The organism is Caballeronia glebae (genome assembly GCF_001545035.1).
GTDB lineage: Bacteria > Pseudomonadota > Gammaproteobacteria > Burkholderiales > Burkholderiaceae > Caballeronia > Caballeronia glebae.
Window position 1 is genome coordinate 1 of record NZ_FCOJ02000017.1, and the last position, 114,530, is coordinate 114,530.

General features: G+C 63.4%; 105 protein-coding genes, 1 tRNA gene and 3 pseudogenes (1 of these 109 running past the window's edge). 66 read left to right on the forward strand and 43 right to left on the reverse strand.

What is annotated here, in order from left to right:
• The first annotated feature begins 36 nt into the window (after positions 1–36).
• From AWB82_RS13795 to ilvD, 4 genes are all read left to right on the forward strand, one after another.
• Positions 37–741, forward strand: a complete 705-nt coding sequence (locus tag AWB82_RS13795) for a succinate dehydrogenase iron-sulfur subunit (RefSeq protein ID WP_086967932.1) — start codon at positions 37–39, stop codon at positions 739–741.
• 190 nt (positions 742–931) lie between these two features.
• On the forward strand, positions 932–1,354 hold the full coding sequence (locus tag AWB82_RS13800) for an ester cyclase (protein WP_086967934.1): 423 nt from the start codon (positions 932–934) through the stop codon (positions 1,352–1,354).
• Between the two features lies 1 nt (position 1,355).
• On the forward strand, positions 1,356–1,985 hold the full coding sequence (locus AWB82_RS13805; RefSeq protein WP_086967936.1) for a TetR/AcrR family transcriptional regulator: 630 nt from the start codon (positions 1,356–1,358) through the stop codon (positions 1,983–1,985).
• Between the two features lie 110 nt (positions 1,986–2,095).
• Positions 2,096–3,955 carry a dihydroxy-acid dehydratase gene (ilvD, locus tag AWB82_RS13810; protein ID WP_086967938.1) on the forward strand — a complete coding sequence of 620 codons (1,860 nt, stop codon included), beginning with the start codon at positions 2,096–2,098 and terminating at the stop codon, positions 3,953–3,955.
• Between the two features lie 66 nt (positions 3,956–4,021).
• On the opposite strand, the gene AWB82_RS13815 is transcribed toward ilvD, so the two are convergent.
• Positions 4,022–4,894: an NAD(P)-dependent oxidoreductase gene (locus AWB82_RS13815; protein WP_086967940.1), complete on the reverse strand. Its 873-nt coding sequence runs from the start codon at positions 4,892–4,894 to the stop codon at positions 4,022–4,024.
• A 42-nt stretch (positions 4,895–4,936) separates the two neighbouring features.
• On the reverse strand, positions 4,937–6,265 hold the full coding sequence (locus AWB82_RS13820; protein WP_086967942.1) for an MFS transporter: 1,329 nt from the start codon (positions 6,263–6,265) through the stop codon (positions 4,937–4,939).
• Between the two features lie 243 nt (positions 6,266–6,508).
• Between AWB82_RS13820 and AWB82_RS13825 the strand changes: the two genes are divergently transcribed.
• The 7 genes from AWB82_RS13825 to AWB82_RS13855 all read left to right on the forward strand — a co-directional run bounded on the left by AWB82_RS13825 (position 6,509) and on the right by AWB82_RS13855 (position 13,569).
• Positions 6,509–7,429, forward strand: a complete 921-nt coding sequence (locus tag AWB82_RS13825) for a LysR family transcriptional regulator (protein ID WP_086967944.1) — start codon at positions 6,509–6,511, stop codon at positions 7,427–7,429.
• 132 nt (positions 7,430–7,561) lie between these two features.
• Entirely contained in the window at positions 7,562–8,665 is a 1,104-nt protein-coding gene (locus AWB82_RS13830; RefSeq protein ID WP_086967946.1) for a tartrate dehydrogenase, read from the forward strand.
• A 2-nt stretch (positions 8,666–8,667) separates the two neighbouring features.
• On the forward strand, positions 8,668–10,116 hold the full coding sequence (locus tag AWB82_RS13835; protein ID WP_086967948.1) for an aldehyde dehydrogenase family protein: 1,449 nt from the start codon (positions 8,668–8,670) through the stop codon (positions 10,114–10,116).
• A gap of 23 nt (positions 10,117–10,139) precedes the next feature.
• Positions 10,140–10,973: a Rossmann-like and DUF2520 domain-containing protein gene (locus AWB82_RS13840; protein ID WP_086967950.1), complete on the forward strand. Its 834-nt coding sequence runs from the start codon at positions 10,140–10,142 to the stop codon at positions 10,971–10,973.
• Between the two features lie 290 nt (positions 10,974–11,263).
• Positions 11,264–11,464, forward strand: a complete 201-nt coding sequence (locus tag AWB82_RS13845) for a type 2 periplasmic-binding domain-containing protein (RefSeq protein WP_407642998.1) — start codon at positions 11,264–11,266, stop codon at positions 11,462–11,464.
• A 94-nt stretch (positions 11,465–11,558) separates the two neighbouring features.
• Entirely contained in the window at positions 11,559–11,924 is a 366-nt protein-coding gene (locus AWB82_RS13850; protein WP_086967952.1) for a BON domain-containing protein, read from the forward strand.
• Between the two features lie 46 nt (positions 11,925–11,970).
• A complete protein-coding gene (locus tag AWB82_RS13855) occupies positions 11,971–13,569 on the forward strand; it encodes an MFS transporter (protein ID WP_086967954.1) in 1,599 nt (532 codons plus the stop codon).
• Positions 13,570–13,589: 20 nt separating this feature from the next.
• Here the strand turns inward: AWB82_RS13855 and AWB82_RS13860 are convergent, their stop codons facing one another.
• Positions 13,590–13,961, reverse strand: coding sequence for an NUDIX hydrolase (locus AWB82_RS13860; protein WP_086967956.1), 372 nt, complete (start codon positions 13,959–13,961; stop codon positions 13,590–13,592).
• Positions 13,962–14,187: 226 nt separating this feature from the next.
• On the opposite strand from AWB82_RS13860, the gene AWB82_RS13865 reads away from it, so the two are divergent.
• From AWB82_RS13865 to AWB82_RS13890, 6 genes are all read left to right on the forward strand, one after another.
• Positions 14,188–15,000, forward strand: a complete 813-nt coding sequence (locus AWB82_RS13865; RefSeq protein WP_086967958.1) for a CHAD domain-containing protein — start codon at positions 14,188–14,190, stop codon at positions 14,998–15,000.
• A gap of 81 nt (positions 15,001–15,081) precedes the next feature.
• Entirely contained in the window at positions 15,082–15,831 is a 750-nt protein-coding gene (locus AWB82_RS13870) for a DUF2278 family protein (RefSeq protein ID WP_200818104.1), read from the forward strand.
• A gap of 169 nt (positions 15,832–16,000) precedes the next feature.
• Positions 16,001–16,216 (forward strand): hypothetical protein, encoded by a 216-nt coding sequence (locus tag AWB82_RS13875; protein WP_086967960.1) that lies wholly within the window; start codon positions 16,001–16,003, stop codon positions 16,214–16,216.
• Between the two features lie 114 nt (positions 16,217–16,330).
• Positions 16,331–17,569: a multidrug effflux MFS transporter gene (locus tag AWB82_RS13880; protein ID WP_086967962.1), complete on the forward strand. Its 1,239-nt coding sequence runs from the start codon at positions 16,331–16,333 to the stop codon at positions 17,567–17,569.
• A 104-nt stretch (positions 17,570–17,673) separates the two neighbouring features.
• Positions 17,674–17,898 (forward strand): hypothetical protein, encoded by a 225-nt coding sequence (locus AWB82_RS13885; protein WP_086967964.1) that lies wholly within the window; start codon positions 17,674–17,676, stop codon positions 17,896–17,898.
• A gap of 101 nt (positions 17,899–17,999) precedes the next feature.
• Positions 18,000–18,593, forward strand: coding sequence for a nitroreductase family protein (locus tag AWB82_RS13890; protein WP_086967966.1), 594 nt, complete (start codon positions 18,000–18,002; stop codon positions 18,591–18,593).
• Positions 18,594–18,599: 6 nt separating this feature from the next.
• On the opposite strand, the gene AWB82_RS13895 is transcribed toward AWB82_RS13890, so the two are convergent.
• A complete protein-coding gene (locus AWB82_RS13895; protein ID WP_086967968.1) occupies positions 18,600–20,786 on the reverse strand; it encodes a hybrid sensor histidine kinase/response regulator in 2,187 nt (728 codons plus the stop codon).
• 207 nt (positions 20,787–20,993) lie between these two features.
• On the opposite strand from AWB82_RS13895, the gene AWB82_RS13900 reads away from it, so the two are divergent.
• The 3 genes from AWB82_RS13900 to AWB82_RS38975 all read left to right on the forward strand — a co-directional run bounded on the left by AWB82_RS13900 (position 20,994) and on the right by AWB82_RS38975 (position 22,249).
• Complete coding sequence (locus AWB82_RS13900; RefSeq protein ID WP_086967970.1) at positions 20,994–21,260, forward strand: hypothetical protein; 267 nt, start codon at positions 20,994–20,996, stop codon at positions 21,258–21,260.
• 138 nt (positions 21,261–21,398) lie between these two features.
• Positions 21,399–22,016, forward strand: coding sequence for a chorismate transformation enzyme, FkbO/Hyg5 family (locus tag AWB82_RS38970; protein ID WP_327344777.1), 618 nt, complete (start codon positions 21,399–21,401; stop codon positions 22,014–22,016).
• Positions 21,956–22,249 carry a hypothetical protein gene (locus tag AWB82_RS38975; protein WP_327344751.1) on the forward strand — a complete coding sequence of 98 codons (294 nt, stop codon included), beginning with the start codon at positions 21,956–21,958 and terminating at the stop codon, positions 22,247–22,249. The genes AWB82_RS38970 and AWB82_RS38975 overlap by 61 nt, the downstream gene beginning before the upstream one ends.
• Here AWB82_RS38975 and AWB82_RS13910 read toward each other — a convergent pair.
• On the reverse strand, positions 22,241–23,110 hold the full coding sequence (locus AWB82_RS13910) for a LysR family transcriptional regulator (RefSeq protein WP_086967972.1): 870 nt from the start codon (positions 23,108–23,110) through the stop codon (positions 22,241–22,243). The two genes, AWB82_RS38975 and AWB82_RS13910, sit on opposite strands and share 9 nt — an antisense overlap.
• Positions 23,111–23,197: 87 nt before the next feature.
• Between AWB82_RS13910 and AWB82_RS13915 the strand changes: the two genes are divergently transcribed.
• Positions 23,198–24,115: a DMT family transporter gene (locus AWB82_RS13915; RefSeq protein WP_086967974.1), complete on the forward strand. Its 918-nt coding sequence runs from the start codon at positions 23,198–23,200 to the stop codon at positions 24,113–24,115.
• Between the two features lie 10 nt (positions 24,116–24,125).
• Here the strand turns inward: AWB82_RS13915 and AWB82_RS13920 are convergent, their stop codons facing one another.
• Positions 24,126–25,022 carry a LysR family transcriptional regulator gene (locus tag AWB82_RS13920; RefSeq protein ID WP_086967976.1) on the reverse strand — a complete coding sequence of 299 codons (897 nt, stop codon included), beginning with the start codon at positions 25,020–25,022 and terminating at the stop codon, positions 24,126–24,128.
• A 128-nt stretch (positions 25,023–25,150) separates the two neighbouring features.
• On the opposite strand from AWB82_RS13920, the gene AWB82_RS13925 reads away from it, so the two are divergent.
• From AWB82_RS13925 to AWB82_RS13945, 5 genes are all read left to right on the forward strand, one after another.
• The gene (locus AWB82_RS13925) at positions 25,151–27,280 is read left to right on the forward strand and encodes a 3-hydroxyacyl-CoA dehydrogenase NAD-binding domain-containing protein (RefSeq protein ID WP_086967978.1); all 2,130 of its coding nucleotides are present in this window, start codon (positions 25,151–25,153) and stop codon (positions 27,278–27,280) included.
• Between the two features lie 38 nt (positions 27,281–27,318).
• Complete coding sequence (locus AWB82_RS13930; protein WP_086967980.1) at positions 27,319–28,509, forward strand: acyl-CoA dehydrogenase family protein; 1,191 nt, start codon at positions 27,319–27,321, stop codon at positions 28,507–28,509.
• A gap of 13 nt (positions 28,510–28,522) precedes the next feature.
• A complete protein-coding gene (locus AWB82_RS13935) occupies positions 28,523–29,659 on the forward strand; it encodes an acyl-CoA dehydrogenase family protein (protein WP_086967982.1) in 1,137 nt (378 codons plus the stop codon).
• A gap of 26 nt (positions 29,660–29,685) precedes the next feature.
• Positions 29,686–29,895: a hypothetical protein gene (locus tag AWB82_RS13940; protein ID WP_086967984.1), complete on the forward strand. Its 210-nt coding sequence runs from the start codon at positions 29,686–29,688 to the stop codon at positions 29,893–29,895.
• 158 nt (positions 29,896–30,053) lie between these two features.
• A complete protein-coding gene (locus tag AWB82_RS13945) occupies positions 30,054–31,577 on the forward strand; it encodes a sensor domain-containing diguanylate cyclase (protein ID WP_086967986.1) in 1,524 nt (507 codons plus the stop codon).
• Positions 31,578–31,622: 45 nt separating this feature from the next.
• Here the strand turns inward: AWB82_RS13945 and AWB82_RS13950 are convergent, their stop codons facing one another.
• From AWB82_RS13950 to AWB82_RS13960, 3 genes are all read right to left on the reverse strand, one after another.
• The gene (locus AWB82_RS13950; protein ID WP_086967988.1) at positions 31,623–32,570 is read right to left on the reverse strand and encodes an amino acid ABC transporter substrate-binding protein; all 948 of its coding nucleotides are present in this window, start codon (positions 32,568–32,570) and stop codon (positions 31,623–31,625) included.
• 12 nt (positions 32,571–32,582) lie between these two features.
• Positions 32,583–33,887 (reverse strand): dicarboxylate/amino acid:cation symporter, encoded by a 1,305-nt coding sequence (locus AWB82_RS13955; protein ID WP_086967990.1) that lies wholly within the window; start codon positions 33,885–33,887, stop codon positions 32,583–32,585.
• Positions 33,888–34,096: 209 nt separating this feature from the next.
• A complete protein-coding gene (locus tag AWB82_RS13960; protein WP_086967992.1) occupies positions 34,097–35,629 on the reverse strand; it encodes a complex I subunit 4 family protein in 1,533 nt (510 codons plus the stop codon).
• Positions 35,630–35,977: 348 nt separating this feature from the next.
• Here AWB82_RS13960 and AWB82_RS13965 point away from each other — a divergent pair, with 348 nt between their 5' ends.
• Positions 35,978–36,226 carry an adhesin gene (locus tag AWB82_RS13965; RefSeq protein ID WP_086967994.1) on the forward strand — a complete coding sequence of 83 codons (249 nt, stop codon included), beginning with the start codon at positions 35,978–35,980 and terminating at the stop codon, positions 36,224–36,226.
• Between the two features lie 9 nt (positions 36,227–36,235).
• On the opposite strand, the gene AWB82_RS13970 is transcribed toward AWB82_RS13965, so the two are convergent.
• Positions 36,236–37,588, reverse strand: a complete 1,353-nt coding sequence (locus AWB82_RS13970) for an NAD(P)/FAD-dependent oxidoreductase (protein ID WP_086967996.1) — start codon at positions 37,586–37,588, stop codon at positions 36,236–36,238.
• A gap of 112 nt (positions 37,589–37,700) precedes the next feature.
• Here AWB82_RS13970 and AWB82_RS13975 point away from each other — a divergent pair, with 112 nt between their 5' ends.
• The 3 genes and pseudogenes from AWB82_RS13975 to AWB82_RS13985 all read left to right on the forward strand — a co-directional run bounded on the left by AWB82_RS13975 (position 37,701) and on the right by AWB82_RS13985 (position 40,791).
• Complete coding sequence (locus AWB82_RS13975) at positions 37,701–38,717, forward strand: LysR family transcriptional regulator (protein WP_086967999.1); 1,017 nt, start codon at positions 37,701–37,703, stop codon at positions 38,715–38,717.
• Positions 38,718–38,760: 43 nt separating this feature from the next.
• Positions 38,761–39,321, forward strand: a pseudogene (istB, locus tag AWB82_RS13980) (IS21-like element helper ATPase IstB); the annotation flags it as partial.
• A gap of 339 nt (positions 39,322–39,660) precedes the next feature.
• Positions 39,661–40,791, forward strand: a complete 1,131-nt coding sequence (locus AWB82_RS13985) for an acyltransferase family protein (protein ID WP_143756723.1) — start codon at positions 39,661–39,663, stop codon at positions 40,789–40,791.
• Between the two features lie 832 nt (positions 40,792–41,623).
• Here the strand turns inward: AWB82_RS13985 and AWB82_RS13995 are convergent.
• Positions 41,624–41,708, reverse strand: a tRNA-Leu gene (locus AWB82_RS13995).
• Positions 41,709–41,870: 162 nt separating this feature from the next.
• On the opposite strand from AWB82_RS13995, the gene AWB82_RS14000 reads away from it, so the two are divergent.
• Complete coding sequence (locus AWB82_RS14000) at positions 41,871–43,073, forward strand: mechanosensitive ion channel family protein (RefSeq protein WP_086968004.1); 1,203 nt, start codon at positions 41,871–41,873, stop codon at positions 43,071–43,073.
• 6 nt (positions 43,074–43,079) lie between these two features.
• Here the strand turns inward: AWB82_RS14000 and AWB82_RS14005 are convergent, their stop codons facing one another.
• Positions 43,080–44,042, reverse strand: coding sequence for a LysR family transcriptional regulator (locus AWB82_RS14005; RefSeq protein WP_086968006.1), 963 nt, complete (start codon positions 44,040–44,042; stop codon positions 43,080–43,082).
• 96 nt (positions 44,043–44,138) lie between these two features.
• On the opposite strand from AWB82_RS14005, the gene AWB82_RS14010 reads away from it, so the two are divergent.
• Positions 44,139–46,199: an oxidoreductase gene (locus tag AWB82_RS14010; RefSeq protein ID WP_086968008.1), complete on the forward strand. Its 2,061-nt coding sequence runs from the start codon at positions 44,139–44,141 to the stop codon at positions 46,197–46,199.
• 49 nt (positions 46,200–46,248) lie between these two features.
• Positions 46,249–47,826, forward strand: a complete 1,578-nt coding sequence (locus tag AWB82_RS14015) for an ABC transporter substrate-binding protein (RefSeq protein WP_086968010.1) — start codon at positions 46,249–46,251, stop codon at positions 47,824–47,826.
• Between the two features lie 33 nt (positions 47,827–47,859).
• On the opposite strand, the gene AWB82_RS14020 is transcribed toward AWB82_RS14015, so the two are convergent.
• Positions 47,860–48,732, reverse strand: coding sequence for a GNAT family N-acetyltransferase (locus tag AWB82_RS14020; protein WP_200818105.1), 873 nt, complete (start codon positions 48,730–48,732; stop codon positions 47,860–47,862).
• 246 nt (positions 48,733–48,978) lie between these two features.
• Between AWB82_RS14020 and AWB82_RS14025 the strand changes: the two genes are divergently transcribed.
• From AWB82_RS14025 to AWB82_RS14075, 11 genes are all read left to right on the forward strand, one after another.
• Positions 48,979–50,457 (forward strand): aldehyde dehydrogenase family protein, encoded by a 1,479-nt coding sequence (locus AWB82_RS14025; RefSeq protein WP_086968014.1) that lies wholly within the window; start codon positions 48,979–48,981, stop codon positions 50,455–50,457.
• Positions 50,458–50,654: 197 nt separating this feature from the next.
• Positions 50,655–51,323, forward strand: coding sequence for a haloacid dehalogenase type II (locus AWB82_RS14030; protein ID WP_086968016.1), 669 nt, complete (start codon positions 50,655–50,657; stop codon positions 51,321–51,323).
• A gap of 28 nt (positions 51,324–51,351) precedes the next feature.
• Positions 51,352–52,626, forward strand: coding sequence for an NAD(P)/FAD-dependent oxidoreductase (locus tag AWB82_RS14035; protein ID WP_086968141.1), 1,275 nt, complete (start codon positions 51,352–51,354; stop codon positions 52,624–52,626).
• 112 nt (positions 52,627–52,738) lie between these two features.
• On the forward strand, positions 52,739–54,361 hold the full coding sequence (locus tag AWB82_RS14040) for an ABC transporter substrate-binding protein (protein ID WP_086968018.1): 1,623 nt from the start codon (positions 52,739–52,741) through the stop codon (positions 54,359–54,361).
• Between the two features lie 79 nt (positions 54,362–54,440).
• Positions 54,441–55,397: an ABC transporter permease gene (locus tag AWB82_RS14045; protein WP_086968020.1), complete on the forward strand. Its 957-nt coding sequence runs from the start codon at positions 54,441–54,443 to the stop codon at positions 55,395–55,397.
• On the forward strand, positions 55,394–56,326 hold the full coding sequence (locus tag AWB82_RS14050; protein ID WP_086968022.1) for an ABC transporter permease: 933 nt from the start codon (positions 55,394–55,396) through the stop codon (positions 56,324–56,326). The genes AWB82_RS14045 and AWB82_RS14050 overlap by 4 nt, the downstream gene beginning before the upstream one ends.
• Positions 56,323–58,152, forward strand: coding sequence for an ABC transporter ATP-binding protein (locus AWB82_RS14055; protein ID WP_086968024.1), 1,830 nt, complete (start codon positions 56,323–56,325; stop codon positions 58,150–58,152). Before AWB82_RS14050 ends, AWB82_RS14055 begins: the two co-directional genes overlap by 4 nt.
• Positions 58,149–58,463 (forward strand): (2Fe-2S)-binding protein, encoded by a 315-nt coding sequence (locus tag AWB82_RS14060; protein ID WP_086968026.1) that lies wholly within the window; start codon positions 58,149–58,151, stop codon positions 58,461–58,463. The genes AWB82_RS14055 and AWB82_RS14060 overlap by 4 nt, the downstream gene beginning before the upstream one ends.
• Positions 58,448–59,836, forward strand: coding sequence for an FAD/NAD(P)-dependent oxidoreductase (locus tag AWB82_RS14065; RefSeq protein ID WP_086968027.1), 1,389 nt, complete (start codon positions 58,448–58,450; stop codon positions 59,834–59,836). Before AWB82_RS14060 ends, AWB82_RS14065 begins: the two co-directional genes overlap by 16 nt.
• Positions 59,833–61,002, forward strand: a complete 1,170-nt coding sequence (locus tag AWB82_RS14070) for an NAD(P)/FAD-dependent oxidoreductase (RefSeq protein ID WP_086968029.1) — start codon at positions 59,833–59,835, stop codon at positions 61,000–61,002. Before AWB82_RS14065 ends, AWB82_RS14070 begins: the two co-directional genes overlap by 4 nt.
• Positions 60,999–61,415: a helix-turn-helix domain-containing protein gene (locus AWB82_RS14075; protein WP_086968030.1), complete on the forward strand. Its 417-nt coding sequence runs from the start codon at positions 60,999–61,001 to the stop codon at positions 61,413–61,415. Before AWB82_RS14070 ends, AWB82_RS14075 begins: the two co-directional genes overlap by 4 nt.
• Here AWB82_RS14075 and AWB82_RS14080 read toward each other — a convergent pair.
• A complete protein-coding gene (locus tag AWB82_RS14080) occupies positions 61,329–62,300 on the reverse strand; it encodes a LysR family transcriptional regulator (protein ID WP_086968032.1) in 972 nt (323 codons plus the stop codon). The genes AWB82_RS14075 and AWB82_RS14080 overlap by 87 nt on opposite strands.
• Positions 62,301–62,400: 100 nt before the next feature.
• Between AWB82_RS14080 and AWB82_RS14085 the strand changes: the two genes are divergently transcribed.
• The 6 genes from AWB82_RS14085 to AWB82_RS14110 all read left to right on the forward strand — a co-directional run bounded on the left by AWB82_RS14085 (position 62,401) and on the right by AWB82_RS14110 (position 68,766).
• Complete coding sequence (locus AWB82_RS14085) at positions 62,401–63,477, forward strand: ABC transporter ATP-binding protein (protein ID WP_086968033.1); 1,077 nt, start codon at positions 62,401–62,403, stop codon at positions 63,475–63,477.
• Between the two features lie 72 nt (positions 63,478–63,549).
• Positions 63,550–64,263, forward strand: a complete 714-nt coding sequence (locus tag AWB82_RS14090) for an HAD-IA family hydrolase (RefSeq protein WP_086968036.1) — start codon at positions 63,550–63,552, stop codon at positions 64,261–64,263.
• Position 64,264: 1 nt separating this feature from the next.
• Complete coding sequence (locus AWB82_RS14095; RefSeq protein ID WP_086968038.1) at positions 64,265–65,605, forward strand: NAD(P)/FAD-dependent oxidoreductase; 1,341 nt, start codon at positions 64,265–64,267, stop codon at positions 65,603–65,605.
• A 38-nt stretch (positions 65,606–65,643) separates the two neighbouring features.
• Positions 65,644–66,513, forward strand: coding sequence for an ABC transporter permease (locus tag AWB82_RS14100; RefSeq protein ID WP_235023279.1), 870 nt, complete (start codon positions 65,644–65,646; stop codon positions 66,511–66,513).
• A 5-nt stretch (positions 66,514–66,518) separates the two neighbouring features.
• Entirely contained in the window at positions 66,519–67,319 is an 801-nt protein-coding gene (locus AWB82_RS14105; RefSeq protein ID WP_086968143.1) for an ABC transporter permease, read from the forward strand.
• A gap of 19 nt (positions 67,320–67,338) precedes the next feature.
• Positions 67,339–68,766 (forward strand): aldehyde dehydrogenase family protein, encoded by a 1,428-nt coding sequence (locus AWB82_RS14110; protein WP_086968042.1) that lies wholly within the window; start codon positions 67,339–67,341, stop codon positions 68,764–68,766.
• Here AWB82_RS14110 and AWB82_RS14115 read toward each other — a convergent pair.
• The 12 genes from AWB82_RS14115 to AWB82_RS14170 all read right to left on the reverse strand — a co-directional run bounded on the left by AWB82_RS14115 (position 68,754) and on the right by AWB82_RS14170 (position 81,837).
• Positions 68,754–70,478, reverse strand: coding sequence for a GMC family oxidoreductase (locus AWB82_RS14115; protein ID WP_086968045.1), 1,725 nt, complete (start codon positions 70,476–70,478; stop codon positions 68,754–68,756). The genes AWB82_RS14110 and AWB82_RS14115 overlap by 13 nt on opposite strands.
• A 7-nt stretch (positions 70,479–70,485) precedes the next feature.
• Entirely contained in the window at positions 70,486–71,547 is a 1,062-nt protein-coding gene (locus tag AWB82_RS14120; RefSeq protein ID WP_086968047.1) for an ABC transporter substrate-binding protein, read from the reverse strand.
• Positions 71,548–72,024: 477 nt separating this feature from the next.
• Positions 72,025–72,369 carry a cupin domain-containing protein gene (locus AWB82_RS14125; RefSeq protein WP_086968049.1) on the reverse strand — a complete coding sequence of 115 codons (345 nt, stop codon included), beginning with the start codon at positions 72,367–72,369 and terminating at the stop codon, positions 72,025–72,027.
• A 9-nt stretch (positions 72,370–72,378) separates the two neighbouring features.
• Positions 72,379–73,359 carry a M14 family metallopeptidase gene (locus AWB82_RS14130; protein WP_086968051.1) on the reverse strand — a complete coding sequence of 327 codons (981 nt, stop codon included), beginning with the start codon at positions 73,357–73,359 and terminating at the stop codon, positions 72,379–72,381.
• Entirely contained in the window at positions 73,356–74,828 is a 1,473-nt protein-coding gene (locus tag AWB82_RS14135; RefSeq protein WP_086968053.1) for an NAD-dependent succinate-semialdehyde dehydrogenase, read from the reverse strand. Before AWB82_RS14135 ends, AWB82_RS14130 begins: the two co-directional genes overlap by 4 nt.
• Before the next feature lie 16 nt (positions 74,829–74,844).
• A complete protein-coding gene (locus AWB82_RS14140; protein ID WP_086968055.1) occupies positions 74,845–75,909 on the reverse strand; it encodes a tartrate dehydrogenase in 1,065 nt (354 codons plus the stop codon).
• A 95-nt stretch (positions 75,910–76,004) separates the two neighbouring features.
• Complete coding sequence (locus AWB82_RS14145; protein ID WP_086968057.1) at positions 76,005–76,502, reverse strand: Lrp/AsnC family transcriptional regulator; 498 nt, start codon at positions 76,500–76,502, stop codon at positions 76,005–76,007.
• Between the two features lie 43 nt (positions 76,503–76,545).
• Positions 76,546–77,955 (reverse strand): aspartate aminotransferase family protein, encoded by a 1,410-nt coding sequence (locus AWB82_RS14150; RefSeq protein WP_086968059.1) that lies wholly within the window; start codon positions 77,953–77,955, stop codon positions 76,546–76,548.
• A 163-nt stretch (positions 77,956–78,118) separates the two neighbouring features.
• Complete coding sequence (locus AWB82_RS14155) at positions 78,119–79,045, reverse strand: 2-hydroxyacid dehydrogenase (RefSeq protein ID WP_086968061.1); 927 nt, start codon at positions 79,043–79,045, stop codon at positions 78,119–78,121.
• A gap of 4 nt (positions 79,046–79,049) precedes the next feature.
• The gene (locus AWB82_RS14160; RefSeq protein ID WP_086968146.1) at positions 79,050–79,922 is read right to left on the reverse strand and encodes a GNAT family N-acetyltransferase; all 873 of its coding nucleotides are present in this window, start codon (positions 79,920–79,922) and stop codon (positions 79,050–79,052) included.
• A 73-nt stretch (positions 79,923–79,995) separates the two neighbouring features.
• The gene (locus AWB82_RS14165; protein ID WP_086968063.1) at positions 79,996–80,595 is read right to left on the reverse strand and encodes a DUF488 domain-containing protein; all 600 of its coding nucleotides are present in this window, start codon (positions 80,593–80,595) and stop codon (positions 79,996–79,998) included.
• A gap of 42 nt (positions 80,596–80,637) precedes the next feature.
• Positions 80,638–81,837 carry a YbfB/YjiJ family MFS transporter gene (locus AWB82_RS14170; protein WP_086968066.1) on the reverse strand — a complete coding sequence of 400 codons (1,200 nt, stop codon included), beginning with the start codon at positions 81,835–81,837 and terminating at the stop codon, positions 80,638–80,640.
• 102 nt (positions 81,838–81,939) lie between these two features.
• Between AWB82_RS14170 and AWB82_RS14175 the strand changes: the two genes are divergently transcribed.
• Both AWB82_RS14175 and AWB82_RS14180 read left to right on the forward strand, forming a co-directional pair.
• Positions 81,940–82,845, forward strand: a complete 906-nt coding sequence (locus tag AWB82_RS14175) for a LysR family transcriptional regulator (RefSeq protein ID WP_086968068.1) — start codon at positions 81,940–81,942, stop codon at positions 82,843–82,845.
• A gap of 87 nt (positions 82,846–82,932) precedes the next feature.
• Complete coding sequence (locus tag AWB82_RS14180; RefSeq protein WP_086968070.1) at positions 82,933–83,772, forward strand: protein-L-isoaspartate O-methyltransferase family protein; 840 nt, start codon at positions 82,933–82,935, stop codon at positions 83,770–83,772.
• A 15-nt stretch (positions 83,773–83,787) separates the two neighbouring features.
• Here the strand turns inward: AWB82_RS14180 and AWB82_RS14185 are convergent, their stop codons facing one another.
• Together AWB82_RS14185 and AWB82_RS14190 are read right to left on the reverse strand one after the other, a co-directional pair.
• The gene (locus tag AWB82_RS14185) at positions 83,788–84,771 is read right to left on the reverse strand and encodes a phytanoyl-CoA dioxygenase family protein (RefSeq protein ID WP_086968072.1); all 984 of its coding nucleotides are present in this window, start codon (positions 84,769–84,771) and stop codon (positions 83,788–83,790) included.
• A gap of 159 nt (positions 84,772–84,930) precedes the next feature.
• Positions 84,931–85,584 carry a TetR/AcrR family transcriptional regulator gene (locus tag AWB82_RS14190; RefSeq protein WP_235023280.1) on the reverse strand — a complete coding sequence of 218 codons (654 nt, stop codon included), beginning with the start codon at positions 85,582–85,584 and terminating at the stop codon, positions 84,931–84,933.
• 95 nt (positions 85,585–85,679) lie between these two features.
• Here AWB82_RS14190 and AWB82_RS14195 point away from each other — a divergent pair, with 95 nt between their 5' ends.
• The gene (locus AWB82_RS14195; protein WP_086968074.1) at positions 85,680–87,716 is read left to right on the forward strand and encodes an NADH:flavin oxidoreductase; all 2,037 of its coding nucleotides are present in this window, start codon (positions 85,680–85,682) and stop codon (positions 87,714–87,716) included.
• A gap of 48 nt (positions 87,717–87,764) precedes the next feature.
• On the opposite strand, the gene AWB82_RS14200 is transcribed toward AWB82_RS14195, so the two are convergent.
• From AWB82_RS14200 to AWB82_RS14230, 7 genes are read right to left on the reverse strand one after another with little or no spacing between them, the layout of a single operon-like run.
• Positions 87,765–88,811 (reverse strand): ABC transporter substrate-binding protein, encoded by a 1,047-nt coding sequence (locus tag AWB82_RS14200; protein ID WP_086968076.1) that lies wholly within the window; start codon positions 88,809–88,811, stop codon positions 87,765–87,767.
• Positions 88,812–88,832: 21 nt separating this feature from the next.
• On the reverse strand, positions 88,833–89,960 hold the full coding sequence (locus AWB82_RS14205) for an NAD(P)/FAD-dependent oxidoreductase (RefSeq protein WP_086968078.1): 1,128 nt from the start codon (positions 89,958–89,960) through the stop codon (positions 88,833–88,835).
• Positions 89,953–91,377, reverse strand: a complete 1,425-nt coding sequence (locus AWB82_RS14210; RefSeq protein WP_086968079.1) for an FAD/NAD(P)-dependent oxidoreductase — start codon at positions 91,375–91,377, stop codon at positions 89,953–89,955. The genes AWB82_RS14205 and AWB82_RS14210 overlap by 8 nt, the downstream gene beginning before the upstream one ends.
• Positions 91,374–91,682, reverse strand: coding sequence for a (2Fe-2S)-binding protein (locus tag AWB82_RS14215; protein ID WP_086968081.1), 309 nt, complete (start codon positions 91,680–91,682; stop codon positions 91,374–91,376). Before AWB82_RS14215 ends, AWB82_RS14210 begins: the two co-directional genes overlap by 4 nt.
• Before the next feature lie 10 nt (positions 91,683–91,692).
• Positions 91,693–92,487, reverse strand: a complete 795-nt coding sequence (locus AWB82_RS14220; RefSeq protein WP_086968083.1) for an ABC transporter permease — start codon at positions 92,485–92,487, stop codon at positions 91,693–91,695.
• Between the two features lie 16 nt (positions 92,488–92,503).
• Positions 92,504–93,421, reverse strand: a complete 918-nt coding sequence (locus tag AWB82_RS14225; protein ID WP_086968085.1) for an ABC transporter permease — start codon at positions 93,419–93,421, stop codon at positions 92,504–92,506.
• On the reverse strand, positions 93,414–94,505 hold the full coding sequence (locus AWB82_RS14230; RefSeq protein ID WP_086968149.1) for an ABC transporter ATP-binding protein: 1,092 nt from the start codon (positions 94,503–94,505) through the stop codon (positions 93,414–93,416). The genes AWB82_RS14225 and AWB82_RS14230 overlap by 8 nt, the downstream gene beginning before the upstream one ends.
• A 285-nt stretch (positions 94,506–94,790) precedes the next feature.
• Here AWB82_RS14230 and AWB82_RS14235 point away from each other — a divergent pair, with 285 nt between their 5' ends.
• Positions 94,791–95,666 carry an IclR family transcriptional regulator gene (locus AWB82_RS14235; protein ID WP_086968087.1) on the forward strand — a complete coding sequence of 292 codons (876 nt, stop codon included), beginning with the start codon at positions 94,791–94,793 and terminating at the stop codon, positions 95,664–95,666.
• 3 nt (positions 95,667–95,669) lie between these two features.
• Here AWB82_RS14235 and AWB82_RS14240 read toward each other — a convergent pair whose 3' ends face one another.
• Positions 95,670–96,263 carry a BPSL1445 family SYLF domain-containing lipoprotein gene (locus tag AWB82_RS14240; protein ID WP_086968089.1) on the reverse strand — a complete coding sequence of 198 codons (594 nt, stop codon included), beginning with the start codon at positions 96,261–96,263 and terminating at the stop codon, positions 95,670–95,672.
• A 153-nt stretch (positions 96,264–96,416) separates the two neighbouring features.
• Here AWB82_RS14240 and AWB82_RS14245 point away from each other — a divergent pair, with 153 nt between their 5' ends.
• Both AWB82_RS14245 and AWB82_RS14250 read left to right on the forward strand, forming a co-directional pair.
• Positions 96,417–96,899 (forward strand): septal ring lytic transglycosylase RlpA family protein, encoded by a 483-nt coding sequence (locus AWB82_RS14245; RefSeq protein WP_086968151.1) that lies wholly within the window; start codon positions 96,417–96,419, stop codon positions 96,897–96,899.
• Between the two features lie 130 nt (positions 96,900–97,029).
• Positions 97,030–97,509: pseudogene (locus AWB82_RS14250) on the forward strand (NUDIX domain-containing protein).
• Between the two features lie 19 nt (positions 97,510–97,528).
• Here the strand turns inward: AWB82_RS14250 and AWB82_RS14255 are convergent.
• Genes AWB82_RS14255 through AWB82_RS14265 form a run of 3 tightly spaced genes read right to left on the reverse strand, consistent with a single transcriptional unit; the run spans position 97,529 to position 102,101 of the window.
• The gene (locus AWB82_RS14255) at positions 97,529–98,890 is read right to left on the reverse strand and encodes a sigma-54-dependent transcriptional regulator (protein ID WP_086968091.1); all 1,362 of its coding nucleotides are present in this window, start codon (positions 98,888–98,890) and stop codon (positions 97,529–97,531) included.
• A 4-nt stretch (positions 98,891–98,894) separates the two neighbouring features.
• A complete protein-coding gene (locus AWB82_RS14260) occupies positions 98,895–100,736 on the reverse strand; it encodes a sensor histidine kinase (protein WP_086968093.1) in 1,842 nt (613 codons plus the stop codon).
• A gap of 6 nt (positions 100,737–100,742) precedes the next feature.
• Positions 100,743–102,101 (reverse strand): 2-hydroxycarboxylate transporter family protein, encoded by a 1,359-nt coding sequence (locus tag AWB82_RS14265; protein WP_235023285.1) that lies wholly within the window; start codon positions 102,099–102,101, stop codon positions 100,743–100,745.
• Between the two features lie 420 nt (positions 102,102–102,521).
• Between AWB82_RS14265 and AWB82_RS14270 the strand changes: the two are divergent.
• From AWB82_RS14270 to AWB82_RS14295, 6 genes and pseudogenes are all read left to right on the forward strand, one after another.
• A pseudogene (locus AWB82_RS14270) lies at positions 102,522–103,232 on the forward strand (GNAT family N-acetyltransferase); the annotation flags it as partial.
• A gap of 176 nt (positions 103,233–103,408) precedes the next feature.
• The gene (locus AWB82_RS14275) at positions 103,409–104,470 is read left to right on the forward strand and encodes an ABC transporter substrate-binding protein (protein WP_086968099.1); all 1,062 of its coding nucleotides are present in this window, start codon (positions 103,409–103,411) and stop codon (positions 104,468–104,470) included.
• Positions 104,467–105,306, forward strand: coding sequence for an ABC transporter ATP-binding protein (locus AWB82_RS14280; protein ID WP_086968102.1), 840 nt, complete (start codon positions 104,467–104,469; stop codon positions 105,304–105,306). The genes AWB82_RS14275 and AWB82_RS14280 overlap by 4 nt, the downstream gene beginning before the upstream one ends.
• 1 nt (position 105,307) lies before the next feature.
• Positions 105,308–106,186: an ABC transporter permease gene (locus tag AWB82_RS14285; RefSeq protein WP_235023281.1), complete on the forward strand. Its 879-nt coding sequence runs from the start codon at positions 105,308–105,310 to the stop codon at positions 106,184–106,186.
• A gap of 37 nt (positions 106,187–106,223) precedes the next feature.
• On the forward strand, positions 106,224–107,045 hold the full coding sequence (locus AWB82_RS14290) for a transporter substrate-binding domain-containing protein (RefSeq protein ID WP_235023282.1): 822 nt from the start codon (positions 106,224–106,226) through the stop codon (positions 107,043–107,045).
• A 21-nt stretch (positions 107,046–107,066) separates the two neighbouring features.
• On the forward strand, positions 107,067–108,419 hold the full coding sequence (locus tag AWB82_RS14295) for an LLM class flavin-dependent oxidoreductase (protein ID WP_086968105.1): 1,353 nt from the start codon (positions 107,067–107,069) through the stop codon (positions 108,417–108,419).
• 56 nt (positions 108,420–108,475) lie between these two features.
• Here the strand turns inward: AWB82_RS14295 and AWB82_RS14300 are convergent, their stop codons facing one another.
• Positions 108,476–108,874 (reverse strand): FKBP-type peptidyl-prolyl cis-trans isomerase, encoded by a 399-nt coding sequence (locus AWB82_RS14300; protein ID WP_086968107.1) that lies wholly within the window; start codon positions 108,872–108,874, stop codon positions 108,476–108,478.
• Between the two features lie 50 nt (positions 108,875–108,924).
• On the reverse strand, positions 108,925–109,233 hold the full coding sequence (locus AWB82_RS14305) for a DUF4148 domain-containing protein (RefSeq protein WP_086968109.1): 309 nt from the start codon (positions 109,231–109,233) through the stop codon (positions 108,925–108,927).
• 239 nt (positions 109,234–109,472) lie between these two features.
• On the opposite strand from AWB82_RS14305, the gene AWB82_RS14310 reads away from it, so the two are divergent.
• Complete coding sequence (locus tag AWB82_RS14310) at positions 109,473–110,741, forward strand: MFS transporter (RefSeq protein WP_086968111.1); 1,269 nt, start codon at positions 109,473–109,475, stop codon at positions 110,739–110,741.
• A gap of 67 nt (positions 110,742–110,808) precedes the next feature.
• Entirely contained in the window at positions 110,809–111,738 is a 930-nt protein-coding gene (locus AWB82_RS14315; RefSeq protein ID WP_086968113.1) for a LysR family transcriptional regulator, read from the forward strand.
• Positions 111,739–111,796: 58 nt separating this feature from the next.
• Here the strand turns inward: AWB82_RS14315 and AWB82_RS14320 are convergent, their stop codons facing one another.
• Entirely contained in the window at positions 111,797–112,678 is an 882-nt protein-coding gene (locus AWB82_RS14320; protein ID WP_086968114.1) for a LysR family transcriptional regulator, read from the reverse strand.
• 210 nt (positions 112,679–112,888) lie between these two features.
• On the opposite strand from AWB82_RS14320, the gene AWB82_RS14325 reads away from it, so the two are divergent.
• Both AWB82_RS14325 and AWB82_RS14330 read left to right on the forward strand, forming a co-directional pair.
• Positions 112,889–113,071 (forward strand): hypothetical protein, encoded by a 183-nt coding sequence (locus AWB82_RS14325; RefSeq protein WP_086968116.1) that lies wholly within the window; start codon positions 112,889–112,891, stop codon positions 113,069–113,071.
• Positions 113,068–114,258, forward strand: a complete 1,191-nt coding sequence (locus AWB82_RS14330) for an amidohydrolase family protein (protein ID WP_086968118.1) — start codon at positions 113,068–113,070, stop codon at positions 114,256–114,258. Before AWB82_RS14325 ends, AWB82_RS14330 begins: the two co-directional genes overlap by 4 nt.
• A 66-nt stretch (positions 114,259–114,324) precedes the next feature.
• Here AWB82_RS14330 and AWB82_RS14335 read toward each other — a convergent pair whose 3' ends face one another.
• Positions 114,325–114,530 carry the 3' end of a bifunctional allantoicase/(S)-ureidoglycine aminohydrolase gene (locus AWB82_RS14335; protein ID WP_086968120.1) on the reverse strand. 631 nt of this gene lie beyond the right edge of the window, so only the last 206 of its 837 coding nucleotides appear in the window; its start codon lies off the right edge, out of view; it ends in the stop codon at positions 114,325–114,327.

Sequence of the window (114,530 nt, forward strand, 5' to 3'; positions counted from 1 at the left end):
GCGCGTACCTTCTAAGGAAAGCGCAAGGAAATCGAAATGGCAAAGAGAATTTTTGAAGTCTATCGCTACGATCCGGACAAGGACGCGGCGCCGCGCATGCAGAGCTACGAGCTCGACATCGACTCGCACGAACGCATGTTGCTCGACGCGCTGGTGAAGCTGAAGTCGGTGGACGAGACGCTGTCGTTCCGCCGCTCGTGCCGCGAAGGCGTGTGCGGCTCGGACGCGATGAACATCAACGGCAAGAACGGTCTCGCGTGTCTGACGAATCTGAATGACTTGCCGCAGAAGATCGTGCTGCGTCCGCTGCCGGGTCTGCCGGTGGTGCGCGATCTGATCTGCGATTTCACGCAGTTCTTCAACCAGTATCATTCGATCAAGCCGTACCTGATCAACGATACGCCGCCGCCCGAGAAGGAACGTTTGCAATCGCCGGTGGAGCGCGACGAACTCGATGGCCTCTACGAGTGCATCTTGTGCGCGAGCTGCTCGACGTCGTGCCCGAGCTTCTGGTGGAACCCGGACAAGTTCGTGGGTCCGGCGGGCTTGCTGCAAGCGTATCGCTTTATCGCGGATAGTCGCGATCAGGCGACGGGCGAACGTCTCGACAACCTGGAAGATCCGTATCGTCTGTTCCGCTGCCATACGATCATGAATTGCGTCGACGTGTGCCCCAAGGGGCTCAATCCGACCAAGGCGATCGGCAAGATCAAGGAATTGATGGTGCGCCGGGCGGTTTAAGAGCCGGATGTGCACGAAGAAATGGCGCGGCCTCGAAAGGGGCCGCGCCATTTTTTTCGCGCGAGATTTTCCGGCGCGGTGAAGTGATTGCATAGCTAATCATCGCCTTCGCGAGTCGACATTTCGATCTTGTAATGAGACTGTTGTCTCACTAGAATGCATTGGAAAGCGTGAGAGCAAGGAGGCAATCATGACGCTGACCGCTGTCGAGATGGACCGGAAGATCGAAGAGCATTTCGGCTTCGAACGTTGCGACGATGTCGAAGGCGTCCTCGCGACGCTTGCGGACGATGTCGAGCATGACGTCGTTGGCTGGCCCGAGGGGCCGGCGAATGGACGCGCGAGCGCGCGGCCGTTCTACGAAGCGTTGTTCGCGGATCTGTCGGAGAGCCGCGTCGAGTGCTTGCGTCGTCTTTATGGCGAGGGCTTCGTCATCGACGAATCTTTGTGGCGCGGCAGGGCGCCGGGCAGGCCGTTCGGACTCGAAGGCCGTGGGCGTCCGCTGGAATTCCGCATGCTGCATGTCGTCGAGTTCAGCGAGAGCGGGCAGATTCGGCGCGAGAACGTATGGGTCGATCTGGCGGCGATCATCGGCCAGTTGCCGCAGACCTGACATGGCGAACTCCGCAACGAAGTCCCGCGAGAATCAGAAGCAACGCACGCGCAAGGATCTGCTGCAGGCGGCATCGGCGCTCATGAAAGAGGGGCGCAAGCCGAGTCTCGAAGAGATCGCCGCAAAAGCGCTGGTGTCGCGCGCGACCGCGTACCGGCATTTTCCAAGCATCGATACGCTCTGGCTCGAAGCATCGCTCGATGTCGACACGCCGGAAGCGGACGCACTCTTTTCCGCGCGCGCATCGGCCGATCCGGTCGCGCGCCTGCTGCGTGTGGATGCGGCGCTCCACGACATGATTCTCGCCAACGAAGCGCCGCTGCGCATGATGCTCGCGCATTCGCTGGAGCGCGTGGCAAAGGGCGATGCCGGAGACGAAGTGCCGCTGCGGCAGAATCGTCGCACGCCGCTGATCGAGGCGGCGCTGGAACCCGCGCAAGACCGGTTCAGGCCCGCCGCGCTCGACACGCTGAGGCAAGCGCTCGCGCTCGTGATCGGCACCGAGGCGATGATCGTCTGCAAGGATGTGCTGCAACTCGACGACGCACGCGCGCGCAAGGTGAGGCACTGGGCGATTCGCGCGCTGGTGGAGGCGGCGAGGCGAAACGGAATGGACGAAGCAGGTATGTGATAATTCGAAAATTCGCGCCCGCCCGGCCCAAAAGGCCGCGGACCCCGGCGCACAAGGGCCCTCACCCTCGTGGCCCGCTTTCATCCCGCGATATTCCAACAGCAACCACGATGCCCACATACCGTTCCAAAACCTCCACCGCCGGCCGCAACATGGCGGGCGCGCGCTCGCTCTGGCGCGCCACCGGCATGAAAGACGAAGATTTCTCGAAGCCGATCATCGCCGTCGTCAACTCGTTCACCCAGTTCGTGCCGGGACACGTGCACCTGAAGGACCTGGGCCAGCTCGTCGCGCGCGAGATCGAGGCCGCCGGCGGCGTGGCGAAAGAGTTCAACACCATCGCGGTCGATGACGGCATCGCGATGGGTCACGACGGCATGTTGTACTCGCTGCCGAGCCGCGACATCATCGCGGATTCGGTCGAATACATGGTCAACGCGCATTGCGCCGACGCCATGGTCTGCATCTCGAACTGCGACAAGATTACCCCGGGCATGTTGATGGCCGCGATGCGCCTGAACATCCCCGTGATCTTCGTTTCGGGCGGCCCGATGGAAGCGGGCAAAACGCGCCTCGCGAATCCGAAGACGAAGGCCATCGAACTGAAGAAGCTCGATCTCGTCGATGCCATGGTGATCGCCGCCGACCCGTCGTATTCCGACGCCGATGTCGCCGAAGTCGAACGCTCCGCGTGCCCGACGTGCGGCTCGTGCTCGGGCATGTTCACGGCCAACTCGATGAACTGCCTGACCGAAGCGCTCGGCCTTTCGCTGCCCGGCAACGGCACCGTGGTCGCGACGCACGCCGACCGCGAGCAGTTGTTCAAGCGCGCGGGACGCGGCATCGTCGAACTGGCGCGCCGTTACTACGAGCAAGAAGAGTCGCGCCTGCTGCCGCGCTCGGTCGGCTTCAAGGCGTTCGAGAACGCGATGACGCTCGATATCGCCATGGGCGGTTCCACGAACACCATCCTTCACTTGCTGGCCATTGCGCGCGAAGCCGAGATCGACTTCACGATGAAGGACATCGACCGCTTGTCGCGCACCGTGCCGCAACTGTGCAAGGTCGCGCCGAACACGAACAAGTACCACATCGAAGACGTGCATCGCGCGGGCGGCATCATGGCGATCCTGGGCGAGCTGGATCGCGCGGGCAAGCTGCACACCGACGTGCCGACCGTGCACGCGCCGACGCTGAAAGACGCGCTCGCGCAGTGGGACATCAAGCTCACCGACGACGAAGCCGTCAAGACCTTCTACATGGCGGGCCCCGCCGGCGTGCCGACGCAAGTCGCGTTCAGCCAGAACACGCGCTGGCCGAGCCTCGACACGGACCGCGCCGAAGGCTGCATCCGCTCTTATGAGCACGCGTTCTCGAAGGAAGGCGGCCTCGCGGTGCTGACGGGCAACATCGCGCTGGATGGCTGCGTCGTGAAAACGGCGGGCGTCGATGAAAGCATTCACGTGTTCGAAGGCACGGCGCATGTCACGGAGTCGCAGGACGAGGCCGTCGAGAACATTCTCAGCGACAAGGTCAAGTCGGGCGATGTCGTCATCGTCCGATACGAAGGTCCGAAGGGCGGACCCGGCATGCAGGAAATGCTTTACCCGACGAGCTACATCAAGTCGAAAGGTCTCGGCAAGACGTGCGCGCTGTTGACGGACGGACGTTTCTCGGGCGGCACCTCGGGTTTGTCGATCGGTCATTGTTCGCCGGAAGCGGCGGCGGGCGGCGCGATCGGTCTCGTGCGCGACGGCGACAAGATTCGCATCGACATTCCGAATCGCACGATCGACGTGCTGCTCTCCGACGAAGAACTCGCGCGCCGTCGCGAGGAGCAGAACGCGAAGGGCTGGAAGCCCGCCAAGCCGCGTCCGCGCAAGATCTCGGCGGCGCTGAAGGCGTATGCGAAGCTGGTGATGTCCGCGGACAAGGGCGCGGTGCGCGATCTGTCCCTGCTCGACGACTGACGCAGCGTTCGTCAGACGCAAGCGTTCAAAGCCGCTCTCCGGAGCGGCTTTTTCTTTGATCGCGCTTCAATCGCCCAGCAAGTTCGGCAACTCCAGCAACGTGCGATGCGCGCCGCCTTGCTCGACCGCATCCGCGTATGTCGCGCGCACGGCGGCGGCGATCGCATCGACCGAGTCGGTGTCGCCGGCCATCGTCACGTAGTAGCCGAGATCCTTGAGCGCGTTGGACATGTGAAACGGCATGCCCGACGGATCGCCTTCCACGAGCGATGGACGCAGCCGCTCCAGCGCCGCGCCGCCGCCGCCGCCTTTCGCGAGCACATCGACGAAAGTCCGCGCATCGACGCCCGCGCGCTTCGCGCAGGCCGCCGCTTCCGAAATCAGCGCGATCGTTCCGAGCGACACGAAGTTGTGCAGCAGCTTCATGCTGTGCCCCGCGCCGAGACCGCCGACGAGCGTCACGTTCTCCGCATACGTGCGCAGCAACGGCTCGATTCGCGCGAACAGTTCGGCTGAAGCGCCGACCAGCAGATTCAGCCGCCCGTCATGCGCTTCCTTCGCGGTGCGTGTCATGGGCGCATCGACGAATAAGCCGCCCGCTTCCTTCACGAGCGCCGCCATGCGTTGCGTCGATGCGGGCACCGCCGTCGAGCAGTCGATGACGATCGTGCCCGGGCGCAATCCCGCGAGCACGCCGTCGGGCGCGGTCAGAACCGCTTCGACTTCGGGCGAGCCCGTCACGCACAGAATGACGATGTCCGATTCGCGCGCGAGCGCCTCGCCGTTCCTGACGGTCTTCACGCCGCCCGCGAGGAGTTCGTCGAGCGGCTGATTGCCGGGATGCTCGACCACCGTCAACGGATAACCGTGCTTCATCACGTTGCGCGCGATGCCGTGCCCCATCAGGCCGACACCGATCATGCCGATTCGTTGCTTCATGCCGTGTCTCTTCGTTCGTGTTGTCGTGACTGGTTAAAAAGCTCAGCGGTTCACGAGGCGCTTCGGCAACAGCATCGTGAGAACGATGCCGAGCACGAGGCAGGCGACCATCGAGATGATCGGCAGCGTCATGCCGCCCGAAGTCTGCTTCAGGAAGCCGACCGCATAAGGACCGAAGAAGCCGCCGAGATTGCCGAACGCGCTGATCCACGCAATGCCGACCGCCGCCGCGGCCTGCCCGAGCACGGCCGTCGGCATGCTCCAGAAGAGCGGCGGAAACGACAGCAAGCCCGCGTTGGCGATGCACAGCGCGATCATGCCGAGCCACAGGTTGTCGTGCCAGAGCACCGAGAGCGACAAGCCGACCGCGCCCATCAGCAGCAACGCCGCGACGTGCATGCGCCGCTCGCCGCGCTTGTCCGCGCTGCGGCCGAACATCACCATGACGACGACGGCGACCGCGTTGGGCAACGCCGCGAGTGCGCCGATGGCGAAGTCGCCGGAGATGCCCATCGACTTGATCATCGTCGGGGCCCAGAACGTGTAGCCGTAGATGCCGAAGACATCGAGAAAATAGATCAGGCAGAACGCCCACACGAGCCCGCTCGTGAAGAGGCCCTTGTGATTCGATTGCGCCGTCACCGCGCGATCCTCGGCGAGCACGCGCGATAGAAACGCGCGATCCGTCTCGCTGTAGCGCGGGCTTTTCGTGACGTCGTCGTCGAGGCCCTTCCATGTGTAGACCGCCGCGAGAAACGCGGGCAACGCCTCGATTATGAAAATCCACTTCCAGCCGGGCAACTGCATGAGGCCGTCGAAGTACTGCATGATGAAGCCGGTCAGCGGCGAGCCGATGAGACCCGCGAGCGCGAGCGCCGCATAGAACATGCTGAGGATGCGCGCGCGCCGGTTGCGCGGAAACGACTGGCTGATATGGAACACGATCGCCGGAATGAAGCCCGCCTCCGCGACCCCGAGCAGGCAGCGCATCACGTAGAACTGCATCGGCGTGGAGACGAAGGCCGTCAGCCCGGACACGATGCCCCACGACAGAATGATGCGCGTGATCCATCGGCGCGGGCCGACGCGTTGCAGGATCAGATTGCTCGGCACCTCGAAGATCACATAGCCGAGAAAGAAGATGCCCGCGCCGAAGCCGAACACGGCATCGGAGAAGCCGAGTTGCTGCGCCATCTGCAGCTTCGCGAAGCTCACGTTCACGCGATCGATGTAGGACGTGATGTACGCGAACATCAAAATCGGCAGGATTTGCAGCGCCAGGCGGCGAAAGATCCGGTCCGCGGTGGCCGCATCGTGTGACGGGGCGGGCGATGCCGCGCCTTGCGGCATGTTGGTCGCATCGATTTCCACGTCTGTCTCCGTATATGTTTTTTGAGTCCGGCTCGCGCGGGACGCGGCGGGACAGGAGAAATGTAGCGGCTGCCGGGCTCGGGTGATATGCGAAATCGCTGAAGCGGGCTTTCGAATACTTCGAACACGTGCGGCGCGTCAAGGTGCGCGCGTCGATCAGGGTTTTCACGTATCCGGGCGCGAGGCGGCGAGCGCGGGCGAATGCCATACTGCGCGGCATGATCTTTCGCGGAGCATCCGGTTTTGTTCGATCTCACGTCGCTGGCTCTTTTTCTGCGCGCCGTCGAAATGGGCAGCCTGTCCAAGGCGGCCCAGCAATCGCACATGTCGCTGTCGACGGCGAGCCGGCGCATCGCGCTGCTCGAACATCACTTTCGCGTGGTGCTGTTGAATCGCACCTCGGCGGGCGTTGAGCCCACGCCAGCGGGCGAAGCGCTCGCGCGTCACGCCACGGAACTGCTGCTCAAGACCGACGCGATCTATAGCGAGCTGTCCGACTATACGAAAGGCTCCGTGGGCCGCGTGCGCGTGTTCGCCAATATCTCCGCGATCAGCCAGGACTTGCCCGATCACCTGCGCACGTTCTCGCAGCGCTATCAGGACATCAAGCTGCATATCAGCGAATTGCGCAGCATGGATATTCTTCAGGCCTTGCGCGAAGGGCGAGCGGATGTCGGCGTGGTGACGTCGCAGAGCGGCATGGAAGGCATTCGCCTCGCGCCGTATTGCAGCGATCGCATCAGCGTGGTCGTGCCGGAGGATCACGTACTGCAGGGCGAGCAGATCGATTTCGCCGCGCTGCTCGAACACGATATCGTCGGCCTCGACGACAAAGCCGAAGTCACGCGCATGCTTGTCAAGGAAGCCGCGCTCGCGGGCCGCACGATCCGCTTTCGCGTACAGGTGCAGAGCTTCGAGGGCATGTGCAGGCTGATCGCGGCGGGGCAGGGCATCGGCGTGCTGCCCGAAGGCGCGGTGCGGCTTTTTCGCGAGCCCATGCGCCTGCGTTTCATCCGCCTGACGAATCCGTGGGCGGAGCGCGTGATGTCGGTCGGCATACGCGTCGGCGCGGCGCCTTTGCCCGCGCGCAAGCTCTTCGATTACTTAAGCGCACTCGCGCCCGCATCGCTCGTCGCGCCGGGCGGCGAACGCTCGGCCGGCTAGCGTCTTGCGGATATTCGAAGACTCCCGTTTCCGGATTCGCACTTCCGCCACGCGAACGCGTCCGCTAGATTGCTCCTCTGAATAGTCCGATGCCCGGGCATGCCCGCATCGAAATCGAGGAGACATAGCGCAATGGCAACAACGCATCACATCGCCGTCATTCCGGGCGACGGCATCGGCAAGGAAGTCATGGTCGAAGGTCTGCGCGTGCTGAAGGCCGCCGCCGCGCGTTACGACATCGCGCTCGATTTCGACGAATTCGGGTCTTGGTGCACCGAGCATTACGTGCAGCACGGCACGATGATGCCCGCCGACTGGGACAAACAGATCGGCAAGCACGACGCGATTTTCTTCGGCGCGGTCGGCACGCCCGACATCGTGCCGGACCACACGGCAGTGTGGGAATCGATCATCAAAATCCGCCGCGAGTTCGACCAGTACGTGAATTTACGTCCGGTGCGGCTGATGCCCGGCGTGCCTTCGCCGCTCGCCAACCGCAAGCCCGGCGACATCGATTTTCTGGTCGTGCGCGAGAACACCGAAGGCGAATATTCGTCGGTCGGCGGACGCATGTTCGAAGGCACCGAACGCGAGTTCGCGACGCAACAGTCGGTCTTCACGCGCACGGGAGTCGACCGCATTCTCGACTTCGCGTTCCAGCTCGCGCAGAGCCGTCCGAAGAAGCAGCTCACCGCCGCGACCAAGTCGAACGGCATCTCGATCACGATGCCGTACTGGGACGAGCGCCTGGCCGAAGCCGCGAAGCGCTATCCGGACATCGAGACGCGCAAGTTCCACATCGACATTTTGTGCGCGCATTTCGTGCAGCATCCGGATCGTTTCGATGTGGTCGTCGCGTCGAATCTCTTCGGCGACATTCTTTCGGATCTCGGGCCCGCATGCACGGGCACCATCGGCATCGCGCCTTCGGCGAACCTGAATCCGGAGCGGCGCTTTCCGTCGCTTTTCGAACCGGTGCACGGGTCGGCGCCGGATATCGCGGGCAAGGGCATCGCCAATCCGATCGGGCAGATCTGGTCGGCCGCGTTGATGCTCCAGCATCTCGGCCGTGGCGACGCGCGCCATGAAGCGGCGGCGAAGAGCATCGTGTCGGCCATCGAGAGCGTGCTCGAAAACGGCCCGCGCACGCCCGACATGGGCGGCACCGCGAACACCATCGAAGTCGGCACGGCGATCGCCGCGGCCGTCACGCAACACGCACTGATCACGGAGTAAGCATGGAATATCGTCACTTCATCGGCAATGCATGGAAAGCGGGCGACAACCGCGAATCGCTCGATGTGATCGACCCGAGCACCGGCGAGCCGTTCGCGGCGATCGCACGCGGCAATGCCGCCGACATCGCCACGGCAGTCAACGCTGCACGCAACGCGATGGGCGACGCGCTCGACGGTCCGTGGGCGAAGCTGTCGCCGGTCGAACGCGCGAATCTGCTGTTCGCGTATGCGGCGGCCGTGCTGAACAACGCCGACGAACTCGCGCAACTCGAAGCGCGCGACACCGGCAAGGCGCTTAAAACCGCGCGCACCGACGCGGCCGTGCTCGCGCGTTATCTGCAGTATTACGCCGGCTGCGTCGACAAGCTGCACGGCGAAACGCTGCCTTATACGACGGGCTTCACGGTGCTGACGGTGCGCGAGCCGATCGGCGTGACGGGCCACATCATTCCGTGGAACTACCCGATGCAGATTTACGGACGCAGCGTCGGCGCATCGCTCGCGGCGGGCAACGCGTGCGTGGTCAAGCCCGCGGAGGACGCGAGCCTGTCAATCTTGCGTCTCGCCGAAATCGCCGCCGACATCGGCTTTCCGGCGGGCGCGATCAACGTCGTCACGGGACTCGGCAGCGAGGCGGGCGCGGCGTTGTCGGCGAACGAGGGCGTCGGTCATATCTCGTTCACCGGCTCGACCGCGACGGGCGCGCTCGTCGGACGCACGGCGGCCGAACGTCATTGCCCGAGCGTGCTCGAACTCGGCGGCAAGTCGCCGCAACTCGTTTTCGACGATGCCGATCTCGACGAAGCCTTGCCCGTGATCCAGAACGCGATCGTGCAAAACGCCGGACAAACGTGCTCGGCGGGCAGCCGTCTGCTGGTCCAGCGCGGCGTCTATGAAACTGTGATCGAACGTCTGGCACAACGCTTCGAAGCGCTGCGCGCAGGGCCGAGCGCGATGGATCTCGACCTGGGCCCGCTCGTCAACGCGAAGCAGCACGCGCGCGTGCGCGGCATCGTCGAGCAGGCCGAAGCCGAAGGCATTCGCGTCGCGGCGCGCGGCAAGATCGTGGTGGAAGCATCGCGCAACGGCTTCTTTCAGGAAGCGGTGCTGTTTCGCGACGTGCCGCCGCAAAGCCGGCTCGCCCAGGAAGAAGTCTTCGGCCCGGTGCTCGCGATGATGCCCTTCGATGACGAAGCCGAAGCGGTGAAGCTCGCCAACGGCACGAACTACGGTCTCGTCGCGGGCGTGTGGACGCGCGACGGTTCGCGCGGCCTGCGCCTCGCGCGCAAGCTGCAGGCGGGACAGGTTTTCATCAACAACTACGGCGCGGGCGGCGGCGTCGAGTTGCCGTTCGGCGGCGTGAAGGCGAGCGGGCATGGACGCGAGAAGGGCTTCGAGGCGCTGTACGGCTTCACGAGCCTGAAGACCATCGCGATCAGGCACGGCTGAGCCGCGCGCGCTCTCACATCGTCATGGCGACTCTGAACATCATCGGCGCGGGGCGTGTCGGCGCGACGCTCGGCAATCTGATCGTCGCGAACCGCGTGCTCGTTATCGGCGACGTATGCGACACCGATATCGCGCATGCCCGCGACGCGGTCGATTTCATCGGCGCGGGCCGCGCGCTCGACGATATGGCTGCGTTACGCCCCGCCGATATCTGGCTGCTCTCGGTGCCCGACGCGCGTATTGCGGACGTGGCGCAAGCGCTCGCGCGGCATCGTAACGATGACGCGACCGCGGTCGCCGTGCATTGCAGCGGCGCGCTCGATACGGACACGCTCGCGCCCTTGCGCGCGATCGGCTGGAGCGTGGCGAGCGCACATCCGATGCTGAGCTTCGCCAAGCCCGGCACCGCCGTGTTCCAGTTCGAAGGCACGCCGTGCGGGCTCGAAGGCGATCGCGCCGCGCGGGCTGCATGGAGCGAGATTCTCGCGGCCATCGGCGCGCGCTGCTTCGTTATCGAGCCGGGCAGCAAGGCGCTTTATCACGCGGCGGCGGTCGTCGCATCGAACTTTCTGCCGATACTTGCGGCGATGTCCGTCGAGATGTGGCAAGCGGCGGGCATTCCGCAAGCGCTCATCGAAGACATGATGCATACGCTCACACGCAACGCGGCCGCCAATGTCGTTTCGCTCGGGCCGAAGGATGCGTTGACCGGCCCGGCCGCGCGTGGGGATCACGCGGTGGTCGAAGTGCAATCGCAGGCGATCGGTGCGTGGGACGCGGTGTCGCGCGATGCCTACGACGCGCTCTCGACGCTCGCCGCGCGATTCGCGCTCACGGGCAAAGTGCGGGAGACGTGATGCGCGCGTGATCGTCGTCGTCGTGAGCAGAGGATCGGAAGGCGCGAGCACATTCGGCGCCATGCGGAAGTCGGACAGCGTAGATGCCAGGCGAGCGCGACCGGCAGGAGCGCGGGCGATCAATGCGCGCAGGCCGCGCGACGCGCCCGTGATGAACCAGACGCGAATCGTCGGGGCGCTCCATGAGGGAGGTCCGCGCAATTTCGATCTTCGCGCGCACCGCCGCGCTCGGCAATTTCCGGGCGCGCGGCCATTGATCAGAGGATATCGCCGCAGGCGCGAGTCATGCGGTGACGCAACTCCGCGAAGGACGCCTCGTGCCCTTGCTCACGCGGCATCTGGCGCAGCGCGAATCGATCTACATCCACTACCGGCATCGAACCGAGCAGCCGCTTCGCGTGCGAACGTTCATTGATTTCGTGATCGGAAAGCTCGCGGATAACGGCGATCTCTTCCTGTCGCCCGCGCAGTTGCGCGCGTTTGCGAAATGAACGGCACGATTCCCTGCGCTATGGCGAAGCGCCGACTAGAATTCATCGTGCCCTCGTAGCACTCCAAGCCACGCAAGCCACCGGAGCCCAAGCGATGAAGACGATCAATGCGCTCAGATTTGCCGCCGTTGCATCGGCGATAGCCTTCTCAGTCAACGTGTGGTCGCAGTCCAGCGATGCGGCCTCGACCCAGTCCACCGCGCCCTCGGCCAGTGCGGGAAGCTCGAAATCGACGGCGCGCAAAGCCAATCGCGCGCTCAGCAAGAAGGTGTCTCAGGCGTTGCAGAAAGGCGGCGTCGACCCGGTAGGCATCAACGTGATTGCGAAGAACGGCGCGATCACGCTTGCCGGTCATGCCGCCGATGCCGAGCAGATCGACAAGGCAGCGTCGATCGCGAAAGGCGTGGACGGCGTGAAGTCGGTGAAGAATGTTCTGACGATTCAGGAAGGCGGGCAGTAACACGCCGCACGCGGGCAAGCGAGAAAAACGCGTGCCCGAAGCTGTCATGAACTCGCTCATGGACGTTCACGATCGCGAGCGGCAACGCCTGCCGTTTCGCGAATCGCTGCTCGCGATGCTCGGCATCGCCTTCGTCACGATGCTGGTCGCGCTCGACCAGACCATTGTCGGGACCGCGATGCCGCGCATCGTCGCCGAGCTGAAGGGCTTCGACCTGTACGCGTGGGTCGCGACCTCGTACATGCTCGCATCCGTCATCACGATTCCGATCTTCGGGCGGCTCGGCGACCTATACGGACGCAAGCCGTTTCTGCTCGCGGCGATCGTGCTGTTCACGGCGGCGTCCGTGCTGTGCGGATTCGCGGGCAGCATGCTGTTTCTGGTGATCGCGCGCGGCGTGCAGGGCATCGGCGGCGGCATTTTGCTCGGCACGGTGTTCGCCGCCGTCGCCGATCTCTTTCCCGATCCGAAGCTGCGCCTGCGCTGGCTCGTGCTCGTCACGTCGACATTCGGCGTCGCCAACGTGATCGGCCCGACGCTCGGCGGCATGCTCACGCAGATGCGCGGCTGGCGGCTCGTGTTCTTCGTCAACGTGCCCATCGGCATCGTCTCGCTGATATTCGTGCTGCTGTTCGTACCGAACCTGCATCATCTGAAGGCGCGCGGGCGCATTCAGCTCGACTGGCTCGGCGCGTGCGTCGTCGCGGTGACGCTCGGCGCACTGCAATTGCTGATCGAACTGTTGCCGAAGGAAGGCTTGAGCCGCACGACGATCGTGCTTGCGCTCGTCACGCTCGTCTTCGGCGCGACGCTGTACTTCTGGGAAAAGCGCATGGGTTATCCCGTCGTGCCCGTCGACGTGCTGATGGACCGCAGGCTCGCCGCGCTCTTCGCGATCTCCGTGCTCGGCGGCTTCGCGCTCTTCTCGATGGCCTTCTATATTCCGTTGCTGTTTCAGGGCGGCTACGGCATGTCGCCGCACGATTCGGGCATGCTCATCACGCCGCTTTTGCTCGGCACGACGGTCGGCAGCATGCTCAACAACCGCATCGTCACACGCATCCCGCGCGCCAACGTGCTGATGTATGCGGGCTTCGCGCTCTCCGTGACCGGCTGCCTCGCGCTCGTTTCGCTCGACGGTCACGAGCCGCATGCCGTCTGGATGGCGTGCATGGGCGCGAGCGGACTCGGCCTCGGGCTTGTCGCGACGAATCTCACGATCTGCTCGCAACAGATCGTCGCGCGTGAGCAGATCGGCGCGGTCACGGCGTTGCTGCAATCGTTGCGCATTTTCGGCGGCATGCTCGGCACCGCGATCACGGGCGCGTTGCTCGGGCATCTCTATGCGCAAAACGTGCACCGTCCGCTCGATTCGTATCAGGCGACGCAGTGGCTCAAATCGTTCGCAAGCCCTGATCTGCTGATCGACCGCGCCGAACAATCCGCGCTGATCGAACGCCTCGTCGCCGCGGGCCAGTCCGCCGACGCGATGACGATGATGCACTCGGCGCGCATGGCGCTCGTCGCGTCGATTCACGTGGGGCTCGTGGTCGCTGCAATGGCGGCGTTCGTCGGCTTGTGTCTCGCGTGGTTCGTGCCCGCCGTGCGCGTCGTTTATGGTGACGCGAAAGGACAGGGCGCGTGACGCAAGGCTTCACGCGAAGGTCAGCGCTTGCTGCGATTGCCGCCGAGCGCCTTGACGATCAGCTTGGTCGGCGCGCTCGTGGCGAGCCGTTGTATCTCCGACATGTGAACCCAGCGGCATCGCGAGATTTCATTGCTCGCATGCGGCTTCGCGCTTTTCGGCACATCGCAGAAAAAGACGTGATGATGCTTTTGCCTTCCTCGATGCTGAAAGAGAAATTTCGCCGATTTGCCGGCAAGACGCGTCTCTTCCTTGAGCTCGCGCAGCGCGGCGTCTGAAAGATGTTCGCCGCGTTTGAGCATGCCGCCGGGTAGCGCCCATTTGGCGCTACGTCGCGCAACCAGCAGAATCCGGTTGCCCTTTCGACAAATGACCGTGGCTCGCTTTCTCACACCCGCTCCGATATTCGATTCTTCTGTTCGTGACTGCGCAGGCGTGTCCTGCAAGCGGGTCATAGTGTACCCAACCGTATTTTGTCGTGAAGTGGCTGGTGACAGCGGAATTTCCCGTATTGCGCGTAAGCAAGACGTGTTCCGCATTTTTTCTGTGCATCGATTTGGGCGGACGAAACGGGTACGCATGTTGCGTGAGCAAGGCATTCGGTAACAGGGAGCGATCATGGACGATCGAACGCGCGCAACGGCCGAAATGAGATTCAGCGATCTGGCGTCGCCGCTGATCGACGAGGCAATGCACCATGCCTCGTCACTCGACGGCAACACAGACCCGGAAGTGCTGCACAAGCTTCGTGTCGCGCTGCGCAGGCTTCGCACATTGTTCTGGGCTTATGAGCCCTTGCTGGAAGATGAATTCGACACGCGTCAGCGCGCGTTGTTCAAGTACCTTGCGACCGCGGCGGGCAGCGCGCGGGACTGGGACATCCTGCTCGAATTGCTGCATGAACTCGATGTCGAAGGGCTCGACGAGCCCGTGCGAACGCATCGTGCAACCGTGCTCGCGACGAGCATCGAGAATCTGGCCAACGCGGACGTCAAGCACGTGTTGCTGGGCGGATTGAAGGAGGCGAATCATCAACTCAACACGGGACGTCGTCGCGTGTCGGTCGAGCGGTTCGCGAAAGAGCGCATCGGCGCGGCGCGCGGTCAACTGAAAAAGCGCATCAAGCGGGCGCTGCGCGCGAAACAGTCGGACTATGCCGCTTATCACGAAGTGCGCAAGGCGGGAAAGAAAGTGCGCTACCTGATCGAGCTATTCGAGCCGGATATCCCATCTGGTTTGCGCGCCAAGGTGAAGAGCCTGAAGCGGCTGCAAAAGCGCTTCGGCGCGTTGAACGATGTAGTCGCGAGCCGAACATTGCTATCGAACTCGAAAGACACGCTTGCCGATAACATCGACACAAAGCCTGCGCTACGCGCGCTGAAAGCCGAGCAGAAGCATCGTTTCAAGGCGGCGAGAAAGGCGATTCGTTGATATCGGCGTGATTCGCGCCTTGATCGGAAGGATGTCACACTTGCCGCGTTGAATGGTCGCTCACTTTCAGGGAGCAGCATCATGGCGCGCAACGAATACGTTCTCTTCAAGGGCACGGTCAAGCTCGGCGTTCCCTTTCTTCAGGGTTATAAAGGCGATCCGCATTACGTGATCGTCAGCGAAGACACGAACGGCAAGCCGTTCAATATCGTCACCAACGTGAAATCGGATAGCTCGCTGACCGGACCGGCGGGCTATCTCGTGCTGTATCTCTGGAATCAATACTTCGATCATCCGATGACGGCCGATCTCGACAAGCTGCCCGCGGGTGTTGCGACATCGAACTTCCCGAAGCTCGATTATGTGCACGACACGCGACTGCTCGATCTCGGCGCCATGCGCCCGATTCCGCTCGACACCAAAGACGAGAAGAACGATATCAATGCGCTTCTCAACGAGATGCTGCAACTCGACATGTCGGCGAGTGGCGTCGATTACGTCTATAAAACGCCCGGCTACAGCGACGATCGCCTCGGATGGAAGCCCACGAAAAACGTGACCGTCTACGGCTTCGGCTTCCTGTTCGAACCGGGGAAGGACGGGTTGCACGAAACGCATATGAACCAAGGCAATCCGAAGCCGGGCAAGGGCAGTCATATCAAGGACCACTCGAACGAGAACGGCGTGCTTCAGGACGGCGCCGTGATGGTCGAGGTGGACGGCAAGTTCCAGGCGCTGTTCGTCGCGTTCCAGACGCAGCTCGTGCCGACGGACAGTCGCGGCCGTCCGATACCGGGCCAGTCGCATCCCATTCTGAATGGCAAGACGTGATTGTTATCCGCATCGGCATCGGGATCGGCATTGCGCAAGCCGCGAATATCGACGTGACCATGAAGAACAAGTGACGCTCGCGCTGATTAGCTAACGCCAATGCATTCGTTGGGCAGGCGCTTAGCCCGTACTAGCATGAACCGCTCGCAGGCTTTTTCACGGACCTTTCATGCGATACAAGGGATATGACGTCGAGCCCTCGGCACGGGCGTTGCCGAGCGGCCTCTTTGCGGCGAACCTGATCATCGAGCGCGGCGCGTCACCGCATGCCGCGTCGTTCACGTTCGACGCGCTCGATTATTTTTTCGAAGCCGATCACGCGATTGCGTATGCGCGGCGCTGGGCGCGTCTGTGGATCGATCAGCAGGGCAAGCGCGCCGGTTGACGTACGCGCGACGTGGGCTTTATACGGTTTCGCGCGATGACAGGCACAATACGATGAATCCGCCATCCGGATTGGCCCGCAGAGGCCGCCGGCCTTCGCTCATTCGTCGTTGTCATGAACCACGCTCATCCTTCGAAGAATTCCCCACGTTTTCTGCTGTTTCTGGTCTGCCTGTTCGCGTCGGCGGGACAACTCGCCATCGATATCTACGTGCCCGCGCTACCCGCGATGGCGCGTTACTTCGCGACCTCGCCCCAGGCGATCCAGTCGAGCGTTTCCGGCTACATGGCGGCGTATGCGATCGGTCAGCTGGTCTTCGGGCCCATCGCCGATGCCTACGGGCGCAAAAAAGTACTGGCGTTCGGACTCGTCATCTTCACGCTCGGCTGTCTGCTATCGCTCGCCGCGACGAATCTCGAAACGTTCCTGCTTGCGCGCGCCCTGCAGGGCTTCGGCATCGCCGCCACCAATTTGCTCGCGAAGACGATCATCACCGATTCGTTCAAGGGCCAGGCGCTGATACACGCGTTCACCTACATGTCGATCGCGTGGGGACTCGCACCGATCGTCGCGCCCGTGATCGGCGCGCACTTGCAGGAATGGTTCGGCTGGAAGGCGTGTCTCGTGTTCCTGCTCATCTATTCGATCGTGATGTGGACGCTCGTATGGCGTTATCGCGAGACCTTGCAGAAACCGGTGCATCTCGCGCCGCGCACGCTTTTCACGAACGCGGGCAAGGTGTTGTCGAGCCCCGTGTTCCAGAGCTGTTTTCTCGCGCAAGGCCTGTGCTATAGCATTCTGCTCGTGTTCAATATCGTCGGTCCGTTCATGGTGCAGAACACGCTGCACAAGCCGCCGACATACTTCGGCTATCTCGCGCTCGCCATCGGCATGATGTATTTCCTCGGCGGACTGTCGAACCGCTTGTATGGCCGGCGCCTGCCGAGCGCCGAGCAACGGTTGCGCATCGGCTCGCGCGTGATGGCGGGCGCGTCGGTCGTCATGCTGGTGCTCTCGTTGACGATTGGCCTCACCGTATGGACCTTGTCCGCGCCGGTCCTCGTGATGGGCTTTTGCGCCGGCGCGATGTATCCCACGCTGATGGCCAAGGGCAACTCGCTCTTTCCGCATATCGCGGGCCTTACGGCGGCGATTCTCGGTTGTTCGCTGTTGCTCGTGTCGTCGGTGATGATGGGTCTCGCGGGCTTCGTGTCCGTGCATATCCTCGCGCCGCTCGCGGCGTTCTTCGTGATTCTCGCGTTCACGGTCGTCATGATGGTGACGCTGCTGCTGCGCCATCTGGAGCAGTCGCAGGCCACGCGCGCGGTGCGCGAAGGTGTCGATGCGGCCTGATGCGCCAAAGCGGTGCGGCCTGCAATGCATTGCAGAAAAGCTTGTTTGCCGAAGCGTTTTTGACGGCTTAGATTCGAGCTATTCATGCATCGAGGAGGCGAGTCATGCCGCACTTCCTGACTCAGTACTGGCAGGCGCTGTCGGCGCCGGCGGGGCGCGTGCGTAAGCGCTTCACGAAAGACGCGGCGGCGCAGGACGCGCACGCCGTGATCGAAACCACGCGCGCCGAGCAACTCGAACATATATCCGTCTATGCCCGCGCGGGATATTTCAACATGGGTTATACCGTCGACGCGTTTCAGTTGCCCGGAGAAACGCCGCTGCATTGAAACGCAAGAACGAAATCCGCGCCAAGCTCGCCTCGTGCCAAACTCGCCGCGCGCGTGCCTCTTATGCTTTATCGCCTTCCCGCACTTCCTCCGAACCATTCATGACACATCGACCCGCTCCGACCGATATCGCCATTCATCCGCTGATCGCGGGACGATGGAGCCCGCGCGCTTATGCGGATCGCGAGATATCGCACGCGCAGGTGGTCGCGTTGCTCGAAGCGGCGCGCTGGGCGCCGTCGGCGTATAACGTGCAGCCGTGGCGCTTCGTCGTGTTCGAGAAGGCGCAGGACCCGGAAGCCTTCGCACGCGCGTTCGCCTTGCTCGTGCCGTTCAACCAGACATGGAATGCGAATGCACAAGTGCTGATCGCGGTGCTCGCGGACACGTTGAACGCGAAGGGCGAAACTAACCCGAGTGCAGCCTACGACGCCGGCGCGGCCGCGATGGCGATATTGCTTCAGGCGCACGCCCAAGGACTCGCCGCGCACGCGATGGGCGGCTTCGATGCGCACGGCCTCAGGCAGGCGTTCGCGCTTCCCGAGCGCTTCACGGCGCTGTCCGTGATTTCCGTCGCGCATCACGGCGATGCCCGCGCATTGCCGGCTTCTCTGGCCGAGCGTGAGCTTGCGCCGCGTGCGCGCCTGTCGCTCGACGATATCGCGCAGTTCGGCGGATGGAGCGACACGCGCTGACGGAATTCACCGTGTCGCGCGCATCGACAGACTGTTCAGCAACCTTTGAAGTTCGTCGATATTGAACGGCTTCGCGAGTATCGTGAAGCCCGTGCGACGCGCCTCGTCGAGTTGATCCGCGTAACCCGTCATCAGCGTGACCGGCTGCGTCGGGCGCGTCGACTTGATCCATTCCGCGAGCTTGATGCCGTCGTAGCCGCCGGGCATCTGGATATCCGAAAGCACGAGATCGAATTCATTGCCGGCTTCGAGCATCTGCTTCGCGGCGTCGCCGGAAGATGCGTGGCGCGCGTGCCAGCCGAGCACGTCGAGCACGGCGCACAAACCCGCCGCGACTTCCGCGTTGTCTTCGACGAGCAGCACGGTCGACGAGGACGCCTCGCGCGCGATGGTCTCGACGGGCGGCGCCTCCACGGGCTCTTCCGCTTCGCCGGTCCAGTGCGGCAGATAGATGTCGATGGTCGTGCCGAAGCCCCACGCCGAATTCACGCGCGCCGTGCCGCCCGCCTGCTCCGCCATCGCCAGCACTTGCGCGAGGCCGAGCCCCGTGCCGGCGCCCGCGCCCTTGGTCGTGAAGAGCGGTTCGAACGCCTGCCTCGCGACGTCGGACCGCATGCCGATGCCGCTGTCCTTGCACGAGATCACGACGTATTCCCCCGCGCCGAGACCTTCGTGCGCAGCGTCAAGGCGCACGTTGCTGCATTCGATGCGAAAGTCGCCGCCGTGCGGCATCGCGTCCTTCGCATTCACGGCGATGTTGATGAGCGCGGAGGTCAGCTCGGTCGCATCGACGCGCACGGTCCACGTCGCATCCGACACGCGCGTGCCGAGCGTGACCTTGTCGCCCACCGACGCACGCACGAGCGGCTCGGAGTCCATCATCCAGCGATCGAGCCGTATGACCTGCATCTGCAACGGCTGGCGGCGAGCGACGCTCAGCAGGCGGCGCGCGAGCGACTGCGCATTCGCCGACGCGCGCTCGACCGCGCTGACTTCCCGTTCGAGGCCGTTGAAGCCCTTGCGCCGCGCCATTTCCATGTTCGACGTGACGACCATCAGCAGGTTATTGAAGTCATGCGCGACGCTCGCGACCAGATTGCCGAGCGCGCCCATGCGCTGCAAGCGCCGCGTCGCCGCGACGGCCGAGCGGCGCAGCGCAAGCTCGCCGCGCCAGTTGTGCCACGCGGCTTCTTCGGCCTTCAGGCGTTGCAGCGAGAAGCCGATCAGCACCCACAGCGCGACGCACGGAATCAGCGCGATCGACGCGATCGACACATCGCGCCGCCACCACGCGCGCCGCACGTCGTGAATGGAAAATCCCGCGGCCGCATAGACCGGATAGTCGCCGACGCGCCGCCACGCGGAGAGCTTTTCATCGTTGTCGAGCGGCGACACGTAACGCATGAGACCCGTGGGCTTGCCTTGCGCGAATGCGTTGGCGAGCACCGAATGGCGATCGGGCGCGTTCGGCGCCAGCGCCTGCGGAAAGCGCGCGAGCACGGCGCCGTCGTCGCGATGCAGTGCGAGCGTGAGCGCGGGCTCGCTCGCGGCGAGTTCGCGATAGAAGTCGATCAGATAGTCGCGTCGCACGGCAATCGAAATCTCGCCGAGAAAGCGACCGTCTTTCGCATAGCGCGCGCTCAGCGTGTTGACCATGTCCGTGTTCTTCACGCGCCCGCGCTCGGGCATGGAAACGTGGAAGGTCGCATGCGAGTCGCGCGTCGCGATGAAGTCGGCACGATCGCCCACGGATACATTGGGCGCAGGAAAGAAACGGCTGCTGAGCAAGAGCCTGCCGTGACTGTCGAGGACGGACAGCGCCGCGATCTGCGCGTGAGTCGCGGCGAGACGCGCGAGCTTGTCGTGCAACTCGGACTGACTGCGCGCGATGAAGTCCTCGTCGCCGCTGCCGAGCATCTCGTCGATACGCGAAATCAGTTCGCGGTTAATGCCGAAAACGGTGTTCGCTTTTTCATCGACGATGCGCACGAGCCGTTCGAGCGACTCGCCGGTTTCGGTGAAGGCGCGTCCGTAAGTGTAGTAGCCGTACAGGCAGAAAAATGCGAACGGAATGACGATTGACGCAACGAGTGCAGCGAAGAGCCGCCTGCGCGCCGCGCGAAAGTCGAGCGGAGGCAGCGAGGGCAGAGCCTCTGCGGTGCCGGGTGCGGAGTGTTCTTCCGATTCGTTCATGACGCGGTGCGAGGCGTGCGCGAGCGGCGGCGCGGGCCTCGCCGGACGGCTGCGAAACGCTCGTTTCGATGGTAGCACGCAGGTCTGTCGTCGCCCTGCACGGTCGTACCTTGTACGACGCGGGGTCGTCGCGTAATCGAGCTATGGTATAAGCACCGCATGCACGCGCCCGCTCGCGGCGCGCAACGAACGTAACAGGAGCATGCAGTGAGAAGGACCGCCGAAAACAAGTTGAAGGTGGTCGCAGTGCGCGTCGATCCACAATTCGAGCAACGGCTGCGACTTCTGGCGGAAGTAACGGGACGCAAGCAATCGTTCTTCCTCCAGCAGATGATCGAGAACGGCATCGGCGCAATGGAAGAAACATGGCTGCCGCCGGACGTCCTCGAACAAGTGAGGAGTGGCGCGTTGCCGCCATTGCAGCAGGATCGCACCGCGACTGCGGACCTCTTCGGCGACCAGGCCGATGAATAATCGATGATGTCGACAATCGCGTCGCGCTTCATCGCTCACGACGCGACATGCGAAGACGATGTGCTCGCACGCATCGTCTTCGGTGCGACGAGCGGCCCGCCATGCATCGAAAACGGCGTGCCGACGCTGCACCTCGCGATGTACGACGACGCGCGCGACGGCTTCGCCGAAATATGGACCTGCGCCGGGCCGATCCGTAGTGGACGCTTCAACGATCTCGTCTTCGCGCACGACGACGAGTTCCTGTTTTGCGCGGGCTTCATCCCGTCGTCCGGCCAATACACGGAAGCCACGCGAAAAGCCTATGGCGATGCGTTCGCGCTCGTCGGCGAACTGAACTTTCCGAAGATTTTCCGCATGTGGAATTTCATCCCGCACATCAACGGTGCGAATCGGGAAGGGCTCGAAGTGTATCGGGATTTTTGCCGTGGACGCGCCATTGCGTTCGAGCGCGATTACGCGGACGCATCGGGCATGCCGGGGCGACGGGCATCGGCACATGGGGCAAGGGCGTCGGCTTCTATTTTCTGGCGTGTCGCGCGAATTCGCCCCGGCATATCGAGAACTCGCTTCAGACGCCCGCGTATGCGTATCCGCAGCGCTACGGTCCGAAGCCGCCGAGTTTCGCGCGCGGCACCTTGCTGCGCGATGCGCTGTTCGTCTCGGGCACGGCCAGCATTCTCGGACACGAGACCGTGCACGAAGGCGATCTCGACGAGCAATGGCGCGTCGCGATCGGCAATATCGCGCATTTGATCGGCGTGGAAAATCTCGAAGCGCAGAAGGTGGGCGGCGGTTGTACGCTGCGCGATCTCGACTGGATCAAGGTGTATTACCGGCATTCGACGGACTTGCCACGCGTGATGAAACTCGCGCAAGACGCGTTTCATCCGAATGCGAGCATCCGCTATCTGAGGGTCGATATCTGCCGTGCCGATCTGCTTGTCGAGATCGAGGGCATCGCTTCATATCGGCATCCATCAGACTGACGCCGATTGCCTGAGCGTCTTCACGAGCAGGCTGTGCAGACTGTCCACCGCTTTGGAGCCGCGCGAGTCGCGGCTTCGGTGCACCGCGACTTCCATCGGTTCGAGCGGTCCCAGACCTTCATCGTTGCCCAGAATGCGAAGATGTTCCGGCGCGCTGCATTGCGTCAGCACCGCCACCGCCAGGCCGCTCTCGACGGCGGCAATCTGCCCGGCGAGACTCGAACTGTTGTAGACCACCTTGTATCGACGCCCCTGCTGCGCGAGCGAATGAATCGCGCTGCGCCGCGCGAGGCTCGCGCTTTCATAGACCGCGATCGGCAGCGGGTCGCGCCGCCATAACTCGAACTGCGCGGCGCCGACCCAGACCATCGGCTCGTGGAACAGCAACGTGCCGCGCCGGCCGTGATCGCGCGACACGAGCGCGATATCGAGTTCGTTATTCGCGATGCGCGGAATGAGCGACGTCGATTGCTCGCAGATCAGCTCGATCTCGACACCGCTATGCCGCGGCGCAAAACGCTTGAGCACGGGCGTCAGATATTTTGCCGCGTAGTCGTCGGGCACGCCGAGACGCACGCGGCCGGTTAAGTGCTCGCCCTGAAGCGCGACCTGCGCTTCGGCATGCAGATCGAGAATGCGTCGCGCGTAGCCGAGCAGCGTCTGCCCGTCGTGAGTCAGTTCGAGCGTGCGCGAGCCGCGTTCGATGAGCCGCAATTCCAGCGCGCTTTCGAGCTTCTTCAACTGCATGCTCACCGCCGATTGCGAGCGATGCACTTCGCTCGCCGCGCTCGACAGCGAACCCGCATCGACGACGGCGACGAAGCACTTGAGCCAGTCCATTTGCAAATCGTGTTGTTTCATCGGCTTGATTGATGATTTCGAAAATCGAATAGACGAGGTTCGAATTATGCGCTTTTCGTTGCCTCCGTCTCGGCACAGACTTCGGGCATGAACACGAACGCGTCATCATCTTCCCGGCCGGCTGCGCACAGTGAACCACGATCTGCGGCGGGCGCATGGTCTTTCATCCTCGGTTGCGCGCTGCTCGGCACGATCGGCGTTTTCCTGCACGAAGCCAAAGCCGATCCGCTGACCGCGACGTGGTTTCGCTGCGCATTCGGCTTGTTGGGCATGAGCGCGTGGGTGATCTCGCGCGGACAAACACGCTTGCTGCGCCTCACGCGCGGCAATGGTCCGTGGGTGCTCGCCGCCAGCATGCTCATGGTGTTGAGCTGGGCGTTGTTCTTCAGCGCGGCCGAGCGAATATCGGCGGGCGTCGCGATCGTTCTCTTTCACGTGCAGCCGATGTGGGTGCTGCTGTTCGCATCGCTATGGCTGAAAGAGGCGATCGGCGCGCGGCGCGTCATCGCCGTTGCGTTCGCCATGTGCGGGCTGGTGCTGGCGACGGGCATTGTCGAGCACACGGCGGGCGGTTCGTTGCAGCCGGCGTACTGGATGGGCGTGGCCGCGTGCCTGGCTGGTTCGCTGTGCATGGCGTGCGTGACCATCATCGCGAGACGGCTGCGCGACTTGCCCGCGGGCGTGCTCGCGTGGTGGCAGTGCGCCGTCGGCACGCTGCTGTTATGGATCTGGCCGATGCAGCAGGGCTGGCCCGCGTGGGGCACGTCGTGGGCGTGGCTCGCGGGCCTCGGGCTGATTCACACGGGCCTCGCGTACACGCTGATGTATATCGGCATGGCGCGGCTCGATACCGCGCGCGTCGCGGTGCTTCAGTTCGTCTATCCGGCGGTGGCCATCGTCATCGACTGGCTGGTTCTGGATCAGCGCTTGAGCGGCGTGCAGATGACAGGCATCGCGTTGATGTCGGTGGCGATAGGATTTGCGCAGCGCGGCCGGAAAGCGTAAGGCCAGCGCTTCAATGCCGCGCCTTCTGCGAGCGGTCGAGCATGAACTCGATGAACGCCAGCGTCGCGCGCGTGTGATGCCGGTTCGGCATGTACAGCATGTACATGTGCGTCCCGAAGATACTGAGCCGCCATGGGTCGAGCGCGGTGACGACTTCGCCGCGCCGCATGTCTTCCATCACGACGTAATCCGGCACGATGCCGACGCCGAGACCCGCGAGAATCGCGTCGCGCAGAAAGAGGAAATTTTCGGAGATGAGGCTCGGTTCGAGGAGCACTTCGTGACGCGCGTCGTCTAGATAAGCGGCGACGCGCGTCTGCTTGCCGACGACCGTCGCGGTGATCACCGGCACGACGCCCAGCTCTTCCAGACGCATGGGCATGCCGTGCGCCTCGGCATACGCGGACGATGCGCATGCGACATACCGCACCGGCCCCATGTCGCGGGCGACGAGACTCGGCGGTGGTTCGGGCATCACGCGCACGGCGATATCGACTTCATCGCGCAGCAAGTCTTCGACGCGATTTTCGAACATCACGTCGAGCACAATATCCGGATACTCGCGCTTGAACGCGATCAGCCATTCCGACATCACGAGTTGCCCGTAACCGCTCGGCACCGAGAGCCGCACGCGCCCCTGCAACCTTTGCCCGAGCGTCGCCACCGATTCCTGCGCGGCGAGCAGCGCGTTGCGAATCGAACGGCCGTGCTCGTAGAGCCTGAGGCCGAGTTCGGTCGGCTCGACACGTCGCGTCGTGCGCCGCACGAGCTGCAAACCCACGGACTTTTCAAGCTGATTCAGGTGATAACTGACATTGGCGCGCGTCATCTTGAGGCGTCGCGCCGCTTCGCTCAGATTGCCCGCATCGAGGATTTCGACCAGCAGCGTGAGTTCGTTGACGTCCACGGCAAGGTTCGATTGTCAAAGGCGATTTGACAGTCTGTCAATCGACGCTGTGATTGTCAAGGATGCCTGTCCCCGCGAAAATGCTTCCACGCCAAACTGGAAATAACGACTCAGGAGAGACTTCATTCATGACGCTTTCGAGCGCGCCCGAAACCACCGCCCCCGTCCAGCACGAATTGCGCGGCAGCGTCCTGGTCGTGACGATCGATCACGCGCCCGTCAACGCGCTCAACGCGGCGGTCCGGCGCGGTCTGATCGATGCAATCGAAGCCGCCGATGCCAATGCGTCCGTGCGCGCGGTGCTGATCGTCGGCGCGGGCCGCAACTTCATCGCGGGCGCGGATATCCGCGAGTTCGGCAAGCCTGCCGTGCCGCCGTCGCTGCCCGAGGTGTGCAACCGCATCGAACGTTGCGACAAGCCGGTTATCGCGGCGATTCACGGCGCGGCGCTGGGCGGTGGACTCGAAGTGGCGCTGGCGTCGCATTACCGGATCGCGGTCGCCGGCGCAAAGCTCGGTCTGCCCGAAGTGCAACTCGGCCTTTTGCCCGGCGCGGGCGGCACGCAGCGCTCGGCGCGTCTGATCGGCGCGCAGGCCGCGTTGTCGTTGATATTGAGCGGTCGTCACGTCGACGCGCAGGAAGCGCAGCGCTTGGGACTCGTCGATCGCATCGGCCAGAGCGATGACGTGTTCGCCGAAGGCCTCGCCTATGCGCACGAACTCATCGCGACGCAGGCCGCGCCGCGCCGCACGAAGAACGCACGCGGACTCGCGGACAAAGAAGCCAGCGCGGCCGCGATTGCCGCCGCGCGCGTGGAGACGCAGAAGAAGTCGCGCGGATTGTTATCGCCGCTGAAGATCGTCGACTGCGTGGAAGCGGCCTTGAATCTGCCCTTCGACGAAGGCCTGTGCTTCGAGCGCGAGCGATTCATCGAATGCCGCGAGAGCCCGCAGCGCGCGGGTCTCGTGCATGCTTTCTTCGCCGAGCGCGAAACGCAGAAAGCGCCTGAAACGCTCGACGCGCAGCCGCGCGCGCTCGATCGCATAGGCGTGATCGGCGGCGGGACGATGGGCGCGGGCATCGCCGTCGCGCTGCTCGATGCGGGTCTCGCGGTGACGATGATCGAGCGCGACGACGCATCGCTCGAACGCGGGCGCGCGCATGTCGAGAAGGTGTACGACGCGCTGATCGCGAAAGGCCGCATGAAGCAGGAAGCGAAAACGCGCGCGATGCAACGCTTCGACGGCGACACGCGATACGACGCGCTCGCCGACGTCGATCTCGTCATCGAAGCCGTGTTCGAGGACATGGCCGTGAAGAAGGCCGTGTTCGCGGAACTCGATCGCGTATGCAAGCCGGGCGCGGTGCTCGCAACCAACACGTCCTATCTCGACATCGACGAGATCGCGGCGAGCATCTCGCGCCCGCAAGACGTGCTCGGGCTGCACTTCTTTTCGCCCGCCAACATCATGAAGCTGCTCGAAGTGGTCGTGCCCGCGCGCGTGAGCGCCGATGTCGTGGCGACCGGCTTCGAGCTTGCACGGAAGCTGAAGAAGGTCGCGGTGCGCGCGGGCGTGTGCGATGGTTTCATCGGCAATCGCATGCTCGCGGTGTATCGCGCGGCGGCGGATCATCTGATGGAAGACGGCGCGTCGCCGTATCAGATCGACCGAGCCGTGCGCGACTTCGGCTTTCCGATGGGACCGTATCAGGTCATCGATCTGGCGGGCGGCGATATCGGCTGGGCGGCGAGAAAGCGGCGCGCCGCGACGCGCGATCCGAAGGCGCGCTACGTGCGTATCGGCGATGAATTGTGCGAGCGCGGCTGGTTCGGCCAGAAGACGGGACGCGGTTTCTATCGCTACGAAAACGGCGCGCGCACGGGCACGCCGGATGCGGACGTGGAATCGATCATCGACGCCGAGCGCGAGCGTGCGGGCGTGACGCCGCGTGAATTCAGCGATGAACAGATCGTGCGCCGCTATCTCGCCGCGATGATCAACGAGGGCGCGAATATCGTGCATGAAGGCATCGCGCAGCGTCCGCTCGACGTCGATGCCACGTTGATGCATGGCTTCGGCTTTCCGCGCTATCGCGGCGGCCCGATGCATTACGCCGATACCGTGGGCCTCGATAACATCCTCGCGGATATCCACGCGTTCGCGAAGGAAGATCCGCTCTTCTGGCGCGCATCGCCGTTGCTCGTCGATCTCGTCGCGCGCGGCCAGAATTTCGCGAGCCTGAACCGTTCGGCCTGACGCGTGGTCTTCGTCAATCTCTTCAAGGAACCGCAGTCATGGACCTGACATTCACCGCAGACGAGGAAGCATTTCGCGCCGAAGTGCTGACGTTTCTGCGCACCTCGCTTCCGGAGCATCTCGCGCGAAAAGCGCGCACGGGCGAGCGCCTGACGCGCGACGACATGGCGCAATGGCACGGCATTCTCAACGCGAAAGGCTGGCTCGCGAATCACTGGCCGAAGGAGCATGGCGGCCCGGGCTGGACCGCCGTGCAGAGGTTCATCTTCGAAAACGAATGCGCGATTGCGGGCGCGCCGCGTATCGTGCCCTTCGGCGTGAACATGCTCGGGCCGGTGCTCATCAAATACGGTAGCGACGCGCAGAAGCGCCATTGGCTGCCGCGCATTCTCGATGGCGCCGACTGGTGGTGTCAGGGCTATTCGGAACCGGGCGCGGGCTCGGATCTCGCATCGGTGCGCACAACAGCCGCTCGCGCGATGGAGAACGGCCGCGAGTTTTACATCGTCAACGGACAGAAGACGTGGACCACGCTCGCGCACTACGCGAACATGATCTTCTGCCTCGTGCGCACGTCGCAGGATGCACACAAGCAGGAAGGCATCAGCTTTCTGCTCATCGACATGAATACGCCCGGCGTCGAAGTGCGCCCGATCATCACGCTCGACGGCGAGCACGAAGTCAACGAAGTGTTCTTCACCGACGTTCGCGTGCCCGTTGCGAATCTCGTCGGCGAGGAGAACAAGGGCTGGACCTATGCCAAGTATCTGCTGACCTACGAGCGCACGAACATAGCGGGCGTGGGCTTTTCGGTAGCGGCGCTGGGCCGTCTGAAAGCGGTGGCGGGCAAGGTGCAGAGCAATGGCCGCGCGCTCCTCGACGATCCTTTGTTCGCCGCGCGTCTCGCGCGTGTCGAGATCGATCTGGAGAACATGAAGACGACGAATCTGCGCGTGCTCGCGGCGGTCGCGGGCGGTGGCGTGCCGGGCGCGGAAAGCTCGATGCTGAAGATTCGCGGCACGGAGATTCGCCAGGAAATCTCTTCGCTGATGCGTCGCGCGATGGGTCCGTATGCGCAGCCGTTCATCGATGAAGCGCTCGAAGAGGACAGCGACGGCGAAGCATCGACTGCGGCCGCGCAGTACTTCAACAATCGCAAGCTGTCGATTTTCGGCGGCTCCAACGAAATACAGAAGAACATCATCGCGAAGATGATGCTCGGGCTCTAAAGGATTTCGCACGATGAATTTCCAGCATACGGAAGACCGGCGGATGCTCGCGGATTCGTTGAACCGCTTCATCGCCGAGCAATACGCGTTCGATGTGCGCGACAAGATCGCGCGTTCGCAGGAAGGCTTCAGCCGCGATATGTGGCGGCGGCTTTGTGAGCTTGGCATCGTCGGCGCGTTCTTCGATGAATCCGTTGGCGGCTTCGGCGGCGATGGGTTCGATATCTCCGTCGTGTTCGAGGCGCTCGGGCGCGGACTCGTCGTCGAGCCGTTTCTCGATGCGCTGATCGTCGGGCGCGCGCTTGCCTATGCGGGCGATGAAAGGCAGCGCGAGACGATCGCGAAGATGATCGACGGCACTGCGATCGCGGCGTTCGCGCATGACGAACCCGGCTCGCACTACGAGCTTGCACGCGTGAACACGCGCGCGACGCGGCATGGCGAGCGCTGGATGCTCAACGGCGCGAAGGGCGTCGTGCAGCAGGGCGAGCATGCCGATGTGATGCTCGTGTCGGCGCGCACGTCGGGCGAAGCGCATGACGATGCGGGCATTTCGCTCTTCATGGTGCCGCGCGATGCGCAAGGCGTGAACGTGCACGGCTATCGCAAGATCGATGGCGGGCGCGTGGCGGAGGTGTCGCTCGATAACGTAATGCTCGATGCGGATGCGCTCGTCGGCAATGAAGGCGAGGGATACGCGACGCTCACGCACGCGATCGGATATGGACTCGTCGCGCTCGCGTCGGAAGCGCTCGGCGCGATGGATGTCGCGAAGGAACATACGCTCGACTATCTGCGCACGCGTAAGCAGTTCGGCGTGCCTATCGGCTCGTTTCAGGCGCTGCAACATCGCATGGCCGATGTGCTGCTCGAAATCGAGCAGGCGCGTTCCGCGGCGATCAATGCGGCGGCCGCGGTCGGTGCATCGGGTGTCGCGCGTGAACGTGCGTTGTCGGCGGCGAAGTATTCGGTCGGGCGCATCGGCGCGCTGGTTGCAGAAGAGGCCATTCAGATGCATGGCGGCATCGGCATGACGTGGGAATTGCCGCTTTCGCATTACGCGAAACGGCTCGTGATGATCGATCATCAACTGGGCGATGAAGATCATCATCTCGCACGGTATATCGCGCTGGGGCGTGTCGCGTCATGACGAATCGCTAAGAGGCCACGACGACCATGCTGGCGATCATTCAAGATCAGGTTCGGAGCGATGCGGCCAAGCAAGCCGACAAGGAGGACGCGACGCTCTGGCGCTGGTTCTCCGATCTTTACGAGGAAGGACGAATCCGCTGGTGCCGTTCGGCGCAAGGATGGCTCGTGAGCGTGGATCACAAGCATCTCGCGACGGAGCCGGATTTCGATGCTGCGATTCGGTGTTTCGCGTGAACGCTTTTTTAATGCCGGGGACATTCGCCGCTCGATCTCAAATCGCCTCCCCGCACCCAATTCATACAAATAGGAGAGAATATCGGCCTAGCGCGCTGACTGAGGACCGTGCAGAGCAAAGATAAACTCGCGAGCCAGGTTTCCGGGACCTCCAAATAGTGGCAACCGAAAATATCTACAACCCGAGTCGCAACGCACACGCGCCGGCGCGCGCGCGAACCTCGACGCCGAACATCATCGTGCTGTGCGGCACGCTCATCGCGCTCGTCATGGTGGGGCTTTGCGCGCTGGTGCTGTATCAGGGCAGGGTCGATGCGCTAGAACGCGCGCGCGACACGTCGCGTAACCTCGCGATGCTCGCCGAACGCGACATCGAACGCAATTTCGAACTGTACGAGTTGTCGCTGCAGGCTGTCGTGGAAGGCGTGGAACGCGAAGACGTGATGAGCCTGCCGCCCCAGCTACGCAACGACGTGCTGTTCGACCGGGCGGCGACGGCCCGCGATCTGGGCTCGATCCTCGTGCTCGACGAGAACGGCAAGATCGTTATCGATTCCGGCAGCCTCGTGCCCCGCTCGGGCAATTTCGCGGATCGCAGCTATTTCGCGGCGCAGCGCGATCACCCCGACACCGGGCTTTACATCAGCGGCCCGTATGCGTCGCGATTGCGTGGCGGCGCGCCCAGCATCGCGTTGAGCCGCAGGCTCTCGTATCCCGACGGATCGTTCGCGGGCGTCGCCATGCTCGCCATCAACCTCGAATACTTTCGCAATCTTTTCGCGGGGCTTTCGCTCGGGCCGCACGGCGCCGTCTCGCTGATCAACCACGACGGCGTGATGATCATGCGCCAACCCTTCGATGCCCGCGTGATCGGCCGCGATATCAGCCACGCCGACACTTTCAAAAACTTTCGCGCGGCGCAGAAGGGCAGCTTCACCGAGACATCGTCGATCGACGGCAGACGCCGCCTTTATTACTTCAGCAATTTTCCGAACCTGCCGCTCATCATCATGGTGGCCGAAGGGGAAGAGGACATCTACGCGGCGTGGCGGCGGCGCGCGATCATCATCGGTTCGTCGATGGGCGTGCTCGCGATCGGCTTCATCATTCTTTCGTTCGTGCTCGCGGCGCAATTCAGGCGGCGCATGCGGGCCGAGTCGGAACTGCAATTGCTCGCGCGTACAGATGGACTCACCGGCCTGCACAATCGCCGCACGCTGGGCGAGATTCTCGATCAGGAGTGGCGCAGGGCGCGCCGCACGCGCAGTCTCTTTTCGCTGCTCTTCGTCGATATCGACCGCTTCAAGGCGTTCAACGATGCCTACGGCCATCAGGCGGGCGACGACGCGCTCGCGGCTGTCGCGCGCTGCATCGGCGATAACATCCGGCGGCCTGTGGACACCGCCGCGCGCTACGGCGGCGAGGAATTCGTCGTCGTCTTGCCCGACACGCCCGCCGACGGCGCCGCGAAAGTCGCCGAGAAGATTCGCGCCGCCATATGCGATCTGTCGATCGAGCACGCGGGCAGCGAGTTCGGCCGCGTCACGGCGAGTATCGGTCTCGCAAGTTGGCGGCCGGAGCGCGACGACGACGTGAGCGCGCTCATTCGCGCCGCCGACGAAGCGCTCTACGATGCAAAAGCCCGCGGACGCAACCGCGTCATGCAGGCGGGTCCCGCCTGAAACACGGCGGGTTCGCGTTATCGCCGGCAAGAGAAAAAGGCGCGCTCACTGCGCTTCGCCGCCCGCCATCGACTCGATGATGCTTTCGAGTTGCGCGCTCATCGGCATGTCGAGGCTCTTGCCCGACGGCAAACGTCGCAGGAACCAGCGCTTGTATTGACGCTCGATTTCGCCATCGGCGGCGAGGTTCTGAAACGTGTCTTTCACCACTTGCGCGAGCTGCGGATCGTTCTTGCGATACATGATGCCGTACGGGTCATACGACAGATAATCGCCGATCACCTGATACGCGCCGCCCTTCGCCGCGTTCTCCGCGATGAGGCCGTAGAGCAGCACGTCGTCGGTGGCGAATGCATCGGCCTGGCCGTTCGCGACGCGCGCGAAGCCTTCCGCGTGATCCGGCACGACCTGCAACTGCAGGCCGAGCGCGAACTTCCTGTCGAGATCGCGCAGCGCCTTTTCATTCGTGGTGCCCGCCGTCACCGCGACTTTCTTTCCCGCCAGATCGCGAAACGAGCGGATCGGCGAGCCTTTTTTGACCATCACCTTGGTGCCGGCCACGAAGAAGATCGGCGAGAAGGCCACGCGTTTTTGCCGCTCGACGTTGCTCGTGGTCGAGCCGCATTCGAGATCGACACGGCCGTCGACGACCGCATCGATACGATTCTCCGGCGTCACGGGCACCCACTGAATCTTCAGGTTTCGATGCACCGCATTGCCGATCGCGGCGACGATCGACTTGCACAGTTCGATCGAATAGCCGATCGGCTCCTTGCGCGCATTGAGATACGAGAACGGCACCGAAGCGTCGCGATAGCCGAGCGCGAGCGTGCCCGTGTCGCGCGCCTTGGCAAGCGTGCCCGTCAGCGTCGCGGGCGCGTAGGCGTCGTTGTCCGGCGGCGCTGTCTGCACGTCGTCGGCGGCGTGCGCACCGAGCGTGATCGCGATGAGGCTGGCCGAAACCAGCGCGGACCAGAAGCGCTGCGTCTTCATGGCTCGCCTCCGTCAGACCTGCGCGGGATGGGCCAGCGACGCGTCCTGTTCAGCCTCGATGCGCGCCGCATTCTTCGCCGCTTCCGGCTCCGACAACAACTCGCCTTCCCACTTGGCGACGACCGCGCTCGCAATCGAGTTGCCGACCGCGTTGGTGGCGGAGCGGCCCATGTCGAGGAAGGTGTCGACGCCGAGAATCAGCAACAGGCCCGCCTCGGGAATGTCGAAGTGATTCAGCGTGGCCGCGATGACGACGAGCGACGCGCGCGGTACGCCGGCCATGCCCTTCGATGTCAGCATCAGGATCAGCAGCATCGTGATCTGCGTGCTGAGCGGCAGATGGATGCCGTATGCCTGCGCGATGAAGAGCGTCGCGAACGTGCAGTACATCATCGAGCCGTCGAGGTTGAAGGAATAGCCCATCGGCATCACGAAGCTGGAGATCTTGCGCTTCACGCCGAAGCGGTCGAGTGCATCGAGGATCTTCGGATACGCGGCCTCCGAGCTTGCGGTCGCGAACGACAGCATGAACGCTTCCTTGATGAGCGACAGCAGCCTGAAGACGCGCCGGCGCAGAAACGCAAAACCCGCGAGCACGAGGATGCCCCACAGCAGAAACAGGCTGAGATAGAAGTCGGCCATGAAGACGGCGAACTTCAGCAGGATGCCCAACCCGTTGACCGCGACGGTGGCGGCCATCGCGGCGAGCACGGCGAGCGGCGCGAGCTTCATCACGTAGCCGGTGATCTTGAGCATCACGTGCGAGAGCTGATCGATCGCGGCGAGCAGAATCTTGCCCCGCTCGCCGAGCGCGGCGAGCGCAACGCCGAAGAACATCGAGAACACGACGATCTGCAGAATCTCGTTGTTGGCCATGGCTTCGGCGAAGGAGCGCGGCACCATGTGACTGACGAAATCCTTCAGCGTGAACTTCGATGTCGCGAGATTCGCCGATGCGCCGATGTCGGGCAGCGGCAAGCCGAGGTTGTCGCCGGGCTTGAGCAGGTTCGACATCAGGAGCCCGAGCAGCAGCGAAATGAGCGACGCGGTGAAGAACCAGCCTAGCGCCTTGGCGAACACGCGCCCGACCGAGGCGGCGTCGCCCATGTGCGCGATGCCGACGACCAGCGTGGAAAACACGAGCGGTCCGATCAGCATCTTGATGAGGCGCAGAAAGACGTCGGACACGAGCGAGATGTAACCGGCTATCTCCGTGGCGCTTTTCTTGTCCGGAAAGCTCGTGAAGATCATGTAGCCGACCGCGATGCCGATGACCATCGCGACGAGAATCCAGATGGCTGAGGAATTCTTCTTCATGTCGAGGCCTCCATTGACTTCATATCGAGCGATTGCAACTTCAAATTTCCTATGAAACAGGCGATGCGAAACGAAAGCGGCGCCGCTCAGTATAGAGCGGCGCCGGGGCGTGTGTCCGTGAACACCCGAATGTTAGCGGCGTCCTTCGATCTCGGCTACAAGCGCGTCACGCGTGCGCGTTTCGAATGCGGCAAATGCGCGCGATGGCTTCAACCAGGCGTGCGTTCCGGTACCGTTTCGCGTCGGACGTTGTAGGAAGGCGCGCGGGTATCGTCGGGCAGCGTCGAGCTTTGCGCGGCCGAGAGCAGGCCTTCCACCGAGGGGCCCATCGCGTCCGTGAACGTCTTCGGATGCACGCCGATCGCGAGCACCAGCACGGCCATCGCGCCGAACAGCGCGAGTTCGCGCTTGCCGAGGTCGTGCAGACCAGCCACGCGCTCGTTGTTCACTGCGCCGAAAATCACGCGCTTGACCATCCACAGCGTGTAAGCCGCGCTCAGGATCAGCGACGAGGCGGCCGCCGCGCCGATCCAGAAGTTCAGGCGGATCGCGCCCATCAGCACCAGAAACTCGCCGACGAAACCCGACGTGCCCGGCAAGCCGACGTTGGCCATCGAGAACAACATTGCGCAGACGGCGAAGCGGGGCATGGTGTTGGCGACGCCGCCGTAAGCATCGATCGAGCCGTTTTGCGTGCGCTCGACCAGCACGCCCGTGCACAGCAGCATCGCGCCGGACACGATGCCGTACGACAGCATCTGCACGACCGCGCCTTCGGTGCCGAGGCGGTCGAAGGTGAACAGGCCGAGCGTGACGAGCCCCATGTGCGCGACGCCCGAGTACGCGAGCAGCTTGCGCATGTCCGTCTGCGCGAGCGCGACGAGGCTGCCGTAGATGACGGCGACGAGCGACAGCGCGATCATCGCCGGGGCGAAGAAATGGGACGCGTCGGGCACGATCGGCAGCACGTAGCGCAACATGCCGTAGCCGCCAATTTTCAGCATGCCGAGCAGCACGGCCGCGCCCGTCGGACCTTCCGAGTTCACGTCGGGCAGCCACGTGTGGACCGGCCACATCGGCACCTTGACCGAGAAGGCCGCGAGCAGGCAGAGGAAAACCGCGATCTGCGGCGTGAAGCCGAGCTTCAGATGACGCCATGCGTCGATGTCGAAGGTATGCGCCTGCGTCCACAGATAGATCAGCGCGGCCAGCATCGCGAGCGAGCCGAGCAGCGAGAAAAAGAAGAAGCGGATCGCCGCATACACGCGCCGCTCGCCGCCCCACGTGCCGATCAGCAGATACAGCGGAATCAGCGAAGCCTCGAAGAACACGAAGAAGAGCATGCCGTCCAGCGACGCGAACACGCCCTGCATGCAGCCCGAAAGCACGAGAAACGCGCCGTAGTACTGCGCGACCTGCTTCGTGACCGAGCGCCAAGACGCGACGAAGATGATGAGCGTGGTGACGGCCGTGAGCACGGTGAACCAAAGCGAAATGCCGTCGATGCCCAGATGGTACGAGATGCCGAACTGCGGCAGCCACTCGACGCGCTCGACGAACTGCATCGCGCCGGACGACGCGTTAAAGCGCGACAGGAGCGGCGCGAGCGGCAGCAGGCCGAGAACCGCGCCGAACAGCGCGACGGCGCGCGCGAGCGTCGCCGATGCGCTGAAGGTCAGCACGAAGATGCCCGACACCACTGGAATCCAGATGAGAAAGCTGAGTACTGACGGCAGATGCATAAGCTTGGTCGAAATCGGGCGCAAAGCACGGCGAGCACGCGAAGTGCGTGCTTGCTGGAAAGGCGCGCTGACAGTGGAATGTAAGGCTGGGCGAGTGCGCGAAGATATGAATCTGGATGCGCAGCCCGAATGACTTAGGGGCAATCCTAAGGGTTAACGAGGATAACCCAAAAGAATAGATTTTGGGGCGTTGCGGCGTATCAAATTCATTGCGTCGGACCGTCTTGACATTTTTTCCAAGCGTCGCTCCGGCCGATGCCGCGATGAATAAATCGTTCGTTCGCTCCGGGCTTGCCCGGATTTGCCCCGAGCCGCCTGGCCCTTAGCCTAGAGCGCAAGGAGACCAGCATGAAGAAAGTATTCAAGGCCGTCGTGTTCGCGCTTGTCGCCTATCTCGTCGCCGATCGCGCCATGCTCCACGCGCAGGGCCGCGATCTGGCCGCGTCGGCGTGTGCACAGAGCGCGGCGCAAGTCGAGTTCGATGCGCTGAGCAAGGGTTTCAGCCATGCCGCCGCGAGCAGCCAGCGCGACGCATTCAGATCGCAATGCCTCGTGTCGGGCCGCTCGCAGTCCGGCGAAACCGTGGCGATGAAGTGACTGGCGTGGTCAGTTCAGCTTTACCGTCGGTCGCACGCGCTCGCGAAGCCATTGGCTCGCGGCGTACATCAGCGCCCGCTTGACGCCCGTGAGCCCCATGATGTGCCGGCGATACAGATGCCGGTAGCACGACGCGGCGAACCATCCGTCGATGAATAACGGCCGGCGCAGCAACTCGCTCATCAGCGCGCCCGCCGCGCCCGCGCGTCCGAAGGAGACGAGCGTGCCCTGATCGCGGTAGGCGAAATGCGGCACGGGGCGATCGTCGAGGCGGCGGGCGAGTGCATCGGCGAGATAGACGGCTTGCTGATACGCGGCCTGCGCGCGCGGCGGCACGAGCGCGTCGCCCTTCGATGCCGTACACGCGGCGCAGTCGCCCATCGCATAGATGCCCGCGCCGGGTTCGATCTGCAATGTCGCGTCGACGAGCACTTGTCCGAGCCGGTTCAACGGCAATCCTTCGAGCGTGCGCAGCACCGGCGCGCCTTCCACGCCGGCGGCCCAGATCGTGATGTCGCTCGCGAGCGTTTCGCCATCCGCGATGGATACGGCGTGCGCATCGACCGAACGCACGCGAGCGCCGAGCCGCACTTCCACTCCGAGTCCGGCGAGCACGTCCTGAGCGCGCGTCGAGATGCGCTCGGGCAGCGCGGGTAGCACGCGCGGCGCGCCTTCGAGCAGACGAATGCGGATGTCGCTGGCCGGATCGAGCGACGCGAGGTGATAGTCGCGCAGCATTTCGGCCGAGCCGCGCAACGCGGCGGCCAGTTCGACGCCGGTCGCGCCGCCGCCGATCACCGTCACCGAAACCGGCGTGCGGGCGGCGCCGGGCGTCGCCTGCCGCGCATGACTCGAACGCAGCAGGCTCGACAACAAACGCCGCCTGAACGTCTCCGCCTGCTCCACCGTCTCCAGCGTGAGCGCATGTTGCTCCGCGCCCGGAATCGAGAAGAAGTTCGTCACGCTGCCGAGCGCGAGCACGAGCGTGTCGAAGGCGAGCGTTCGCTTCGGCAGCAGCGCACGGCCGTCGATATCGGTCGTCTCGTCGATGACGATCTCGCGACGTCCGCGATCGATGTTCGCGAGCGCGCCTTGCTCGAAGCGAAAGTGATTCCACTTCGCGTGCGCGGCGTAGTCGATCTGATGACTCGATGCATCGATCTGCCCTGAAGCGACTTCGTGCAGGAGCGGCTTCCAGAAGTGCGTCGGGAATCGGTCGATGAGGATCACATCGGCGCGCCGGCGCTTGCCGACGCTGTTGCCGAGGCGCGTCGCGAGTTCCAGTCCCGCGGCGCCGCCGCCCACGATCACGATGCGATGGGGCGAATCGACCTGGTGTTGTGCATAAGGATTCAACATCATGGTTCTCCCGGAAGTGCTGTATGGATGCTTGACGACCTCGTTGGGAAAAATATAAGGTCCCGAAAACATATGCGCTATTTAGTATTTATCGCCGACCTATAAGTTTTCACTAATGTTAAAGACGACGACCTTCCGTCAATTGCGCACGCTACAGACCGTCGCGCGCGTGGGCAGCATCTCGGGCGCGGCCGAGGAACTGCATCTCACGCAGCCGGCGGTGTCATTGCAGATTTCGTTGCTCGGCGAGGCGGCGGGCACGCCGCTCTTGCGCCGCGTGGGGCGCGAAGTGCAGCTCACGGCCGCGGGCGAAGTCATGGCGCGTTACGCGAACGAAATCCTGAGCCTCTGGAACGAAGCGGGCGAAGAAGTGGCGGCGTTGCGCGGCGAACTGGGCGGCACCTTGCGCATCGGCGCGATCACGACGGCGGAGTATCTCGTGCCGCCGCTGCTCGTGCGCTTCACGAAGGAACGGCCCGGCGTGAAGCTGCAATTTCGTATCGGCAATCGCGATGACATCGTGCGCATGCTCGCGACGAATGAAATCGATCTCGCGATCATGGGACGGCAGCCGCGCGAATTGCGCACGAGCGCCGCCGCATTCGCTAAGCATCCGATGGCTTTCGTGGCCGCGCCGTCGCATCCGTTGATGCGCGCGAAGCGTCTGCATCTCACCGATCTGGAAACGGCGAACCTGCTTGTCAGGGAGCGCGGATCGGGCACGCGTGTGGCAATCGAGGGGCTGTTCAAGGAAGCGGGTTTGAAGTTACATGCCGCATCCGAGCTATCGAGCAACGAGGCGATCAAGCAGCTCGTCGAAGCGGGGCTCGGCGTGGCGTTTCTTTCGCTCCACGCGTGCGCGCTCGAAATGCAGGCGGGCTTGCTTGCGACGCTTCCCGTGCCATCGACACCGATCGAGCGGGCTTGGCATGTCGTGCATATGTCGGAGCGGCGTCTGCCTCAGATCGCCAATGCGTTCAGGGAGTTTCTGATCCACTCGGGAGCGGCCGTTGCGGGCCTGACCGCGCCGCCGGAAATGCACAAGGCGCGGGCGGGGCGCAGGGAGAAGAAGACGGAAGTTGTCGATGCGACTGGTGCCCAGGTCGGGACTCGAACCCGAACGCCTCGATAATCAGCATGACTCTCCGGCTTCGCATTGTCCTTATGTTGTCATCTACGACTTTGGCTTTGCCGGCGGCGCGCCACGTGCCCAGATTCAGGAGTTGGCGAGTCTGGCGTTTATCGAACTGGCCGAGAATGTCGTGCTGCTGAGGCCGTCCGGGGTGGGCAAGACGCATATCGCGACCTCGCTTGCGTATCGTGCAGCGCAAGCGGGCATCAAGACGCGGTTCATCACGGCCGCCGACCTGATGATGCAACTGGGCGCCGCGCGACAGCAGAACCGCTTGCGGGAATTCATCAATCGCGCGGACATCGGACCCAGGCTGCTCGTCATCGACGAAATCGGCTACCTGCCATTTGGGCGTGAAGAGGCAAACTTGTTCTTCAATGTCGTCGCCAAACGCTATGAGCGCGGTTCAGTCGTCTTGACCGGCAACCTGCCGTTTACGCAGTGGGCGACGGCCTTCGCCGACGACCAGACGTTGACGGCGGCGATGCTCGACAGGCTTTTACATCACGCTCATATCGTGCAAATCAGCGGTGAGAGCTATCGACTGAAGGGCAAGAGAAAGGCGGGACAAACAGGCACGCGGGCAAGCGCGAAAGTAGCCTAGTGATAGAGGAACCAAGTGGGTCAGATTTACTTCGGCGATTATCCAGAAATGTGAGTCAGGTTTCAGTCGGCGTTGACAGCTATATATAAGAATGGCGCCGTTGCGTTTCAGGTTCAGGACTGAATCACTCCGACGACGGCATCGTCGCTGTCAGTTCAATCGTCTGCAATCGCTTCGCTTAACGGGACCGCGGACTATATAGAAGGATGGGGCTTCACTCCGGGAAGGTCGTTCAATGGCGGCGCATCTCTGACGTATATCGAGGCCTATTACATCGGCCCTTGACTGGAGCGTCCTATCTGTTATTATCGCGCCCGATATTCAAGATTGGGAGTTGACGTGGCGCAGCCAGCCGTGGTATCGAGCGCGAAAGCCGATGCTGATGTGAATTTTTTGCCGAAGCGCCTGTTCTTTTTGGATTTCATCAGGGCCGTGTCGGTCTTGATGATCATCCTCTATCACTTCGATCTGCAGCTCCTCGCGCAGGCCCCCACGGCGCACACGATCCCTGGCCTCGTCATTTTTCACCAAGCCATTGGCGATCTTGGCGTCACGCTATTCGTCATGATTTCGGGCGTGGGTTTGATGACCAGTTCGTCTACAGCATTCTCAGCTGCGGACTTCTACAAGAAGCGGTTCCTCGGCATATATCCATCGTTCTGGATCGCGTATCTGGCCGTCGGAGTCGTTCTATTCCTGATTCGAGGCTTTTGGGTTGGAGATGATCAGCACTGGAAGTTTCTGCTGACGCTGACCGGTTTCGATGGACTGTTGCTTTATCGTGGCACGAACTATTACCTGGTCGGCGAGTGGTTCATTGGCTTCATCCTGCTCTTCTATGCCATGTTTCCGCTCTTGCGACGGGGCGTCCTGAATCGCCCCGTCCTTACCTGGATAGCTGCGCTCGTTGTGATGTTCACGCTGCATCGACACTACGGGCGCATTTTCGATCTGAATGAAAACCGAAACCCGCTCATCCGGCTTCCAGAGTTTCTGTTCGGTCTTTGCTTTCTACGGTATGTCCTTCCGATGGGTAGGAAGGTCCTGATTTCCTCGATCGCGGCGCTGGTGGTTTTCGCCTTCTGGTATCCGCCGATCCACATTCAGTTCTACGGGATCCTGCTCGGCATAGTTGCGTTTTGTGCCTTAGCTTTTTCCGCCGAACTTATTGAACTGCCGCCGTCAGTGAGCCGCTTCGTTACGTGGACGGCGAAGTACTCGTTCCTCGCCTTCCTCGTGCACCACCAAGTCATATATGTTCTTCTGCCACACTTCAACGCGGCGCAGTTAACAACGGTCGAGGTGTATGTACTCTTTGCGATCGTGCTCGCCGTCAGTTTCGCGGTAGCTGCGTGCCTGTATCCGCTAGTCGAGAAATTCACAAACAAAATGCGCGCGCTCGTCTTCGCTCAAGCGGTCGGTCATCGAATTCAACGCTCGATACTCTCCGAAGCAAAGTTGGGCGGTTGAAACCAATCATTCCATTCCTGCCCGGCATGCCCGTCGATGGCATCGGCTTCTCGTGGATCATCTCAGTAAACGAGACGTTGGCGAGAGGCCTTATGTTCGGAAAAGACATTATCTTCACGTCGGGACCGCTCGCTCCGATCTACACCGCGTCATACTCTCCGCAGACTGACTGGATAGCCTTTTGCGGTGCGTCGCGGTATCCATCGCCGTTTATGGCGGGTTGCCTGATAGCGAAGCGTTGGGCCAGATAGCTTCTTGTTTTTCTTCCAGTCGCGGCGGCGGCGCTGCTGCGGGACGGCATTCCTTACTCGCTTTGAATGGTAGGTCTGCTGCTGGCGTTCCGCCTCACGCGGCCGGTTGGGCACCGGCTAAACTTGCCGTGGTCGCGCCCCTTTGGGACCGCGTTCCTCTAATTGATGGCAGTCCTCTGGTGCCTTCCGCTGGTTAAAGGGAGTTTCGGCGTCATTGGCACCGCGTTCGAGCCGACGCGCGTGCAGGCGGGCACGGCAATGTCATCGCCACTTTCCCGGTTCCTGCGGTTTTTCGTCATCCACCACGACCGCGCGGACCCAGAACGCATATCCATTCTGCGGCATCGCCGTCACTTGCTGACGTCCGCCGCGCGCGCAAACCGCGTTTTCCGTTCGCCACATCGCCGCCCCAATGCTCGCATTTGCGGCAATGGTGTGTGCCTGGTTCGGATTGGAAGAGGGCCAGCGCGCGCTGTCCAATGTTGGCGCTACGCTGTCATTTCGGTGGGAAAAACAGGGAAATCGACGGGCATTTTTTTTTGACAACGCTGGAGAAAAAAGCCAATTAATCAACGGCCTTATGGTGCCCAGGTCGGGACTCGAACCCGAACGCCTCGCGGCGCTACCCCCTCAAGATAGTGCGTCTACCAATTCCGCCACCTGGGCAAGGGGCCCGAATTGTAGCGGGAAAATCGCGCGATGCGAAGAGGCTTGCAACAGCGCCGGACTGCCGGCGAACAAGGCGACGCTACTACAATATCCGGCAAAGCAAGTGTCACGTCCGATTCGCCTGAACAATCACATCGGTTCGCCCATACGGGAGCGTCCATGTTCGGCAACACCTTGCGTTTCGAAGTGGGACCCGACTGGCAGGTCCACGTTGCCACCGAGAGCTGGCTCGTCGCGACCCTTCTCGTGGCCGCCTTGCTACTGGGGATTCTGCTGGCGAGCGTGATCTGCTATTACGCGACCCGTTCGATCATGCTCCTGATCGTCAACCGCCTCGCACGCAGGGAAGGGCGCAAGTGGCTGATCGCGGCGGAGCGTCATCGCGTGTTTCATCGGCTCGCGCCGCTCGTGCCCGCAGCCATCGTCTATGCAGCGGCGCCGTTGCTCACGGGCCTCACGTTTCCGGTCGTCCCGGCGCTCGGCAAGCCCCTGGCCATTCTCGCGGCCTGCTACATGGTGTACACGCTCGTGCGCGCGGCGCTCGCGTTGCGTGACAGCATCGACGAGCGTTATAGCCACTTTCCGTCCGCGAGCGAGCGGCCGATAAAAAGCTTTCTGCAGATCGCCACGATCGTCGTGTATCTCGTCGCGCTGATCGCAGTAGTCTCGCTGTTGCTGGAGCGTTCGCCTGTCTATCTGCTCACCGGTCTCTCCGCGATCACGGCGCTGCTCATCATCATCTTTCGCGACTCGCTGCTCGGCTTCGTCGCCAGTATTCAGCTCGCGGCCTACGACATGTTGCGCGTGGGCGACTGGATCGAAGTGCCGGGATATGTTGCCGATGGCATCGTGATCGACATCGCACTGAACACGATCAAGGTGCGCAACTTCGACAACACGATCGTCATGCTGCCAAGCCAGCTTCTGCTGACCAACAGCGTGAAGAACTGGCGCGGCATGATCGCGTCGGGGGCGCGACGTCTGCGGCACGCGATTCACTTCGACGTGGACACGATCCGCTATCCCGACGATGCATTGCTCGCGCGACTGCACGAAGCGATCGAACGGCCGCTCGTGACCGCCGAAGGCGAACGCCGCACGAACCTCGGTTTGTATCGGCTCTATCTCAGCGGCTATTTCCGCGAGCATCCGGCCGTGCGCCGCGACATGCCGCTCGTGATCCGCCACGTGCAATCCACGACGGCCGTCGTCGCACTGGAGATCTGCGTGTTCATCGATGAAATTCGCTGGGAACGTTACGAGGCTCTGCTTTCGGACATGCTCGATCACGCCTACGGCGTCGTGCCGTTCTTCGGTCTGCGCTGCTGGCAGCGCGAGCGCTCGGTGTCCGCGCCGTCATGAAGTCGATCAAACCGTGCTCGCGTGATCGACGCGGTGCTTGGGCACCGCTTTCAACGGCGCGAGCACGCGTCGAGCGTTGTCGAGTTCCTTCTTCATTTCGTCGATGAGCCATTGCGCCACCGCGCGCGTGCTCTCCGACGGATTCGACGAGCGATGTTCGAGCACGAAGTTGCAGCCCGTTTCGATATAGCGGTCCCACGCGGGGATGACCGTGCCTTCGTTCAGCGGCGCCGCGATCGCCAGCAGCCAGCCGAGCACGACGCCCTGACCGAGCATCGCGCATTGCACGGCGAGTCCGGGATCGGTGTGATGCACCGCTTCGCCGATACCCTTGTCGGACAGCCCCGTCGCACGATGAAACTCCGCCCATGAAAGCGTGGTCACGTCGAGATGAATATAGGCGTGACCTTCGATGCTCGCCGGTGCATCGAGCGGTCCGAACTCAGCGAGATAGTTCGGACTGCATATCGGAACGATGATCTCCGGGCACAGAAGAAAAGGTTCCTTCTCCGAGCCCGGACCATGCAGCCGGATGCCGAGATCCGCATCTTCGAGCGGTCCGTAAAGCCGCCCGGCCATCACCTGCAAGCGCAGATTGACGGAGGGAAACGCGCGGCGAAACCCGGCGTAACGCGGCAGGAGCCACAAAGCGGCGAAGCCGCTCGCGAGCGACAGCGTGACGATCTCGCCTTGCGCATGATCGCGCTTGAGTTCATCGATGGTGTCACCGATCTGGCCGAAGCCGGAGGCGACGGCGCGCTGCAATGTTGCGCCGCGTTCGGTCAGGGTTAGCCCTAGCTTCGTGCGATCGAAGAGTTTGAAACCGAGCGCGTCTTCAAGCCGCGCCACCATGCGGCTCACGGCGACGGGCGTCACGTTGAGTTCGCCGGCCGCCTTGGTGAAGCTCGAAAGCCGCGCGGATGTTTCGAAGACGAGTAGTGCCTGAAGCGAAGGAAGTCGCAGACTCATACAACACCATGTTATGGGGCATGCATCTATTTGTAATTTGACGGCGCATATTGACCTCCTTACCTTGAGTCCGACGCTCACTTCATCTGGCAGGCCATGACAATCCACACCGATAACCGCGCCGCCGCTACCGCTAACGCTTCGTCGGACCCTTTGCTGCAACCCTTCACGCTCAGGCATCTGCAGTTCAGAAACCGAGTGATGAGCACGAGTCACGCGAGCCGTCTCACGCGCGACGAGTTCCCGCAGGAGGTTTATCAACGGTATCACGAGGAAAAGGCGAAAGGGGGTATCGCGCTGACGATGTTCGGCGGCTCGTCGAACGTGAGCCTGGACAGTCCCAACACGTTCCAGCAGATCAACGTCGCCACCGATGCCGTGGTGCCGCATCTGCGGCGCTTTTCCGATCGCATCCATACGCACGGCGCGGCGCTGATGTGTCAGATCACGCATCTCGGGCGGCGCGGCGATGCCTACACGGAACCGTGGCTGCCGATGATCGCGCCTTCGCCCGTGCGCGAGACCTTGCACCGCGCCATGCCGCAGGCGATTCACGACGCGGACATCAGGCGCGTGATCCGCGACTTCGGCCTCGCGGCGAAGCGCTGCCGCGACGGTGGTCTCGACGGCATCGAAACGCATGCGGGCGGGCATCTCATCGGCCAGTTCATGGACCCGACCGTGAATCTGCGCACCGACAAGTACGGCGGCTCGTCGGCCAATCGCGTGCGCTTCGCGATCGAGGTTCACGAGGAGATTCGCCGGCAGGTGGGCGACGATTTCATCGTCGGCTTTCGCTTTGCGCTCGAAGACGGATGCAGCTTCGAGGAGGGGCTGGAGATGTCGCGCATCCTGCAGGGCACCGGTCTCTTCGATTTCTTCAACGTCACGTTCGGGCGCATGGATACGAAGATGTCGCTCGCGGTCAACTCCATGCCGGGCATGTTCGTGCCGTCCGCGCCGTGGTTGCCGAAGGCGGCCGCGTTCAAGCGCGCGGTCGATCTGCCCGTGTTTCATGCGGCGAAGATCGCGGACCTCGCCACCGCGCGCTACGCGATACGCGAAGGTCTGCTCGACATGGTCGGCATGACGCGCGCGCATATCGCCGAGCCGCATCTCGTGAAGCTCGTCGAAGCGGGCAAGGAGGATGAGGCGAGGCCGTGTGTCGGCGCATCGTTCTGCCGCAATTTTCGCGCGACGTGTATTCATAACCCGGCGACCTCGCGCGAGACATACCTCACGCACGACATACCGAAGGCCGCGCAGAAGAAGCGCGTGCTCATCGTCGGCGCGGGGCCGGCGGGTCTCGAAGCCGCGCGTATCTGCGCGACGCGCGGCCATGACGTCACCGTGCTCGAAGCGAATTCGACGGCGGGCGGACAGATGCTGCTCGCGGCCTCCGGAAGCTGGCGGCGCGATCTCATCGGCATCGTCGACTGGCGCGTGTCGCAACTCGAAAAGCTCGATGTCGATGTGCGCTACAACCACTATGCCGAATTGAGCGACGTGCTCGATCATCGCGCGGACGTCGTGATCGTCGCAACGGGCGGCTTGCCGAACCTCGACGCGTTGCCGGGCGGCGAGCTGTGCAAGTCCGTGTTCGATGCGCTCACGGAAACGCCGCCGCGCGAAGGCCGCGTGCTCGTCTACGACGGCACCGGCCGGCACAACGCGTATCTGTGCGCCGAGCGTTATGTCGATGCGGGCCTCGACGTATCGCTCGCGCTCATCGACAGCGTGCCCGCGCAGGAAACCGGCGGGCGCGGCGACGATCAGGTCTGGATGCGCAACATCGCGCGCTGGGACGTGCCGGTGCGCGCGAACGTCGAGCTGATCGAAGTGAGCGCGTCGGACGACGGCAAGCGCCGCGCCGTGTTCCGTCATCATCTGACGAACGAACTCGTGGAGATGGAGGCCGATCATGTCGTGGTCGAGCGCGGCATGCTCGCGGTCGAGGATCTCTTCGAGGCGGCGCGCATGTATTCCGTCAACGACGGCTACACCGATCTCGAAGCGTTCGCGACAGGCAAGCCGCAGCCCGAAGCGCAGGAACGCGAGGAAGGACAGTTCAATCTGTACCGCATTGGCGATGCGAGCGCGTCGCGCGACATCCACACGGCCATCTACGACGCCTACAGGCTTTGCCTGGCGCTGTGAAGGCAAGCTCATCCCATCCGCAGAACAACATGACCGAGCGAGGCTGACCATGACATTGCCGAAGGACTTCGTTGTTGCCGATCCTGGCCGCCGCAAGGCGATGAAAACGCTGGCCGCCGCCGGCGCCGCGACGCTGATCCTGCCGGGCGCATCGTCGCTTGTGTTCGCCGCGAGCGAGCCCGCGCCGCAACGCGGCGGACGTATTCGCGTGGCGCTCGCGAACCAGTCGCTGATGGATTCGCTCGATCCCGCGAAGGGCACGCATACCGGCGACTATTCGCGCGCGTACATGTTCTACAGCGGCCTAACCGAACTCGACGCCGACTTCAAGACGCAGAACGCGCTCGCGGAAAAGCTCGAATCCGACGACTTCCTCACATGGACCGCAACGCTGCGGCCCAATGTGCATTTCCACGACGGCAAGCCGTTCACATCCGACGATGTCGTGTTTTCGCTGATGCGCCATAAAGACCCGGCGGTCGGCTCGAAGGCGAAATCGATCGTGGATGGCATCAGCTCGGTGAAGGCGGCCGGGCCGCTGAAGGTCGAGATCACGCTGACCGAGCCGAACGTCGATCTTCCCGCGCTGCTCGCGATTCCGCATCTCGTGATCGTCGCCGCGAATACGACGGACTTCTCCAAGGGCAATGGCACGGGGCCGTTCACGTGCAAGGAGTTCGCGCCGGCGCAGCGCTGTGTCGGCGCGCGCAATCCGAACTTCTGGAAGCCGGGGCGTCCCTATCTGGATGAAGTGGAGATCGTCGGCATCGGCGATGACGCGGCGCGCACCAATGCGCTGCTCGCGGGCGATGTGCAACTCATCTCGCCACTGCCCGCTCGCGATGTCGATCGCGTGAAGCAGACGGGCAAGGTGACGGTGCTCGAAAGCCCGTCTCAACTCTATTCGGACCTCGCGTTGCGGCAGGACATGCTGCCGACGAAGAGCGCGGACTTCAACGAAGGCATCAAGTATCTGCACGACCGTCAGCGCATCGTGAACGTGATGTTGCGCGGACACGGCACGATCGCCAACGATCATCCGGTGCCCGAGTGGCATCCGTATTTCATGAAGGGATTGCCGCAACGCGCGTTCGATCCGGACAAGGCGCAGTTCCACTTCAAGAAGGCCGCCACGCCGGGCGCGCGCGCGGAGATCATCGCGCCGCCGTCGGTGGAAACGGCGCTCGATTCCGCGATGCTGATCCAGCAGGCCGCGAAGCCCGCGGGTATCGACATCAACGTGCGCCGCGTGCCCGCCGATGGTTACTGGACGACCTACTGGATGAAGTACCCGATGACCTACGGCTCGATCCTGCCGCGCCCGACGCTCGATCTTCTCTACACGCAGTTCTTTCGCTCGAACGCGAACTGGAACGAGTCCGGCTGGAAGAACGAGCAGTTCGATCAACTGCTCGTGCAGGCGCGCCGCGAACGTGACGAAGCGAAACGCAAGCGCGTATACGGCGACATGCAGACCATCATCTACGAGAAGAACAGTCTCGTGATTCCGGCGTTCATCAACTTCATCGACGCGCAAAGCTCGACGCTGCACGGCTTGAAGGGCACGCCGTCGGGACGCGTGATGGGCTATCGGTTCGCGGAGTTCGCGTGGCTGGAAAAGGCGTGAAGACCGGTTTCTCCGATGCCCACGCCCAAGCGCTTACCACACCGCCTGACTCGTCAGCGCGAACTGGGTAAGCGTTGCATCGGTGGACGGTTTGCCGTTCAGCGCCATCTGGTCGATGGTGTCGACGAGCGGCAGACCGAGCCCTTCGAGCCACGAGGAAAGCCCGTAACGCAACGGTGTATCCACGCGCACGAACATGCCCGCGTTCAGCGCGAGCCAATAGCTGATCAACGCTTTGGCGCGGCTCTGGTCCGGCGATTCGGGGGCGATCACCGGGCCGATCACATGGCCGTCGCCGAAACGCCGGAAGAGCGCGAAGCCGATCAGTTCGCCGTCGCGATCGAGCGCGATGCCGCTCGCGACATCGAGCAGTTGCGGCAGCAATTCCGTGCGATCCAGCCCGCTCGCGCGCGATGCCAGCGCGGCGAGACGCGGCGTGTCCTTTGCACCGATCGGACGCAGACGCTCGCCCGGCGGCAGCGAGACGAGCGGCGGCTGAAACGCCCCGCCCTGATGCTGTTGAATCGTGTCGATGTGTTCGAAGCCGCGCGCCTCGCACAACGGCTTGCCTTCGTTCGATGCATGGATCAGCAACATGCGCGGGCCGAGCTTCGCGCGGAGCCGGTCGAGCAGGCCGCGCCCGATGCCGCGCCGCTGATGTTGCGGCGACACGATGAACATGCCGAGCGTCGCCGCATCGGCGCCGAACTGAAATGCGAGCGCCGTGCCGACGAGCGCGCCCTGGCTGTCCACGGCCGCGAAGCCGTTGCCGAGACGCGCCGCGAAGCGCCAGTCGTCCGCGCGATGCCGCCATCTGACAGACGCGGACAACGCGTGCGCCGCGGGGATGTCGTCGAGCGTGAAAGCCCGGTATTCGACCACTTCGCTATTGTTCGAGCCAGGCACGCCGGCCTCCTCACTTTGAAGACATTTACCGTGACTTTGACATCGCGCAGCGCGCATGGCTAGGACGATCTTCCTGTCGCGCACGGTGCATGACGCCTTCGCGTGGTGCAACGCAAAACCGCGAGTTATCGCGGCAAGAACGCGCGCGCTGTGCTGAATCGGCAAATTTGTCGGTGCAATATGCCGGCCCGCTGGTCCTACGATAAAGCCATGTCAACGCAGCATCCCGGAAGAGGACTTACGCATATGGACCGGTTCGATCCCGCCAGCATCGTCATCAGAAGCGGGCACTTCATTGGCGGCGAATTGATCGACGCGGGCGCGTCGCGTATCGACGTATCGCGTCCGTCGGACGGCGTCGCGTATGCATCGGTGCCCATCGCCGATGAAGCGATGATCGACTACGCCGTGCAGAACGCGTATAGCGCGTTCAAAACGAGCGATTGGGCGCGACGTGCGCCACGCGAGCGAGCACGCGTGCTGCGCAAGTTCGCCGATCTCGTCGCCGCCGATGCGGCCACGCTTGCGCCGCTCGAAGCCATCGGCTCGACGCGTCCAGTGCGCGACGCATACAACTGGGACGTGCCGTTCACCGCCGAGAGCATCCGCTTCTATGCGGAATTTGCGGACAAGATCGGCGGCGATGTCGCGGCGACGGATCATCGGCATCTCGGCATGACGATTGCAGAGCCGTATGGCGTGATCGGCGCGATCGCACCGTGGAATTTTCCGCTCGTGATGGGCGTATGGAAGACCGCGCCCGCGCTCGCGGCAGGCAATGCGGTCGTGCTGAAGCCTTCGGAGATGACGCCTTTCAGCGCATTGCGTCTTGCTGAGCTGGCGCTGGAAGCGGGCGTGCCGCCGGGCATCTTCAACGTCGTTCAGGGCGATGGTCATACGACCGGCGACGCGCTCGTGCGTCATCCGCGCATCGGCAAAGTGACCTTCACCGGATCGACGCGCACCGGCGCCGCGATCATGGCCGCGTGCGCGCAAACCGGCACGAAGCCGGTCACGCTGGAACTGGGCGGCAAGAGCCCGCAGATCGTGTTCGCCGACGCGCCGCGCATCGATGAAGTGGCGCGACGCATCGCGGGTGCGATCACGGGCAACGCGGGGCAAGTGTGCGTCGCGGGCTCGCGTCTGCTCGTGCAGCGCGCCATCGCGGATGAACTCACCGATCGCATCGCGCATGCATTCGGCGAACTGAAAGCGGGCGCGACATGGGCGGCGGGCACGACCTTGTCGCCGATCATCTCCGAGCCGCAGGCGCAACGCATCGACGCGATCGTTCAGCGCAGCATCGCGAACGGCGCGACCTTGCGATGCGGCGGAAAACGCGCGGATGCGGCCACGCCCGGCGCGTTCTATTCGCCGACCTTGCTGTGCGACGTGACGCAGGAAAGCGACGCCGTGCGCAGTGAAATCTTCGGTCCCGTGCTCACGGTGCAGTCCTTCGACACGGAAGAAGAAGCGCTCGAACTCGCCGCGCATCCCGACTACGGACTCGCGGCGGGCGTGCATACCGCCGACATCGGCCGCGCGTTGCGCCTCGTGCGCGGCCTCGAAGCGGGCACCGTATGGGTGAACCGCTATGGCCGCACGAGCGACTTCGTGATTCCGACGGGCGGCTACAAGCGCTCGGGCATCGGCAAGGATCTCGGGCGGCAGGCTTACGAAGCGAATCTGCGCTTCAAGAGCGTGCTTATCGACACGGAAGGTTGAAGCGCACGATCGTTCAAAAAAGGCGCCGCATTATCTGCTGTGGCGACGCCTCAAAACGCATGACTTATAGCGTCGCGAGGCACGCATTCAACGCCAACAGTCATTTTTGCCTGGTTAAATTTTCTTCACACTTCGCTGTTTCTTGCTTTCAACTCTGAACTCCGGACGGGTTCATCACACGACAGGACTAAGACACCATGATCGATTTCGAGCCGAAGTACATCACGTTCGACTGCTACGGCACGCTGACGAAATTCCGCATGGCCGATATGGCCCGCGAGATGTATGCCGACCGCCTGCAAGGCGACGACCTCGAACAATTCGTCAAGTTCTTCGCGGGCTATCGCCGCGATGAAGTGCTTGGCGCGTGGAAGCCGTATCGCGACGTGATCGTCAATTCTGTGCGCCGCGCGTGCGAGCGCATGAACGTCGAATTCAACGAAGCGGAAGCTGAAAAGTACTACTTCGCCGTGCCGACCTGGGGCCCGCATCCGGACGTGCCGGAAGGCCTTTCGCGTCTCGCCAAGAAGTACAAGCTCGTGATTCTGTCGAACGCATCGAACGATCAGATTCAAAGCAACGTCGACAAGCTCGGCGCGCCGTTTCATCGCGTGTTCACGGCGCAGCAGGCGCAATCGTACAAGCCGCGCATGCAGGGCTTCGAGTACATGTTCGATCAACTGAACTGCAATCCGGAAGACGTGCTGCACGTGTCGTCGAGCCTGCGCTACGACCTGATGACCGCGCACGACATGGGCATCAAGCACAAGGCGTTCGTGAAGCGCGGCCACGAGCCGGGTACGCCGTACTACGAGTATTACGAAGTGGACACCATCGGCGATCTCGCCGGTCAACTCGGTCTGTAATCGAAGCCACTTCACGCGAGCAATGCCGATGAAACTCGACTCATACTGGCTCGATACCGCGCCCGCGATCGTCTCGACGTGCGAAGGCCCGGCCGATGGTGAGGCCGACGTCGCCGTGATCGGCGGCGGGTTCACGGGTTTGTCGGCGGCGCTCGCGTGCGCAAGACGCGGCGCGTCGGTCGTCGTGCTCGATGCCGGGCGCATGGGCGGCGGCGCGTCTGGACGCAACGGCGGCCAGTGCAATACGGGCGTCGCACAGGATTACGCGGCGCTGCGCGCGCAACTCGGCGCAGAGCGCGCGCAAGGTTGTTATCGCGCGTATGCGGCGGCCGTGAACACGGTCGAGCGTCTGATTCGCGAAGAAAACATCGATTGCGACTATCTCGCGTCGGGCAAGCTGAAGCTCGCCGCGAAGCCGCATCATCTCGAACACATCGCGACGACCGCCGAGCTGATCCGGCGCGAAGTCGATCCGGATATCGAACTGCTCGATCGCGAGCAGGTCCGCAACGAAGTGCAATCCGATGCCTTTTACGGCGGCTTGTTGCAACGGCACGGCGGCCAGATGCATATGGGCAAGTTCGCCGTCGGACTCGCGAATGCAGCCGTTCGGCAAGGCGCGCGTTTGTATGAGCACGCCGAAGTCACCGCGATCACGAAGGAAGGCGCGGCTTATCGTATCGATTCGAAGCGCGGCACGTTGCACGCAAAGCAAGTGTTGATCGCGACAGGGCCTTCGAAGCATGGCCCGTTCGCGTGGTATCGGCGCAGGCTCGCGCCCGTCGGCTCGTTCATCATCGTGACGGAGCCGCTGCCTGCCGATCAGCTTAAGCAACTGCTGCCGCAGCGCCGTTCGTACACGACGAGCCGCCTGATGCATAACTATTTCCGCGTGACGCCCGATGCGCGCCTGCTGCTCGGCGGACGCGCGCGCTTCACCGCGTCGGAGCGTCCGTCGGATGCGAAGAGCGGACGCATTCTGCAAGCCAATCTCGCGTCGATTTTCCCGAGTCTCGCCGATGCGCGCATCGACTATTGCTGGGGCGGTCTCGTCGATATCACCGTGGATCGCCTGCCGCGTGCGGGCCAGCACGACGGCATCTATTTCTCGATGGGCTACAGCGGCCACGGCACGCAGATGGCCACGCACATGGGCCAGATCATGGCCGACGTGATGAACGGCAACGCCGAAGCGAACCCGTGGCGCGATTTCGACTGGCCCGCGATTCCGGGACATACGGGCAAGCCCTGGTTTTTACCGCTCGTCGGCGCGTATTACTCGATCAAAGACGTGTTCTATTGAAGCATTGAAGAATCGAAGCATTGAAGCATCGATGTATCTGAAGCAAAGACAGGCGGCCTTCATTCAATGAGCAAGCCGTCGGACAACCACAGCCCCTATCGCGGAGAAGTTCATGAGCATCGACAAATCGCCTGAAGCACTTGCCCACGCCGATGCCGGCAAACGGCTCGAAGAACTGACGCATCGTGGCGCGTCGCGGCGCAACGTCCTTCGCGCGATGGCCGCGGGCGGACTGCTGTCGGTGACGGGCGCGGGGCTTCTCACCGCGAGCGGCGCGGCTTTCGCGCAAGCCAAGCCGAAGCAGGGCGGACGCATTCGCGTGGCGACGCAATCGTCGTCCGCCGCCGATACGCTCGATCCCGCCAAGGGCGCGCTCGGCACCGACTACGCGCGCGCGTTCATGTTCTACAGCGGCCTCACCGAGCTCGACAATCATCTCGGCGCGAAGATGGCGCTGGCCGAATCGCTCGAAACGAAAGACGCGACCGTGTGGGTCGTGAAGCTGCGCAGCGGCGTTCAGTTCCACGACGGCAAGTCGCTTGCGCCGCAGGATGTCATCTATTCGCTGATGCGCCACAAGGACCCGGCGGTCGCCTCGAAAGCGAAGACGCTCGCCGATCAGTTCAAGGAAGTGAAGGCGACCGGACCGAACGAACTCACGATCACGCTGTCGGGCGCGAACGCCGACTTGCCGGTGATTCTCGCCGACTCGCACTTTCTCATCATCAAGGACGGCACGACGGACTTCAAGACGGCGGTCGGCACGGGTCCGTTCAAGGTGAAGGAATTCTCGCCGGGCGTGCGCACGGTCGGCGTGCGCAACGAGAAGTACTGGAAGCCGGGCATGCCGCATCTGGACGAAGTGGAGCTGATCGGCATCGCGGACGAACCCGCGCGCGTGAATGCGCTCATGTCGGGCGACGTGCAGCTCATCAACGCGGTGAGCGCGCGTTCAACCGACCGCATCAAGGGCACGCAGGGCTTCGCGGTGCTTGAAACGAAGACGGGCCAGTACACCGATCTCATCATGCGCGACGATGGCGGCATCACGGGCAATGCGGATTTCCGCCGCGGCATGACGTACCTGATGGATCGCGAGCAGATGCGCAAGACGATCTTTCGCGGTTATGGCGCGATCGGCAACGATCAGCCGATTGATCCGAGCAACAAGTACTACATGGCGGGCCTGCCGCAACGCGCCTTCGATCCCGACAAGGCCAAGTTCCACTTTCAGAAGGCGAAGCTCGGCAGCACCCCGATTCAACTGTATGCATCGCCGGCGGCGGAAGGCTCCGTCGAAATGGCCATGTTGATGCAGCAGGTCGCGCCGCAGGCGGGCATCAATCTGCAAGTGATGCGCGTACCGTCGGACGGCTATTGGTCGAATCACTGGATGAAGCATCCGCTCGGCTTCGGCAACATCAATGCACGCCCGAGCGCGGACGTGATCTTCACGCAGTTCTTCAAATCCGATGCGCCGTGGAACGAAGCGAACTGGAAGAACGCGCAGTTCGACCAGTTGCTCGTCGCCGCGCGTGGCGAGCCGGACGATGCGAAGCGCAAGAAGCTCTACGGCGACATGCAGGAACTCGTGCACACGGACGGCGGCATCGGCATTCCGATGTTCCAGAGCTCGCTCGATGCGCATACGACGAAGCTGAAGGGCCTGGGCGGTATTCCGCTCGCTGGTCTGATGGGCTGGATGTTCGCGGAGAACGTATGGCTCGAAGCATGAGCGTGCTTTGACGCGGGACGCGCGCCGTCTTCCGGCGGCGCGCGCGGTCAACCCTTCAACGAGAAAGAGGCGTTATCCGATGAAATCTCATGCGCAACGACTCGTCGCAGCGCGCCTCGGCCTCGCGCTGCTCACGCTGCTGATCGTGTCGATGGTGGTGTTCGGCATCACCGGCCTGTTGCCGGGCGACGCCGCGCAACAGGCGCTCGGTCAGGCAGCGACGCCCGAACAGGTGACGGCGCTGCGGCATCAGTTCGGCCTCGATCAGCCCGCCGTCACGCGTTATTTTCAATGGCTGCTGCATGTGGTGACGGGCAACTTCGGCACCTCGTTGTCGAACAATCTGCCGGTCAGCGAACTGATCTCGACACGCCTGCCTAATTCGCTCGTGCTCGCCGGTTTGACCGCGCTCGTCTCGGTGCCGGTCGCGCTTCTGATCGGCATTCTCTCGGCGATGTATCGCGGCTCGCTCGTCGATCGCGTGCTCAACGTGCTCACGCTTTCGACCGTCGCCGTGCCCGAGTTCCTCGTCGCGACCATCGCGGTGCTGATCTTCGCGGTGAAGCTGCGCTGGCTGCCCGCGTTGTCGTATCTGTCGGACGTGTCGTCGTTCGGCGCGCTGGTGCGCACGTATGCGATGCCCGTGATGACGCTCTGCTGCGTGATCGTTGCGCAGATGGCGCGCATGACGCGCGCCGCCGTGCTCGACCAGCTCAACGCGTCGTATGTGGAAATGGCGTTGCTCAAGGGCGCATCGCCCATGCGCATCGTGTTGCGGCACGTGTTGCCGAACACCATCGGACCGATTGCCAATGCGGTCGCGCTGTCGCTGTCGTATCTCTTCGGCGGCGTGGTGATCGTCGAATCGATCTTCAACTATCCCGGTCTCGCGAGCCTCATGGTCGATGCCGTCACCAATCGCGACATGCCGCTCGTGCAGGGCTGCGTGATGGTGTTCTGCGCGGCCTATCTCGCGCTCGTGCTCATCGCCGATCTGGCTCAGATCGTCTCCAACCCGAGGCTGCGTCAACGATGAATCGGAACGTTTCTTCTCACGCCACGACCGTGATATACGATCAACCGCCCGCCGATGCGCCGCAGGAACAAGCGCCTGTCGTCGTCAAGCGCGGCCTGCTGAGCCGCCTCGTCAGCCGCTTTTCCGTGCTGGGGCTGATCGGCCTGTTCATCGTCGTGTTCTGGCTCGTGGTCGCCTTCGTCGGGCCGGTCGTCGCGCCGTACAAGGGCGGCGCATTCACGTCGACGGAAGTGTTCGGCTCGTATAGCCCAGCGCATCTGCTCGGCACCGATTATCTCGGCCGCGACATGCTGAGCCGCATTCTCTACGGCACGCAGTACACGGTCGGTCTCGCGCTCGCCGCGACGGTGGCCGCGAGCGTCATCGGCACGTTCTTCGGTCTCGTGGCCGCCGTGTCGGGACGCTGGGTCGATGAAGTGCTGAGCCGTCTGTTCGATGCGCTCATCTCGATCCCGAGCAAGATTCTCGCGCTCGTCGTGATCGCCGCGTTCGGCTCGTCCATCCCGATGCTGACGATGGTCGCCGCGCTCGCCTACATTCCCGGCGCGTTCCGGATTTCGCGCTCGCTCGCGGTGAACATCATGACGCTCGAATACGTGCAGGTAGCGAAGGCGCGCGGCGAAAAGCTCTTCTACATCGCACGCGTCGAAGTGCTGCCCAACATGATTCACCCGATGCTCGCGGACTTCGGCCTGCGCTTCGTCTTTATCGTGCTGTTGCTCTCGGGCCTGAGCTTCCTCGGTCTCGGCGTGCAGCCGCCGAACGCGGACTGGGGCTCGCTCGTGCGCGAGAACATCGGCGGGCTTTCGGAAGGCGCGCCCGCGGTGCTGATGCCGGCGGTCGCCATCGCGACGCTGACCGTCGGCGTGAATCTGCTCATCGACAGCTTGCGTCGTCATAGCGCGCGTTCACATGGAGGCGCCCAATGAACATGATCGAAGTGAAAGGCTTGCGCGTGGTCGCGGGCACGGCGCCGGACCCCGTCGTCGAGATCGTGAAGGGCGTGGACTTCACGGTGAAGAAGGGCGAAGTGCTCGCGCTGATTGGCGAGTCGGGCTCGGGCAAGACGACCATCGCGCTCGCGCTGCTCGGTCATGCGCGCGGCGGTTGCTCGATCGCGGGCGGCTCGGTGAAGATCGGCGACACGGACGTGTTGTCGCTCGATTCGAAGGGCCGTCGCGCATTGCGTGCCCGCAGGGTCGCGTATGTCGCGCAGAGCGCGTCGGCGGGCTTCAATCCGGCGCGCACGATCATGGATCAGGTCATCGAGCCCGCGCTGCTGCACAAGCTCATGACGCCCGCCGTCGCGCGTCAGAAAGCTATCGATCTCTTTCGGTCGCTTGCGTTGCCGAATCCCGAAACTATCGGCGATCGTTATCCGCATCAGGTATCGGGCGGCCAGTTGCAGCGTCTGATGGCGGCGATGGCGTTGATCACCGATCCGGCTGTCGTCGTGTTCGATGAACCGACCACCGCGCTCGACGTGACCACGCAGATCGAAGTGCTCGCCGCATTCAAGGGCGTGGTGCGCGAGCTGGGCACGACGGCTGTCTACGTATCGCACGATCTCGCGGTCGTCGCGCAGATGGCCGATCGCATCGTCGTGTTGAACGGCGGACGCGTGCGCGAGAACGGCACGACCGTGCAAGTGCTCGATGCGCCCGTCGACGACTACACGCGTCAATTGCTCGCGGCGACGCGCCGTCCCGAACTGGAACTCACGACGCCCGATGAAACGCGCGACGTCCCGCTGCTCGAAATCCGCAATCTGAGCGCGGGCTATGGACGCGTCGATGCGAACGGCGTGCCCGCCGTGCGCGTGCTCGACGACGTGAGCCTGAAGATCGCGCGCGGCACCACGCTCGGCGTGATCGGCGAATCTGGCTCGGGCAAGACCACGCTCGCGCGCGTGATCGCGGGCCTGGTCGATCGCGCGCACGGCGACGTGCTGCTCGACGGCAAGTCCTTGCCCGCGAAGTTGTCTCAACGCACGCTGGATCAATATCGTCGCGTGCAGATCGTGTTTCAAAACGCGGATACCGCGTTGAACCCGAGCCGCACCATCGCCGACATTCTCGCGCGGCCGATGAACTTCTATCACGGTCTGCGCGGCGCGGCGGCGCAAAAGCGCATGCTGGAACTGCTCGATCTCGTGAAGTTGCCTGCGTCGATTGCGAAGCGTCAGCCGGGCGGTTTGTCGGGCGGACAGAAGCAGCGCGTGAATCTCGCGCGTGCGCTCGCGGCCAAACCCGAACTCATTCTTTGCGACGAAGTGACCTCCGCGCTCGATACGGTCGTCGGCGCGGCCATTCTCGATCTGCTCGCGGAATTGCGCCGCGAGTTGAACGTGTCGTACATGTTCATCAGCCACGACATCTCGACGGTGCGCGCCATTTGCGATGAAGTCATCGTGCTGTATGCGGGTCAGTGCGTCGAAGCGGGCCAGCGCGATGCGCTGTCGCATCCGCCGTATCACCCATACACGGGTTTGCTCGTCGATTCCGTGCCCGCGCTGCGTCCCGGCTGGCTCGATTCGCGTCGCGCGATGGCGCTCGGCGCGCTGCCCGTGCTCGGTCCGGAAAGCGATGCGCCCGAGCTATGCAGCTTCCGTTCGCGTTGCGCTGCGCGCATCGACGGCAAGTGCAACATCACGCCGCCCGCGAAGAAGACCTTGCCATCGGGCGCGCAGATCTTATGTCATCACAGCGCCGACGATCTCGCGCGCATGCAGTCGATGGAAACGGTGACGGCATGAGCGGACGCTTCGTGAGAGTCGCCGAGAAAGGGCGCAAGACATTCGAGATCGTCATCGACGGCAGACGCGCGCTCGCAGCCGAAGGCGACACGCTGATGGTCGCGTTGCTCACTTCGCAGGAAGACCTGCGCGATTCGGAGTTCGGCGACGGCCGGCGCGCGGGCTTTTGCGTGATGGGCGCGTGCCAGGACTGCTGGGTGTGGACGGAACACGGAGAGCGCTTGCGCGCATGCACGACGCCAGCCGCCGAAGGCATGTCGATCGTCACGCGTCTTGCACGCGCACAGGAGGGCGTATGGCCGCGACTGTAATCGTGATCGGCGCGGGGCCGGCGGGCGTGCGCGCGGCGCAGGCGCTGGTCGAAGCGGGCTTGCGTCCCGTCGTCATCGATGAAAGCAGGCGCGACGGCGGGCAGATCTATCGTCGTCAGCCGGACGGATTCTCGCGCACGTATGAGACTTTGTACGGCACCGAAGCGCCACGCGCGCGCGCATTGCATGAATCGTTCGATGCCTTGCGACCGAAGATCGACTACGTGCCCGACACGCTCGTGTGGAACATCGAGCCGAATGCGGTGCACACGGTAAGCGGCGCGCGCCATCGCAGAATCGCGTTCGATGCGCTCATCATCTGCAGCGGCGCAACCGATCGACTGATGCCTGTTCCCGGCTGGCATCACGCGGGCGCTTATAGCCTGGGCGGTGCGCAGGTCGCGCTGAAATCGCAGGGCTGCGCGATCGGCTCGCGCGTCGTGATGATGGGCACCGGCCCGTTGCTCTATCTCGTCGCCGCGCAATACGCGAAGGCGGGCGCGACGGTCGCCGCCGTGCTCGATACATCGACGCTCGCGCAGCGCCTTCGCGCGTTGCCGCAGTTGCTCGCGATTCCTTCGACGTTGAAGAAAGGCATTGCGTTGATGCGCGTGCTGAAAGAGGCGCGTGTGCCGATTCATCGCGGCATCACGCCGGTCGAGATTCAAGGCACGCCCGAGCGTGGCGTGCAAGGCGTGCGCGTCCGGCAAGCCGATGGCGCGATGCTGAACGTGGCATGCGATGCCGTCGCGCTCGGCTATCACTTGCGCTCCGAAACGCAACTCGCCGATCTCGCGGGCTGCGAATTCCGCTTCGATCAGGCGCTGCAACAATGGCTTCCCATCGCCGATCAAGACGGCCGCAGCAACGTGAAAGACGTCTATCTCGCGGGCGATGGCGCGCGCGTGCGCGGCGCCGATGCCGCCGAGCGCGCGGGACGTCTCGCAGCGCTCGCCGTGTTGAAGGACATCGGCATGACGCGTAACGAAGCCGAAGCCGACAAGTTGCGTACGCAACTAAATCACTTCACACGTTTTGCTTCCGGCTTGCGCACCGCATTTCCGTGGCCCGCGCGTTTCGCCGCCGCATTGCCCGATGAAACCATCGTGTGCCGTTGCGAAGCGATTACGGCGGGCGACTTGCGACGCGTCGTGAACGACATGGGCGCGAAGGAAGCGAATCGCGCGAAGGCATTTTCTCGCGTCGGCATGGGCCGATGCCAGGGGCGTTTCTGCGCGCACGCGGGCGCGGAAGTTATCGCGGCCGAAGCGCGCGTGCCTCTCGAAGCGGTCGGCCGTCTGCGCGGGCAGGCGCCGGTCAAACCTCTGCCGATGGCGCTCGCGCCGCACCAGGACCTGGAGACGAGCGAATGAACGAGCGCGCCGATGTGATCGTGATCGGCGGCGGCATCGTCGGCACGACGACCGCTTTCTTCTTGCGCCGCCGCAATCGTTCCGTGATTCTGCTCGAACGCGGTCTGACGGGACAGCAGGCGAGCGGCGTGAACTTCGGCGGCGTGCGTCGACAAGGCCGCGCGCTGGAACAACTCGCGATGTCGAATCGCGCGCTGCAAACATGGCGGCATTCGCGCGAACTGCTCGGCGAAGATATCGAGTTCCTGCCATCGGGACATACGCGCGTGTGCTATCACGCGCATGACGCGGAGTACTTTCATCGCTATGCCGCCGATGCGCGCGCCTACGGCCTCGATCTCGAAGTGCTCGACGGCGCGGCCATGTTCCAACGCTTTCCTTTTCTCGGCCGCGACGTGCTCGCCGCATCCATCTCGCCGCTCGACGGCCACGCGAATCCGCGTCTCGCCGCGCCCGCGTTCGGGCGTGCGGCGGCGCGACTCGGTGCGCGCATCGTCGAGAACACGGAAGTGGTGCGCGTAGAAAAGGAAGCGGACGGCTTTCGCGTGGAAAGCGCGACGGGCGACGTGTATCGCGCCCAGCAAGTGCTGATTTGCGCGGGCGCGTGGGCCAACACGCTATCGAAGCAATTCGATGAACCCGTGCCGCTCGTCGCGCGCGGTCCGCAAATGGCCGTCACCGAACCCGTGCCATACGTCTTCAAGTTTTCGATGGGCGTCTACACGTCGGTCAAGGAAGAAAGCGTTTATTTCCGGCAGGTCGAGCGCGGCAATATCGTGCTCGGCGGTGGCACGCCCGGTCCTGCCGATGCCGACACGAGACGCGCATCCGTGCTGCCCGGGAACACCATCGCGCAGATGGCGCAGTTCCGCCGCATGGTGCCCGCATTGCGCCCGCTACACGTGATTCGCGTGTGGAGCGGCGTGGAAAGTTATCTGCCGGATTCGGAGCCGGTGATCGGCCCGAGTTCGAAAGCCGATGGCCTGTTCTACGCGTTCGGCTTCAGCGGATCGGGTTTTCAGATCGGACCGGGCGTGGGCGAAACGCTTGCCGAATTGCTCGATACGGGAAGCACGCCCATCGATCTCTCGTCGTTTTCCATCAGACGATTTCAGCGCGCTTCGCCGACGCACGCGGAATCGGCCACATCCGAGACTTCGCCATGAGCCAGGCCAATCTGCTCGACGCGCTTGCCTATATCGAAGCCAATTTCGACAAGACCGTGAGCCTCGCGCAACTCGCGGATCTCTCGGCGCTGAGCGTATCGCGCTTCGCTACCGTGTTTCGCGAGCGATTCGGGCTTTCGCCGTACAAGTACCTGTGCGAGTTGCGCGTGCGGCGCGCGCAGACCTTGTTGCTTGCCGGCGTGCCGGGATCGGTCGTCGCGAGCGAAGTGGGCTTCTTCGATCAGAGTCATCTGGCGCGGCATTTCAAGCGCTTGTGCGGCATGACGCCGAGTGCTTTCGTCGAGCGCGCGCGCAGGAAAGCGCGTTCAGCCGAGTTCGACGCCGGTCTGGGCAAGCGCGTCGCGCAAACCCAGCCGCGGGTATTGGCTTTCGACAATGCGCATGTCGCTTAACGCTTCCTGAATAATCCATTCGCGCACGCTGGCGACGATGGGCCGCATTGGTTTGTTCGGCGGCGTGAGCAGACAACAACGCCGGCTCGTGACGAGCAATTCCTCTTCGGCCGGCACGAGCGCGCCTTGCGCGAGCCAATGCGACGTCACGTTCAGCCAGCCGAGCGCGATGCCTTGCCCGAGCAAGGCAGCCTGCACGACGATTGCGTAATCGTTGAAACGCAACATACCTGCCGCATGACGCTCCTTTGAAGCGAACGCATGAAAACGCTCGTGCCAGCCGCGTTCCTCGTCATCCATCACGATGACCGTATCGCCGTGCGCGCGCGCCGCATCCGTCTGCGCGAGTTCGTGATAACGCGGATTGCAAAGCGGCAAAAGCATTTCGGGCATCACGAGCACGGCATGCTCGTCGATCTCTTCATCGTGCACAAAACGCATGCCCAGATCGACATCGACGAGCGGTCCGCCGATACGCCCCGATATCAATTGAAATCGCAAATCGACGGAAGGAAACGCTTCGTTCAGGCGGCTCATGCGCGGCATGAGCCAATGCGTGGTGAAGCCGGTCGACACGGAGAGCGTGACTGTTTCGACGCCCGTCGCGCGTGCCTCGATTTCGCGGATCGCACTCTCGATGCCGCTAAAGCCCTCGGAAATCTTGCGATAAAGAATCTCGCCGTTTTCCGTGAGTTCGATGCCGCCGCGCACGCGCTCGAAAAGCCGCACGCCGATATGGTCTTCCATGCGCGCGAGCATGCGGCTGACCGCGGGTTGACTCACATAAAGCTCTTGCGCGGCGCGCGTGAAATTACCGCAGCGCGCGGCCGCTTCGAACACGAAAAGCGCATTGGCGCTCGGCAGTTTCTTGCGAAGGTTTGGCATGACTTCATGTTATGCCCGATCCAACAATTTTGGAATTGCCGTCAAAAACATCGCGACTTAGTATTTTCCCAACCGCTCTATTTTCGACGAGACGAACGACATGGACGCACGCGCTAAAACCGGAGTGTCGATAAGATCCGCGACCAAGCACTACGGCGCGGTAACGGCGCTCGATGACGTCTCGCTCGATATCGCGCCGGGCGAATTCGTTTCGCTGCTCGGGCCTTCGGGTTCGGGCAAGACGACGCTGCTCGGCATTCTCGGCGGCTTCGTGCAGCCGAGTTCGGGCAGCGTGTGGGTGGGCGAGCGCGACATTACATTTGCGCCGCCGCACAAGCGCGATATCGGCATCGTGTTTCAGAACTACGCGCTCTTTCCGCATATGACCGTGGGCGAGAACGTCGCGTTCTCGTTGCGCGCGCGTCGCGAGCCGAAATCGACGTGGGCGAAGCGCGTCGCCGAAGCACTCGCGATGGTCGAGCTAACAGGTTATGAAAGTCGCGGCATTCATCAGCTTTCCGGCGGACAGAAGCAACGCGTGGCGCTCGCTCGCGCGATGGTGTTTCAACCGCAACTGATCCTGATGGACGAGCCTTTGTCCGCGCTCGACAAGCAATTGCGCGAGACCATGCAGATCGAATTGCGCAGGCTGCATCGCCAGCTCGGCGCGACCATCGTCAACGTAACGCACGATCAGCGCGAGGCGCTCACGATGAGCGATCGCGTCGCCGTGTTGAAAGACGGCAGGCTCGTGCAGATCGATACGCCGGAGCGCCTGTATGACCGCCCTTGCGATGCGTTCGTCGCGAGCTTCATCGGCGAAGCGACGATGCTCGACGTCACGCGCGCCGGCGACGATGCCGTGCGTCTCGGCGATACGATTCTGCGCACCGCGCATCCGTTGCCGCGCGGCGAAAAGTTGCTGCTCGCGGTGCAGACCGAAAAGCTCGTCATCGACGGCGACAACCCTCATGCGCATACGAACCGCCTGTCGTGCCGCGTGACCGAAGTGCTTTATCAAGGCGAGAGCCTGCGTGTGTTCGCCGCGCTCGCCGACGGCACGCCGATCAGTCTGCGCCAGCCCGGCAGCCACGAAGCACGCAAGCGCATTCCCGCGCCGGGCGCGTCGATGACCGTCGCGCTCGATCCGCAAGACACGATCGTCGTGTCGGCCTGATTTCCTCTCACCGCCCGTGCACGGGCGATTTCGACCGCAAACGTAGATACGCAACCCGCAAAGGATGAAGCAATGAATCTCACCGATTTCAAGGTCCTGACGTTCGATGTCGTCGGCACGCTGATCAACTTCGAAAAGGGCGTGCTCGATTCCGTGCGCCGGCTGGGCGGACCGAAGGCGAAGGACCTGACCGACGATCAGATCTTCGAGCCGTACATGGAAGGGCGCGCGAAGCATCCGGGCCGGTCGAGTCATGAAATGGCGAACGTGTATCTGCATCTCGCGAGCAAACTCGGCTTGTCCGACGACGCGCAATCCGCCGCGGCATTCCAGCGCGATGTGCTCGAATGGCCCGCATTCGAAGACTCGGTCACTGCATTGAAGCGCTTGCGCAAGCACTTTCGCCTCGTCGCAATGACCAATGCGGATCGCGTCGCGTTGTCGGCATATGCCCACACGCTCGGCGATCCGTTCGACGATAGCGTCTGCTGCGATGAAACGGGCGTTGCGAAACCCGATCCGCAATTCTTCGCCTATAACCGCGGACGTCAGGGCGCATTCGGCTACAAGTTCGGCGAGATTCTGCATACGGCGCAGAGCCAGTATCACGACATCGGCATTGCGACGAAGCTCGGTTATTCGACGTGCTGGATCGAGCGGCGTCAGGGCATGAAGGGTTTCGGCGCGACGCCCGTGCCCGAGGCCGTGACGACGCCGACCTGGAAGTTCGCGACGCTCGCCGAGCTCGCGGACGCCGTCGACGACGAAGTGCGCGCCGCCGCATAACATGCGCGCCCCGACGACACCTGCGCGCCCGCAACCCGAATCGCTATGGCGGGCGATGGCCGCGCGCGCGCCCGCCTCCGCGATGGACGCTCCGGTGAGCACGGGCTCGCCGCTCGCACGCGATCTCGATGTCGAGGTGGCGATCGTCGGCGCGGGGTATTCGGGCTTGAGCGCCGCGTATGCGCTGCAAAAGCGCGGCGTCGAATGCGCGGTGCTCGATGCGAATCCTGTCGGCTGGGGTGCGAGCGGGCGAAATGGCGGCGTAGTGTCGTCGAAGTTTCGTCTGTCGTTTCCGGCGATCGCCAGTGCGCATGGCGTCGATGTCGCGAAGCGCATGCATCGGCTCGCGCATGAAGGCGTGCGCACCGTCGAGGCGTTCATCGACGAGTTCAAGCTCGAACGCGCGCAATTCGAGCACACGGGCAGCCTGCGTTGCGCGCATACGCAACGCGCGTTGGAATCGATATGCGCCGAAGCGGACTGGGTTCGCACGACGCTCGGCGATACCTCGATGACCGTGCAGTCGAGCGCCGAAGTGGAACACGAAACGGGCTCGAAGAGCTTCGTCGGCGGCGTGTTGAGCGCGGACGCGGGCACGATCCTGCCGCTCGAATACGTGCGCGGCATCGCGGCGGCTTTGACCGTGCGCGGCGTGCCCATCTTCGAAGCGACGCCTGTCATCGAGATGTCGCGCGCGCAAGACGGCCGCGTGCTCTTGAGAGCGCCCGGCGGCACGGTGCGCGCGAAGCAGGTCATCGTCGCGACGAACGCGTATTCGAATCTGACCGAGGCCACGGCTTCGTATCATCGCGAGGTCGTGCCGTTCAGGAGCGCGATGATCGCGACCGCGCGTTTATCGCCGGAACTCGATGCGCAATTGATGATCAATCGCCGCAGCTACACCGAAACGCGCCGCATGATGAAGTGGTTCCGCAAGGTCGATGGGCGCATGCTGTTCGGCGGTCGCGACGCGTTCGGCAAGGAAGGCGAGCCGACCGGATTCGATGCGCTGCAACGCGCGATGGTCGCGCTCTTTCCGCAACTGCGCGACGTGCCGGTGGAATATCGCTGGTCGGGTTATGTCGGCATGACCTTCAACGCGCTGCCGCACGTGGGACGCAGCGACGATGCGACCACCTTCTGCCTCGGCTACAACGGCGCGGGCGTCGCGATGGCAAGTCTGATCGGCCAGCACGCCGCGGCGCTCGCGTTGGGCGAAAGGCCGGAACTCGCGTTGCTCGCGCAGGACGGTTTGCGGCCCGTGCCGTTTCATGCGTTGCGCGCGCCGGGTGTGAGACTCGTCGCCGCGTGGTATCAGTTTCTCGACGCCGTAGGTGCATGATGACGACAGCGAAACGGATTCTCCAGGACAGCCCCGCGATGCAGACAGCGACGATCGATCCATCGGTGCGCCATCAGCGTCGCGAAGACCGCGCAATGCTGATGTTGATGGCGCCCGCGTTGTTCGTGGTGGTCGTGCTGCTCGTCGTGCCGCTCGCGTGGTTGTCGTGGCAATCGTTCTATCACGACGGCGTGTTCTCGCTCGTGAACTACAGACGCGTTTTCACGGGCGCGTATCTCGACACGTTTCTGCTGACCTTCAAGCTCAGTCTCATCGTGACAGCCGTTACGCTGCTGCTCGGCTATCCGGTTGCGTATTTCGCGGCATCGATATCGCCGCGATGGAGCGCGCTCGTGCTCGGCATGGTCATCCTGCCTTTCTGGACCAGTGTGCTCGTGCGCACGTATGCGTGGCTCGTGCTCTTGCAGCGCACGGGGCTCATCAACAAGTCGCTGCTCGGCATGGGCCTGATCGAGCGCCCGTTGCAGCTTTCGTATAACCAGTTCGGCACGATCATCGCGATGGTGCACATTCTTTTGCCGTTCATGGTGCTGCCGCTTTACTCCGCGATGCAGAAGATTCCGCCGAATCTTTCGCAGGCGGGCGCGAGCCTCGGCGGTTCGCCGCTGCACGTGTTCTTGCGCGTGTTTCTGCCGCTGTCGATGAGCGGCGTGCTCGCGGGCGTTACGCTCGTCTTCGTGCTGTGCCTCGGCTTCTATATCACGCCCGAACTGATGGGCGGCGGCAAGTCGATGATGGTCTCGATGATCGTGAGCCGCAACGTCGAGATCTACAACAGTTGGGGCGCGGCAAGCTCGGTGAGCGTGGTGCTGCTCATCTGCGTGTTCGCGATCTTCTATGGCGTGAGCCGCGTGATTCCGCTCGAAAAGACGCTGGGAGCGAAATGATGCAAATGAGGCATTCCATATCGCTTGGCCGCGTGACGCTCGGTGCATCGGTCATGCTGATACTCGCGTTTCTGATGATTCCCGTGGTTATCGTCGTGCCGCTGTCTTTCTCCGATGCGCGCTTCCTGACGTTTCCGCCGCCGGCTTATTCGTGGCGCTGGTATCACGCGTTCTTCGATAACCCCGCGTGGATCGATGCGGCCAAGACCACCTTCGCGGCATCGACGTGCGCGGCCCTTATCGCCACGCCGCTCGGCATTGCGGCGGCATACGGCATCCAGTACGGATCGCACTGGTCCTTGCGGTATTTGCGCACCTTGCTGATGCTGCCGTTGATGGTGCCGATCATCATCGTCGCGGTGGGCGTGTTCTTCGTCTTCACGCAGATGGGCTATGTGAATACGCTCGGCGGTCTCGTCATCGCGGATACGATGCTCGGTCTGCCATATGTGCTGATTTCCGTCGGCGCGGATTTGCGCACGTTCGATCGCACGCAGGAGATGGTTGCGCGCAGTCTCGGCATGAATCGCTTTCGCGCGTTCATGGCGGTGACGTTGCCGCAGATAAAAGCGAGCGTGATTTCCGGCGCCGTGTTCGTGTTCATTCAGGCGCTCGATGAAACCGTGGTTGCGCTCTTCATTTCGGGCGGCAACAATCAGACGCTCACGCGTCGTATGTTCGTCACGTTGCGCGATGAAATCGATCCGACTATCGCCGCCATTAGCACGATGCTGACGGCGTTGACCTTGTGCCTCGTGATGATCGTCGTCGTGAGCCGGCGTTCTTCGGCGGCGGCGCGAGCCTGAATCTTTTAAATCAAAAGTTATGCGACATCTACAGCAGTTCTATATCGATGGTGAATGGGTCGAACCGTCGGGCAACACGCGTATGCCGGTTATCGATCCGTCGACTGAAGAAGTTATCGGCGAAGTCGCGCTAGGCGATGCGCGCGATGTCGATCGCGCGGTCGCGGCGGCGCGGCGTGCGTTTGCATCGTTTTCGCAGACGAGCGTGGAGGAGCGCGTCGCGCTGTTGAAGCGCCTGCTCGAAGCGTATGTCGCGCGTTACGACGAAATGGCCGACGTCATCTCGCGCGAGATCGGCGCGCCAACGAAGCTCGCGCATGCGTGGCAGGCCGCGCTCGGCAAGCGGCATATCGAAGAGACCTTGCGCACGGTAGAAAACTTCCCGTGGCAGCGCAGGAAGGGCACGACGCTCGTCAATCACGAACCCGTGGGCGTGGCCGCGCTCATCACGCCGTGGAACTGGCCGATCAATCAGATCGTCTGCAAGGTCGCGCCGGCGCTCGCGGCGGGATGCACGGTGGTGTTGAAGCCGAGCGAAGTATCGCCGATGAACGCCGTGCTCTTCGCGGAAATCGTCGATGCGGCGGGCGTGCCCAAAGGCGTGTTCAATCTTGTCAACGGCGATGGTCCGACGGTCGGCGCCGCGTTGAGCGCGCATCCGGATGTCGATATGGTGTCGTTCACCGGATCGACGCGCGCGGGCATCGAAATCGCGAAGCTGGCCGCGCCGACGGTGAAGCGCGTGCATCAGGAACTCGGCGGCAAGTCGGCGAACATCCTGCTCGACGATGCCGATTTCGAAGCCGCCGTTACCGCTGGCGTGAATTCATGCTTCAGCAATAGCGGTCAATCGTGCAACGCGCCGACGCGCATGCTCGTGCCCGCATCGCGTCACGATGAAGCGGTCGGCATCGCGTTGCGCGCGGCGCAAAAGCATCGCGTTGGACCGGCCAGCGATCCGGCGACGACGATGGGCCCGGTCGTAAGCGACGTGCAGTTCGGCCGCGTGCAAAGGCTGATCGATATCGGCATAGAAGAGGGCGCTGCATTGGTTGCGGGCGGCGCGGGACGCCCCGATGGATTCGAACGCGGCTACTTCGTGAAGCCGACCGTGTTCGCGAACGTGAATCCGTCGATGACCATCGCGCGCGAGGAAATCTTCGGGCCGGTGCTCGCGATCATGCCGTATCGCGATGAAGAAGAAGCGATCGACATTGCAAACGACACGCCCTATGGATTGGCGGCTTATGTGCAATCCGGCGATCAGGAACGTGCGCGGCGCGTTGCGATGAGAATGCGCGCGAGCAGTGTCTACGTGAACTATCCGGCGTGGGACCCGGGCTCGCCGTTCGGCGGCTATAAGCAGTCGGGCAACGGGCGCGAGTACGGCGAGTGGGGGCTGGAAGCGTTTCTCGAAGTGAAGGGAATCGTGGGTTACGGCGCGTAGTTCACAGCTTGCGAGGCCGGTTCCTGTTTGCCCGGGACCGCGCCGCGCAGCGTATCAGCCAGGCGTTCCGCGATCATGATCGTCGGCACGTTCGTATTGGCGCATGGAATCGACGGCATCAGCGATGCGTCGCATACGTGCAGGCCTTCGACGCCATGCACCGCGCCGCGTGCATCGGTCACGGCCAGCGGGTCCTTCGAAGAACCCATGCGGCACGTCCCCGATGGATGCCACGTGCCGCCGACATTGCGCATGACGAACTGCGTCATCGCGCTATCGTCGGAAAGCAATTCGTCGATGGTAATGCCCTGCGTCACGACGCTTTTGATCAACGCGCCGCGCAGCGGTCCGGCGATATCGAGCAACGCGCTCAACGTGCCGCGCTGCAGCGCATTCCATTTCCCCGGCACGGCCACCGCCGCCACGCGCGGTGAATAGCTCGACGCAAAGATCACATCGCGACGTGCGTCCATCGAAGGCGACGCGAGAATGGAAGCGCCGAAACGCAACGCGAGCTTGAGCCGTTCGAGATCGCGGGAATCGGAGAGCATCGCGAAATCGACGCTGGGTTCATCGAATGCACTTGCGGATGCAAGCGTCACGCGCCCGCGCGAATAAGATTTGTTGACCCAGAAGAAGATCGTGCCCAGCCGATAACCCACCGAATGCCAGCCCGAGCGCGACAGGATCGCGCCGTGCATGTCACCTTGAACGGTATTCGCGAGGCCCGACGAGAAGCGCACGATCGCCTGCTCATGATGTTCGTCGGGAAACGGCGTGCGTGCGGCGCGCGGCAAGAACGCGGACACGGCAATCGACGGATGCTCCATCAGATTGCGCCCGACGCCCGCGCGATCCGCCACCACGTCGATGCCGAGCGCGGCGAGTTCGTCGCCGGGGCCGATGCCGCTTCTCATCAGCAATGCGGGACTGTGAATAGCACCCGCCGATACGATCACGCGACGCGCCCGCAAGTCTTCACGCGTGCCATCGGCGCGAACGATGCGCGCGCCGACCGCGCGTTTGCCATCGAACAGAATGCGCTCGACGACTTCGCCGGTGCGTATCGTCAGATTGCTGCGTGCGCGCGCGGCGTCGTCGAGATAGCACACGGAAGTCGGGATGCGTTCGCCCTTCGCGCTTACCGCGATCGAACCGATGAACGTGCCGTCTTCCCAAGGCCCGTTCTGATCGTCGTGCAAGGCATGGCCGCGCTCGGCGAGTGAGCCGAGCACCCCGCGCACGAACGGAGAAATGCGCGGCGATGCGGTGCGTTGAATGCGCAACGGACCATCGTCGCCGTGCAACGGGCCTTGAAAATCGCAATCCGTTTCGAGTTTGCGAAAGTAGGGAAGGCACGCTTGCCAGTTCCAGCCATCGGCGCCGAGCGTTTCCCATTCATCGTAATCGGATGGCGAACCGCGATTGGCCATCAGCGCATTGATGGCGGAGCCGCCGCCTAAAAGCCGCGCCTGTTCATAGCGCCGCGTCGCAACGCGTTCGCTCATGCGCGCCTTCAAGGTCCGCCAGATGTTGCGCGTGTCGAGATACGCGCGGCCCGGATAGCGGCTGCGAATGGCATCGGGCATCGTGCGCGCGGAGATATCGCGGCCCGCTTCGACGAGACACACCGTTGCGTGCGCATCTTCGGAAAGGCGCGCGGCCAGCACACAGCCGGCCGAGCCGCCGCCCAGAATCAGAAAGTCGAACACGCAGGCGTCATTGCATGAACTTGAGCCAGCGCGCCTTCGCCTGAACGCCAGGCTCGGAGGCCCACCATTCCTCCGACAGCAGCGCCTGCTTCGCGGCATTCGCGGGCGCGCTCGGCAGTTCGGATGCGCGCTTGTCGGTGATCTTGCCGGTCTTGAATGCGGCCGGATTGCCGGGACCGTAATCGATATAAAGCGGCAGATTCGCCTGCAATTGCGGCGATACGGCCGCGTTTAGAAAGCGCACGGCATCGTTCATGTTCGGCGCGTTCTTCAGAATGCAGAGCTGCGTGTTCTGCAGAATGCCGTCGTTGAACGTAAAGGCGACGTCCGGATTGTCCTTCATCACGGCGCTCGCGCGACCGTTCCAGATCATGGTCATGTCGACTTCGCCATCGTGCAGCAATTGGGCCGACTGTCCACCCGAGGTCCACCATACCGTGACATTCGGCTTGATCTCTTCGAGCTTCTTGAACGCACGATCCACGTCGAGCGGATAAAGCTTGTCGCGCGGCACGCCGTCCGCGAGCAGCGCGGCTTCGAGCACGGTCATCGGATCGTTGCGCAGCGCGCGCGTGCCAGGGAAGTTCTTTACGTCCCAGAAGTCTTTCCAGCTTTGCGGCACTTTCTTCAGCGTCTTCTTGTTATAGCCGATGACCGTCGAATAGAACTCGTACGCCACTGAATACGGCGTGCGATATTGTTCCGGAATGCTGGCGGCGTTGGGGATCTTCGAGAAGTCGAGCTTTTCGAGCAGGCCTTCTCGTCCGCCGCGCAAGCAGTTCGACGTCGGGGTATCGACGACGTCCCAGATCGGCTTGCCGGTCGCGCCTTGCGCCTTGATCTGCGGCCACGCATCCGGAATGCTGTCCTGATTGATCGTAATGCCCAGCTCTTTCGCGGCAGGATCGAGAATCGCCTTGGTCTGCGCTTCCTGATACGCGCCGCCTTGCGATACGAACGTGATCTTGCCCGCCGCGAACGCGGAAGTCGTGCCCGCGATGCACAGCAGCAATGTCATGGCCAGCGGGCGAACGGAAAAGTGCGGACAGCGGAACCTTGCAATCTTCATCACGGCGTTTTCCTCGACAAGATTGAAGCAGTGGACGTCCTGCAGATCGCGGTCCCGTCCGGCTTCGAGCGAAGGCGGGGACGGCGCGCATGAGTAGGATCTGTTCACCTATAAAACGGCCATGCGAACGCCCGAAATCGGCTGCTGTGCAAGGAGCGCGTCGCGCCGTTTGGCCGCCCCAAACAAGCGACGCGCGACGCCGCAATACGGCCGATTTCGGGCGTTCCCCCAAATTGAATTTTTGGTCAGGGGTTGCCCCATAAAGGGCCGCTCGCGGCGTCATGCTCCTTGCAATATTCCCGATATTCGCTTCGTCGCATTCCTTGCGATCGGCCCTTTATGGGGCAACGCATGGCCGTTTTATAGGTGAACAGACCCTACAAATATATTGAGTCAAATACGCGGGGGCAACGCCGGAATTGTTGGAGTGACCATGACCTGATGTTATGTCAGTGCAATGGCCACGTCCTGTCGCCTTTAGAAGATCACGTAGACCTTGCGCATGGTCTGATCGACTTCCCATGTACCTTCGGTGTTCGCTGCGAAGAAGAGCGTATCGCCGCCGGTGAAGTGGATCGTATCTTCGCCATCGGGCGTGAAGCGGCCGCTGCCCAACAGAAAATGCATGACTTCGGCCTCTTTCACCGAACGCCGATAAGTACCCGGCGTGCATTCGAATACGCCGGTATCGATCGCCTCGCTTCCCGGGATAACTTTCTGCACGCCCGATATCTTTATGTCCTGCGTGCCCGGAAGTCCGGCCGTGCCCCAGTCTTCCAGTCCTTCAATAGCAATGCTCTGCCTGATCTGCTGAACTTTCATCGCTCGCCTTTAAGTGGATTGAATGCGCCGTTCGATCTTGCCGAAACGCACGACCGTCACGCCCGGCCGCAACTGTCGCAGCGACGGCATCACGAGCATGCAATCGTCATAGGGCGTCTTGACCGCAACGCCCTCCGACCAGCCGATCACGCTGCCCGCTTCGGGAAACACTTCGAGGCCGGTGTAGGCATCGGCGAAACGGAAGTCCATGCTCTTCGCGACGACCGGTTCGGTCACGCGCACGACGAGCATCTCTTGCGGCGATGGCTGAATCCAGCCGGCGGGAAGATCTTCCTCGTCGATCACGCCCGACAGCCGAAGAAAGCGCGCGGTCACATCGCGTGCGACCGTTACCGCATTCGCTTCCCAGTGCTGGCCGCATTCGATGAGCAACGCGTTCTTGCTGCTTGAAGGATCGCCGAAGCCTTCGTAATCGCGCATGCGCCGGCCTTCGGGATGGCCTTCGTCGCAAATCACGGTGGCGGGCGTGCCGAGCTTCACCGACAAGTCGATGCCTTTATCGAGCGGCCCCGCGACGATCAACGGCTTGCTCCTCTCATGCATCGAATGAAGATCGAGCAACAGATCCACGGTATCGATCACGGGCCGCATTGCACGGGCGCGGCGCAACTCGCTCGAATCGCGCGACGCGTCGTCGAGCGCTTGCGCGGTCCATACGCGATTGAAGTCCTGATCGACGAAGCGCGACGCATCGGGCGTGCTCGCATCGAAACGCGCGTAGGCGTCGACGTTCGCGAACGCGAGCGTGAGCTTGCCGCGTCGCGGGCGCAGCCGGGCACGCAGCAATGCATCGACGACGATCGCGCCGCTTACTTCGTTGCCGTGCGTGAGCGCGTTGATCATCACATGCGCTCCGTCGACGCCCGAATCGAACGTATGCACATACGGCACGCCCGCGTTGCCCGACGCATGCGCGCCGATATCGGGGAACGTGATCTCGATCGGGTATGCGTTCAAATGCGCGCTCATTCGAGACCGCCCTGGCAGAGATATTTGATCGAGAGGTAATCGTCGAGGCCGTACTTCGAGCCTTCGCGTCCATAGCCCGATTCCTTGACGCCGCCGAACGGCGCGGCCTCGCTCGAAATCGCGCCTTCGTTGATGCCGACGAGACCCGCTTCGAGCAGACGCGAAACGCGGTCGATGCGCTTCAGGTTCTGGCTGTAGAAATACGCGGCGAGGCCGAACGGCGTGTCGTTCGCGACGCGGATCGCTTCGGCTTCGTCGTCGAAACGAAAGAGCGGCACGACCGGGCCGAAGGTTTCTTCGCAACTCAGTTGCATGTCGGGCGTGGCGTTGGCGAGCACGGTCGGCGCGTAGTAGTTGGGGCCGAGTTCGGTAAGCCGCTTGCCGCCCGTGAGCGCGCGTGCGCCGCGCTTCAAGGCGTCGTTCACATGACGCTCGATCTTCTCTACCGCGCGCGCGTTGATCATCGGGCCGATCTGCGCATCGGCATTAGTTGCAGGTGCAACTATCAATGCGGCGACGCGCTTCGCCAGCAGATCGGCGAACTTGTCGTACACGGCCGACTGCACGTACACGCGATTCGGGCACACGCAGGTCTGTCCGCCATTGCGGAATTTCGACGCCATGAGGCCCGTGACGGCGGCATCGAGATCGGCGTCGTCGAATACGATGAAGGGTGCATTGCCGCCGAGTTCCAGCGACAGCTTCTTCAACGTGCCCGCCGACTCGCGCGCGAGGTACTTGCCGACCGGCGTCGAGCCGGTGAAGGTGATCTTGCGCACACGGCCGTCTTCGAGCCAGTCGGCGACCGCGTCCTGCGCGTTCTCGCGCGATGCGACGATCAGATTCAGCGCGCCCGCCGGCACGCCCGCTTCGTGCGCGAGCATGACGAGAGCGAGCGCCGTGAGTGGCGTGTCTTCGGCCGGTTTGCCCACGACGGTGCAACCCGCCGCGAGCGCAGGCGCGATCTTGCGCGCGATCATCGCGAGCGGGAAATTCCACGGCGTGATGGCCGCGACGATACCCACCGGTTCCTTCACCGCGCTCATGCGCTTGCCACGCTGCTGCTGCGGAATGATGTCGCCGTAAATGCGCGTGGCTTCGTCCGCGAACCATGCGACGTAGGACGCGCCGTACATCACTTCGCCGCGGCCTTCCGCGAACGGCTTGCCTTGTTCGAGCGAGATGAGACGTCCGAGCGCATCCGCGTTCTCGACGATCAGCGCATGCCAGCGATGCAGCACGGCCGCGCGATCCTTCGGCAGCGTGTCGCGCCACGCGGGGAAAGCGCGCGCGGCGGCATCGGTGGCGGCGCGGGCATCGGCGGGACCGCTGTCGGCCACTTGCGCGACGACTTCGCCGGTTGCGGGATCGGTGACGGCGAAACGTTGGCCGCTTGCGGCGGCAACCCATTTACCGTCGATGAAATTGTCGGCGCGAATCAGGTCGCCGAGTTCGTATCGTTGCGTCATGATGTCTCCAGAAAAGTCAGGCGAGCATTTGCGCGATGGCCGCGCCGACTTCCGCCGTCTTTGCCTTGCCGCCGAGATCGCCGGTATGCGGGCCTTCCTTCAATACGGCCGAGATCGCGGCGAGCATCGCGTCGTGCGCGTCGCGTTCGCCGAGGAAGTCGAGCATCATCGCGGCCGACCAGATCATCGCGACCGGATTGGCGATGCCCTTGCCGGCGATATCCGGCGCCGAGCCATGCACCGGTTCGAACAGCGACGGGAAGTTGCGCTCCGGATTCATGTTCGCCGAAGGTGCGATGCCGATCGTGCCCGTGCATGCCGGACCCAGGTCCGAAAGAATGTCGCCGAAGAGGTTGGTCGCGACGACCACATCGAAGCGATCGGGGCTCAACACGAAGCGCGCGCACAGAATGTCGATGTGCTGCTTGTCCCATTTGATCTCGGGATATTGCGCGGCGATTTCGGCGGCGCGCGCGTCCCACCACGGCATGCTGATCGAAATGCCGTTGCTCTTCGTGGCGACCGTGATTTTCTTCTCGCGCTTTTGCGCCAGGTCGAACGCAAACTTCAATACGCGCTCGGCGCCCTTGCGCGTGAAGATCGACGTCTGCGATACGAACTCGCGCTCGGTGCCCTCGAACATCGTGCCGCCGACCGACGAATACTCGCCTTCGGTGTTCTCGCGCACGATCATGAAGTCGATATCGCCCGCCTTGCGATTCGCGAGCGGCGAGGGCACGCCGTCGAAGAGGCGCGCGGGACGCAAGTTGATGTATTGATCGAACTCGCGCCGGAATTTGAGCAACGAGCCCCACAGCGAGATATGGTCCGGAACCGTGTCGGGCCAGCCGACCGCGCCGAATAGAATGGCATCGGCGTCTTGCAGTTGCGCCTTCCAGTCGTCGGGCATCATCTGGCCGTGTTGCGCGTAGTAGTCGCAACTCGCCCACTCGATATGCCGGTACTCCAGTTCGATATCGAAGCGCTTGCTCACGGCGTCGAGCGCGCGCAATGCTTCGGGCATGACTTCGACGCCGATGCCGTCGCCCGGAATCACGGCAATACGATATTTGCTGGACATGTGCTACTCCGCGTGAAAATGATCGACGATAAAAAGCACGCGCGTGCAGAAGGCGCGTGCGTCCGTTCGAGGCAAAAGAGTTAGAGGCGCGCGCCTCAGTGATGGTTCTGCGAGAAGAGCGTTTCGAGCGGATAGTGCGTCTTCACGAACGACGTCTTGATGATGACGTAGCTGAAGTACTTTTCGATGCCGATGCCGCGCTCCAGCAGCCCTTCGATAATGCTTTGATAGTGACTTACGCTGCGCGTGACGAACTTGAGCAGATAGTCGTAGCCGCCGCTCGCGAGATGACATTCGACGATCTCGTCGACATCTTTCACCGCATTCACGAACTTGATGAAGTCTTCGCGGCGATGATCGGCGAGCGTGACTTCGGTGAAGACCACCTGCACGTCGCCGAGCTTTTCGAGCTGAATCTGCGCGCCATAACCGACTATATAACCCGCTTTCTCCAGCCGCTTCACACGAATCAGGCAAGGGCTGGGCGACAGGCCGACCGCATCCGCGAGCTCCACGTTCGTGATGCGCCCGCGTTTCTGCAATTGCGAGAGGATACGCAGATCGATTCGGTCCAGCTTGCTGTCGGTGCTCATCGCGGCGGGTTCGGTCTCGCATGTCGGCGGTCGGTCGATGTTATCACGCAGCCGCGCGGGAACTGAAACCTGATCCGCCTTTCAGCGCGTCGCGCACGTCGCTTTGCGCGAGTACATCGTCGAGTGTCTTCCTGAGCCGCTCGAACAGCATGTCGAAGTTAGCTTCGGTATAGCAGAGCGCCGGCGCGAAGCCGAGAATGTTATCGCCGAACGCGCGAAATACGAGGCCGTTTCCATAAGCCGCTGCAGCGATGCGGTCGGGCAGTTTGAGCGATGCATCGAAACCCTGCTTGCTGTTCTTATCGGCGACGAGTTCGAGCGCGCCGAGCAAGCCGCGATGCCGCGAATCGCCGACGAGCGGATGATCCAGCAACGCATCGAGCCCTTGCGCGAAACGCGGCGCCTGCGCCTGGGCATTCGCGAGCAGGCCGCCTTCGTGATAGAGCCGCATGACTTCGAGGCCGATAGCCGCGCTCACCGGATGCGCCGAATACGTATGACCATGACCGATGGCCGCGGACACATCGCCGCCATCCGCGATACCTTGATAGACCGCATCGGACATGAGCACCGCGCCCATCGGCGCATAGCCCGCGGTGAGTCCCTTGGCGACCGTCATAAGATCCGGCTCGACGCCTTCGCCTTCGCATGCGAAGAGCGGTCCCGTGCGGCCGAAGCCGGTAATGACTTCATCCGCGACGAAGAGGATATCGAGCTTGCGGCACGCTTCGCGCATCGCCTTCAGCCAGCCGAAAGGCGGCACGATCACGCCGCCCGATCCTTGAATCGGCTCGCAGAAGAATGCGGCGACGTTGTCCGCGCCCAGCTCCGCGACCTTGGCTTCCAGCGCCTGCACCGAAGCCGCGATGAGCGCGGTGTCATCGGCGTAATCGTTGCGATACGCATACGGCGACGCAATGTGATGCTGCGTCGGTAGCGGCAAGTCGAAGTTGCGATGGAACGCGGGCAGCGCGGTCAGTCCCGCGCCGATCGAGGACGAACCGTGATAACCGCGTTGCAGCGCGATGAAATGCTTCTTCGACGGCCGGCCCGTCGCGTTGTAGTAGTGCGTGATGAAGCGCAGCGCGGAATCGACGGCATCCGAGCCGCCGAGCGTGAAGTACACGTGTTGCAGCGACGCGGGCGCAAGCTCGACGAGCTTCGCGGCCAGTTCGATCGCGGGCTCGGAGCCGAAGTGAAAATAACCCGTGGCGTAGGGCAGTTTCGCCATCTGCTTCGCGGCGGCTTCGACGATGCTCGCGTGTCCATAACCCGTGTTCACGCACCACAGGCCGGAGAAGGCGTCGAGCAGTTCGCGGCCTTCGATATCGCGCAGGAATACGCCGTCGGCGGAATCGAGCACGGTGACGCCGCGCGCTTCATGCGCGCGATAACTGACGACGGGATGAATCAGATGCTTACGGTCGGACTCGACAAGCGACTTGATCGACATAATGCGGCTCTCTCTTCGCGAAGGGGGCGGAATGGCTCTTGACCGTTTCATACTATCGGCAGAACCGTATCGCGCGCATCGCCAAAAAAATCGCCAAAAAGCAAATTCGCGGCGTTTTACGGGGTGCTCGCAGCATTTTGTGCTGCGAGGTCCGCGAGGCGGCTCAGTAACCGCGCGCGCGGTCGATCTCGCCGATCATGCGCTCTCCCGCGCGATGACGGCGCAGATTCTCCAGCACCATTTCGACGGCTGTTTCGGGCCGCGTCGCGCTGGCGATATGCGGGCTCAGGCGCACGCGCGGATGCGTCCAGAACGCATGCTCGGGCGGCAACGGCTCGGGATCGGTGACGTCGAGAATGGCGGCATGCAGATGGCCGCTGTCGAGCGCATCGAGCAGATCCTGTTGAATCACCTGCGGACCGCGCCCGACGTTGATGAACGAAGCGCCCTTCGGCAAGAGCCCGAACACGCGCTTGTCGATGAGACCGCGCGTCGAATCGGTGAGCGGCAGCAGGCACACGAGGACATCGGTGCGCGCGAGAAACGCATCGAGCGACTCGACGCCCGCATGACATTCGACGCCTTCGATCTCATGCGCCGAACGGCTCCAGCCCGCGCAATCGAAGCCGAACGAACGCAGCGTTTTCAGCACGGCTGTGCCGAGCATGCCGAGGCCGAGCACGCCTACACGACGCGTCGAAGCCGCGCGAACGGGCAGCTCGCGCCACACGCGTTCGCGTTGCTGCGCGGCGTAATCGAAGAGATCGCGATGAATCGTGAGCACGGCCTGCGTCACATACTCGACCATGCCTTCGACGATGCCCGGCTCGGTCATGCGCACGACCGCGACATGCGGCGGCACGCCGGACAGATCGAACTGATCGATGCCCGCGCCGACCGAGAAGATCACTTCGAGATTCGGGAATGTGCGCATGACATCGGCGGGCGGCTGCCATGCGGCGAGATAACGAACGGCGTTCGCATCGCCGATATCGGGCCATACGCGGAACGGCACGTCGGGCGCTTTTTGCGCGAAATGCCCAGCCCATTGCCTGCCGCGTTCGGGGTCGGCCTTATAGAGGATCGTCATCGTCTTAGCCTAGCGCCTGATTGATGATCGCGAACTGCGCGACGGACGCATCGTGCGGCGGCGTGCCGTTGCGCGCCATCTTGATGACCGTATCGACGCACTTGAGTCCAATGCTTTCGAGCCACGCGGAAAGGCCGCTTTCATCGGGCGTGTCGATGCGCGTGAACTTGCCTTCGCCATGCGCGAGCCAATGTGCGATGAGCGCCTGCGCGCGCCGCGTGTGCTGCGCGTCGGCGGTGACTGAAACGACCGGACCGATGGCGCGCCCCCGGCCGAACTCGCGAAGGAGCGAGAAGCCGAGCAATTCGTCGTCGCGTTCGAGCACGACGCCTTTGGCGACTTCGAGCAGCGCGGGCAAGAGCGCGCTTCGGTCGAGTCCGCTTGCGCGCGACGCGAACGCGACGAGCGCATCCGTATCGCGCGGTTCGATCGCGCGCAGACGCTCGCCTTGCATCAGTTCGATGCGCGGCACGGCGAAATCGGCGGATTGATGTTGATGAATCGCACCGACGCGCCTGAACCCGAGCTTGGCGTAAAGCGGTTCGCCTGCGGGCGTCGCGTGCAGCACGGTGATGCGATTGCCGAGCGCTTCGAGCAGCAGTTCCATCAGCTTGCGGCCGATTCCCTTGCCCTGACAATCCGGCGCGACGATGACCATGCCGAGCGATCCGCCGTTGCCGCCGTACATCCAGCACAGCGCCGTGCCGACCACGCGCTCGCCGATCTGCGCGATGAAACCCGCGCCGGCATCGAGCACGAAGCGCCAGTCGTCGGCGCGATGCGGCCATTTGACTTCGACGGAAAGCGCGTGCGCCGCGGCGATGTCGTCGGCGGTGAAGGGGCGATAGATGAGGGCGGATGTTTCGGCGGCGGGCACGGCATGCTCCACGGTAGAGGATGCTCGCCACTGTGACACGCACTCCAGCGCGCGGATAGGACGATCCTGTTGCCTAGGCTTCAGTGTTATCGGTGTTATCGGTGTTATCGGTGTTATCGGTGTTATCGATGTTATCGGTGTTATTGGCGGGATAGCGAACGGCGTTCGGTGAATCGAGTGATGCGCCTTTAGTCAGATGCGCTTCTTCGATCCGGTCGTCGCCCATGAGATGAAATACCGTCTCGCCGCGAGCAAGGAGATAGTCCGCGACGATGCGCCTGTGACAACGCCACCAGACCGCCTCCGAGCACATCACGGCGCAGCGTTGCTTGCGTCCGAGTGTTATCAGTTGGTCGAGACCGCGATGGAAGTTATCCGAGAGCGCATAGTCGGCGTAATTGTGAAAGCTTTGATTTTCCCAGAAGCCGTTCACATCGGGCGAGATAGCTTTCGATTTGCCGCGCAATCCGCCGAGTTCCACAATCCGCTCGTATCCTATGCCATAAGATTCGAGGCTTTCGGGCAAGGCGTCCGCGTTGAATTGCGGATTTGTTCGCGATTTCGGAACCGTGCGGATATCGACGACCAGTCTCACCTCCGCCGTTTGCAAAAGCGCGGCGAGTTCTTCCACGGTTCGAGTGGAATGACCGACTGTGTAGAAAGGCAACTTCATGCATCGTGCTCCGCGCGTTTTTCCCCGATGATACTTCGCCGTCTATGCAGCACGCGCTGTGGCACGAAGCCCCAGCCAGATCAGACCGGCCGCACCGAGTCCCAGCGCCGCCACCGCGATCCACAACGCGATGGAAAACGATCCGGTGCGCGCGGCGATCGGCGCGGCGACGAGCGGTCCCGCGATCTGGCCGAGTCCGTATGAGGCCGTCGCATAGCCCATCAGACCGGCGGCGGACTCGCCACGCAAGCGTCGCGCCTCGCGCATCGCGAAGAGCGTGATGGCGGTGAACGGCAAGCCCAGCAGCAAACTGCCGATACCGAAGCCGAGCACGCCCGGAAACACGATGCCCAGCCATATGCCCAGCGCCTGGATGAGATAGCACGCGGCGCAAAGCAGCCGGTTGTCCCACGAGAGCGGCAGCCGCGCGGCGACCAGCGCGCCGACGATCAGCGCCAGCCCGAACGCGGGCCAGAACAGATCGGGCCACGGCGAGCCCGGCAAGGCCTGTCGCGCGATGACGGGCAGGAAGGTCGCCGTGATGATGTAGCCGAATCCCGCGAGACCGTAAAGGCCGACGAGCCCGATCGAATCGGCACGCGCCGGTGCGTTCGCCACGGGAGCGGCGACATGCGCCCGGCCACGCATCGCCGACGGCCGATGGGCGAACGCCTTCCAAACGAGCGCGCCCGCCACGGCCGAGCAGAGCGCGAATCCGGCCCACACGGACGGCGCGCTCACGCCGAGCGCCGCGGCCGCCGCACCGAGCAGGCCGGTCGCGACGATGCCGACGCCCGGCCCCGCGTAGATCACGCCGGCGAGACCGTGCGCGTCGAGTTCGGCGAGCTGCCGCAAGCCCCATTGCGACGCGAACACGAAGGCCCACGCGCTGACGACGCCCGCCGCGAACCGTATCGCGGCCCACAGCGGGAAGAGATGGACGAGGGCCATTGCGAGCGTCAGCGCGATGGTCCACGCGAGCGCGAGACGCACCATGCGCGCGTGATCGATGCGGATCGCCGCGCACGACAACGCGCCGACGAGATAACCGGCGTAATTGGCCGATGCGAGCCAGCCGCCGTGACGGATATCGAGCGCGCCGCTTTTCAGCATCAGCGGCAAGAGCGGCGTGAACGCGAACCGGCCGACGCCGAGCGCCACCGCCAAGACGACGGCGCACGCGAGCGCGGCGTTTCGCGCGTGATGTGCAGGCAGCGACGAAGCTTGAGCGGTTGAAGCCATGAGTCGATGACGGTGAGCGTGGCGGGAATACGCGCATCCTAGCTTGACCGATGTATCTTGAAAAATGAATAATCGAGATGCGATCAATCTTCGGAAAAGATTATGGATCTCTCGGCATTGACCATTTTCAGGGCTGTCGTGCGCGAAAACGGCGTGACGCGTGCGGCCGCGAAGCTCAACCGCGTGCAGTCGAACGTGACGACGCGCATTCGTCAGCTGGAAGAAACGCTCGGCACGGACCTCTTTATCCGCGATGGCCGGCGTCTCGTGCTGACGCCGGCCGGCGAGACCTTGCTGCCGTATGCCGAACGTCTGCTCGCGCTCGCGGATGAAGCGCGTCATGCGGTCAGCGAGAATCGTCCGCAAGGGCGTCTGCGGCTCGGGACGATGGAAAGCACCGCCGCGAGCCGCCTGCCGCGCGTGCTGGCGGCGTATCACCAGCGCTGGCCGCAAGTGACGCTCGAACTGACGACGGGCGTGACGCGCGCGCTCATCGAAAGCGTGCGTTCGTTCGAAGTGGACGCGGCGGTGTTGGCGCGGCCCATCGAGCCCGACACGCTTCCCGCCGAGCAATTCGAATTCGTGCCGGTGTTCGAGGAGGAACTGACGCTCGTCACGCCGCGCGGGCAGCATCCGGCTTCGCTGGCGCGGGAGGTTGCGGGCCTCACGCTGATTGCGTTCGAGCGCGGCTGCGCATACCGCTCATACGCGATGCGCTGGTACGAGCAACAGGGCATCCGGCCCGCGCGGGTGCTGGAATTAGGCTCGTATCACGCGATCGTCGCGTGCGTGGCGGCGGGGGCGGGCGTCGCGGTTGCGCCGCGCTCGGTGCTCGAACTCGCGCGTCTGGATGACGAAGTGGATCTGCATCCGATGGGCGAGTTCGGGCGGATCGACACCTTGCTCGTGTGGCGCAAGGGACACGCTTCGGCGGCGCTTGGCGCGATGCGGGAGTTGCTGGTGAATGACCGGACTGCGGCGGCGAGTGACCGCGAAGTAACCACGTGAGCATAACTTTGCGCAATGGATGATCGATCTTCATCGGCACAAAGTTATGCCGAGCGGTTTTCGCAACGCACGAGATCAGGATTGGAAATGGACGGACATCTAAATGAACTGCGAGCTTTTCACGCAAGCCTGATGGCCGCGGCCAGCGGCTCCGTCGACCCGCGTCTCGCGCGCGTATTCAAGCTCGTGCCACGCGAAGCATTCCTGCCGCCCGGGCCGTGGAAGATATCGGGACCCGATGGCCGCTATTACGAAACGCCGAGTGACGATCCCGCTTATATCTATCAGAACAACATCGTCGCGCTCGATGCGTCGCGCGAGATCAACAACGGCGAGCCCTTTTTGCACGCGTCGTGGATCGGCGCGGTCATGTTGCGTCCGGGCGAACGCGTATGCCATATCGGCGCGGGCTCCGGCTATTACACGGCTATTCTCTCGGTGCTGGCCGCGCCGGGCGGAAGCGTCGAAGCATTCGAAATCGATGAAACGTTGGCGCGCGCGGCGCGACACAATCTTGAACCGTACGAGGGCGTCAGCGTCACGCACGCGAATGCGACTGAGGCCGATATTCCGGCGTCGGATGTCATCTATGTGAACGCGGGCGTGCTTGCGCCGCCGCCGGCCTGGCTGCGCGCCTTGCGCCCAGGCGGACGCCTGATCTTTCCGTGGCGTCCGTCGGAAGAAACGGGACTCGCCATGCTCGTGACGAAACTCGCAAGCGGGAAGCTTCGGGCAAGGCCGCTTGCGCCGGCGTACTTCATTCCATGTACGGGCGGCGCGTCGGCTAGGGACCGTCTCGCGGCTGCGCCCGACGCCCACGCCGCCGCGACGATTCGATCGATCTGGCTGACTTCGGAGCGCACGCCGGATGAATCCGCGATCGCCGCATACGAGCATGTGTGGTTCTCGTCGCTGGCCGTTGAATAACTTCTGCGACGAAGCTCACTTCACCAATGCCTTGATGGCCAGTTTCTTTGCCATCTGAAATGTCTTCGGGAACGTCGTTTCGATACCCAGCACGACGCGGCTGGACAGCCGCTCCATGTCTTTCGGGCAGTTGAACGCCATACCGTTGAACTCGCGCAGATTCAGCGGCTTGATCTTCGACTGGAATTGCAGGAACCGGTGAGAAAGCGGGATGAAATGCGACGTGAGGGAACTGCGCGAATATTGCGGACGCGTCGTGCGCAAGCTGCCATGAATCGTTTTCGAATTCCAGAGAAGCACGTCGCCTTTTTGCAGGAATGGCGCGCGAAATTCGAGTTGTTGTTCGGATAAGATCTTCTTGACGAGTTCCTTGTATTGACCATGATTGAACGCGACGTCAAAGTTCTTTCCGTTCTTCACCATGTCGATACGGTGACTGCCTGGAACCACGAAGAAGCGCCCGGCGCCCGCGTCGATATCTTCGAGGGCGTACCAGCATCCCACCATCGTGCCGATCAACTCGCTGTCGAGGTAGTACGTATCCTGATGCGGCCACGTCTCCGCGTTCCCTTCGAAATACATGCTCTGCACGAGCTTGCCTTCTTCCGAAAAGAGTTCGCGTGTGATCGCTTTGATATTCGGGCTCGCGAACGCCTTGACCGCCAGGTTCTTGAGCGGCGCGAAACCTACGTCACTGAGGGACTGAAGATTGAGCAGCGGATTCATCACGAAACCGTACTCGTTGATTCTGTTCTTTTCCGGATTCGCCGTAGCCTGCCGGTATATATATCCAGGGTATTGCTTGACCGTTTTATCGAACGCATTGCGAATGGAATCGCACGCGGCTTGATCCACTACTTTGCGCACGACGACATAGCCGTTTTCTTCGTAGTATTGCTTCGCGCCAGCGAGATCGGTCAAATCGAATGTAGTCGAGTTCTGATCGACCGTTTCCGGGATTTCTATTTCGGTTCCAATCGGACTAAGGATTTTGTGCATGATGGCCCCAAAGGCGGAATAGACCGTGCTCCCCCAGCCTATGTCGAACGAATGGGCCCGCGTCGCGCCTGACCGATTCCGCCAAGGGATTGGCCTCTGGCGGCAACAATCCGAATGCTCACGCATGCAAGCGCGAACAAAATATGCACTCGCACCCCTTCACTGAAACGCGAAGTTGCGCCTTGAATAGAAACGCTGAAGCTCGTGTTTCTTCGGCCGCACGCCCGTGAACACCTCGACGTATTCCGGAATGCGCGACATGCGCGCCGCCATGTCTTCGTCGGGCTTCGTCGACACATAACCCGCCTGCGTGAAATACGCCACGCGCGCGCGGACATCGGCGGCGCGCGGTTCATAGCCGAAGCGCGCGAACAGGTCCGTCAACGCCGCGATGCGTTGCGCGTCGTCCTGCGCCATCTGCGCGGCGATCTCCGGCGATTGCTGCGCCCAGCTGCGCATCGCGGCCTCGAAGCGCGAATCGAAGAGCGTGTCGTCGAACCAGCAGTCGAAGACATTCAGCATCGCTTCGCACACGCTGTCCGCATACGCCTGCGTGCGCTCGATCCAGTTGCCCGTGTTTTTCTCCTTCCATCGGCCGAGCAGGAAATCGAGCAGTTCCTCACGGTCCTTGAAGAACCAATAGAAACTCGTGCGCGAAAGATTCAGCTTTTTTGCAAGCGGAAGTATGCGGACTGCGTCCACGCCTCCTTCGAGAAGGCCTTCGTACGCCGCGTCCAGCCACATGTCGGCGGAGCCGCGCACTACGTCGGGCGTCTGGTCCATTGCGTCGTTTTCCTGGTTTTTGACGTTCACGTACACCATTGTCTCCCTACTTGACACATGTGTACAGTGGTTCTACTCTTGGTTCACAACGGTCGTTCGTCCCCACTTGCTTCGAAGAGGCGCTCATGTCCACGGATCCGCTGCTGCAGCCTTACACGCTGAAACATCTCACTTTTCGAAACCGGATCATGACGACCTCGCATGAACCGGCCTACGCCGAGGACGGGATGCCGAAGGAGCGCTATCGCGCTTATCACGTCGAAAGGGCGAAGGCGGGCATCGCATTGACGATGACGGCGGGCTCGGCGGCTGTTTCGAAGGACAGTCCGCCGGTGTTCAACAACATCCTCGCGTACCGGGACGAAGTTGTGCCGTGGATGAAGGATCTCGTCGACGAATGCCACGAGCACGGCGCGAAGGTGATGATCCAGTTGACTCATCTCGGCCGGCGCACGCGCTGGGACAAGGGTGACTGGCTGCCCGCTGTGTCGCCTTCGCACAATCGCGAGCCGGCGCATAGGGCTTTCCCGAAGAAGCTGGAAGACTGGGACATCGAGCGCATCGTGCGCGACTTCGCGGATGCGGCCGAGCGCATGAAAGCGGCCGGGCTCGACGGGCTGGAAATCGAATCGTACGGTCATTTGATGGACCAGTTCTGGTCGCCTCTGACGAACACGCTCGAAGGTCCTTACGGCGGCTCGCTGGACAATCGCATGCGCTTCACGTTCGATGTGCTGCGCGCGATTCGCGAGCGCGTCGGCGAGCGCTTTCTCGTCGGCATTCGCTATACGGCCGATGAAATGCTCGCGGGCGGCATCACGAAGGAAGAGGGCATCGAGATTTCGAAACGCCTGAAAAACAGCGGTCTCGTCGATTTCCTGAACGTCATTCGCGGGCATCTGGAAACGGACGCCGGACTCACCGACATCATCCCGATCATGGGAATGAAGAGTGCCCCGCATCTCGACTTCGCGGGCGAGATCCGGCGGGTGACGGAGTTCCCCACGTTTCATGCGGCGCGCATTCAGGACGTCGCGACGGCGCGCCACGCGATCGAGTCGGGCAAGATCGACATGGTCGGCATGACGCGCGCGCACATGACCGATCCGCATATCGTGCGCAAGATCATCGAGCGCCGCGAAGACGACATCCGGCCTTGCGTGGGCGCGAATTATTGTCTCGATCGCATCTATCAGGGCGGCATGGCGCTGTGCATTCACAATGCCGCGACGGGCCGCGAACTGGAGATGCCGCAGACGATCAAGCCCGCCGCGATCAAGCGCAGGATCGTGATAATCGGCGCGGGGCCGGCGGGCCTCGAAGCGGCGCGCGTGGCGGGCGAGCGTGGGCACGATGTCGTCGTGCTCGAAGCGATGAACGATCCCGGCGGGCAGATTCGTCTCACCGCGCAGAACGTTCGCCGCAAGGAGATGATGGGCATCATCGACTGGCGTATGGCGCAGTGCGAAAGGCTCGGCGTGCAGTTCAGATTCAACACGTGGGCGGATACGGAGACGGTGCTCGCGGAAAATCCCGACGTGGTGATCGTCGCGACCGGCGGCATGCCGCACACAGAGGTTTGCAGCACGGGCAACGAGCATGTCGTCTCGTCGTGGGACATCATTTCGGGCGACGTGAAGCCCGGCGCGAACGTGCTGATTTTCGACGACGCCGGCGATCACGCCGCGCTTCAGGCTGCCGAAACCATCGCGCAGGCGGGCGGCAAGGTGGAAGTCATGACGCCCGACCGCTCCTTCTCGCCCGAAGTGATGAGCATGAATCTCGTGCCTTATATGCGCTCGCTGCAAAAGCTCGCGACCACGTTCACGGTGACGTTCCGGCTTGAGTCGGTGCGTCGCGAAGGCGGCGATCTGGTGGCGACGATCGGCAGCGACTACGGCGGCGTCACGAAAGAGCAGCGTCACGATCAGATCGTCGTCAATCACGGCACGATTCCGATGGACGAGCTTTACTTCGAACTCAAGCCGCTTTCGAAGAACCGCGGCGCGGTGAATTACGACGAACTCATCGACGGCAGGCAGCAGAGCGCCGAGACAAATCCGGAAGGACGCTTTCAGCTTTTTAGAATCGGCGATGCGGTGGCGGCGCGCAACACGCACGCCGCTATCTACGATGCGCTGCGGCTGGTGAAGGATCTTTAAGCACGTCGACGCGCGATTACGCGCGTCGCGTGATTAAAAAAATCAGGCTTACTTTTCGATCTGCTGATTCCAGCGCTGATCCCACTGCGCGCGATTCGCGTTGATCGTGTCCCAGTCCACGACGCTCACTTTCTTCACGAGCGAATTCAGATCGCCGAGATTCTTCTCCATCTCCGGCGTCATCTTCGCCTTCGTGTTGGTCGGGATCTGCTTGCCGGCTTCGGCGGCCTTCGTTTGCGCGGGCGCGGACAACAGGAATTGCGCGAGCTTCTGGGCGAGCGCCGGATCGGGATTGTTCTTCACGACGCACGCATCGACGAGCAGCAGCACCGCGCCTTCCTTCGGCGCGACATACGCGACCGGCAGACCCTTGTCCTTCAGATCGCCGATGGCGGTCGGCGTGAGCGGGAAGAGGCCGGCTTCGCCGGTCGTGATCATCTCCGAGAGCTTCGCCGAGTTCGGAATGTATTCGACGACGTTCGGTCCGACCGTCGTCGCCCATTTGGAGAATCCCGGCTCGACGTTCTTTTCGCTGCCGCCGAGGATGCGGTTGATCGCGAGGAAGCCGTGCAAGCCGAACGTGCTGCTCGACGCCGACTGGAATACGACCTTGCCCTTGTACTTGGGATCGGCGAAATCCATCCACGAAGTGGGCGGCGCCCAGCCCTTTTCCTTGAAAAGCTTCGTGTTGTAGCCGATGCCCGTCATGCCGAGCTGCACGCCCGCGCCCATGTCGTCCTTCAGGCGCGCGAACGGATAGAGTTCCTTGAGCACCGGCGAATCGTCGAGCTTCTGGCACACGCCCATGCTGACGGCGCGCGCCATGACGCCGTCGTCGAGGAACGCGACGTGAATCTGCGGACTGTTGCGATTGGCGAGCAGCTTCGCGAGCACGTCCGAAGACGTGCCCGGCACCACGACGACCTTCACGTTGTTAGCCTTCTCGAAGTCGGGAAGCACCTGGCTCGTGTAGGCCTTTTCCATCGGTCCGCCGTTCATGCCGATGTAGATGGTTTTGGTTTGCGACCAGGCGGGCGACGTCATGCCGAACGCGACGAGCGCGGCGAGCGATACGAGTGTGCGGGGCAGCTTCATCGTGAGTTTTCCTTGTTCTGGCTAGTGTGTGGCGGATAGAGGCATCGAACTGAAACGTGCGATCGAAAACGCGTCGATCGGCGTGCTCGTCTCGCCCTGCGTGACGAGTTCGGCGAGCACTTCGCCGACGCCGGGCGCGAGCAGAAAACCGCCGCCCGAGAAACCGAAAGCATGCAGCAGACGCGGCGTCGTGCGGCTCGGCCCGATAACCGGATTGCTGTCCGGCGTCTCGCCTTCGACGCCGCTCCAGGTGCGGATCAAAAGCGCATCGCGCAGCGCGGGCAGGAGCGCGCATGCGTCGCGCATCACGGCGCGCGTCGTGGCGCTCGACGGCTGCGCGTGCTCGCCGTCGCCATGTCCGCGCCCGCCGCCGATCACGCAGTTGCCGCGCTCGACCTGCCGCGCGTAGATGCCGCCGCCGACGACGCCGAGGCTATGCCCGATAAAAAGCGGCAGCGGCTCCGTCACCCACATGTTCGGATAGATGGGCTTCATCGGCGCGCTTTCGCCGAAGCTCCCCGCGATGCGATTCGCCCACGCGCCCGCGCTGTTGACGAGCCAGTCGGAGCTGATGCGCTCGCGGCCCGCGCGCATCTGAAAGCGCGCGCCGTCGAACGCGATATCGGACAGTTCGGTCTGTTCGCGCACGTCGGCGCCCGCGCGTCGCGCGGCGTGCGCGAAACCCGGCGAGACGAGACGCGGATTCGCGTGGCCATCGGAAGGACAGAGCGAGCCGCCGATCGCCGCGGGACCGAGCCACGGATAACGCTCGCGGAACGCCGCGCCGCTCATCACCTGCGATTCGACGCCGTGCTCGCGCGCCATCGCGGACCATCGATCGAGCACGTCGAGATCGGCTTCACGACGCGCGATCCGCAGATGACCCGACACGACCATCTCGCCGTCGATGCCGATAAGCTCGGGCAAGCGGCCATAGACACGCCGCGCGCGCACCGCGAGCGGCAACTGTTCCGCCGTGCGTCCCTGCGTGCGCACGCCGCCGTAGTTCACGCCGCTCGCCTGCGCGCCGCAGAAACGCCGTTCGATCAGGGCGACGCGCATGCCGGCTTTCGCGAGCGCGAGCGCCGTCGACGAGCCGACGAGCCCGCCGCCCGCGATCACCACATCGTAATGGCGTGCGTCACTCATCGTGGGCTTCCTCGGGCTGCACGCGCACGCCGTCGTCGTAGAGCATCGGCGTGATCGGAATGGGTTTGATGGGCGCCTGGCTGCGCAGACGGCCGACATCGGCGAGCGGCTTGCCGGTTTCGGCACTGAGCAGAGCGATGGCGGACTCGCCGCACATGCGGCCCTGACAACGGCCCATGCCGATGCGGGTGAGCGCCTTGAGGCGATTGACTTCGGTCGCGAGCCCGCTACGGATGCACGCGCGCATCGTGCCCGCGGTGACGTCCTCGCAGCGGCAGACGGTCATGTCGTCGGGCCAGTTTTGCGCGGTGTTTTCGGGCGGCGCGAACGCATGCTCGATGCCTTCGCGAAACGCCGCGATGCGTTGCAGTTCGCGTTCGAGCTTCGTTGCGTCGGGCGGGACGCGCTCGTGGGCCACGATGCCGATGTCCTCGATCAGCGCGAGCGCGGCGCGTCGTCCAGCCAGCTCGGCGGCGTCCGCGCCGGCGATGCCCGCGCCGTCGCCCGCGAGATAGACGTGGCGCACCGAAGCGCGGCCCGCCGCGTCGCGCTCGGGCAGCCAGCAGCGATTGAGCGCGTCGAAGCGAAAGCGGCATCCGGCGAGATCGGCGAGTTGCGTTTCGGGACGCAGGCCGAAGCCCATGCCCACGGCATCGCAATCGAGCGTGCGTGGCTCGCCGCGATGCGTGCGCCAGCGCATGCCGCGCACGGCGTCGTCTCCATCGATGCCGTCGAGCGTCACGCCGCGTTCGATACGCACGCCGTGCGCCTTGAGCCAGCCGACGTAGTACACGCCCTTGGCGAACGTCGATGGCTGACTGAGCATGCGCGGCGCGGCGGCGACCTGTCGCGCGAACGGACTCGTGTCGAGCACGGCGACGACCTGCGCGCCCGCCTTGACGTACTGATACGCGACCAGATACAGCAGCGGCCCGGTGCCCGCGAGCACGATGCGCGAACCGATCGCGCAGCCTTGCGCCTTCAACGCGACCTGCGCGCCGCCGAGCGTGAAGACGCCCGCGAGCGTCCAGCCGGGAATCGGCACGATGCGATCGGTCGCGCCGCTCGCGATGATCAAATGCGTGAACGGCACGCTCGCTTCGCGCCCCGCGTGAATCGTGTCGAGGCGGTTCTGCTCGCACGCCCACACGAGCGTGTCGGGACGATAGTCGATCTGCGGCAACAGCTTCGCCATCGTGTCGTGCACGGCGGCGGCCTTCTTCGCCTCGAAGCCGTAGAGCGCGGCCTTGCTGCGTCTGAAGCCCGCGTCGGCGGGCGGCTGGCGATAGATTTGCCCGCCCCAGCGTGCGTTTTCATCGATGACGACGGGACGCACGCCCGACGCGACGAGTGTTTCCGCCGCGCGGATTCCGGCCGGTCCCGCGCCGACGATGACCACACGATGCGCATCGCTCATCGCGCATCCTCCGTGCACACGCGCATGCCCGCTTCCACGCGCGTCGAACATGCGCGCATGCGCTTGCCGTCCTCGCCGCGCACCCAGCAATCCTGACACGCGCCGATGAGGCAGAAGCCCGCGCGCGGCTTGCCGCTGAATTCGCTATGCCGCACGTGACGCTGCTGCATGAGAATTGCGGTCAGAAGCGTGTCGCCCGCGAGCGCTTCGGCGGGCGCGCCGTCGAGCACGAAGGAAATGCGCGCGCGCTGCGTCTCGACGAGACGGACGAATTGCGGCGCGCGATGAAGCGTTTCGGTGCTCATGAGATTGGGTTCAGTGCTGGCCGATCAGAATGCGGTTGAGCCCATACACGCGGTCGAGAAGCAGCATCGCGCCCGCGGTGATGAAGATGACGAGCGCCGAGACCGACGCCATCATCGGGTCGATGGATTCGGTCGCGTACATGTACATGCGCACGGGCAGCGTGACCGTTTGCGGTGACGTGACGAAGACCGACATCGTCAGCTCGTCGAAGCTGTTGATGAACGCGAGGAGCCATCCGCCAGTGATGCCGGGCAGGATCATCGGCAGCGTGACGCGGCGAAAGGTCGTCCACGCACTCGCGCCGAGCGACGAAGCGGCGTGCTCGATGCTGCGGTCCATGCCGCTCACCGACGCGAGCACGAGCCGCATCACGAACGGCGTGATGATGACCATGTGCGCGAGAATCAGCCACGCGAACGAGCCGGTCGCGCCGATCATCGCGAAGAAGCGCAGCATCGCGATGCCGAGCACGAGGCCGGGTATCACGAGCGGCGACAACAACAGCGCATTGAGAAAGCCGCGCCCCGGGAAGCGCGCGCGGCCGATCGCGAGTCCCGCGGGCAACGCGACGACGAGCGACAGCGTCGCCGATGCGAACGCGAGCTTCACGCTGTTGAAGAACGCCGAGATGAAGTCGGGATAATCGAGAATCGCGCGGAACCAGCGCAGCGAAAGACCGCGCGTGGGCAGCGTGAGCGTTTCCTCCGGCGTGAACGCGACGAGCACGACGACGACAAGCGGCGCGAGCACGAAGAGAATCACGAGCGTGTGAAACGCCAGCGCGAGCGGACCGTTTTTGCGCATGATTGATCGCCCTCGTTCAGCCCATGCTGCGCGTGTAGCGCCGCTCAAGCACGCGGTAATAGGTGAGCATCACCACCAGATTGGCGACGAGCAGAAGCAGCGCGATGGTCGCGCCGAGCGGCCAGTTCATCGAACTGAGGAACTGGTCGTATACGGTGGTCGCCGCGACCTTCAAGCGTCTTCCGCCGAGCAGGCCGGGAATGGCGAAGGCGCTTGCGGAAAGACCAAACACCATCAGGCTGCCGGAGAGGATGCCCGGCACGAGTTGCGGCAGCACGATGCGCCACAGCGTCACGGCGGGCGAGGCCATTAGCGAGAGCGCGGCGTTTTCGGTTTGCGGATCAATACGCTGCAGCGCGGTCCAGACCGGAATCACCATGAACGGCAGCATCACGTGAACCAGCGCGATGACGATCGCGAACGTCGTGTAGAGCAGCTTGTACGGGCCGAAGCCGAACACGCCGAGCAACTGGTTCACGAGCCCGTTCACGTTGAGCAGCATGCTCCAGCCGAACGCGCGCACGACCACCGAGACGAGCAGCGGCGCGAGAATCACCAGCAGAAAGACGGATCGCCAAGGATCGCCCATGCGCGACAGGATGTACGCCTCGGGCGTGCCGATCGCGACGCACAGCAACGTGACCAGCGCCGCGATGCCGAACGTGCGCGCGAAGATCGTGTGGAAGTACGACGAGCCGAGCACTTCGGCGTAGTTGTGCGGATCGAACGCGGCGACGGCGCCCATCGACGGATCGAAGCGATAGAACGTGAGCGCGAGCGTCATCGCGAGCGGCACGATCACGAGCACCGCGAAGAGAATAAGCGCGGGCGCGCTCATCATCCACAAGGGCGCGTAGGCGTGCCAGGGCGCGCGGCGCGCGTGTGCCTGCGCGGGCGTCGCGGCGGGCTCGGAAGAGCGCAACGTGCTATCCACGGGCGGCCTCCTGCTGAATGAAGCGGATCGATTCCGTATTCCAGTCGATGCCCACGTGCGCGCCTTCTTCGAGCGGATCGTCGCCGTGATTCTGGCAGCACACGAGCATCTCGCCCGCGCGGCTGTCGAGCCGATAAAGCCATTGGCTGCCGAGGAAGAAGCGGCTCGTCACGCGGCCCGGCAGACGCCCGCTGCCCGCCGCGCCGAGCCTCAGTTTCTCGGGACGGATGCAGACCGTGACCGCATCGCCGACGCCGATGGCGCGCTCGCGTTCCGGCAGTTGCGAAGTGGAGCCCGTCTCCGCGAGATCGTGGCCGAGATCGATGCGAATGGCGTCGCCATCGCGCGCGACGATCGTGCCGCGCAGCATGTTGGCCTTGCCGATGAACTGCGACACGAAACTCGTCTCGGGACGTTCATACGCGCGATAAGGCGTGTCCACCTGCGTAATGCGGCCCGCTTCCATCACGACGACGCGATCGCTGATCGACAGCGCTTCGGACTGGTCGTGCGTGACCATGATCGTCGTCGTGCCGATCTTGCGCTGAATGCCGCGCAATTCGAACTGCATGTCTTCGCGCAACTTCGCATCGAGGTTCGACATCGGCTCGTCGAGCAACAGCACGGGCGGCGCGATGACGATGGCGCGCGCGAGCGCCACGCGCTGACGCTGTCCGCCGGACAACTCGCGCGGAAAGCGCTGCGCCAACTTGTCGAGCCGCACGAGCGACAGGGCTTCCTTCACGCGCTCGCGGCGTTCGCTCTTGTCGATGCCGCGCATCTCAAGGCCGAAGCTCACGTTCTGCTCGACGCTCATGTGCGGAAACAGCGCATAACTTTGAAACACGATGCCGAGGCCGCGCTTGTTCGGGCGCATGTGCGTGATGTCGCGGCCATCGAGCATGATGCGGCCGCGCGTCGCTTCGATAAAGCCCGCGATCATCTGCAAGGTCGTCGTCTTGCCGCAACCCGACGGCCCGAGCAGCGACACGAACTCGCCTTTCTCGACCGACAGATCGACGTCGGCGACGGCGTGCAGATCGCCGAACGATTTCGACAAATCCGTCAATGTGAGGAACGACATGGCCAGCCCCTTCGACGCATCGCGCGCCGGCAATATGCGATTGATTCGATGAGCGACTCTAGCCAGCCAAAATCCGCAGCGTCAATTTCGAATTCCACTGACTGAGACAAACTTGATATTGAATTCCGTTAAACGGAATATGCATCGAATAATTTCCGGAATCGTTCCACTGATCGGGACTTGGGTATTCCCTTAGATTGCGCATTGCGGCCGAATCGGGTCGAATGGTGGCGGCGAAAATCGCACGGCGCGCACATTCCATTAAATGGAATAAATGAGGCGAAGATGAAGGCTTCTGACGAAAAAAACGGAACACCCGCGCCGGATGCGCCGGGCGTCGGCATGCTTCAACGCGCGTTCGCGGTAATCCGCGCGCTCGGCGAAGGGCAGGCCGAAGGCAGCCGCGTCACCGCGCTCGCGAAAGCGGTCGGACTGACGCAGGCCACGGTGCATCGGATTCTGCATGCGCTGATCGCAGAGGGCGTCGTCGAACAGGACGAAGCAAGCAAGCGCTATCGGCTGAGCGTCGATTTCTTTTCGCTGGCGGCGCAGGCGGGCAACCCGAGCCGCATGCGCACGCTCTGCCGGCCCGCGTTGCTTCGACTATGCGCGAGTCTCGGCGACACCATCTTCCTGCTCGTGAAGAGCAGTTTCGATGCGGTGTGCCTCGACATGTGCGAAGGCCCGTTCCCGATCCGCTCGTTCACCGGCGACGTGGGCGGACGCGTCGCGCTGGGCGTCGGGCAGGGCAGTCTCGCGATTCTCGCGTTTCAGCCCGAGGAGGAGCGCGAGGAGATCATTCGCTATAACGTGCCGCGTCTGCATAACTATGGCGTCTTCGACGAGGTGTATCTGCGCACCGAAATCGAGCGAGTGCGCGCGCAAGGCTATGCGGGCCGCAACAGCGGGCTGATCGATGGCATGGCGGGCGTCGCGGTGCCGATCCTCGATCGATCGGGGCATGCGCTCGGCGCGTTGAGCGTCGGCACGCTATCGACGCGTCTCGGCGAAGACCGCTTGCCGATGGTCGTCGAACTGCTCAAGCGCCAGGCGTCGACGATCGGCCCGCAGATCAATCCGTTCGATGTGGCCGTGCGTCGTCCGGTCCACGGTCTCACGCGGGCGATGGCGACCAGGCCCTTGTCGGGCCCGGCGCAGTAGCGCTCAGGGACTCAGCCGGCTGACCTTGGTGCCTTCGAGCGACACGCCCGCCATGAGACCGGCGTTCGTCAGTACGAAGACCTCGACGGGATCGGTGGCCGTGGTCGTATCGAGCTGGCCGTTGGCGCCGAGCCTGACCACGGCGACAGTGGCGTCGGTGCCGACCGCCCAGCCGTCGCGCCGACGGAATTGCGCGAGGGCATCATCGGTCAGGAACACGTAGATGAGCGCCTTCGACTGCGCGCCGATCTGCAAGCCGAATGAACCGCCTGCCGTGTTGTAGTAGCCGTCGGTGCGGCCATCGATACGCAGCGCGCCTTCGCCGTACTGCGCGCCCAGCCAGAATCCCGCCGCGATCACGCGAGGAAAGACCAGCACGCCGCGCGCCTTGTTCACGAGTTCGCGCGAGCCGCTCACGGAGACGTATAAGCGTTGCAGCGTGGCATCGACGGCGGCGTCGATGGCGCGATCGCGATCGGCCGTGCCGGCTGCGGTCTCTCCGGACGACGGACCCGTGGTCGTGCATCCGGCGATGCATAGCGCCGCCGTTGCCATGCCGCCGGTGAGCAGGAGACGCCTCTTGTTCTTCAGATTCATGTGGTTCCTCTGATCGACAGTTCGTGGGCTCTCGCACTATACAAGCTGTTATCCGCCGTGTGTGCAGATCGAGGGGCCGGCGTATTGAGCAGAAGGAAACGGCCCGAACCCTGCTACCCGATGCATGTCGACGTCGAGTTCGAGAGGACAGATATGAAGCGGCTTCGGGCATTCGTATGCGTGATCCTGTCGTGCTGTGTGAGCACGGCTTATCCGGCGCACGAGAAGGCGTCGGCGCATCAGCATCATCGTCACGCGAAGGCGAAATCCGCGCATGAAAGCGGACTCGACCGCTCGGGCAAACCGCGCAAGGGCGAGGCTTCGTACTACGGCCGCAAGTTCTACAAGAAGAAAATGGCGGACGGCACGCATATGAATCCGCAATCCAACGTGGCCGCGAGCAAGACGCTTCCGCTCGGCACCAAGGCGCGCGTCACGAATCTGGAGAACGGCAATAGCGATGTCGTCGAGATCAAGGATCGCGGTCCTTATGTGAAGGATCGGATCGTCGATGTATCGCCAAAAACGGCGGACAAGCTCGGGATCAAAAAGGACGGCACGGCTCCCGTCGAGGTGAAGCCGATCGAGCTTCCGCAGGCCGATGGAACGGTGAAGCCGGGCGTCGACGCACGATAGCGGCGAAGCGATCTGATTCTGCCGCATGACGTGACGTGGCCGTGCTGCGACGCGCGCGGGATACACTGTGCGGCACGAACGCGACGAACCGGAAGACACTCTGACGATGAAAGGAAAGGAGAGAGCCCTCATGCCGGGCGTTGACCAAGCGCGACCGGCTACGCTTATCGACTCTGTGTGGCGCGTGATGCTTCGCCTCGGATTCCGGCTTGCACGCGCATGGTGGCGCCTTCGACGGCCTGACCATGAAGGCGCGCTGGTTGCGATCTACGTCGGGCGAATGCTCTTGCTGGTGAAGCCTTCGTACCGGTCCGAGTGGAATTTGCCCGGCGGCAGCATCAGTCCCGGCGAGACGCCTCATGCGGCGGCGCTGCGCGAACTGGAGGAAGAGATCGGACTCACGTCGCACCCGTTACGCCCTGCGGGTAGCGCCTGCGGTATCTGGGACGGAAGAAGAGACACCGTCCATTTCTTCGAACTGCACCTCGATTCCGTGCCTGAACTGCGGCTTGATAATCGCTAAATCGTCGCCGTGCATCTGGCGTCGCCGGAGGAATTGCGCGGCTTATCCTTAACCGAAGCGGCCGCCGCGTATTGCCATTCCCGGTGAAACTGCTTCGGCATCCAGATTAATTCTCGATGTCGTCCGACTGCGCGTCGCGCCCCGGAATCTTGAACTGCCGAAGCTTGTGATACAGCGTCTTGCGCGGCATGCCGAGCGCTTCACTCGCCGCGCCGACGTTGCCATTGTGACGCCGCATCATGTCATCGATCAGCACGCGCTCGATATACGCAAGCTGCTCGTTGAGCGGAACATTGCCGCGCGGCCGGTCGCCGGACGGAATCAATTGATCGTCGGCGAGACCGAGCACGAAACGATCGGCCACGTTCTGCAATTCGCGCACATTGCCGGGCCATCCATGCGCGGTCAACTCGGAAACCTGCGCGGCCGTGACCGTCGGGGCGTCCGTGCCGAAGCGCTGCGCCGCCGCGAGCACGAAGTGCTCGAAGAGCAGCGGCACGTCTTCACGGCGTTCGCGCAGCGGCGGCACGTCGATCAGCGCGACATTCAGCCTATACAACAAGTCGGCGCGAAAGCGCCCGTCCGACGAGAGCAACGCAAGGTCGGCCTTGGACGCCGCGATCACGCGGCAATCGACCGCGATCGATTCATTGGTCCCGAGCCGTTCCACGCGCCGCTCCTGCAGCACGCGCAACAGCTTGATCTGCAGCGCGACCGGCATGGTTTCGATCTCGTCGAGAAAGAGCGTGCCGCCGTCGCTCCATTCGATCTTGCCGATGCGGTTCTTCGTCGCCCCGGTGAACGCGCCCGCTTCATGCCCGAAGAGCTCGCTCTCGAAAAGCTGCTCCGGCAAGCCGCCGCAATTGAGCGCGACGAAGTGATGCTCGCGCCGTCTGCCATAGTCGTGCAGCGCCCGCGCGATCAGCTCCTTGCCGGTGCCCGTTTCGCCCGTGATGAGCACCGACACGGACGTGTCCGCGAGCCGCAAAATCTTCTTGCGCACGTCGGCGATGGCGGGCGACTTGCCGAGCACGAGCGCCTCGATGCCGCGTCCGTTTTGCAGCGCGGCGCGCAGCCCAGCGACCTCCAGCGTGAGCCGGCGCTTCTCCACCGCGCGCGCGACGCGTCCGGCAATGTGCTCCGACGAGAACGGCTTCTCGATGAAGTCGTAAGCGCCCACGCGCATCGCGCCGACGGCCGTGGAAATATCGGCATGACCGCTGATCAGCACGACGGGAATTTGCGCGTCGATGGCGATCACGCGTTCGAGCAACTGCATGCCGTCGATACCCGGCATGCGCAGGTCGGAGACGAACACCACGGGCGCGCCGGGCACGGCGGCGGCAAGCGCGCTCGCGGCGCTCGCGTGCGATTCCACCGGGAAGCCCGCGAGCGCCACCGCCTGTTCGACGCCGACGCGCACGTCCTCGTCGTCCTCGACGATCACCACGCGGATGTCGTCGCTCATGCTTTTATTCACTATCGATGCTCCCGCCGTTCGCCGCTACGAATTCGATGGTGAATTGTGCGCCACCGCCTTCGAGATTGACAGCCGCGATCCGCGCGCCGAAGCCCTCGATGATGCGCGACGTGATCGCGAGCCCGAGGCCGAGCCCATGCCCGCGCGGCTTGGTCGTGACGAACGGTTCGAAGAGATGCGCGAGCACGTGCGGGTCGATACCGGGGCCGTTGTCGGCGATGAAGAAGGTCACGCGAGCGGGGTCGTCGGTGCGGCTTGCGCCGATTCGAATGCGCGGCGCTTCGCGGCCGGCGAGCGCATCGAGCGCATTGCCGAGCAGGTTGACGATCACCTGCTGCAAGCGTCCCGGTTCGGCCGCGACGATGGCGTCGGGCGCGATGTCGATATCGAGTCGCACTTGTTCATCGCGGATGCGCGCGTCGACCATGAGCCGCGCGTGCGCGAGCGCATCGGCGAGCGAAACCGGAACCGTGTTCGCCTCGGGCTTTCTCGCGAAGGCCTTCAACTCGGCCGTGAGCTGCGCCATGTTCTCGACGAGCCTGCCCACGCGCTCCAGATTGGCGAGCGCCTGCGCGCTCTGGCCACGCTCGAAAAACGTGCGCGCGTTGTCGCACAGCGTGCGAATGGCGACGAGCGGCTGATTGATCTCATGCGTGAGGCCGGCGGCCATCTGACCGAGCACGGCGAGCTTGCCGGCGTGCACGAGTTCCTGTTGCGAATCGCGCAGCTTCTGCTCAGTGAGCACGCGCTCGTCGATCTCCTGCTGCAGCGCCGCGGTGCGCTGCAACACGGTCGCTTCGAGACGATCGTTCGCGCGCTGCAACGCGTCCTGCGCCTTGAGCCGTTCCACGATCACGCGGCGTCGCTGCACGGCGTAGAGCGCGTACAGGCCCGCGATCAGGAACGCGCCCGTCACGAACGCGAACGCCAGTTGTTGCTGACGCCGCGCCGCCGAGAGATCGAGCGCCACCATGATCGCGTCGCCTGCTTGCGGCGCGCTGCGCGACATCACGAGATAACGCCGCTCGCGGCCGGGATGCGACCAGTCGGGCAGGCGCGCGAACCACGCGCCGTTGCGCCAGTCGTCGAGCCGTTCGTAGCCGAGCTTGTCGACCTTGCGGCCCGCATACTGGCGCGATGCCTGAATCTGCTCCTGCTTATGCGCGGCGATCGGCGCGAGCGCGGTGAACTTCCATGCGGGCACGGTCGAAATCACGACGACGCCGTTGCCATCGACGACCATGGCCGCTTCGTTCGGCACGCGCCACGCCGATTCGAGCGGATCGACGCTGATCTTGACGGCCGTCGCGCCGAGCACTTTTTGTCCGCCGCGCACCGCGCTCGCGAAGTACAGCCCCGGTTGGCCCGTGTTCGTGCCGATGCCGAAGAACCGGCCGCTGCCGCTCGCGAGCGAATCGGTGAAGTACGGACGATACGCGACGTTGGTGCCGACGAAGCTCACCGGCCGGTTCCAGTTGCTCGCGGCGATCACATCGCCATTCAGGTCGATAACGTCCACCGCGACGCTGCCCGCGTCCGCGTTGACCGCTTCCAGATAGCCGTCGACAGCCGGAAGCAGCGCGCGCCGCGCATCGGGCGACGCGGCGAGCAGGGTCTTGATGCTGTCCTGCCGCGCCGCGATGGCGGGAAGGATTTCATAGCGGCCTAGCTCGCTCTTGAGGCTCGCGGCGTAGAGATCCAGCCGGTGCGCGCCGGCTTCGGTCAATGCGTCCAGTCCGCGATGCCAGGCGAACTCCATCGCGGCGGCCGCCACGGCGAGATAAAGCGCCGCGCTCGCCACCACCGTCCACAAGGGAACGCCCAGCATCGTCATACTCGATCATCCGAAATGCGCCAGGATCAGCAAGGTCAACGTGACGACGATCGCACCGCCGATGCGCGTCGCGATTTGCGCGAAGGGCATCAGCGTCATTCTGTTGGCGGCCGTCAGGATGGCCACGTCGCCGGTGCCGCCCTGGCCGCTGTGGCAGGCATTCACGATCGCGGTGTCGATAGGGTACATCTTCAGCAACCGGCCGACCACGAAGCCCGTGCCCATCAGCGTCGCCACCGTCACCACGATCGTCACGATGTTGGCCAGCGTGAACGCCGCCATCAGCTTGTCCCACGGCGTCATCGCCACGCCGATCGCGAACAGCAGCGGATAGGTGACGGCCGTCGAGAAGAACTTGTAGACGACGAACGCGCCTTCCTGAAGCTGCGGCGAAACCGCCCGCGCGAGCTTCACGAGCACCGCCAGAAACAGCATCGCGACCGGCGCCGGCAGGCCGAACATGTTGCGGCACATAAGGCCGAGCAAGTACAGCGTGATCGCCGTGATGCCCGCCGCGGCGATGTGCGTCACGTCGATATGCCCGCCGACCTCTTCCTTCACCGGGTCCATCTCGTCCTGCTCGCCGACCTGCAGACGGCCGCTGCCTGTCAGATGCGGATAGCGGCGGCCGATCATGTCGAGCACGCCCGACAGAAGAATCGCCGTGAGGCTGCCGAGCATCACCGGCGGCAACACCTGCGCGAAAAGCTCGCCCTGCGGCAGATGCATGATCTCCGAATAGCCGATCGAAAGCGGAATCGCGCCTTCGCCGACGCCGCCCGCCATGATCGGCACGACGATGTACAGCAGCGTATGGCGCGCCCCGAGACCGAGCGCCGTGCCGACGAGCGTGCCCACGATCGCCGCCACGATCGAACCGGTCGCGAGCGGAATGAAGATCTTGATGAAGCCTTGGATCAGCACGCGCCGGTCCATGCTCAAAATGCTGCCGACGATGATCGACGCGATGAAGAGATACAGGAAGTTGGTCTGCTTCGTGAACTCGGTGGTGAGATTCAGGATCGGCTTGGGCAGCAGATGGTAATAGGTCAGCGCCGACGGAATGAAGGTCGCGAAGATGGCCGCCGCGCCGATGTTGCGCACGAGCGGCATGCGCTTGCCGATCTCGGCGCACGTGAAGCCGAAGAACGCGAGCACGGCGATCGCCATCGAGATTTCGCCCGGCACCTTGCCCGTCACCGCAAAGCCGACGATCAACAGGAGCAGCAGCACGTACACCGGCAGCGGAATGATGCCGATGCGCGTTTCCATCAGCTTCCACCAGCCTTCGGGCCAGAAGCGTTCCTTTGCCTTGTTCGTCGATGCCTGCTGCGCGTCGTCGTGCTGCGCGCCATGAGATGTGATGTGCACGAGTGTCTCCTTGCTGTTTGTGTAGTGCATGTGCTGCGGTCCTCGTGCGGGCGTGCGAGTGCAGCGCCGCGCCGATGATTCGGGATGCGTGAGGGATGCGTGAGGGATAAGCGGGTGGGACCGGTTATCGGAATGCCGGCGTGCGCCGAGCCGATGGCAGGATCAAGATGTCGTCTCCGTTTTGGCCTTGAGTCGCGAAGGGCCTTCGCGACGGGTCTATGCCTATAACAAGGCAAGGCCCGTGCCAAGCGAGACGTGCCGAGGCTGCCTCTTAAGCTACTGATTTTGCTGATATTTTTTTGTGGCGATTCACGCCGGCCGCGCGCCGTTCCGAAATTTCAGAATCGCTCGATTTTCGATGGCTGAGCTTTTAGACTGCGAATTCCCCTATCACGCAACCGGAGCCTCCGACGCATGACGAGAACCAACGAGTATCAGCAGCCCATCGGCGAAGCGGTGACGGACTGGAAAGCGCGCGAGCGTCCGGCGCGCATCGGCATCGACGGCAGACATTGCCGTATCGAGCCGCTCGACGTGGAACGCCACGCGGCCGATCTTTTCGACGCCTACGGCCGGGCGCCGGACGGCAGCGACTGGACTTATCTGTTCGTCGGACCGTTCGCTAATTTCGAGTCCTTCCGCGACTATCTGACGAAAGCCGAGGCGTCGGCCGATCCGCTTCACTACACCGTCATCGATTCCGCGAGCGGCAAGGCGGTCGGCACGCTCGCGCTGATGCGCATAGAGCCCGTGCATGGCGTGATCGAAATGGGCAGCGTCACGTTCTCGCCTTTGCTCAAGCAGACGCGCATATCGACGGAAGCACAATATCTGTTGATGCGCTACGTTTTCGAAGACCTCGGCTACCGGCGTTACGAATGGAAGTGCGACAGCCTGAACGCGCCTTCGCGCAAGACCGCGCTTCGGCTCGGCTTCGAGTTCGAAGGCATCTTCAGGCAGGCGATCGTCTACAAGGGACGTAATCGCGATACGGCGTGGTACGCGATCATCGACCGCGACTGGCCGCGCATCCGGCGCGGCTTCGAACGCTGGCTCGCCGACGATAACTTCGACGCGAACGGCAAACAGCGTGCCTCGCTCGCGCAATTGCGCGACGAAAGCGCCGGCTGAATTAAACGTCGAACGCGCTCGCGGTGAAATGCTTTTCACGTTTCGCGGCGTCAGCTAATCAGATTTGCTTCGTTTGATCGTCTCACGGCTCGCGTGAGAATGAGGGAGCACGGCGCCGCCCGTCGCGCGGCGCCACACCGATTCCACCTCCTGCTCCTCATTCCAATCCTATGAAGGCGTCTTTCTCGAACTACCGGTTCCACGCGGCGTGGATAGCCGTCACGCTCGTTCTGCTGAGCGGCTGCAAGCCTCATGAAGACGAGGCGCAGGCATCGTCCGCGAAAACCACGCAGGGCGCGCGGCAGGAAATTACGTACTTCAAGTACCCCGACAATCCCGCGTTCGATCTCGTCTATCTCGCGGACAAGCTCGGCTATTTCGAAGGCACGAGCACGCGGCCGAAGTACGTCGGCAAGATTTCCGCGCCGCAGATCATTCCGCTTGTCGGCACCGGCGAGATCGATTTCGGCACGCGCATGGTGCCGCTCGTCATCTCCGCGATCGCGAGCGGCGCGGATGTCAAGGTGATCTCGGCAGGCGGCGAAACATTGCCCGATGCGCCGCATATGAAGTATTTCACGCGCAACGATTCGGGCATTCGCGGGCCGAAGGACTTCGAAGGCAAGACCGTCGCGTTCAACAGTTTCGGCGCGTGCGCGGAGTTCGTGACCAAGAAGTATCTGTCGCAGCATGGCGTGGACGTGTCGAAGGTCAACTGGCTCGTCGTGCCGGACAACCAGTCGCAACAGGCGCTCGTCACGAAGAACGTCGATATCGCGATCATTCATCCGCCGTTCTCCGGCGCCGCCGAAGCCGATCCGCAATTGCACAAGCTCTGGAGCGACTGGGACGAGGACCACGGACTCGGCGGCATGGCGCCCTACAGCGTGAACGGCGCGTTCGCGCGGGCGCATCCGCAAGCCGTGAAGGACTTCGTGACGGCTATCGCGCGTGCGGAGAACTGGGTCAACGCGCATCCCGACGAAGCGCGCCAGTTGACGGCGGAGCGGCTCGGCATCGACGTGAAGCTCGTCGAACGCTATGCCTATGTGAAGGATCTCGTCGTGACGGAGCCGCCGATCCAGTACTACATCGACATTCTCGAACAGGCGGGCAAGATCCCGAAGGGCAAGGTCCAGGTCAAGGACGTCTACACGAACGACTACAACCCGCTCGCCGCGAAGCAGTCGCAGGCGAGCGCGACGCCACGCGCGAACGGACAGCCGTCATGAGCGGCGCGGTTTCGGCACGCGAGAAGATCGTCGCGCGCGATCTGTCGCTCACCTATGTCAACGAGTCGAGCCAGTCGAGCCGGACCGTGCTCGACGGCTTCGATCTGAGCGTGCGCGAAGGCGAATTTCTCGCGCTGCTCGGACCGAGCGGATGCGGCAAGTCGACCTTTCTCAACCTGCTCGCGGGCCTCGTGCCGCCGACTTCGGGCTTCATCGCAATCGACGGCGAACCCGTGAGCGCGGCGCGCCGCAAGCTCGGCTTCGTCTTTCAGGGCTATGCGCTGTTTCCGTGGCGCACCGTGCGCAAGAACGTCGAAACGGGGCTGGAGATTCGCGGCGTGAAACGCGCGCAACGGCGCAGCGAGGCCGAGCGGTTTCTGCGTCTCGTCGGCCTGCTCGATTTCGCCGATCACTATCCGCATCAGCTTTCTGGCGGCATGCGCCAGCGCGTGGCGATTGCGCGCGTGCTGGCCTACGGTCCCGAGATCCTGTTGATGGACGAGCCCTTCGGCGCCCTCGATGCGCAAACGCGCGAAGCGTTGCAGCAGGAACTGCTCGACATCTGGGAGCGCAGCGCGAAGACGGTCGTGTTCGTCACGCACAGCATCGACGAGGCGATCTTTCTGGCGGATCGCGTCGCGGTCGTCGGGCGCAGGCCGGGCCGCGTGAAGGAGATCATCGAGATCGGCTTGCCGCGTCCGCGTCCGGCTTCGATACGGCACAGCGCGGAGTTCGTCGCGTTGCGGCAGCGCGCGTGGGCGAGTCTCAGCTCGGAACTGGACGCGCCGCGCGAACGTGTTGCCGAATCACTGGCCGAATCATTGACGGGAGCGTGAAGTGGCGGAGCAAGAAAGTGTGCGCGGTATGGCGGTGCTCGCCGCAGCGAAAAAGCGCGCTGCGAGCGCGTGCGGTGTGAGAAGCGGTGTAAGAAGCGGTGTGCGAAGCGGCGTGCGCTGGTCGATTGCGTTCGAGCGTTCGATCGCGCTCGTCGTGTTCGCGCTCTTGTGGGAATTGCTGCCGCGTCTGGGCATCGTGAGCACGGCGTATCTGAGCCCGCCGTCGCAAGTGGCCGTCGCCATCGCGCATCTGTTCGACAGCGGCGAAGTGTGGAAGCATCTCGCCGCGAGCGCGCTGCGCTCGATCAGCGGTTTGCTGCTGGCGGTGGCCGGCGGTGTGGTGTGCGGCTTCGCGCTCGGATGGTTCCGGCGCGCCGAGCGCATCGTCGATCCGCTCTATCAGTTGCTTCGGCAAGTCTCCGCGTTCGCGCTCTTTCCGGTGTTCATGCTGTTCCTCGGTATCGGTGAATCGTCGAAGATCGCCATCATCGTGTGGGCTGCGTTCTGGCCGGTGCTGCTCAATACGATATCCGGCGTGAAGCAGGTCGAGCGCACGTACATCGATTGCGCGCGCACGATGGGCGCGTCGCAAGGCTTCATCTTCGCGAAGGTCGTGCTGCCCGCCGCGCTGCCCGAGATTCTCACCGGCATACGGCTCGCGGGCGCGTACAGCATCACGGCGCTGGTCGCGGCGGAGATGATCGGCGCGCGATCGGGGCTCGGCTTCTACACGCTCAATTCGCAGGAGACGTTCCAGATTCCCGACATGTACGCGGGCATCGTGCTGCTCGCGCTCTTCGGCCTGTTGATCAACAAGAGTCTGTCGCTGCTGGAGCGGCATCTGCTGCGCTGGCGCGTGGGGCTCGCGCAGAATGGCTAGGCACGCAGCCGCGGCCGCGCCACGGCCCGGTCGATGGATGCGCTGGTTCGTCGCGGCCGTCATGGCATCGGTGTCGCTGTCGGCGTTGCCGTGGCGCGACGGCTTCGGCGACGACCGTCCGTTCGCCGCCGCCATCGCGCGCGGCACGCTGATCGTCGCGGTGCCTTCGCGCCCGGCGCCGACGTTGAATGTCGGCCGCGTCGATCACTTCGCGCGCGCACCGGACGGCTTCGCGGCGGCGCTCGCCGAAAACATCGGACGGCGCGCGGGGCTTCCCGTCGTGTTGTTGCTCTCGACTCCCGCACAAGCGCGCGATGCGTTGCGATCTGGCCGGGCGGATGTCGCCATCGCGGACCTTGCGTTCGGCGCGGATCGCGAACTCGCCTACGCTTCGAGCGCGTACACGTCGGGGCGCGGCATGGCGCTGGTGCTTCGGCACGGCGCGGTGCGCGCATACGGCGATCTGGCGGGGCGTTCGATCTGCGCATCGCGAGGCAATCCGTTCGCGCGTGACGCGGCGCGTCGCGCGCACGCGAACGTGCAGCACTACGACCGTCCGCTCGATGCCTTGCTCGCGTTTCAGGCCGGCGAATGCGCCGCGCTCGTCGATGACGAGTACGTCATCCACAAGCTGCTCAGGCAGCCGGACTGGGCCTATTACCGCGCGCTGCCCGGCACGCTCGCGCCCACGCGCGCCTTCATCGCGACGCGCGGCGGCGATGTCGCGAGCGCGGCGTTCGTGGATCGCATCGTGACGGACTGGCGACGCCAACGCTGGTTGTCGGCCGTGCGCGAAGATCAGGCGACGCAGCTCGCCTTCGACATGTTCAACGCGCAGAACGATCTGTATTGCCACTAAAAACCGAAGGATCATCCGGACATGACACGACGAAGCGGACATCTGCACCTCGGCGCCTTTCTCTATCCCACCGGCCATCACATCGCGGCGTGGCGGCATCCTCACGCGGTGGCCGACGCGGGCAGCAATTTCGCGCATTACGCGCAACTCGCGCAGGCGGCGGAAGCCGCGAAGTTCGATCTCGTGTTTCTCGCCGATGGCTCGGGCACGCGCGGCGACGACGCGCAATTCCTGAGCCGCACCGCGCACAGTTACGTCGCGCAGTTCGAGCCGCTCACGCTGCTGTCGGCGCTCGCGGCGCTCACAACGCGCATCGGTCTCGTCGGCACCGCATCGACCTCGTTCAACGAGCCGTATCACATCGCGCGCAAGTTCGCGTCGCTCGATCACATCAGCGGCGGACGCGCGGGCTGGAATCTCGTGACGTCGTCGAGCGAGCATGAAGCGCGCAACTTCGGCTTCGACGCGCATCTCGCGCACGCGCATCGCTATGAGCGCGCGGAAGAATTCGCCGATGTGGTGACGGGCCTGTGGGACAGCTTCGACGAAGACGCGTTCGTGCGCGACAAGGCATCGGGGCGTTACTTCGATCCGGACCGGCGTCACGTGCTGAATCATCGTGGCGAGTTCTTCAAGGTGCGCGGGCCGCTGAACGTGGCGCGCGCGCCGCAGGGACATCCGGTGATCGTGCAGGCGGGATCGTCGGAGGCGGGCAGGGCGCTCGCCGCGCGCACCGCCGAGGTGATTTTCACGGCGCAGCAGACGCTGGACGACGCCGTTGCGTTTTATGCCGACGTGAAGGGCCGCATGGCGCGCTACGGCCGTCATCCCGATGCGCTCAAGATCATGCCGGGCGTGATGCCGATCGTCGGCCGCACGGAGGCCGAAGCCCGCGCGAAGTTCGACGAATTGCAGGCGCTCATCGATCCGGCCGTGGGACTCGCGATGGTCTCGACGCTGACGGGCGGCTTCGATCTGTCGGCGTATCCGCTCGACGGACCCATTCCCGAATTGCCCGAGACCAACGCGAGCAAGAGCCGCCAACTTTTGATGATCGACCTCGCGCGCCGCGAGAATCTCACGATACGCGAGTTGTATCGGCGTATCGCGGGGGCGCGCGGGCATTGGCAAGTCGTCGGCACGCCCGCGCAGATCGCGGATGCGCTGGAGGAGCGCTTCGTGAATCACGGCGCGGACGGCTTCAATGTGATGCCCGCATTGCTGCCCGATTCGCTGAACGATTTCATCGAACTGGTGCTGCCGGAATTGCGGCGGCGCGGTCTCTTTCGCAGCGAATACGAAGGGCGCACGCTGCGCGAGCATCTCGGCCTCGACGTGCCGCGCTCACGGCATGCACGCGAAGAGGCCGCGTAGAAAGCGCAACGCCCGCGAGAGCGCGGGCGTCGTTCACTTCTTGGATTATTTCTCGATTACTTCTTGATTTCGAGCAATTCGACTTCGAAGGTCAGGTCGCTGTTCGGCGGAATCGCGCCCACGCCGCGGCTGCCATAAGCGGTCGCCGCCGGGCAGGTGAGCTTCGCTTTGCCGCCGACCTTGATCTTCTGCACGCCTTGCGTCCAGCACGGAATCACGCGGTTGAGCGGGAAGGTGGCGGGGCCGCCGTGCTTGCTCGAACTGTCGAACTCGGTGCCGTCGGCGAGCGTGCCGCGATAGTTGACGCTCACCGTGTCGTCGGCCGTGGGTTGCGCGCCGGTGCCTTGTTTGATCTGCTCGACGACGACGCCCGACGGCAACTTCTCGGTGGTGCCGGCGGCGAACGCGGTCGTTGCAATGGCGGATGCGGCGAGCAAAGCGAGAACTGATTTCATGCGATGACCTCTTTGAGCGGAAGGGCCATTATATCGGCAGCCCTTTCGTCTCAGTTCGTCCGCGCCTCCGGGCATTCCGCCTGATACCAGCGATCGACCTGGCGCTGCGCCGCGTGCAGATCGTCGGGGTAGTACGGATCGAAAAACTTCGACGGGTCGTATCCCGCTCGTTCCAGCGCCGCCAGTTCGCTCAGATTGCGCTCGCGTGTCAGAGGCGCGTGGTTCCTCAGCGCGGTGAGATCGCGGCATTGCGTCGCGCTCAGGTTCGGCGCGCCTGGCTGCGCGCCGCCCGTGGCGCAGCCCGCGAGCAAGATGGCCAGCGCGGCGATCGTCGATTGGAGTCTTAGTGGTTTGCTCATGTCGCATCTTCCTTTGATTCGTAGCGTCCATCCGAAGTATCCCTAGTTGAGCCGAAATCCGCACGATCCGCCAGCCCTGATGCCGGCCCGCGCTACGGCCACGTCATTGTTTGCATTTCGCAAATGACGCATTCGCCGGTCGGGCCGTTCTTTTCAAAACGCGTCTGAGTCACCCTTTGTTGCGTCGACGATGCCGCATTTCAACGAAGCGGCCGCCGATTCTGACTCAGGAGACAAAGATGACCTCGAACCGGTGGGATACGTCCTACGAATGGAAAGCCGTGACGCTGCTTGCGCTCGGATTTGGCCTCGTCGGCCTCGATCGGTGGCTGATCGCGCCGCTCTTTCCGGCGATCATGAAGGATCTGCATCTCACCGCGCAGGACGTCGGCAACTGCATCGGCATTCTGGGGTTGTCGTGGGGCGTGTTCGCCGCGCTGATGGGCGGCATCTCCGACAAGATCGGGCGGCGCAAGGTGCTGATCCCCGCGATCATCGCGTTTTCGCTGCTGTCGGGTTTCTCGGGCGTCGCGGGCGGCCTCGCCAGCCTGCTCGCCGTGCGCTCGCTGATGGGCGTCGCCGAAGGCTCGTTCTGTCCGACGAGTTTCGCCGCGACCGCCGACGCGTCTCATCCGAAGCGGCGCGGCTTCAATCTCGGTTTGCAGCAAAGCGGCTTCGCGCTTTTCGGGCTCGCGCTTTCGCCGATCATCGCGACGCAATTGCTCGACGTCGTCTCGTGGCGCTGGGTTTTTGCGCTCGTCTCCGTGCCCGGCCTGATTCTTGGGCTGCTGATGTTCTTCGTGATTCGCGAGCCGCGCGCGACGGAATCGGAACCGGCGTCGGCGGTTCCGCAAGCGCAGACCGCGAAGGGCAACTGGCGCGACGTGCTGAAGAGCCGCAACATTCCCGTCGCGATGGTCGCGCTCTTTTGCGCGATGACCGGCGTCTTCGTGCTCGGCGCGATGCTGCCGCTTTATCTGACCGAATACCTCGCGCTGGACACGCAGCGCATGGGCATCGTCGTGTCGGCGATCGGCTTCGGCGGTTTCGTCGGCCAGTTCGCTCTGCCGGGATTGTCCGATCTCGTGGGCCGGCGGCTTGCGAGCATCGCCGGTTTCGCGGGAACGGCGATCATGCTGTACGTGTTTCGCGGCGTCGGCGCCGAGCCGCTCGTCTTGTTCATCGTGCTCTTCGTTGCGTCCTTCTTCACGCTGGGCCTCGTTTCGCTGCTCTCCGGGCCGGTCGCGACGGAGGCGGCGCCCGTCGGCATGGTGTCGACGGCGATCGGCATCGTCGTGGGCGCGGGCGAGATTTTCGGCGGCGGCGTGGCCCCCGCGCTCGCCGGCTTCGTCGCCACACATTTCGGAATCCAGAATATTCTCTGGCTGCCGATTTTCGCGGTGCTCGTGGGCATCGGCGTGAGCCTGCTGCTCGAAGAAACGGCGCCCGCCCGGGTGCGCCGGAACGCGCGCGCCGTGGAGCTTGCCGGCGGCGAACAGCCCGAGTAAGCGCGCTCGCCTGAAGCCACACGCTGCGGATAAACTGACATGCTGGGCACGCTCGAAAGGGACCGGCATGGATCGTTTTCTCAGCATCGAAGCCTTTGTGCGCGTGGCGGAGACCCATAGCTTCGCCGAAGCGGCGCGGCAACTCGGGGTCGCGAGCTCGGTCGTCACCACGCGCATCCAGCAGTTGGAGAAATTCCTCAACGTGCCGTTGTTTCATCGCAGCACGCGGCACGTCAGGCTGTCCGACGTCGGCGAGGCTTTCTATCGGGATTGCGCGGAGGTGGTGGGGCGCGTCAACGAACTGACCGACCAGATGCGCGAGTTGCGCGCGACCCCAACCGGGCGGCTTCGCATTCAGATGCTGCCCGGTTTCGCGCTGGGTCACTTCGGCGCATCGCTTGCCGAATTCAATCGGCGCTATCCCGGCATCCAGCTCGACGTGATCGTCAATGACCGGGTCGTGGACCCGATCGAAGAGGGCTTCGACGTCGCGTTCCAGATCTTTCCGCCGATTTCCGATTCCCTCGTCGAACGGCGTCTCTTCACCGTGCGGCGGCTTTTCTGCGCCGCGCCCTCATACGTGAACGAGCATGGCGCGCCGCGGCATCCGCGCGATCTGCTGGATCACCGGACGGCGCTCTATTCGGGCTATCCGTCGCGCAATCGCTGGACGATGACGCGCGCGGGCGAGGTCGTCGAAATCGAACTGCCGGGCATCGTCCGCTCGAATTCGGTCCACTTGCTGCACGACTATGCGCTGACGGGCGGCGGCGTGGTGTGCCTGCCGACGCTCGTCGCGAGCGCGTCGCTGCTGAATGGCGCGCTCGTGCCGATTCTGCCGGACTACGCGCTCTCGCCGATGAACTTCGCAGCCGTTTATCCCGCCACGCAACGGCAAGGGCTCAAGGTGAAAGCGCTGGTCGAATTTCTCGCCGAGCGGCTGGGACCGGAGCCGGCGTGGGACGTGCCGCTCATTGAACGGGGTTGGATTACTTAGCGATGCAACTAACTGTCTGAGCCGTCCGACACCTTGAACATCGCCAGCATAGACTCGACTAACGACGCTGCGGCCCGAACATGCGCGACAACGCGCGCGCGAGTTCCTTGACGACGGCATCGGCGGTCGGGCGGTGCAACAGCGCGATATCCATCGTCTCGATGGCGGGCAGCCCGCTTTTCGTCGTCAGAACGACGTGATCCGGGGAAACCGCGCGCGCCGGCAGCAGGCTGATGCCGAGACCATCGGCGACGGCTGCCTGGATGCCGCTCAAACTCGAACTGATGAAGCTCAGCCGCCAGCGTCGTCCGATGCTTTCGATCGCGTTGGTCATGTCGTCGCGATACAGCCCGCGCGGCGGAAACGCGACGAGCGGAATCGGATCGAGTTGAATCGACGGATTTTCGGCGCTGTCGATCCATCTCAGTTGCTCGGGCCAGGTCGCGACGGCCTCGCGGCTATTGCGACGCTGTTTCACGAGGATCAGGTCGAGGTCGCCGCGATCGTAGCTATTGCTCACATCGCGGCACAGTCCGCTCGTCACTTCGAGCTTCACTTGCGGATGTTTGCGGTTGAACGCCGCGAGCATGTGCGTCGTCAGTCCGCCGACGAAGTCTTCCGGTAGGCCGAGCCGCACCGTCACGCCGACGTTCGCGCCCGATAGCGCCTCGATCATTTCATCGTTGAGCGCGAGCATGCGGCGCGCGTAAGCGAGCAGGGTTTCGCCGGCATCGGTCGGGCGAACGTCGCGGCTGCCGCGTTCGAGCAGCTTGTGTCCCGCCATCTCCTCCAGACGCCGGACCTTCTGACTGATCGTCGATTGCGTCGAATGAAGCCGCGCCGAAGCGGCGGTGAAGGTGCCGCAATCGGCCACCATGACGATGGCCTTTAGCAAATCCAGGTCGAACAGCGGCGTGCGTGTTTGGGGAACGTGTTTCATCGAGCTGTTCGATTAGCGAATTGGACATCGACTTCTATCACGCACGACCGGCAGTGGCAATCGCACGGCGACGCTTGTTCCGGCATTCGATTTCAAACTGACCTTCATACGAACATTTAATTTTCGAATGCAAGGCTTGATGGATAACATCGGTTCACGTCGATGCGAATGGCTGGCTCTCGCGCTTCGACGTCAGATAAAAAGGCTCCGATGGGGAAAGGACGTATCGCGCTGCCGCTCTTCACGCCGGTCGTCGTATTCTTCGTATTGCGCGGCGGCGCGACGTTCGTCGCGTTGTTTGCGAATGCCGTGGTCTTCGTTGCAATCAGCGGCGCGCAATGCATGCTGCGCTCGCGTATCGATACTGCCGTGGAATCGGCATCAGAATCATGACTCGTTCACTTCATCTCTCGAATGTCCGGCTGGCCGATGGCCAGCGAGTTGCCGTATCCGTCGTCGATGGCCGTATCGAGGCGCTCGGCGCGCACGTTGCAGCGCCACGCGATGCGCATATCGAAGACGGCGGCGGCGCGTTGCTGCTGCCGGGCTTCGTCGAAGGCCATACGCATCTCGACAAAAGCAACTGGGGCCGCCCGTGGTATCGCAACGAAGTCGGCCCGCTGCTCACCGATCGCATCGGCAATGAACGCGAGTGGCGCAGGGCTTCGGGGCACGATGCGGCCGCGCAATCGCTCGCGCTGTCGCGCGCGTTCGTTGCGGCCGGCACGACGCGATTGCGCACGCACGTCGATATCGACACCGATGCGCGCCTGCGCCATCTCGAAGGCGTGCTCGCGACGCGGCAGACGATGCGCGACACGCTCGACGTGCAGATCGTCGCGTTTCCGCAGTCGGGCATGCTGATTCGCCCGGGCACGGTCGAACTGCTCGGCGATGCGCTCGCGCAAGGCGCGGATGTGCTCGGCGCACTCGATCCCGCGTTGATCGACGGCGATCCGGTCGCATCGCTTGACGCGACTTTCGCGCTCGCGCAACGCTATCGCAAGCCGATCGATATTCATCTGCACGAGCCCGGCGAAATCGGCGCGTTCACGTTGAAGCTGCTGCTGGATCGCGTCGAAGCGATGAGCATGCAAGGACAGGTTGTGATCAGTCACGGCTTCTGTCTCGGCGCGTTGCCGGAGCGCGAGCGCGATGTCCTGCTCGATCGCATCGCGCGTTTGCACGTGGCGCTGCTCACGAGCGCGCCGCCTTCGTGCACGGTGCCGCCGCTCAAGCTGTGCCGCGACAAGGGCATCACGATGTTCGGCGGCAACGATGGCGTCCGCGATACCTGGACGCCATATGGCGTTCCCGACATGCTCGAACGCGCGATGCTGATCGGCATGCGCTACGACCTGCGACGCGACGACGATCTCATGATCGCGTTCGATTGCGTGAGCGAAGCCGCCGCGCGCGGCTGCGGCTTCGCGGACTACGGTCTGCACGTCGGCGCACGCGCGGACCTCGTGCTGGTCGATGCAGAGAGCGTCGCGCATGCAGTCGTGGCGCGGCCGAAACGCAAACTCGTCGTGGCGAACGGACGCATCGTCGCGCGTGACGGAGCGCTCCTTTCATGACCGGGCACGAACACGGAACACGCCCGTCTGATTGAAGCTGCGCCCCATCGCGCGCGGACGCTTGACTCAACGCGGCGCGTTGAGCGTCAGCTTCATATGGCGATTCACGTCCTTGTACAGCAGATAGCGGAAGCGGCTCGGTCCGCCGGCGTAGCAGGCCTGCGGACAGAACGCGCGCAGCCACATGAAGTCGCCCGCTTCCACTTCGACCCAGTCCTGATTCAGCCGATACACCGCCTTGCCTTCGAGCACATACAGTCCGTGCTCCATCA

Bases quoted from the DNA above. Each gene is read 5' to 3' on its own strand.
- AWB82_RS13795 (WP_086967932.1), top strand. From the start codon at position 37: ATGGCAAAGAGAATTTTTGAAGTCTATCGCTACGATCCGGACAAGGAC.
- AWB82_RS13800 (WP_086967934.1), top strand. From the start codon at position 932: ATGACGCTGACCGCTGTCGAGATGGACCGGAAGATCGAAGAGCATTTC.
- AWB82_RS13805 (WP_086967936.1), top strand. From the start codon at position 1,356: ATGGCGAACTCCGCAACGAAGTCCCGCGAGAATCAGAAGCAACGCACG.
- ilvD (WP_086967938.1), top strand. From the start codon at position 2,096: ATGCCCACATACCGTTCCAAAACCTCCACCGCCGGCCGCAACATGGCG.
- AWB82_RS13815 (WP_086967940.1), bottom strand. From the start codon at position 4,894: ATGAAGCAACGAATCGGCATGATCGGTGTCGGCCTGATGGGGCACGGC.
- AWB82_RS13830 (WP_086967946.1), top strand. From the start codon at position 7,562: ATGGCAACAACGCATCACATCGCCGTCATTCCGGGCGACGGCATCGGC.
- AWB82_RS13835 (WP_086967948.1), top strand. From the start codon at position 8,668: ATGGAATATCGTCACTTCATCGGCAATGCATGGAAAGCGGGCGACAAC.
- AWB82_RS13840 (WP_086967950.1), top strand. From the start codon at position 10,140: ATGGCGACTCTGAACATCATCGGCGCGGGGCGTGTCGGCGCGACGCTC.
- AWB82_RS13850 (WP_086967952.1), top strand. From the start codon at position 11,559: ATGAAGACGATCAATGCGCTCAGATTTGCCGCCGTTGCATCGGCGATA.
- AWB82_RS13855 (WP_086967954.1), top strand. From the start codon at position 11,971: ATGAACTCGCTCATGGACGTTCACGATCGCGAGCGGCAACGCCTGCCG.
- AWB82_RS13865 (WP_086967958.1), top strand. From the start codon at position 14,188: ATGGACGATCGAACGCGCGCAACGGCCGAAATGAGATTCAGCGATCTG.
- AWB82_RS13870 (WP_200818104.1), top strand. From the start codon at position 15,082: ATGGCGCGCAACGAATACGTTCTCTTCAAGGGCACGGTCAAGCTCGGC.
- AWB82_RS13875 (WP_086967960.1), top strand. From the start codon at position 16,001: ATGCGATACAAGGGATATGACGTCGAGCCCTCGGCACGGGCGTTGCCG.
- AWB82_RS13880 (WP_086967962.1), top strand. From the start codon at position 16,331: ATGAACCACGCTCATCCTTCGAAGAATTCCCCACGTTTTCTGCTGTTT.
- AWB82_RS13885 (WP_086967964.1), top strand. From the start codon at position 17,674: ATGCCGCACTTCCTGACTCAGTACTGGCAGGCGCTGTCGGCGCCGGCG.
- AWB82_RS13890 (WP_086967966.1), top strand. From the start codon at position 18,000: ATGACACATCGACCCGCTCCGACCGATATCGCCATTCATCCGCTGATC.
- AWB82_RS13895 (WP_086967968.1), bottom strand. From the start codon at position 20,786: ATGAACGAATCGGAAGAACACTCCGCACCCGGCACCGCAGAGGCTCTG.
- AWB82_RS38970 (WP_327344777.1), top strand. From the start codon at position 21,399: ATGTACGACGACGCGCGCGACGGCTTCGCCGAAATATGGACCTGCGCC.
- AWB82_RS13910 (WP_086967972.1), bottom strand. From the start codon at position 23,110: ATGAAACAACACGATTTGCAAATGGACTGGCTCAAGTGCTTCGTCGCC.
- AWB82_RS13915 (WP_086967974.1), top strand. From the start codon at position 23,198: ATGAACACGAACGCGTCATCATCTTCCCGGCCGGCTGCGCACAGTGAA.
- AWB82_RS13925 (WP_086967978.1), top strand. From the start codon at position 25,151: ATGACGCTTTCGAGCGCGCCCGAAACCACCGCCCCCGTCCAGCACGAA.
- AWB82_RS13930 (WP_086967980.1), top strand. From the start codon at position 27,319: ATGGACCTGACATTCACCGCAGACGAGGAAGCATTTCGCGCCGAAGTG.
- AWB82_RS13935 (WP_086967982.1), top strand. From the start codon at position 28,523: ATGAATTTCCAGCATACGGAAGACCGGCGGATGCTCGCGGATTCGTTG.
- AWB82_RS13940 (WP_086967984.1), top strand. From the start codon at position 29,686: ATGCTGGCGATCATTCAAGATCAGGTTCGGAGCGATGCGGCCAAGCAA.
- AWB82_RS13950 (WP_086967988.1), bottom strand. From the start codon at position 32,570: ATGAAGACGCAGCGCTTCTGGTCCGCGCTGGTTTCGGCCAGCCTCATC.
- AWB82_RS13955 (WP_086967990.1), bottom strand. From the start codon at position 33,887: ATGAAGAAGAATTCCTCAGCCATCTGGATTCTCGTCGCGATGGTCATC.
- AWB82_RS13960 (WP_086967992.1), bottom strand. From the start codon at position 35,629: ATGCATCTGCCGTCAGTACTCAGCTTTCTCATCTGGATTCCAGTGGTG.
- AWB82_RS13965 (WP_086967994.1), top strand. From the start codon at position 35,978: ATGAAGAAAGTATTCAAGGCCGTCGTGTTCGCGCTTGTCGCCTATCTC.
- AWB82_RS13970 (WP_086967996.1), bottom strand. From the start codon at position 37,588: ATGATGTTGAATCCTTATGCACAACACCAGGTCGATTCGCCCCATCGC.
- AWB82_RS13975 (WP_086967999.1), top strand. From the start codon at position 37,701: ATGTTAAAGACGACGACCTTCCGTCAATTGCGCACGCTACAGACCGTC.
- AWB82_RS14000 (WP_086968004.1), top strand. From the start codon at position 41,871: ATGTTCGGCAACACCTTGCGTTTCGAAGTGGGACCCGACTGGCAGGTC.
- AWB82_RS14005 (WP_086968006.1), bottom strand. From the start codon at position 44,042: ATGAGTCTGCGACTTCCTTCGCTTCAGGCACTACTCGTCTTCGAAACA.
- AWB82_RS14010 (WP_086968008.1), top strand. From the start codon at position 44,139: ATGACAATCCACACCGATAACCGCGCCGCCGCTACCGCTAACGCTTCG.
- AWB82_RS14015 (WP_086968010.1), top strand. From the start codon at position 46,249: ATGACATTGCCGAAGGACTTCGTTGTTGCCGATCCTGGCCGCCGCAAG.
- AWB82_RS14025 (WP_086968014.1), top strand. From the start codon at position 48,979: ATGGACCGGTTCGATCCCGCCAGCATCGTCATCAGAAGCGGGCACTTC.
- AWB82_RS14030 (WP_086968016.1), top strand. From the start codon at position 50,655: ATGATCGATTTCGAGCCGAAGTACATCACGTTCGACTGCTACGGCACG.
- AWB82_RS14035 (WP_086968141.1), top strand. From the start codon at position 51,352: ATGAAACTCGACTCATACTGGCTCGATACCGCGCCCGCGATCGTCTCG.
- AWB82_RS14040 (WP_086968018.1), top strand. From the start codon at position 52,739: ATGAGCATCGACAAATCGCCTGAAGCACTTGCCCACGCCGATGCCGGC.
- AWB82_RS14045 (WP_086968020.1), top strand. From the start codon at position 54,441: ATGAAATCTCATGCGCAACGACTCGTCGCAGCGCGCCTCGGCCTCGCG.
- AWB82_RS14050 (WP_086968022.1), top strand. From the start codon at position 55,394: ATGAATCGGAACGTTTCTTCTCACGCCACGACCGTGATATACGATCAA.
- AWB82_RS14055 (WP_086968024.1), top strand. From the start codon at position 56,323: ATGAACATGATCGAAGTGAAAGGCTTGCGCGTGGTCGCGGGCACGGCG.
- AWB82_RS14060 (WP_086968026.1), top strand. From the start codon at position 58,149: ATGAGCGGACGCTTCGTGAGAGTCGCCGAGAAAGGGCGCAAGACATTC.
- AWB82_RS14065 (WP_086968027.1), top strand. From the start codon at position 58,448: ATGGCCGCGACTGTAATCGTGATCGGCGCGGGGCCGGCGGGCGTGCGC.
- AWB82_RS14070 (WP_086968029.1), top strand. From the start codon at position 59,833: ATGAACGAGCGCGCCGATGTGATCGTGATCGGCGGCGGCATCGTCGGC.
- AWB82_RS14075 (WP_086968030.1), top strand. From the start codon at position 60,999: ATGAGCCAGGCCAATCTGCTCGACGCGCTTGCCTATATCGAAGCCAAT.
- AWB82_RS14080 (WP_086968032.1), bottom strand. From the start codon at position 62,300: ATGCCAAACCTTCGCAAGAAACTGCCGAGCGCCAATGCGCTTTTCGTG.
- AWB82_RS14085 (WP_086968033.1), top strand. From the start codon at position 62,401: ATGGACGCACGCGCTAAAACCGGAGTGTCGATAAGATCCGCGACCAAG.
- AWB82_RS14090 (WP_086968036.1), top strand. From the start codon at position 63,550: ATGAATCTCACCGATTTCAAGGTCCTGACGTTCGATGTCGTCGGCACG.
- AWB82_RS14095 (WP_086968038.1), top strand. From the start codon at position 64,265: ATGCGCGCCCCGACGACACCTGCGCGCCCGCAACCCGAATCGCTATGG.
- AWB82_RS14100 (WP_235023279.1), top strand. From the start codon at position 65,644: ATGCAGACAGCGACGATCGATCCATCGGTGCGCCATCAGCGTCGCGAA.
- AWB82_RS14105 (WP_086968143.1), top strand. From the start codon at position 66,519: ATGAGGCATTCCATATCGCTTGGCCGCGTGACGCTCGGTGCATCGGTC.
- AWB82_RS14110 (WP_086968042.1), top strand. From the start codon at position 67,339: ATGCGACATCTACAGCAGTTCTATATCGATGGTGAATGGGTCGAACCG.
- AWB82_RS14120 (WP_086968047.1), bottom strand. From the start codon at position 71,547: ATGAAGATTGCAAGGTTCCGCTGTCCGCACTTTTCCGTTCGCCCGCTG.
- AWB82_RS14125 (WP_086968049.1), bottom strand. From the start codon at position 72,369: ATGAAAGTTCAGCAGATCAGGCAGAGCATTGCTATTGAAGGACTGGAA.
- AWB82_RS14130 (WP_086968051.1), bottom strand. From the start codon at position 73,359: ATGAGCGCGCATTTGAACGCATACCCGATCGAGATCACGTTCCCCGAT.
- AWB82_RS14135 (WP_086968053.1), bottom strand. From the start codon at position 74,828: ATGACGCAACGATACGAACTCGGCGACCTGATTCGCGCCGACAATTTC.
- AWB82_RS14140 (WP_086968055.1), bottom strand. From the start codon at position 75,909: ATGTCCAGCAAATATCGTATTGCCGTGATTCCGGGCGACGGCATCGGC.
- AWB82_RS14145 (WP_086968057.1), bottom strand. From the start codon at position 76,502: ATGAGCACCGACAGCAAGCTGGACCGAATCGATCTGCGTATCCTCTCG.
- AWB82_RS14150 (WP_086968059.1), bottom strand. From the start codon at position 77,955: ATGTCGATCAAGTCGCTTGTCGAGTCCGACCGTAAGCATCTGATTCAT.
- AWB82_RS14155 (WP_086968061.1), bottom strand. From the start codon at position 79,045: ATGACGATCCTCTATAAGGCCGACCCCGAACGCGGCAGGCAATGGGCT.
- AWB82_RS14165 (WP_086968063.1), bottom strand. From the start codon at position 80,595: ATGAAGTTGCCTTTCTACACAGTCGGTCATTCCACTCGAACCGTGGAA.
- AWB82_RS14170 (WP_086968066.1), bottom strand. From the start codon at position 81,837: ATGGCTTCAACCGCTCAAGCTTCGTCGCTGCCTGCACATCACGCGCGA.
- AWB82_RS14175 (WP_086968068.1), top strand. From the start codon at position 81,940: ATGGATCTCTCGGCATTGACCATTTTCAGGGCTGTCGTGCGCGAAAAC.
- AWB82_RS14180 (WP_086968070.1), top strand. From the start codon at position 82,933: ATGGACGGACATCTAAATGAACTGCGAGCTTTTCACGCAAGCCTGATG.
- AWB82_RS14185 (WP_086968072.1), bottom strand. From the start codon at position 84,771: ATGCACAAAATCCTTAGTCCGATTGGAACCGAAATAGAAATCCCGGAA.
- AWB82_RS14195 (WP_086968074.1), top strand. From the start codon at position 85,680: ATGTCCACGGATCCGCTGCTGCAGCCTTACACGCTGAAACATCTCACT.
- AWB82_RS14200 (WP_086968076.1), bottom strand. From the start codon at position 88,811: ATGAAGCTGCCCCGCACACTCGTATCGCTCGCCGCGCTCGTCGCGTTC.
- AWB82_RS14205 (WP_086968078.1), bottom strand. From the start codon at position 89,960: ATGAGTGACGCACGCCATTACGATGTGGTGATCGCGGGCGGCGGGCTC.
- AWB82_RS14210 (WP_086968079.1), bottom strand. From the start codon at position 91,377: ATGAGCGATGCGCATCGTGTGGTCATCGTCGGCGCGGGACCGGCCGGA.
- AWB82_RS14215 (WP_086968081.1), bottom strand. From the start codon at position 91,682: ATGAGCACCGAAACGCTTCATCGCGCGCCGCAATTCGTCCGTCTCGTC.
- AWB82_RS14220 (WP_086968083.1), bottom strand. From the start codon at position 92,487: ATGCGCAAAAACGGTCCGCTCGCGCTGGCGTTTCACACGCTCGTGATT.
- AWB82_RS14230 (WP_086968149.1), bottom strand. From the start codon at position 94,505: ATGTCGTTCCTCACATTGACGGATTTGTCGAAATCGTTCGGCGATCTG.
- AWB82_RS14235 (WP_086968087.1), top strand. From the start codon at position 94,791: ATGAAGGCTTCTGACGAAAAAAACGGAACACCCGCGCCGGATGCGCCG.
- AWB82_RS14240 (WP_086968089.1), bottom strand. From the start codon at position 96,263: ATGAATCTGAAGAACAAGAGGCGTCTCCTGCTCACCGGCGGCATGGCA.
- AWB82_RS14245 (WP_086968151.1), top strand. From the start codon at position 96,417: ATGAAGCGGCTTCGGGCATTCGTATGCGTGATCCTGTCGTGCTGTGTG.
- AWB82_RS14255 (WP_086968091.1), bottom strand. From the start codon at position 98,890: ATGAGCGACGACATCCGCGTGGTGATCGTCGAGGACGACGAGGACGTG.
- AWB82_RS14260 (WP_086968093.1), bottom strand. From the start codon at position 100,736: ATGACGATGCTGGGCGTTCCCTTGTGGACGGTGGTGGCGAGCGCGGCG.
- AWB82_RS14275 (WP_086968099.1), top strand. From the start codon at position 103,409: ATGAAGGCGTCTTTCTCGAACTACCGGTTCCACGCGGCGTGGATAGCC.
- AWB82_RS14280 (WP_086968102.1), top strand. From the start codon at position 104,467: ATGAGCGGCGCGGTTTCGGCACGCGAGAAGATCGTCGCGCGCGATCTG.
- AWB82_RS14290 (WP_235023282.1), top strand. From the start codon at position 106,224: ATGCGCTGGTTCGTCGCGGCCGTCATGGCATCGGTGTCGCTGTCGGCG.
- AWB82_RS14295 (WP_086968105.1), top strand. From the start codon at position 107,067: ATGACACGACGAAGCGGACATCTGCACCTCGGCGCCTTTCTCTATCCC.
- AWB82_RS14300 (WP_086968107.1), bottom strand. From the start codon at position 108,874: ATGAAATCAGTTCTCGCTTTGCTCGCCGCATCCGCCATTGCAACGACC.
- AWB82_RS14305 (WP_086968109.1), bottom strand. From the start codon at position 109,233: ATGAGCAAACCACTAAGACTCCAATCGACGATCGCCGCGCTGGCCATC.
- AWB82_RS14310 (WP_086968111.1), top strand. From the start codon at position 109,473: ATGACCTCGAACCGGTGGGATACGTCCTACGAATGGAAAGCCGTGACG.
- AWB82_RS14315 (WP_086968113.1), top strand. From the start codon at position 110,809: ATGGATCGTTTTCTCAGCATCGAAGCCTTTGTGCGCGTGGCGGAGACC.
- AWB82_RS14320 (WP_086968114.1), bottom strand. From the start codon at position 112,678: ATGAAACACGTTCCCCAAACACGCACGCCGCTGTTCGACCTGGATTTG.
- AWB82_RS14325 (WP_086968116.1), top strand. From the start codon at position 112,889: ATGGGGAAAGGACGTATCGCGCTGCCGCTCTTCACGCCGGTCGTCGTA.
- AWB82_RS14330 (WP_086968118.1), top strand. From the start codon at position 113,068: ATGACTCGTTCACTTCATCTCTCGAATGTCCGGCTGGCCGATGGCCAG.